This is a genomic window from Nakamurella sp. GG22 (genome assembly GCF_052976845.2).
The window spans coordinates 225,772-341,114 of the sequence record NZ_JBRIIO020000001.1 but is presented as its reverse complement, the minus strand read 5'-3'; the positions used below and the strand labels follow the sequence as shown (position 1 = coordinate 341,114).

The following is a 115,343-nucleotide window of genomic DNA, read 5'->3' as shown; positions in this document are numbered from 1 at the left end:
GAGGAATTCCGATTTCGCCTCAGTGGCCGCCAGTGCCTCATCCCGGGCAACCTGCAGGCTGCGGCGCAGTTCGACTTCTTTGCGGTTGGCAGCGACGGTGTCCCGGACGGCGAGGACGATCCTGACGGTGCCGAGGATCAGCGTGACGAACGCCAGCACGACGGCGAGCATCGGCCGCCGGGAGAACTGATCGGCCACCAGGACCAGCAGCGCGGCGACCGAGGCGATGGCCGGGATGGTCAGCGAGATGGCAGACGGGACAGGCGGACCGGACACCGGCACGCCCGCGTTCCAGACGGACAGCGCGAGGAGCAGCAGGGCTCCGAGCCAGACGGCGTCCGCCGGGACGCCCCGCATGTAGGTGCCGGCCGCAATGTCCTGCACCAGGAATACGTTCGCAACCGCCACCGAGGAATAGGCGATGGTCATCATCCACCACACGCGGCTGGGGCGGCGGCCGAGAACGGTCAGCGCTCCCAACAGCATGGCCAGCAGCAGCACCATTCCCAGCGGGTAGGTGAGGGCGGCTGCCACTTCGTCGGGTTCGACGGCGAATTGCGAAACCGGTTCCAGAAGGAGTGCTGCACCGGCGGCGGTGAGTCCCACCGCAGCGATGAGCCCGTCGAGCCAGACCGCGGTGGGCGCCACCGGCAATCGTCGGCGCAGCGACAGCACCAGGCTGACGAATGCGAACACGACGAACCCGCCGTAGAGCAGGTAGGTGAGCAGGGGCGTTTCCTGGTCGTTGGGTTCGGCAACGATGGAGGAGACGGCGTCACCGAGCGGAATGCACAACGTGGCGAGACCCAGGAGTCCCCACGAGAGGCGCTCGCGGTCGTCGTACAGCAGGCGCATCGCGATGAGAAAGGCCGGGAGCAATTCGACGCCGATGTAGAACCAGGTGTCCCACCAACCGGGCCGCTCGGCCCTTCCGCTCATCAACGTCGACGCGAGATAGGCAATGCTCGACGCAGCACCGACCACGAAGACGATCGCCACCCACGACGGCATGTGCGGTGCCGGGCTGCGGGTGCCGGCCGGAATGGAATGCGGGCGCACCGCAACGGCACCGCTCAGCGTGCCGCCGTCGGTCATGCCATCACCCCCTCCGCGGTGCGGTCCACGCGCGTTGACCAAATCTTGACCCGCCGCAGACCGTGCCGTGGGACAGAACGACAACAGTTTCCCAGTAGACGGTGAGGATTCGCCCCGGTGACGGGAGGCCCTCACACTCCCGGGTGGCGTGCAGGTAAGAAAGCATTCCGAACTCACCCTTTCGGGCGGCAGGCCGTCACTGATATCGCCCCGTTCTTCGAAACATTGCGCAGAAAAGGTGACAGCCATGTCCAGCGTTGCGACTCTCGAGAAGGTCACACCGGCAGTTGACACGGCGGCACGGCCCGCCGCGATGGTCGACACTGCCGCCCGCAGCGCGACCTATCGGGCCTACCGGGAGTGGATCACCACACCGATCCGCGTACGGCCGGTGATCTCGGTTGTGGTTCCGGCCTACAACGAGGAATGGCGGATCCTGCCGACGGTCGGCGCCATCGCCACCCACATGAGTTCCCGCGGCGAGCCGTGGGAGCTGATCGTCGCCGACGACGGTTCGAGCGACACCACCGTCGAGTTGTTGCAGGACCTACGGTTTCCGAACATGACCGTCCTGGTTGCGGATCGGAACCGGGGCAAGGGCAGTGCCGTCCGTCGCGGGGTGCAGGCCGCACGGGGCGACTATGTGCTGTTCGCCGATGCCGACCAGTCGACGCCCATCGAGCAGGTGGACCGGTTGCTCGAGCAAGTGGCCGCCGGATACGACGTGGCCGTCGGCTCACGCGCCGCCGCCGGTGCCGCTGTCAGCGGCAAGAGCCTGCTGCGAAAGGTGCTCAGCCGCGGTTTGCGTTTCCTGGTGTCCGCCGGATTCGGTGTCGCCATCGCAGATACCCAGTGCGGATTCAAACTCTTCACTTCGGACGCCGCCAGGACGCTGTTCGGTATGCAAACCGTCGACAGCTTCTCGTTCGACCTCGAGGTGCTGTATTTGAGCTCTAAGGTGGGACTGCGGGTGGCGGAGGTTCCCGTCGAATGGATCGACGCACCGGGGTCCACCGTCGACGCGGCAAAGGTGTCCCTGCAATTCCTGGTGGATCTGGTGAAGATCCGGATCAACGATTTCCGCGGCCGGTATTCCGCAGCCCGCGCGAACACCAGCAGCACGGCGGTCAACACTGCCATCGAGAACGAGGAGTCGAAATGAGAATCCGCACCGAGACAGGCGCCTGCCGGCATGAGATGAGCCTGGCCGGCCGGTTCGACGCGCACGAGGCCCCCGCCTTCGCGACCGCGGTGCAGGCGCTGCTGGGGGAGCCAGGCTGCAGGGTTCGGGTCGACCTGTCGAGCGTGGTGTTCGTCGACTCGAGCGCGCTGGCCGAATTGCTGCGCGCGCAGCGGTCAGCGGCCGCCACCGGCGGCGATCTCGTGCTGCTGAACCCCTCGGACCCGGTGCGGATCATCCTCGAACTGACGGCGCTGGACCAGGTGTTCACCACGGAAAGCGCCGTCCTGCCGGGATGATGATCCAGGGTCGCGAGGGAGGGGGGTCCGGAATGCAGCCGAATGACGTTGTCGCCGCGGTCGGTCCGCCGTCGCAGACCGGGTCCCAGGAGCGGTTGACCGAGGCGTTGATCCGCACCCAGGACCGGATGGACGCCCTGCGGGCGCTGATCGGTATACCGGTCGACTCGCTCGACGACACCAAGGCGCTGATCATGATGCTGACCGAGGCGCTGGAACTCACGAATTCCGACTGTGCGGTCCTGCTCACCTCGGACGAGACGCTGATCGTCGGCTCGGACACCCTGGCGACCGGGCTGCAGCACCGGATGGTGCCGGCGGATGTCGTCGATGGCGGGCCGCAACCGATCGAGTTCCCCGACGGGACAGCCGTTGTCGTCGCTCTGCACGACGGCGACGCCCCCGCCGCGCTGGGCTTCGCGCGCGGCAGCGACCTGCGATACTCCACCGGCGACCTGCAACTCATCGACGCCGTCGTCGCGGCCACCGACAAACTGCTCACGCTCGCCAGGATGTACCGCGAGGGCATCGCCCGCGCCACCATCGAGCGGGAGCACCAGCTCGCCTCCACCCTGGCGCAGGCAGTTTTGCCGGCCGGCCCGCCGAAGCTGGCGGGGGTCGAGCTGTTCGCCAAGGTGATCCCGGCCGACGTGGCCGGCGGGGATTTCATCGCGTTCGAGGTCCTGGACGGGGTGTTGTGGTTCGTGGTCGGCGACGTTGCCGGGAAGGGACTCCCTGCGGCCATCGTGATGACCAGGGCGGTCAGCGCGGCCCGGGTCGCCTTCCACTCCCATTCCCATGACGACCCGGCCGGGGCACTGGCCGCGGTCAGCGACGAGTTGCACGACTACCTGTCCGGTGTCGGACTGTTCGTCACGCTGGTGGTCGGCGCGCACCGCCCCGGCAGCGGCGTCGTGCACGTCTGCAACGCCGGCCACTCGCCGGTGGTGTCGGTCGCTGACGGGGTCGCCTCTCCCATTCCTCCCTCGATGCCGCCGATCGGGGTCGTCCGCGGGCGCACCGGCCGGAATCACGCCGTCCTGCTGGGACCCGGTTCCGTCCTGGTCCTCGGGTCGGACGGACTCTCCGAGCAACAGGACCCTGCCGAGGCGCTCTACGGCTACCCGCGGTTCGGGCAGCAGATCGCCGCACTGGCCGGCCTCACGGTCGACGAGATGGGGGAGCGGCTGATCGCCGACGTCATCGCGTTCGCCAAGGGCGCTCCGCCGTCCGACGACCGCACCCTGGTGCTGCTGAAGGCAACGTCGTGACCGCGCGGGAGTTGCCGCTCGGCGCCGCGGTGAACGTCCTGTCAGTGCCGGCCGAACCGCTGGAGCTGCGGAAGCTGACCGACTGGGTGGCAACGCTTCTCGAGGTCGAGGACGCGCTTGCTGACCTGCGGCCGAAGGTCGAGCTGGCGGTGCACGAGGTGTGCATGAACGTCATCGACCACGCCTACGGCGCCGCCCACCCGACCGGGCCGGCCGACATCACTATCGCCGGGTCGGTCGATCATGACGCCGTGCGGGTGCGGGTGACCGATACCGGCGCGCCGTTCGATCCCGCGGCGGTCCGGCCGCCGGTGCAGGGTGTCCCGCAGATCCGCGGCTACGGCCTGGTGATCGCCCAGAAACTCACCGACGAACTCACCTATGACCGTGCGGACGGCGCCAATGTGTGGTCCCTCCGCTTCGATCGACCCCGCTTCGATCGGCCCAGTTTCGATCGGCCCAGTTTCGATCGACCCACCGACGTCCAGGAGAACCGATCATGATTCAGACCACCCCTGCGACTGCGGACACCGCCCCCCGCGAGACCGCCGCCGCGCTGACCATCACGATCACGCCGTTGCCCAATCAGCCGGGAACGGGTGGGTCGGCCGTCTGCGTCCTGGCGGGCCGGCTCGAGGCCGTGCAGGCAGCCGGGCTGCGCACGGAGCTGACCGCTGCTCAGCAGGCCGGCGCCGCCTCATTGATCGTGGACCTGCACGCCGTTCATTTCATCGACAGTGCCGGGCTGGCCGCTCTGGTACGGGCCCGCAAGGAGTCCCGAAGTGCCGGCGGCGAGGTGGTTCTCATCAACCCGGCGGACCGGGACGTGCTCCGGGTGTTCCGGTTGACCCAGTTCGACGAGGTGTTCCGAATGGTCGACGCGCGTGGTGCCGCGTGAGCGCGCCGACCCCCGCCGCCGGCCAATCCCCGATCCTGCTGGTGGACGACGACATGGTTTCCCGGCTGGTGCTGGCACACATGTTGCGCCGGTGGGGTTTTGCCGTGGTGGAGGCCGACGACCTGGCGCCCGCGGTGGCCGAGCTCGGCACATCCCGGTTCTCGCTTGTCATCTCGGATTACTCGATGCCCGGCGGCACCGGCCTGGAGTTACTGGAACATCTGCGGACGGCGGCCGTCCAGGAGTCGCGACCACCGTTCGTCCTCGTCACCGGAATCGTCGACGATCCCGCGTCGGGTGGCCGTTTCGACGAGGTCGACGCGTACCTCACGAAGCCGATCAGCACCCGGGCGCTGCGGGCATGCCTGCACGACGTGCTCCCACACTGGACGCCCGCGGCATGAGCTCCAACTCTCATTGTGCGCCGTGCCAGTGAACATCCGCAAGCCTGTGAACGCAACGGCTCTCGCCCTCGGCTGGGTGCTGGCCGCAGCCATGGCGGGTATCGGCCTCGTCCGGCTGTTCCGGTCGGAAAGCCAGCCACAGCTGATCGGGCTGCAGGGCGTCGGCATGTGGCTGCTGCTGCCGGCGATCCCACTGGCCTTGGCCGCGGCGCTGACCCGCAAGCGCGCACTGGCCGCGGTCGCCGTCGCGCTGGCACTGGGCAATGTTGTCTGGGTGGGCGGGCTGTATCAGAACGGCGGCGGGGAGACCGCCGTTGCCGGCTCGGTTGGTGTTCACCTGATCACCGCGAACATGCTGCTCGACAACACCGACGTCGCCGGACTGTCGGCCGATCTGCTGGCCACCGATGCGGAGGTGATCGCCCTTCAGGAAGTGACCCCGGAGAACCTCGCCGGATTACGGGCGGCCGGCCTGCTCGCCGCCTACCCGCATCAGGTGCTCGACCCGCTGCCGGAATTTCACGGATCCGCCATCCTGTCGAAGCTGCCCATCGCCGCCGGTGGGGTGATCGACGTCGCAGGCTCTCCGATGACGCGCGCCGACATCGTCACAGCAGCAGCCACTTTCCGTCTGATCAACGTCCACACTGTCGCCCCGCTCGGCGAGGTCGACTCGGCAACCTGGCGTGCCCAGCTGAGCGCACTCGCCGCCATGCCCGGTGAATTCGGCGGGCCGCTGGTGATGGCGGGGGATTTCAATGCCACCGCGGACCACGCGCCGATGGCCGACCTGTTGCGCAGCGGTGTGCGGGATGCCTACGTGGTCGCCGGCAGCGGCGTCGGCGCGACGTGGCCGCAATGGGCGGGTCCGATGATCCCGGTGATGCGGCTGGACCACGTGCTGGTCGACGGAGGTGTCACTGTGCGCTCCGCGCAGGTGCAGCACAACCCCGGCAGTGACCATCGCCGGCTGTCCGTGGAGCTTGCCATTCCCCCTGCGGTACGGACGGATCCGACACCGGCGTGATCCACCCGCCAGGCCGGACCGGGTCCACGAGACAGAGAGCATGCGAGTTGACTCGGGGTATGAGGATTCGCGTTCTGCTGTTCGTCGCTGTGCCGTTAGCGGTCATCGGTCTGTACATCCGGTGGATTCGGCCGTGGCAATTGACCTGGGGCGCGACGACGGCCGAGGTGCAGCGGTCGCTGCCCGGCGACGAACTCGTTTCCCGGCCGACCTTCGATGCCACCCGGGCAATCACGATCCGTGCGACACCGGCCGAGATCTGGCCCTGGTTGGTGCAGGTTGGATTGACCCGAGCCGGCTGGTACAGCTACGACCTGCTCGACAACCTCGGCCGCCGCAGCGCGACCCGCATCGTCCCCGAACTGCAGCACCTCGAGGTCGGTGACGTCATTCCGATGAGCCCCGACGGGAAGCAGGGCATGCCGGTGCTCGCCATAGACCCGCCCGCCACAGGTACGCCCGGTTCGATGATCTGGGGAACCCCGGGCGACACCACCTGGACGTGGCAGCTGGATGCGACTCCCGACGGGTCGACCCGGCTGATCACCAGGGTCAGGTCGCGCTACCGATGGTTGTCCCCCTCGATCGCGTTCTCGGTGCTGCTCGAGTTCGGCGACATCTGGATGATGCGCAGAATGCTGCTCAACATTCGGTCGCGAGCGGAACACCCGGTCGTCGAACGGTGAGAATCCGCCCGGGCGACAGGGATGCGCCGGCAACCTATTCGTCGCAGGGTCACATTCATCACTGGTCAGGCGTTCTCATCGCGACCGTTGAGGAGTACGTTCGGAGTGCTTGAGCGCTCATCACCCGTCGCGGTTGCCGATGCCGATTCCGTTGCGATGCTTCACTATTTGACATCCCAGGACGCGGTCTTCGACCGCGCGACTGCCATGAGTTGATGCATTCGAGGAGGCGGCGATGGGCTGCCGGCAAACGGTCGTCAACGACCTCACCACGCTCAGTGACGCGCTCGACGCACCAGGGTGCAACCTTCCGGCTGTGGTCAGAGTGCTGGCCGACGACCTCGCTGCGTCAGTGCCGTCGTTCCTCGGGCTCACCGTGATGCTGCACGTCGCGGACAGCCCGATCGTCATCAGCCACGGTGACGTCGACCACTCCGCCGAGGGACGTGGATCGTTGGAGCTGTCCTTGCTGCCCATGGGCGCTGCGAGCACGACCGGAAGCATCGCCTTCTACAGCGGCACCCCTGGCGCATTTCTCGCTCTGGCCGACGACGTTCGGTGGATCTTCAACCTCGACGGTCGACCGGTCCTCGACGGGCACCTCCCAGCGGTCCCGGAGCGGGCCGCTGTGCACGGAGCGCGCGGCCCACCACGGGTGTCTATGGCGCCGTTCGGCTCAGGGCTCCGCCGCGGTAGGCGATCGCAACGATGTGGGCGCGGTCGCGGGCGTCCAACTTCCGGCCGATGCGCGCCAGATGATTCTTGACGGTCAACGCCGACAGCGAAAGCTGTTCTGCGATCGACTTGTTGCTGAAGCCGTCGGCGACCAGTCCGACGATCTCGAACTCCCGGTCCGAGAGGCTGGAGACCGGATGCAGCGGCCCCGGATCGATCCATGGCATCCGCAGCACTCCGTCCACGCCCGCGTCGACTGCCGAGATCGCGGATGCCACCGCAAGGCCGGACGTGGTCAGCGCGAGCACCCGCGGCCAGCCTGAATCCCGCAGCACCTGGATCACGACCGGCGCCTGCTCGTGCAGGCCAAGGCTGACCAACGCCAGATCGCCGGGCACGCCACCGTCGATCGCCTCGCGAACCTGCGCAACGGTTCTCGCGTGCACCACCCGGCAACCGATGTACTGCACCAGCACCGGGGCGAGCACCTCCGCGATCATTCCCACCGGATCGGCCACCAACACCATCGTGGATCTGTCCGGAACCGGGTTGGCCTTCACCGCATACGGTTTCGATTGAGCGAAGAGCGGACCGGCGGTAGCCCGATCGGTCCTGGCAGCCGTCGCCGGCGTCACGTCGTGGACCATCACGGTTCCTTCCTGAACGACGAGAACATGTCGCAGCGCCGTTCTAGAAGGACGGGCGGGCGATTGGTTCATCGATGGCCGGAGCTGGATCTGGGCGGCTCGACAGCGGCGGCCCGTGATGGGCGGCTCGTCCGGAACCCCAGTGCGGCTGTGACGTTCAGCAATGCCAGGCTACCCTACGTCACTTGCTGTGCCTATCGAAGTGCACCGTTGAACTGCGAACGCGTGTGCTGCAGATTATGTCAACAGACCGTCGCGCAGGCCGAGCGCAACGGCATGAGCCCGATCGCGGGCGCCGAGCTTACGGAAGAGAATCCGGCAACGAGTCTTGACGGCATCCACCGACAGGTACATTTTTCGGGCGATCTCCGAGTTGGTCTGGCCCTCGCCGATGCGATGCAGCAGGGTGCGCTCGAGGTCGGTGAGCGCAAGCGGGCCCGACCGCTCGCGCCGGCTCGAACCGTTGGCCGACGACGCGGCCTGCTGACGGGGCAGCGGGCGCGCGATATCCCAGAGCATCAGCCCGTGAGCGCCCTGACCGATCGCGTCGATCAGCAGCTCACTGTCGTGGGCCGAGCCGAAGACGATGATCGGAACCAAAGGGTAAGCGCGCGAGAGCATGTCGAGTGCGGCTGTCCCGCTGGCGGTGCCGCGGTGAATCCCTACCAGCACGACGTCCGTCGGTCGGGTGGAGAAGGCGCTGACCGCCGCCCGCCCGTCGGGTACCGCCTGCACCACCCGTAGGTGGGAATGGTTGCCGGCGAATTGTTCCGACAACGACCGCCGTACCACCGGATGGTGATCACACACCAGAACGGTTTTGGTCAATGAATTTGCCGGGGCAGCACTCAGCACAGCCGTCACGGGAATCACCAAGTCCAGAAGAGGACCACAATGGGGCATCACGGCCAGTTAACCGTGACGACAGGTCGCTTTCTGACCCCGAACGGTGAAAGGGCATTCTCAAGATTCGCTGCGAATTGTCTGCGGCTCGCCCGCCGCGTTCTTACACCTTCATCAAGTGTATCGGTATAAGCCTGCAATGCCAGCGGTCGCTCGACCAACCGGCCACGGTGCGGGAAGGCGGAAGGCATCGCAACGGCGCGTTGAACCAATGATGGTCCGGTTGAGTGATGCGTCAACCAGGCTTCGGGGCCGCTGAACACCGGCGCGCCGGAGTACTCACTCTCCGCGATGGAAGAAATACCCGAACGCGCGAATCGCGGCGGGAGGAGGTCCAGTGCGGCTCGATTTCGGTCATCCGGCCTGCAACGGTCATGGGCGGGCGGTCGGCAATGAAGTTGTTGGCGCTGGGTCGCTGGGTCGCCGGGTCGCCGGGTCTGCATCGAGCGGAGGCTCGCCCGGTGACGGCATCGGAATTTTCCGCTCCCCTTGGATTTGGATCTCGATCCGGGCCCGGTGGGCCGACGGATGCCAGATTTCCTCGAACGGTCCGGCGATAGATCCGCCCACTTTCCGGCCGCGCTGCCGCCGGGTCAGCAGGACCAACCCGGCCATCACGGCGCCGAACGCCGCGAAGACCACGATCCCGGCGAGCAGGGTGCTCATCGGTCAAGGGTAGGTGCGGCCGGTGCTGCCTGTCGCCGACCAGAGCTGAAGTGTGAGCGGCATAGCGCTGCGTCATCCGGGTGACAACCGTCAACGAATGGACGCATTGGTAACTGTCTGCTGCCCATCACGTGTGATCCTTGGCGGTGGCACGGAGCGGCGGGGTGGTTGATGACCATCCGTGCCATGGCGATTGCAGCTGAGCGTTGCGACCGCGGTCGGCCGGTCCGACAGCCCGGATGACGACGATGGGGAGAGGGATGGCGCAACGCGTATTCCTTGTCGGGCGGGCGCGCAAGAACCCGGCCGCGGTTGCCGCGTCGACATCCTTGCCCGCCGCCCACCGCCGACAGCGTCCCTCCCGTGCCCAGCGTGCGGCCGCGTCCCAGCAACGCCGATCGCGCCGGGCCGCCCCGGCCGGCGGCGAGCGCCCGCTCCGCCCGCGTCAGCCGGGCGCACGCCCGGCCGGTGGCTCGAGCCCGAACCGGGTCACCCCGGGCGCTTTCACCGGTAACCCGTTCCGTCGACGGGCCCGAACGACGCAGGCCGCGGTCGCCGCGACGACGGGTTGGGTCAGCAAGCGCCGGCTTGCCGGGATCGGGGAGTTCGCTCAGCAGGAGCGTGCGGCACTGCTGGGGGAGCGCGACGCGACCGACAGATTCGAGGGCGACAAGTTCACCGACGAGTTCTACGCAGACGAGTTCGCCGACAACCGGCGTGCGTCTGCGGCGGCGAAGGCTGAGGCCAAGGCCGCAGCGAAAGCCACCGCGAAAGCCGCCCGCGCCAGCAAGGCGTCGGCCCAGTCGGGGCGGGGGTTGGCCGGTTGGTGGTCCCGACCCGCTCATGACTCTGCCCGCCTCAACACAGACCAGTCGAACGCTGGCCGGCACAGCGCCGACCGCGCCAGTGTCCGCGAACGCTCGGTCCCGCAACGCGCCGCACCGAAGCGTCAGGCGGAGGACTTACCCCTGCTCCACCTGTCGGCTCAACCGCTGCGCCGGGTCGTCGAACCCGAACGCCGGTCGAGTCACCGGCACACGGCGACCAACGGCCGGCCGGTCGTCACCACGCCCGCTGCCGCGCCGTACCAGCCGACGTCGGCGAACACCCCCCACCATCGCCACTCGCGGCACAGTGACCGCAGCTCGACGCGCAGCGAGGGAAGCGAGCGGCGAAAGCGCCGCAGCTCTGCGGAGGAGGGCCGGACCCGTGACCGCAAACCACGCCGCCGGCACCGGGTCGGCAGGATCTTCGTCTGGACGCTGCTCGGCGTCGCGGTGCTGGTGATCGGCGGCTCGGCCTGGGTCGGATGGCGCACCTATGAGGCCTACATCCACCTGCAGGCCGCCTCGAACGGGGTCAGCGAGCTCCAGAATCAGCTGACCGACATCTCCGCTGTCGATCCCGAGGTCACCGCGTCGACCGTCAGTGGGCTGCAGAAGGAGGCCGCTGACGCCAGTGCGGCTGTGGACGACCCGGTGTACCGGGCGGCGACCAACGTGCCGTTCGTCGGGCCCAACCTGGCCGCGATCAGCCAGATCGCGGTGACGGTCGACGCGCTCGCCCAGGACGTCATGCCGTCGCTGGTGGATGTTGCCAGCACGCTGGAGCCGTCGGCCCTTGCTCCCGAGAACGGCGCGATCGACCTGGCCCCGATCCAGAAGATCGCACCGCTGTTGCAGTCGGCGGATGTGTCGGTGAACGACGCCCGCGCGCAACTGGCCACCATCGACCGAACGCAGCTGATGCGGCCGGTCGGCGATGCGGTCGAGACGCTGTCGACGAAGCTGCAGGACGCCGCTGACGTCACCGAGCCGGCGGCGCGGTCGGCGCGGCTGTTGCCGCCGATGCTCGGTGCGGGGACCCCGCGGACCTACCTGGTGGTGTTCCAGAACCCGTCGGAGCTCCGCGCGACTGGTGGCATCTTCGGGTCCTACGCCGTGCTGAAGGCCGAGAACGGCAAGCTCAGCCTGTCCGGCCAGGGCGCGTCCTCGCGGAGCCTCGGGCAGTTCGACCCGCCCGTGGCCGAACTGACGGCGAGCGAGCAGGCGCTGTACTCCGACGTGATGGCGCGCTACCCGCAGGACGTGAACTTCACCCCCGACTTCCCCAGGGCCGCAGAGCTTTTCACCGCGATGTACAAGGCGCGGTCCGGCCAGACAGTAGATGGGGTGCTGGCTATCGACCCGGTCGCGCTGTCCTACCTGCTCGAGGGAGCCCCGGGGATCGAGGTCGGGGAGGGGTTCACACTCCGGTCGGACAACCTCGTGTACACGCTGCTGTCGACGGCGTATGCGCGGTTCGATGACCGCACCCAGGAGGAGCGCGACGCCTTCCTGGACAATGCGACCAGCGCTGTCTTCTCGCGGGTGATGGCCGGCCAGGCCGAACCGACCGCGATCATCGACGGCCTCCGCAAGGCGGCCGACGAGCGTCGGGTGCTGGTCTACAGCGCCAATGCGGCGGAGGAGGCCGACATCGCGCAGACCGGGCTCGCCGGTGCCCTCGATTCCGACCCGGCGCGGCCCAGTATCGGCGTCTTCATGAACGACGGCACCGCGGCGAAGCTGGGGTATTACTTGCGCAATTCGGTGCACGTCACCGAGGGGCAGTGCCGGTCCGACGGGCGTCGCGAGCTGCAGGTGCGGGTGACGATGGCGTTCGACGCACCGCCGCCGGACGCCCCGAGTTACGTCACCGGCCAGATCATGCCGGGGCAGCCCTACGTGGTCCGGACCAACGTGCTGGCCTTCGCTCCGGTAGGTGGCACCGTGGTGGCGGTTCAGCGTGACGGTGTCGCGGCTTCGTTGGCCACCGGTGAGGACCACGGGCGACAGGTGGGAACGCTGACCGTCGAGTTGGCGCCGGGAGCAACAACCGAGCTGGTGTTCACCGTGCGTGGGCCCCAAACGATCGGTACTCCGGTCGACGTGACACCCACGCTGGTCCTGACGCCCGGCGTGAACCCGTGGCGGTCCGCGGTGGATCCGTTCAAGCCCTGTTCCGCGGAGACCAGCTGATCGCACCGAAAAGCCGTGGACCGGTGGTCAGCTGGCGTCGATCTCCAGGTTCACCGGGGTGTCCGCGTCCACCTGGGTCTGCTCCGAAGGACGCTGGTTGACGATCTTGCCGGTCAGATCCTGCGGGGAATTGACCTCGACGACAGTGCCCAGGGTCAGGCGCTTCTCCTGCAGTACGGCGACCGCGTCCTGCACGGACATTCCTGTGACGTCGGGGACGGCCACCTTCGCCGGTGGGGGCGGCGTGGTGATCACCAGCACGGTGAGGACCAGCGCGACGATGACGGACAGGCCCACCGCGGCGAGCGCGACGATCCGCCACACCCGCTTGGTGTGTTCGTCGCTCGCCTCGGGGATCTCGGGCGACGGCGGCGGAGCAGTCTGTACGGGGGCGAGCAGGGCAGGTCCCGATCGCGGCGGGGCGGGCCTGTCGGTGCTGGATCCCGCAGTTAGGCTCACCGCGCCGACCGCGACCGGAACTCCATGCAGTTCCTGACGCTCCCGCTCACTCATCACCGGCGTGGCCTGCACCGCCAGCCCGGCGGCGGCCCGCCGCAGATCGGTCCGCATCTCGGCGGCGGTCTGGTAGCGGTTCGCCGGGTTCTTGCTCAGGGCTTTCAGCGTGATCGCGTCGAAGGCCCTGGGGATCCCGCGCCGCCGTTCGCTGGGCGGTCGCGGCGCTTCCCGTACGTGCTGGTTGGCCACAACGATTGGTGACCGCCCGGTGAACGGTGGCGCGCCGCAGAGCAGTTCGTACAGGACGCAGCCGGTCGCGTAGATGTCCGAACGAACATCGACCGGCTGACCGCTGGCCTGTTCCGGTGACAGGTAACGCGCATTCCCGATGACGGCGGTCGCGGTGGTCGGAGCCGACCCGTCGGCGGCGGCACGGGCGACGCCGAAATCCATCACCTTCACCGCGCCGGCACGAGTGAGCATCACGTTCGCGGGCTTGACGTCCCGGTGGACGACGCCGTGCCGATGGGAGAAGTCCAGCGCCAGGCAGATGTCGGCGACGATCTCGGCCGCACGCGGCAGCGTCGGCGGCTCGTCGCGGTTCAGGACGTCGCGCAGCACATCCCCGTCGACCCACTCCATGACGATGTAGGGAACGGCGAGGTCTCGTTCCTTTGTCTCGCCGCTGTCGTAGACCGCGACGATGTTCGGGTGGTTGAGCGAGGCCGCGTTCTGCGCTTCCCGGCGGAACCGTTCCTGATAGGCGGGATTCCGCGCCAGGTCTTTCCGCAGCACCTTGACCGCAATGTCCCGCTCGAGCCGCCGGTCGCGACCACGGTGGACCTCTGACATGCCGCCGCGGCCGGCAATATCGCCGACCTGATAGCGGTCCGCAAGAATCTGGTAACCCATGTTCGGCCTTCTCGATCTTGTGGCAATGCTTCACCCGCCGTCGTCAGCCGACGGCTACTGATGGTGTACCGCGCGACACCGAGGAACCGGTGACGACGTGCCGAGAGCCAGGCATCGTTGTCGATTCGGTTCTGTTTCTGGCCCGACCGTGCCCTCACGTATGCCACGGTTGCGATGAGCGCATCTCGTTGGAACCCACTCCACCGCAATCGATGAGGTAATGTCGCGCTCCGTACACGAGGAGGCACCGAGAGTGGTCACTGGCGAGAACGTGCCTCCCCGCTCGGAGTCAACAGGCGAGCCCGCGCTACCGCCGGTTGGCACAGACGCGGTTGCCAAGAATGACGATGCAGCGGCCGAGCCTCCTGCACCCGATGTGCCTGACCGATTCGCCGTCAAGAACTACGTCCCCCCGGAACCGCACGTGCAGTTCGCTGATCGGGTCCACCGCACCCCGGAGGAGCGGGCGGCCGATCACCGCAGGCACCGCCGGAAGCAACGTCGCCGGGCAATCATCGGCTGGCTGATGCTGGTCACGGGGGTGGCGATCCTGGCTGCCATCGCCTGGGTGGGATGGCGGAGCTACCAGGCGTACAGCCACCTCGAGACGGCGTCCGCGGAGGTGAGCACGCTGCAGGACGAGTTGAAGGACGTCGGTGCCTCAGATCCCGCTGCGGCGGCGGACACGGTGAGCCGTCTGCAGGACGAGGCGGCCGCGGCTCGCTCGGCCGTCGAGGATCCGGTCCTCCATGCCGCGACCGTCGTACCGCTGCTGGGCGGGAATCTTCACGCACTGCGCGAGGTGGCGCTGACCGTGGATTCGCTGGCCACCAATGTGATGCCATCACTGGTCGACGTCGCGCAGACCCTACAGCCGGCGCAGCTGGCTCCCGACGACGGAGCCATCGATCTCGCACCGATCCAGCGGATCTCTCCGTTGCTGCAGGACGCCGATTCCGCCGTCACCCAGGCGCGTGAGCGGATGGCAGCGATCGATCTGTCCTCGGTGGTGCAACCGGTGGGGGAGGCGGTGATCAGCCTGGAGAACAAGCTCGGCGATGCAGGCGACGTCACCGGGCCCGCGGCGCGGATTTCCAGGCTGCTTCCCACCATGCTGGGCTCCGACGGCCCGCGTAGTTATCTGGTGGTATTCCAGAATCCTGCGGAGCTCCGCGCAACCGGCGGCATCTTCGGATCCTTCGCGCTGGTGACCGCGGACCAGGGAAAGATCACCATCGGGGAGCAAGGCGCATCCTCCCGAGTCCTCGGCTATTTCGACCCGCCCGTCGCCAAGCTGACTCCCAACCAAATCAAGCTCTATACCGAATTGATGGCGCAGTACCCCCAGGACGTGAATTTCACTCCCGATTTCCCGACTGCCGCGCCGCTGTTCGCGGAGATGTACCGGGTTCGCACGGGCGAGACCGTCGACGGTGTGCTGGCAATTGATCCGGTCGCCCTGTCGTACACGCTGAAGGGCTCGACCGCTATCGACGTCGGCGACGGCGTCAAGGTCACCTCCGACAATCTGGTCTCGATCCTGCTGTCCACTGCGTACAAGAAATTCGACAGCGCCAGCGACCAGAGCCAGCGTGACGCCTTCCTGGCGGCGGCCACGGCGACGGTGTTCACCGATCTGATGTCCGGCGAGGGGAAGCCGGCCTCGATCATCAACGGCCTGCGAAAGGCCGTGGACGAGCGGCGGGTACTGCTCTATAGCGCCGACCCGGCCGAGCAGGCGGATATCGCGCCGACGGGCGTCTCCGGCGCTCTTACCGGCGACCCGATGGACCCCTCGATCGGGGTGTTCATGAACGACGGCACCGCGGCCAAACTTGGCTACTACCTTCGCAACGCGGTGCACGTCGTCGAAGGCTCGTGCCGCGACGACGGCCGGCGCGAGCTGGAGGTCCGCATCACCATGACGTACGACCCACCTGCACGCGGCCTGCCGGAGTACGTCACGGGTAATACCGACGGCGGCGAGAAATACGAGCTACAGACGAATGTGCTGGTGTTCGCCCCTGCCGGGGGCGGCATCGTCAGTGCCACACGGGACGACGAGGCGATCGCAATTGGCCGTGGCGAGGACCTGTCTCGTGAGGTAGGCACCTCCACCGTGGTGCTGAAGCCGGGGAAGTCGACCGAGTTGGTCTTCACGGTCCTCGGCCCGGCCGGTGGCACCGCCGCGACGGACGTGAATCCCGCGTTGATCGTCACCCCCGGGGTCAAGACCTGGGATACCTCCGTCGACCCGTACCGGGTCTGCAGGCCACCTTCCAGTTGATACGCGCTGGTTGCCTGAGCGTGCGAACCCGGCCGCACGCCACCAACGGGCGTAACTGACGTCACCGGCCCTACCGGGCCTGCCACGCCCGCTACTCACTGTCATCGCGCATCACTGACTGAGATCAACCTAGGAGTCCTGGCCGAGCGGTGGCCAGCACTTGTTACTCCATGCAATCGACAGCCCGAATGGCCTCAAATCAGTGCCATATGCTCCTCACACGGATCTCCCAAGGGCGGGTGAAGGATCCGATCAACCGATGTGATGTGGGGTGGATCAGTGCTGCGCAAGATGCTAACGACAGTGGCTGTAACAATTCTCGGCCTGTTCGCCCTGGCCGGGATCGGCAATGCGGCGCCGCCGCCGTATCAGCCACCGCCAACAGTGGTGGTGAATGTCAACGTCACGATCATCATCGTGAACGGCCCATTCATCTTCTTCGGCGACGGATTCGAGCCGGGGGAGAACGTGATCATCACGATCTTCTACAACGGCCCGAGCGGGCTTCGCAGCACGCCGGCCCTGGCCGCAGCCGCGGAATCGAAGGTTGTATCCACGACGGCCGATTCCAGTGGTCATTTCGAGGCATCGTTGAACCTCGACAAGGTGGGCACCTACACCCTGACCGCAACCGGGCAGAGCAGCGCACGGTCGGCCTCCTCGACGATCACGGTCGTTGGTAGTCAGGCGGAAACCACCGCCGGCACAACGACTGTCCCCGCTGGTGGCGGACTGGCATACACCGGTCAGGGATCTGACGGCAGCGCAGGTGGAGGCCTGGCCTACACCGGCACCAGCGTGGCCGGGCCGATCGCCATCGGCGCGGCAGCACTCCTTGCCGGTCTGACGTTGCTGTTCTTCGGAACGCGCGGCGTGATTCGGCGCAAAGGCTCGGGTCCCGCGAGCCTTTGAGACTCTGATTGACGGATTACGAGCACCTCACCTGCGCCGGTCGGAGCCTACGGGCTCCGGCCGGCACAGGCATCTCTTCAATTGACTTGGTCCACGGCTCTACCCTCATGCGCACACAATGTGCGAGCTCAGTAAAGCCCGGGCAGGGCTCGAACCGATCCCTAGAAGGGCTATAATGGAGATTCGTGGCTGGATGCGAGCGCTGAGGAAGTACTGGTGGATCGTCCTATTGACTACAATTCTCGCAGTAGGTGTCGGTGCGGTACTAACACTGCGCACACCAGCACAGTACGCGAGCACGGTCACGTTCTTTGTCCGTACACCGGCCGACCAGATCGGCGGCGCATACCAGGGGGATCAATTCGCGCAGAAGCGGGTCAACTCCTACGTGCAGTTGATGCAGAGTCAACGATTGGCGGACCTAGTTTTAGCCGAGACACAGGTTGACCTCACGGGCCCCGAAATCACAAGCCGAATCAGCGCTAAAGGCGACTTGAATACCGTTCTCCTCACCGCAACAGTCACCGATTCGAACCCCGGCCGATCCCTTGATCTTGCACAGTCGGTCTCCAGAAAATTTGTTGACCTCGTTTCTACGCTCGAAACCCCGCCGGGGTCGATCACTCCTTCGGTAACGATTGAAGTAACATCCGCGGCGGCATTGGACACTGACCCAGTGGCGCCACGACCACTGCTAAATCTAGGCTTGGCTCTTATGGTCGGTTTGGCACTCGGCTCGGCGCTTGCGGTCATGCGTGAGTTGATGGATACTTCAGTCCGTACCATCGAGACACTGCGGGACGTGACTCAGCGGTCCGTCCTTGCAGTCGTGCCCTTCGATGAATTAGCAAAGAAGGCGCCACTAATCGTCAACTCCCACGCCAGGTCGGTTCGTGCTGAGTCATTCCGACAACTTCGAACCAACCTGCAGTTTGTAGATGTGGACAATCCTATAAAGGTTGTTGTCGTGACGTCGTCGGTGCCGAACGAAGGAAAGTCAAGTACTGCGACCAACATGGCTGCAAGCTTTGCAGAGGCCGGCCGCAAAGTGCTGCTCATTGAGGGCGACCTTCGACGCCCACGCGTAGCCGAATACCTCGGAATAGAAGGAGCAATCGGACTAACGAATGTTCTCGCTGGTCAAGTCAATGTCGATGAGGTCCTGCAGCGATGGGGCCGCGGCGGGCTCACAGTACTCCCGAGCGGTTCGATCCCGCCCAATCCTTCGGAACTCCTTGGTAGCCAGAATATGGCCGATTTAATCAAATCAATGCGCAGCGTCTTCGACATCACCATAATCGACACGCCTCCACTCCTGCCGGTCACGGACGGCGCAATTGCCGCGTCCATGGCGGACGGCGCAATTCTTGTCGTCCGGCATGGCAAAACGTCACGCAATCAGGTCGCGTCCGCCACGGCAACACTGGAGGCGGTAGACGCCCGCCTTCTAGGTTCGGTGATCAACATGATGCCGACCCGAGGTGCGGAAGCATACGGTTACAGCGGATACGGGTACTATGCGGAAACTGAAGGCAATCAATACTTGAAAGAGGGTAGTGCAGCGACGCCGTCACCGGCCGCGGCTAAAGGATCGCTTGCCAGCAAAGGTTGATGGTGTTGGCTACTTCGCTGCGAACAGGGCAGGTGAACCATCGGCTCAGGGGCTCCCGCGAGGGTCGAAGCATCTGCCGAAACTGGTGACCATTTAGTTGCGAGCCCAACAACGGTAAAATGGTGCGACCGCATTCTGGATGACAGTTGGAGGGTCAATTGTGCGGAGTAGACCGTGCTCGGGTTCTGCTTACCCGAGATCGAACGAACCTGCAAATATCCTCGAAATAACGCGACATGAGTACCTCCGTAAAACACGATCGGTTGTACAAAAGAAGGCCCGCGCGCCAGCTGGCGAAGACTCCACCACGACCCCGCGGTTCGCGCGAGCTGAGCGGGTACGCGGCTGTGCGACCTACTCCTCCGAGTTGCGGACGTCGTTGATTAACGTAGGGGGTGCCACCAAGTGTTCCAGAAAATCTACTGCCAGCTTGGCTGAGTTTCGGCGGTCGAAGTGCTGTCGCGCATACTCTGCCAATTCCGTAGCGCGTTTCTTGGATCGGTCGCATTGCAGCAGCGCCTCCGCGAGAATCTCGGCCACCGCTGCCGGCGACCACTCCGCAACCCACCCCAGATTCTGCTTCAGCACTTCGTCGGCGAAAGTGCCAATACCGGAGAAGATCAGTGGACAGCCCGCCGCTAATGACGCTAGAGCCTTGGCTGGTCGCGCATCGACAGTAACTTGCATCGGTCTGATTGAACAAAGGCCGCCCACGGCACCGCGGAACGCGGCAGCGGCAACGTGGGGAGGAGCTGGTGCGACAAACTTGAGCTCGTTGGGCCACCGCTGCCGAACTGACTCGAGAGCGTCACGCTCCGATCCGTATCCCATGAACACGACTCCGAAGTCGAGACCGCGCTTCCAAAGAAGGTCCGCTGCGTGTACGAAGACCGATGCGCCGTGAACCTCGCCAAAGTTACCTGCATAAAGAAAGTACCGTTTGCCTTCGGGCCAAGGGGAATCCCAAGCCCCGCCTTCAGGGGAGAAGGTTTCAACATCCGTACCGTTCTCGACCATCGCCACTTGGCGCGCGCCCTTCGAAAGCGCTGCCGATGCCAGTCGAGCAGTAACTGCCATAACACCGTCGGATTGGCGGAGACAGGCATTCTCTGCCGATCGCACCAATGCGGATACTGCGCCAGATCGGCGCCCCGATTTTTGATGCACCATATCCGCCCAAGAGTCAGCAAGATAGTAGACACATCTGGCGCGAAGCCGCCGTGCGATGAACAATGCTGCGATACCGGACGTCGGCGGGGGGTCGCAGAGCACTACGTCCGCTCGCCCCAGTTGCCTCGCACAGAGCCATGCCCTCCAGGCAAACGCCACGAGGTGCATCGCGCGACGACCGCTAATACCGGTCGACGTGTCTCCGCGCAATCGAATTATCTTCTCACCAACTGGACCTTCAGAACTTGGCGGCTGATCCGGCTCATTTGTTGTCAGCACGATAATCGCCCACCCTCTGCCTCGCGCAGCTTCCGCAACTCCCTGAAGACGCACCGACGCGGCCCCAGCTCGGGGCCAGTAGTGTCGGGCGATCAAGACCATTCGCGGCATACCCATACCTCTCTGTCAGTTGATACGACAAAACGCAAGAAAGCGACACGGGGACAGGCATAATGCGAATAGCGATAACCACTGGTGTGCTTAGGACACCACCGACCTACTTTATAGCACAACATGCCAGATTGCTTCAGGAAAACGCCGACTTTGGGTTCTTTGCGAGGTCGGCAAAGGTCGACGACGACTTGCCAGGGCGCCTACATGTGCCGGCCGGAACTTCGCCCGAGGGTGGGTTCGTTAGAAAGATGTGGACATTCCTATCCGCACCGATAGTCTGCCTGAGCATCATCCGCTATCGGCCAGATGTTATACACCAACACTTTGCGACCTGGAGTGGACCAGCACTTTGGGCTGCGCGGATGACCGGTGCACCTTTACTCGTCACACTTCACGGTTATGACGTTGTATCTGAGGATCCGATTGATCTGTTGCAGAAGTTGCGGGTGGTCTGGGCCCAATACGGCTTGAGACGATTGATACGGCACGGCTGCCGGTTCCTGGCGGTAAGCGAGTATTTGAGGAGTCAAGCAATAATGGCTGGGATTCCGCCCGAATGTGTGCTGACCCTTCCACTCGGGGTGGATACAGAATACTTCAATTCAGAGGGGCGAGAATTAATCACCTCTCTCGGTCGGCAAGAGGTGATCTTCATAGGTCGGCTAGCGCAACAAAAGGGCGGATCCGATCTCATCAGGGCTATGGCGACGGTCCGACAACCTTACCGCCTTTCGATCGTTGGGGATGGGCCCGAGCGCAGCGCGTGGGAAGAGCTTGCGCGCACGCTTGGGGTTGAAGTGACGTTCACGGGTCAGATCTCACGATCCCTGGTGCGTGAGCGGCTCACTGCCGCAACAATATTGGTTCAGCCGTCGGTAGATGTACGCGGACGGCGTGAGCCAGCGGGTCTGACCCTTCTCGAAGCACAGGCCTGTGGCGTTCCAGTCATTGCTAACAATAGCGGTGGTATGCCAGACATGCTGTTAGATGGGATTACAGGTGTGCTAGTCCCCGAAGGCGACGTAGAAGCGTTGGCTCAGGCTGTCGAGGAACTGCTAGACCTTGACTTGGAAGGCTACCGCCAGCTCAGTGCCTCGGCTCGCAATTACGCCCATACGAGCGGCAACGGCCGCATCGCCGCTGCGCGATTGCTTACGCTATATAAGGCGGCACGTTTGGACCATCCGGTGAAACGGTGACGACTTCGCACTCTCGTCTTCAGACACTCGTCCGCACCACCGGTGCATACACCTCGGTAACTCTGCTGCGGGCCGTCATGATGGTCGCTATACTGCCCATCCTTACACGACTCCTGCCAGCAAGCGAATACGCACTTATCGCGCTACTCACACCGATGTGGTGGATTGGTCAGTCAGTCCTCAGCTTGGGCGCAAGTGAGGGAATTGCGCGCGCAGTTTTAGACCGGTCAAGAGGTACTGTTGCTGGAGCATACTTGGGTTGCGTGGCCGTTGTCCTCGTAACCACTGGGGTCGCAGCGGTGCTAGCCCCGATGTCATCCCAGATTATTTTCGGCTTGGGCTGGTCGAACGTGGTGCTTCTGACTCTTGTGCTGGCCGCAATTCAAAGTTTAGTCTCTATCAGTGCGGCCGCTCTCAGGGGCCAGCGTCGCGTTACCGCTGCCACCGTCGTAATGGCCGTATCGGCCGCAGGTACTCCCATTTTCGGGTTAGTCGGCGCTGCGCTGGCCGGTTCCGCCGAGGGATACACCGCAGGAATGTGCTGCGCCGCGTCGATTGCCGCACTCATTGGAGCGATCTATCTGACTGGACGCACCAGAATTGAATGGAAAGCAAGCGCCGCCGTAGCTATCTTCTCAGTGCGCCTTGGGCTACCAGGCTTGCCCCAAGCGGCCGCCCTGTTGCTTCTGGATGCAGGGCTTCGACGTGCCACGCTCGAGGGCCACGGGTACCAGGCGGTCGCGATTTACGGGCTAGCTTCCGTGACAGGGGGGCTGCTGTGGACTGTCGTGCGATCAGCTGGTCTAGCTTGGGGACCAGAAATATACTCATATAAGGACGACGCAGTCGAACCGGTCGTACGTGAACAGGTTCGACTGTTTGTGGCCGTTGCGACAATTCTTGCTGGACTCGGCGTTGTCCTTGCGCCAGTCGCCTCTAGTCTTCTCTTGCCCGAATCGTACCCGACAGGCGACTTTGTCCCACTGGTTGCCGTCTTTCTGACCACCGGAGTGGTCGGCGTGCCATTCATGGCCCTACTGCAACTCTGCTACCGTGGTCGCCTTACCGCGATGCTCCCATTGGTGACGATACCGGCTGTTGCGATCATTCTCGCAACCGTCTGGTTACTTCGTTCGGAGCTACCTGTGGAGTTGATCGGGTTCGGCCAACCGCTGACCATTGGCCTCATCAGTGTCGGTCTCTGGGTTGCCGTTCGGCGCCGCACCGATGCAAGCATCGATCCAACCCTCTGGCTCATACCCGCGGGCTGTGTGAGCGGGGTTGCCGTCGCAGTGGCGCTTTCCGGCTCGACCGCCATTGCCAGTCTGCTTGGAGTCGCCACTATGGCGCTAGGTTGTTTTCTCGTCGGCAAGTCGGTAATCGGGAAGAAGAAGAATGCCTGAGCGCCACGATCGAGTGTCTGTAACGCTAGTAGCGCTTTGCCTTGTTTCTTGCGTATTGCTATTTACGCTGCGGACTGAGATTCGGTGGGCGTTGTTCGGGTTGGGTGGCTTGACTGTACTTTGCTCTGCGCTTGTTCTCGTTAGGTCCGGGCGCGACGAAGGGGGAAGGCGCCGTGTGACGGACAGTGGTCCTGGCTGGCTGACCTGGATTGTCTGCCTATACGGGATCACGTTAATTTTGGCTGCCAGTCGTGCGGAGGGTTCTGCCGCTCTTCTTGCCTTAATCGGATGCCTTGTCACCGGAACTGTACTGATCGCTGGCGCCGACACAGGCTTGCGGGGCGCGAACCTCGCGGCCGCGTTGCTAGTGGCGGGATCGCTGCTTGCTGCACTTGTTGACCCCCGGTTAGTTGTGAGTGGTTCGAGGGATCTGTTTCCCGTCCTCTATGAAGGCAGAGTTTTCGGATTGCTGGAGCATCCAAATGGACTCGGTCAAATGTCGGCCATACTGTTCATGTTGGCCTGGAACCGACGAAGCGCCGTTAGCTTCGTGTTAGCAGCAACCGGCCTGCTTGCCGCGGTGAGCCAGACGGCCATGGTGGCGGTAGCTCTGGCGGCTGTGACCGTGATGATCGTGAGACTGATTCGACGGATTAAGGAGGCGTATCGGGCCCCTCTGGCTCTATTTGCGCTGGCGGTCATGGCCAGTCTTTGCTGGCTATTTGCGAGCAACGCAATCTACATCCCGAACCTACCCCTGAGTCAGGAAGATCTCACTCTTACGAACAGGACATATATTTGGGAGCAGCTCAGTGCAGGGGGTGTTCCCACGTTCGGGCTCGGCAGCGAGGGTTTGGCCGAAAGAATAGCAGCCCGAACTATAGTTGGAAGTGCGCACAATATTTGGCTGGAGGGCTGGCTCCGAGATGGCGCATTGGGTGTACTTGGTATGAGCCTCGTCCTTATTGTTCTCCTCCGGGCCTCACTGCGGCGTCCGGATCCGTCCTTGGCGTTGGGTGGGCTGGTCATGCTATTGGTCGAGGGTATGACAGAGTCGTCGCCGGCTCACCCGATTTTCTTTCCGTTCTATGCAGTGCTTGCGGTCTATGGTGGCAACGTGTCAAAGCGTGCGCGTGATCCAATCCCTGCCGCGCAGACGGCACACTTCCGGCAGGCTGAAGGGCGAGGATGAAACGAAGGACAGTCGTTTACAAATTACCCTTGGCTGGTTCAAAGGTGCTGCGGCTATGGAGAGGTGCATTGCTTGCTCTGCGGATCAGATCGAGGGGTGGTCGTGTAGGCCGCGCTTTGCAGGCGGAGCGTGGGGTGTGGCTGCGTCGACCACCTCACTCGGGATGGGATATTGGCCGGAACGTTTACTTCGGCAGGCACTGCATTTTGGAAGTGCCCCTTGGGGGGCGTCTCGAGGTGGGTGACTCATCCAGGCTAATGCATAATGTGTTGATCTGTGCCGTGAACTCTGTCCAGATTGGCCAGGACGTACTGATAGCTGAGCGCGTCTCAATTAGGGATCAAGATCACGGTACGGCACTCGGGTCGACGGTATCGTCTCAAGACGTAGTGACGGCACCGATATCTATCCAGAATGGGGTGTGGGTCGGGTGTGGAGCCGTGGTCCTGCGCGGCTCAACGCTGGGCAGCGGTTGCATAGTGGGTGCTTTGTCTGTGGTTAAGGGAAACGTGGATGCCGATGTGGTTGTCGTCGGGGCGCCGGCGCGACCAATTGCGTTGCGCCGACCCGCAGCCAAGTAACGTGCCTGCCTAATGCGGGAGTGCAAAGCCATCGATAAATGGTAGGTCGAGGCGGGTGAGTGCGAGGAGCTGTCACGCACATTGCCGAGTTCCTCGGGCACAACGCATATCTGGTTCAGCTAGGTCCGTCGGCCGTCGAGTCCGCAACTTCCTAGCTGCCACTCGGTAGGATCGGCCCGGCTCGTGCTCGTTTCTGTCACTTGCCCGTTGACAGTGGCCGTGGAGCGTCACAGACGGTTGGCGTCTCAACTCTAGGCGACAGGTTTCCCTTCACCGCCCGCCCGGCCTGCCGATTGAAACGACAGACGCGTCGCCAAACTCGGCTCTATCAACAACGTTGCGTCCATCAATCATGAGAGTCAGGCCGGGAAGGTCGCTCGTGCCAAGCTTTTCGTATTCCTTATGCGCAGTATGCAGTATTGCGATATCGACCGGATCGCCGAGGTTATGGGGAGATAGACCCAGGGCTTCCAGTTCCTTGTCGCTGTACATTGGATCATGGACTGTCGCATTGGCTCCCTCCAGCCTTAGGGCCTCAACTGTCGCAAAGACGCCTGAGTAGGCTGTCTCCTTTACACCTCCTCGGTAAGAGGCACCTAGCACGACGACTCTGGTTGCCGTCAGATCTCCGTAATGTTCCTTCGCTAGTTGAACCGCATAGGCCGGCATGCCTGCATTTATCGCTCGCGCGGCCCTGACGATGGTCGCAGAAGGATCATTCCAGAGATAGAGTCGCGGGTATACTGGTATGCAGTGTCCGCCGACTGCAATTCCGGGTTGATGGACATGACTATATGGTTGAGAGTTCGTCGCCTCAATTACTTCATAGACATTGACGCCGTGGCCTGTCGCATACATGGCAAATTGATTAGCTAACCCAATGTTGACATCGCGGTAGGTTGTTTCCACGAGCTTTGCCATTTCCGCTGCCTCAGCGGTTCCAAGGTCCCAGACTCCATTTCCTCGAGCGAGATCCGGGCGCTCATCAAACTCGATTACGTCATAATAGAACTCGACTGTCCGTCGCGCACCTTCTGCGGACAGGCCACCGACTAATTTTGGATACTTCCGGAGATCAGCAAAGACTCGACCGGTCAGGACCCGCTCGGGTGAGAAGGACAAATGGAAATCGATTCCCTCCCTCAGGCCGGACGTCTTTTCGAGCAATGGTTTCCAGCGTCCTCGCGTCGTGCCTACGGGAAGGGTTGTTTCGTAGATCACCAGTGTGTCCGACTGCAGCCCGCGCCCGATATCCCTGGTGGCCGAATCAAGCCATCCAAAATCTGGTTGGTCTTCTCCAGTGACGAATAGAGGTACTACAACAACAACCGCATTGGCTTGCGCCACCGCGGCTGCGGTGTCGGTGATGGCAACCAGACGGCCCTCCTGGACGACGGTCAACAGCCTGGTGGAAAGTTCAGCTTCCCCTGGAAACGGTTCGCTGCCCTGATTGACTTGCTGCACCACTACTTGGTTCCTATCGGCGCCAACCACGGAATGTCCCGACATCGCGAACTGAACAGCAAGGGGAAGTCCGATCTTTCCGAGCCCGATCACGGCGATCTTCAAGAGTTCCACCTGAGGTCCACTGTCACACCTGTGTTTGCAGACTCAATCATTGCTTCCGCGATCAGTACTGTGGTCAGTCCCTGTTTCATAGTGACTATGTCTGAGTCTTTCCCTAGTACTGCGTCGCGGAATTGCTCATGTTCCACTTGCAGGGGTTCAGGCTTTGCGATCGCGTAACGAACTACGTCCCCCTCGGATACACCGCGGAATTGTGCTAATCCAGGCCACTCGGTCATGACTGAGCCGTTGGCATAAAATGTCAGGTCGGCAGTTAATGTATCGGCCACAAATGTGCCACGTTCGCCAGTAATGATGGTTACCCGTTCTTTTAAAGGTGATAGCCAATTGACTAAATGATTGGTGATCGTCCCGTCTGCCAAAAGGCCGACGACCGCGATGAGATCCTCATGCTTTCTCCCACTCCGAAAGGCCGTCCGTGCTGACACTGACGTGAAGTCCTGCTGACTGACCCAGGCGGTGAGATCGATATCGTGAGTCGCTAGGTCCTTCACCACGCCTACATCGGCGATTCGGCCGGGGAAGGGGCCTTGTCGCCGAGTAACAATCTGGTATACCGTGCCAAGGTCTCCCGCTTCGAGTCGACTCCGCGCGGATTGGAGGGCTGGGTTATATCGCTCTACGTGACCTACTGCACCAATGACTCCTGCAGCATCGAATGCCTCAACAAGATTGCGAGCTGACGACGTATCCTGTGACAGCGGTTTTTCGATGATCGTATGAATTCCTGCCTCAGCAAGGGCGAGTCCAACGGCTTCGTGGTCTTTCGTTGGGACTGCCACGGCGCAGTATTCGATTCCCGCGGCAATCAGTTCGTGTACGGAGCTGAGTACCGGTCGGCCCCCAGCAACGGAATAGGTATCGCCGCAGGGGTCAGCTATGGCGACAAGATCGACCCCAGCTAGACCTGATAGAACGCGCGCATGGTGTCTGCCCATCATGCCGATGCCAAGCAGGCCAGCCCTGAGTTTTGTCACCATGTTAGGCACCCGCTCTTGCGATTTTGTTGACGGCGACGACAATTCGTTCCAGCTCGCTGGGTTGCAGCGCGGGATAGATCGGCAGAGAGAGGCACTCTGAAGCTGCGTTAGTTGTGTTGGGTAAGCTGGTGTCGGCGTTGAAGGGTGCTAAAAGGTGGACGGGCGTTGAGTAAAAAATGCCGGTTCCAATGTTGAATTCAGAGCGGAGAGCATGGGCGAAGCCGTTTCTGTCGTCTTGTATTCGGATCGTATATTGGTGATAGACGTGCACCGCGCCGGCGGCGACCGAAGGCGTAGTGACTTGTTCAAGATGCGTGTCCATGTATCGCGCATTTTCCTGACGCTTCTTGGTCCATTCGTCGATTTTGTGCAGTTGGACCCGTCCAATTGCGGCATGGATGTCTGTCATTCGGTTGTTGAGTCCTACAACTTCATTATGGTACTGTCGTTGCATTCCCTGGTTACGGTAGAGGCGGATCAGCCGTTCAATTTCTGGATTGGCAACGGTTACCATCCCGCCTTCACCTGATGTCATATTTTTCGTCGGGTATAGTGAGAACATGCCGAACGATCCAAATGTTCCAACTGGTCGATCGTTCAGTGAAGCCCCGTGGGCCTGTGCTGCGTCTTCAAATACTTGGATCCCAAGTCGGATGGCAGTTGCCGTTAGCTCGACCATATTCGCTGGATGTCCGTACAAATGCACGGGCATTATGCCGACTGTGCGATTGGTTACGGCCTTCTCGACCGAGCGAGGACTTAGGCAGAACGACTCCGGTTCAATGTCTGCGAACACCGGCGTTCCTCCCGCTAAGACAACAGCGTTTGCCGTTGCTGCAAAAGTGAACGATGGCACGATCACTTCATCGCCTGGTAGGAGTCCTGCCGCCAGCAACCCTAGGTGAAGGCCTGAGGTACCTGAATTGACTGCCACGCAGGCTCGTTGAAAACCGAAATGTTCGGAGAACTCCTCCTCAAAGGCCTTTACTTCGGGTCCTTGAGCTAGCATTCCACTCCGCATAACTCTGTCTACAGCGGCCCGCTCATCGTCACCAATTAGCGGTCTCGCAGGCGGAATGAATTCCCTCATTCTGATTCAATCTTGAAGGGATCGTTGGCAGGGTCCATTACGCTCTCTGTAAGGGTCCCTCCGGCCTCGAAGTAGCTTTCGCCTGTGGTGGGACACACCCACTCCGTGCGGTTCAGCCGTTTCAGTGGAATCCCGGCCTTGCCGACCCATGCGCGGCGCTGCGCTGGCACGCCTGCGACTAGGGCGAAGTCGAGCACGTCTTTAACCACGACGGAACCAGCGGCGACGAGCGCCCACCTGCCAATCGTTAATGGGGCGATGCATACCGCCCGCGCTCCAATAGACGCTCCCCTGCGTACCATCACTCCGACGGGGGCCCAGTCCTGACTGCTCTTAGGGCTACCATCGGGATTTATAGAACGGGGATACTGATCATTGGTGAGAACGGCCCCTGGTCCGATGAAGACGCCGTCTTCAAGCACGGCTGGATCATAGACAAGCGCATAATTCTGCAGCTTGCAATGATTTCCGATACGGACGCCCGCACCTACGTATGCTCCACGACCGATTACGCAGTCATGGCCCAATATCGCTCGTTCTCTGACCTGCGCGAGATGCCACACCAGTGTGTCATCGCCAATCTGAGCATCGGTTGCAACGTCGGCCGTTGCTTCAACTCGGTTCATCGATCTCGCTTTCAATAGCTACGACAGTGTGTCGTGTATCAGTGTGAATTGCCGTTCGGACGTTGGGTCGGTATTGAGCTGTTCGGCTTCGTTTAGTGAACTGGTCCGAACGTGCGTGTCGGAGAGCTTGGTTGTACTAATGTTCTCGGAAACATTTCATTGCCATGGGTCGAAGGCAAGGACGGGATACGCCGTGTGTGTGGCGCGCGCATCAGTTTTCCGCCTCAACGGGGTTCTTTCCGCGGGGCATTTACTCGGATTTGGGCCGTTTTAGCGTGGGTGCACAGGACCGCCACCGTGGTCGTGAATAAGCGCTGCACTGCGCGCCCCCCTTTGGCCCGTCGAGACGGCGGACGAAGGGACCCACCCTCCGTGTCGGCTCGACTACAGAGAGTACCACATCCTAGCAACGCGAACCTAGGCTGGCACTACCAGGCAGTCCATCACTAGGCCAGCCAGGCGATAGCCGGAGCTGATAGTGGCCCAATAAGGTGCTCACCGCCGTCGTGTCAGTTTGCGAGTTGGTTTAATTTCTGAGGTTCAGAGGCGTTCAGGGACTTCGTTTCCAGGCGGGCGGTGTCTGTGAATCTCCAGATTCCCTGTTTTTGTCACGAGATGCTGGGTCGAGGGTTCATTTCGTCCAATGCTATCTAAGGTGGTTGGCGAAGAACCACCAAGTCGGCGCGCAACCTTATGTTCGAGTGTCGTTGCTATGCACCTTGTAGAAGGGGCGAGGGCCTGCTCGACCAGGGCAGTCGGCGGTTGGCTCCGCGCGGACGAGTTCCGGGCGTTGCAGTGGGTTGGGATCAGCGATGCCTGTCGCCGGCTGGGGTATCGCCTCCAACGACCGGCTGTTACTGGCGATTGCGAGCGTGGCGGGCCGCCGCTCACGGCTTCACCGCTCTCCCGGTCGAGCCGCCTTATTGCCATTCGAGCGGGAGTGGATCCTGTTCTGCGGCGGTGGCAACATCTGAGTCTTCCACAGGTCGCTCGGCGGTTGGCTCGGCCTCCGTTGGCGATCTCTCGAGCGCCAAACCGTGACTATCTTGCCCTGTAAACGCGGTGGCTCGTGTGTCTCTGGCGCACGCGCGGCCACAGCTTCGAGCGCGCCGGACACGGCCGGGTGTCTTCGTCCGTGACGATCCGCTCGAACAGCTAGGGCACCAGACCAACTGCTGCGGACCTCGGAGTGGATTCGTAATGGCTCTGCCGACTATCAGGGTCGATCAGAAAAGCTGCGCCAGTGTCTTCGGAGGATTTCGGACCTACCGACGGGACCATCTGCGGTTTGCGCCAGGCATACAGCGGCGGATGAATGCGAACCCGAGACCGGCGCGGTCAACCTTATAAGTAAGGGTCGCCGGCGTTCACGGCAGCATGACCAACAACTATCGACGACCGCTTGGACCGGCCTCAAACCCAAGTCCGCCCACTGCTTATTATGTTGCCGTCGACGCGGTGTTAGGTTCGGACGGCGATGGTCACTCCGGACTCCGCTCGCGTGTCACTGCGCACGAGGTCGTCGCCGCCGCGTGATGTGCTCGAAGGTATGAATTAGGCGTTCCGCTGCCGCACTCGTGCCAGCATTCGCTACGCGACGTGAACGGTTTCCCGCCGATGTGACGGCTTTGTTCACCGCTAGGCCCAACTGTGTCGCCACCGGGTGAGCCGGGCCGAGAGAGCGTGACGATGGGCCCGCTGACCCGTGATGCAATTGAGATCTCAGGGGAAGGGGCGGCACATGACGACGAGCAGATTGCCGCTGACGCACGGCTCCGAAGCGTTGCCCGAACAGTTTGCGTTGGTCGCGGGGGGAGCGGCATCCTCGGTCACCGACGCCCAAGCGGCCGCCCTCGCGGAGACCCAGGCGCTTCCTTCTGGCAGCGGCCCCGCGCCTGGCACCGGGCCCAAGTGGCTGGCCTCCTACCGGCGAGGTCTCATCATCACCGACTCGGTGATCATCGTCGCGGTCGTGCTCACCAGCCAGGCGCTCCGGTTCAACGACAGCACCCGGGTCGTGCTGGACGGTTTCGGCTCGGTCAGCTACTGGTCGATCTCCGCGGTCCTCAGCTGCCTGTGGCTGGCCGCGATCGGCATCAACGGGTCGTGGGATCGCAACATTCTCGGCGCGGGCCCGAGCGAGTACGGCCGCATCATCCGGGCGTCGTTCTTCCTGTTCGGATTCGTCGCCATCATTTCCTACTTGACGCGGGCCGAGATTGCCCGCTCCTATTTGGCGATCGCTCTTCCGCTCGGGCTCTTCGGCCTGCTTGGCGGCAGGTGGGTCTGGCGCCGGTTGTTGATTGAGTACCGCAGCACGGGAAGTCATCTCAGATCGGTGCTGGTCGTCGGCGGAACGACCAGCTCCGCATCGCTGGCGAAGCGGCTGCGCAACGCGCCGGCGGCCGGTTACCGGGTCGCGGGCCTTTGTCTACCCGGTGGTCCGCAGGCCTGGAGCGATCAGGGTGACGCCGTCGAAGACGGGTTCCCGGTGGTCGGGGACCTGACCGACGTGATCGGGGCGATCCGCCGCTGCCGCGCGGACATGGTGGCGGTCGCGGCGTCGGAGGCCTTCGGGTCCGAAGAGATCAGGGCGCTCGCCTGGCAGCTCGAGGGTTCCGGCGTAGGGCTCGCGCTCGTCCCCGCACTGACAGACGTCGCCGGTCCGCGTATTCACATCCGACCGCTCGCCGGGCTGCCGTTGATGCACGTCGAGGAACCCGTCTTCCGGGGACCCAGACTGATCGTGAAGACGACCCTGGATCTCGTCGGGTCCGCGCTGGCCCTGGTGGTGCTGTCGCCGGTGCTGCTGATCGCCGCCATCGGAATCAAACTCACCGACAACGGACCGGTGTTCTTCCGGCAGGAGCGGGTCGGGCTGGCCGGCAAGAGGTTCCGGGTGTGGAAGTTCCGTTCGATGGTCCATGGTGCTGACAAGAAGTTCGAAGAGGCCAAGGCCAGCGCCAATCAGCAATCGGGCGTGTTCTACAAGTCGGCCAATGATTCCAGGATCACCCCGATCGGCCGATTCCTGCGGCGCAGCAGCATTGACGAGTTACCGCAGCTCTTCAACGTCATCTCCGGCCAGATGAGTCTCGTCGGCCCACGTCCGCTGGTTCCTGGCGAGGGCGCCGAGGTCGGCAATTTCCTCGAGCGGCGGATGCTCGTCAGGCCCGGCATCACCGGCCTCTGGCAGGTCTCCGGGCGGTCGGACGTCACCCCGGAAGAGCGCATCCGGCTCGACTTCTACTACGTCGAGAACTGGTCGGTGGCCGGGGATCTCCTGATCATGGCGCAGACCATACGAACGGTCCTGAGGCGTCAGGGCGCCTACTGACAGGACCGCGATGGGTTGGCGCCGCGCCGGGGTGTCATCACATCGGTGGCAGCTGTCGGTTCGAACCGGGACTGCCGTCGTTGGGTGGAGTCGCATCTTTCGAGTGATCGTCACGGCGTCGGCCACCCGGGTTGGCCAGGGAGTCTGGTCACCTCCGGTAATGACACCGCACGGCAGCCGAGCGGGACCGGCGATTTCCACGGACGCGGATACGTGAAGTGACAGAAATGCTGCAACGCCGAGTGACGTCGATTCACGGGCTGAAATATGCTCCTCTCCACGGGAGTCTTGCCGACGACGGGCAAGGTTTTCGGCAACTCCAGGGGGCGTCGGTTCCACCGTGCGGGCAGCCGGAGTCGCTGTGCCCGACGAACTTCCTCTGCCTGCACAAATGCACGTCATTGAGTTTCCACCAGGACCCGTCGGCGGACGAGACCTCCGTCCGCCGGTGTCACAGTCCGCGCATGAAAGGCTCCCCATGGACTTGAGCATCCTGCTGCGGGCGTTACGTAAGTACTGGTGGATCGTTGTGGTGACCACGCTGGTCGCCCTCGGCGCCGGGGCGCTGGTGACCATGCAGACACCGAACAAGTACGAGTCGACCGTGACCTTCTTCGTGCGCACTCCGGCTGAGCAGATCGGCGGCGCCTATCAGGGCGATCAGTTCGCGCAGAAGCGGGTCAATTCCTACGTCCAGTTGCTGAGCAGTGTGCGCCTCGGCGCCCTGGTCGCCACCGACACCCAACTGTCGCTGACGCCGGACGAGATCGTCAGCCGCATCACCGGCAAGGGCGACCCGAATACGGTGCTGCTGACCGCAACGGTGACCGACTCCGACGCAGCTCGTTCGCTGGACATCGCAAAGTCGATCGGAACCACCTTCGTCAGCCTCGTCTCGACGCTCGAGACGGCACCAGGCAGCGATACTCCGTCCGTCTCGTTGGACGTCACGTCACCGCCGGCGTTGAACCCGACACCGGTGGCGCCGAAGCCGCTGATCATCATGGCGGTCTCGCTGATCGTCGGACTTGCCCTCGGCATCGCGCTCGCCCTACTCCGCGAACTGCTGGACAAGACCATCCGCACCGTCGAAAGCCTGCGCGACCTGACGAAATCCATCGTCCTGGGGACCATTGCCTTCGACGACTCGGCGAAGTCCTCGCCGCTAATCGTCGACAGCCGCGCCAGGTCGGTCCGGGCGGAGGCCTTCCGCCAGCTCCGTACGAATCTCCAGTACGTCGACGTGGACGACCCGCTGAAGGTCATCGCCGTGACGTCCTCTGTCGCCGGTGAGGGGAAGTCCAGCACCGCAACAAACCTCGCCGTGAGTTTTGCGGAGGCCGGCTCCACGGTCCTGCTGATCGAGGGCGATCTCCGTCGGCCGAAGGTCGCCGAGTACCTCGGCCTCGAAGGGTCGATCGGACTGACCAATGTGTTGACCGGCCGGCTCGCCTTGGAGGACGTGCTCCAGCCGTGGGGCAAGGGCGGCCTGAGTGTTCTCGCCAGCGGCCCGATCCCGCCGAACCCAGCGGAACTGCTGGGCAGCAAGAGCATGGCGCAGCTGCTCAAGTCGCTGAAGAAGTCCTTCGAGATCATCATCATCGACACGCCGCCGCTGCTGCCCGTCACCGACGGCGCCATCATCTCGGCCGAGGCCGACGGCGCCATCCTGGTCGTCCGGCACGGCCGGACCACCCGTCATCAGGTCAGCACAGCAGTGGCGTCGCTCGAGGCGGTGGACGCCCGGCTGCTCGGCTCCGTGATGAACATGATGCCGACCCGAGGGGCGGACGCTTACGGCTACGGCTACGGCTATGACGACATCGCCGGCAGCAGGCCACAGCTGACCGAGATCGAGGAAACCCCGCCGGTCGTCAGCGCCCACTCGGGTGATGCCAGAGAGAAAGTCCCATCGTAGGGATGAGCGCCGACGCGGTGTCGGTGGTGATCCCGACCACCGGTCGACCTGAATTGCTACGGGCAGTGCGCAGTGTCAACAATCAACGCCCGGCCATCGACACCGAGATCATCGTGGTGATCGACGCATCCGAGCGGCCCGCCGTCATCGATCGGCTCCCGGCCGGCGCGCCGATCACCGTGCTGTCGACGGGTGGCGGTGGCGGCGGCTGCCGGGCCCGCAACCTCGGGGTCGACCACGCCACGGGCCGGTGGGTCGCCTTCCTCGATGACGACGACGAGTGGGATTCGGGGAAGCTCTTCCTGCAAACCGCTTTCGCCCGGACCAGGTCGAACGAGAGCACCTGGCCGATCGTGGCCTCCCGGGTGCGGCAGCAGTCGGCCAACAACGACTGGGCAGTCGACGGAGTGCCCGCCCGGTTGTATGACGGCTCGACCGATCTGTCGGATTACCTGTTCCGCGGCCGCCGGTCCGGAGCCCGGCGGGCCAGCATCTTCCCCTCTTCCCTGCTGGTCGACGCGAGGCTGGCGAAGGCCGTCCCGTGGGACGACGGGCTGAAGCGTCACCAGGACTGGGACTGGATCATCAGGGCTGCCCGCCACCCGAATGCGTCGCTCTTTCAACTTCCGGATGAATTGGTGACGGTCTATCTCGGGTCACCGGGATCCATCTCAGCGAAACCTGATTGGTCGTCGTCCCTGATGTGGGCCAAGGAGCATCTGTCAGGCGGTCAACCCCGGACGTATGTCGATTTCCTGATGGCACAGACGCTGCGGTACTCGATCCAGGCCCGGGACTGGGCCGGGGTGAAGACCGTCGTCGGCGAAATCCGCCGGACGAAGACCGTTCCCTCCGTCGGCCCCGCGATCACCGGTGTGGCCGGGGTGCTGACCCGGCTCCAACTGCAGGCACTGATGCGGTGGATCAGGTGAGCGCCGACCTCAGCCCGGGAAGCGGTGCGGGCGAAAGCATTGCCGCACCTGCCATCGTCCTGCTGGTGTCCCATCTGTGTCCCACGCTGGGTTTGGAACGGGCAGCCATCGAGCTGGCCCGGACTCTGGGATCCGCAGCCGGCGTCACCGTGATGAGTCTGGGAGACGATCTCCTCGCCGCACCCTGCGACCTTGATATCGCCGCGCTCGGGCCGAAAAGGATCGGATGGCGGCGGCTCAGGTCGATTCCCGCGCTGCGCAGGTACGGGCGGACCGCCTCCGCTGACGCCGTCTACATCGCCGTCGGACTGTGGGCGGCGATCCCGTGGCTGATCGCGGCGCCGCGACAGGCCCGCCGAACGGTGGTCTGGGAACACTCGCTGAGCGTGGAGAAGACGGCATCCTCCCGTTCACTGCGGATCCTGCGGTTGGCTGCGGGCAGGCTCTACCCACGTGCGTGGGCGGTGGCCTGCGTGAGCGATTCGCTGTCGACCGACGTCGCACGGCTGAACGCCACGATCACCACCGTCACCATTCCGAACGCTCATCCCGCCGTCGACGAACGCTCGCTCGCCCGCCGCTTCAACGCGAGAACACCCGGTGGCGCAAGGCTGCTGACCGTCGGCTCGCTGTCACCGACGAAGAATCAGCAACTGGCCATCAGGGCGCTGGCCGAGCTCCCCGCCACGTTCACCCTGGACATCGCCGGTGCCGGCGCCGAGCGATCCGCGCTGGGCACGCTGACCCGCCGGCTTGCAGTCAGCCACCGGGTCCGCTTCCTCGGGCACCTGGATCACCGCGCCATGGCAGATGCCTACCGGCGGGCCGACATCCTGGTTCATCCCTCGCTCGGCGAGACCTTCGGGTACGTCTACGTCGAAGCCGCCGACGAGGCGCTCCCGGTGGTCAGCCTGCGGCACCCGGTGTCCGCGGAGATGATCCCGCAACTGGTTCCCGGAGCGGTCTTCTCGGGCGGCCCCGCGGAACTGGCGGCCGCGGTCCTGGCAGTGCGTTCCGACCCGCCGACCCGATCTGCGGTGCTCGCCGCAAGGCAGCTGAGGGCCAACCGGATGGATCCCGCCGCAATCCGGGACCGGTGGCTCGAGCTTCTGTGTGCGATGGGGCCCACGACCACCCGGGCGAGCGATCACGAGGTGACCCGGTGATCCTGCTGGCGATCGCCGCGATCGCCGCTGTCGCTCTCGTCACCCTGATCCGCACCCGCGAGGACAAGCCGCGTCGCACCCTCGCCCAGGACTGGTTCGGTGACGCCGCGGTCGTGATCCTCATCGTCGGCGGGCTGCTGTACGACTCGACGCTGGTCGGCGGCTCCCGTTTGCTGCAGGTCGCGATCCTGCTCGGCGTGCTGGTGTCCACCGTCGGGTTCCTCGCCGTCCAACGGCACCGGTCCCTCGCCCGCCACCCCTACCTGGCATTCATCCCGATGATGCTGGCGCTCTACATGTTCGTCCTTTCCGGGGTGCAGGCCGTCGACCCGAGCGTCTTCGGCCGACTCGCCCCCGTCCTGCTCTGGGCCGCTCTTGGTGTGCTGCTGGTCTCCGGCGGCATCCGCACCATGGTGTTGCAGAGGGTCATCGTCGGCGCAACGTGCGCCATCGGGGTCCTGCTTCCTCTGATGAGCGACGCAATGGTGCACTGCACCGTCTTCAAATGCGGGCTGTTCGAGGAATTGCTCACCGGACCCTTCCCGTCCGGGAATTACCTCGCGCAACTGTCCGCACTGTCGCTGCTGATCGGAGTCTTCTCGTTCAAGGGGACGCTTCGCTGGTGGCTGGTGATCCTCAACGTGCTGATCCTGGTCGCCACCGACTCGCGAACCTGCCAGATCGCCGTTGTGGTCGGGTTTGTCGTCGGATGGTCGATCAGAAGCATCACCATCACCACGCACCGGGACCTCCCGGTGCGGACGGTCGCGGCGGCGGCCTGGACCGCGGCGGTCCTCTTCTCCGGCCTCGGGTCCTTCCTGATCTACAACTTCAGTGCCGGCGATTTCAGTAACCGGGCCAACATCTGGGCGCGCGGTGTCGGCGCCCTCGGCGACCACTGGCTGACCGGGCTCGGCGGCGAGGCGTGGTCGGTCTTCCAGGACACCGGCGCCCTGCCGCAACTGTTCCCGCACAGCCAGTACCTGATGATGCTGTTCTGGGGCGGCGTGCTGGGCATCGTCGGCTACACCTGGATCATGGCGGCCAGCGTCACAGCCGCCGGTCGGACGCCCGCCCAGCTGCCGGTGGCCGCGTCGCTCGTCACGTTCCTGCTGGCACTGGGATTGACCGAGGCCTTCTGGAATCCGACCGCCGTCGACGGGCACTCCTTCTTCATCCTCCTGGTGCTCTCGCTGGCCTTCGGCGGCCGGGCTCTCGCGGCGCCGGCGACTGTCTCGCCGGAAACCACGGCAGTGGTGGCGGTGCGCAGGCGGCAGCCGGTCCCGCATCGTCATCGCGCGCCCGACGTGGACGAGGAGGGCTGACGTGGGCGCCCCGCCGGACATCTCGGTGATCGTGGCCGCCTACAACGCCGGCCGCTACCTCGACGACCTGGCACGGCAACTCGCCGGGCTGACGGTGGTCGGCGGGGTGGAGTTCATCCTGGTCGACGACGGCTCCACCGACGGGTCAGCGGGCCGGCTGCGGGAGATCGCGGGCGCCCTCCCGGAAGGGCGGTACCTGCAAACCGGGACCAACGTCGGTGTCGCAGCCGCCCGGAACCGCGGTCTGGAGCAGGCCAGCGGCGAGTACGTCTGGTTCGTCGACTGCGATGACGTCTGGAACCGGTCGATCCTGCAGGTCCTGCACCGGCGCCTACAGGAGACCGGAGCCGACATCGCCGTCTGCCGAGCCGATCTCGTCTCCGAGTCCGGAGAAGTGTTGCGGCACCTGGACCGGGTCCAGCGCGACGAGGTGGTCGACGGCGGCGTCCTGCTCGACCGGGTGCTGAACGGGTCGGTGCACGGGTACCTGTGGAACAAGATGTTCCGCCGCAGTGTGCTGCCGGCGGACTGGTTCCCGCCGCTTTCCTCGCAGTCCGACCTCGCCGGCCTGATCCGTCTGTTGCCGCGGATCAGCGCTGCCGCATTCGTCGCTCAGGATCTGTATTCGCACGTGGTGCGGAAGCAGTCGATCACCACCTCCCGCAACCCGGACCTGGCGAACCTGGTGCGCTGCGGAGACGCGATGGAGCAGAGCCTGCGCGAGATGCGCCGTCGTCCGGACACCACCGCCGCGCGGTACTTCTTCACCAAGATCATCCGATATTCCGTCTGCAACACCGGGTGCCGGCTCTCCGTCGGGGACGTCGCCACCCTCGCTGTCCAGCAGCAGGCGCGCGACGCGATCACCCTGCCGGATGTGCTGGCCGTCGCCCGGGTGAATCCTCGTGACGGTGCCTCGGTCGCGGTGCTCCGCTACCTGCCGCCGCTCTACAGGACGTTGCTGGCCCGCCGTTGGCGCCGGATCGGCCACCGATACTTCGCGGCGACGTGACCGCCCCCGTTCGGGTCTTCGTCGACATCCGCGGCCAGGTCGACAATCTCGGTGATTCCGTGCTCCGTCGCGCCTGGTTGGACGCGCTCCGCCCGATCGGCACGCTGCACGCCATGACCGGATCGGATGACGACTACCGCGCCGGCCTGGGTCTCCGCTCCGCAGATATGGAGTTCCGGGATTGGACGGCCTGGTACCGGGAGGCGTTGCGGGCAGCCGTGACCGGACGCGTCGTGTTCGCGGTGAACTCCGGTGAGTTGTCGGTGCACCGGCAGTTCGTCAAACGACTCCTCTGGCAGATTCCGCTCGCCGCCCTCGTGCGACTGTCCGGAGGGCGGGTCGTGCTCGCCGGGGTGGGTTTCCGTGCCGGCTCCGGGCGGCTCGCCCGGGCGGTTCGCGGCGTCACCACGTTCGCCAGCGTCGTGTCCTGGCGGGACCACTGGACGCGGGATCTCATCGGAACCGGCACCGTGCATCCTGATTGGGCATTCCGGACGGGCGGACCGGACGTCGGGGAGGCCGACCGTCGCACCATCGCGGTGTCGTTGCGGGGAGACCGGCCCGAGCCATCGGAATCCTGGTTGACCGGTGTGCGCGAAACCGCCGCCGCCAACGACTGTTCGATCGTGGTGGTCACCCAGGTGCGGAGCGACCAGCCGCGGTCGGAACAGCTGGCCAGACTCCTGCACGCGGACCGCATCGACTGGTTCACCGGCAGCCATCTCGAACAGGAACGCGTGGTGCGTGCGGTCTACGGGTCGAGTGTGGCGGTGGTCAGCGACCGGATCCACGCGCTGATCCTCGGTCTGACGGAAGGGGCAGTACCGGTCGGGCTGACCACCGGGAATGCGGAGAAGATCAATCGGACGTTCGCCACCGTGACCGAACAGGTCGTCGGCGCCGGCGTCGACGGGATGAGCGCCGATGACGTCCGGACCTTTGCGCAGCAACTGATCCAGGCGCGTCCCGCACTGCTGCGTGACCTGGCGGCCGGCCGGCGTTCGTTGGACGATCTCGCCGGGCTACTCGGGTCCGTCGCCGACCGGGATGGCGCCACTCGATCGCAGCTGATCGGCTCGCCGTGACCCGCACCCTGGGCGAAAGGTCGGCGAGGGGCGCCGCGGTCACCATGGCCGGTCAGAGCGTCAAGTTCACCGTCCAACTGCTCTCCGTGGTGGTGCTGGCGCGCCTGCTCACCCCGCACGACTACGGCCTGATGGCGATGGTCTTTGTGGTCGTCAGCGCCGCGGAGGTGATCCGGGACTTCGGGCTGTCCTCCGCCGCGGTGCAGGCGAAGCACCTGTCGGAGGCGCAGCGGGACAATCTCTTCTGGATCAATGTCACTGTGGGACTGCTGCTCTCGGTCGTGGCGCTGGTCGCCGCGGACGTCGTCGGCGCATTGTACGGCCAACCCGAACTGGTCCCGATGACGAGGGCGATGGCCGTCATCTTCCTGATCAACGGCGCAGCCACCCAGTACCGAGCCAGCCTGAGCCGGGCGCTGCGGTTCAAGGCTGTCGCGCTCAGCGACAGCCTGCCGGTCATCCTGGGGGTGCTGGCCGCCGTGGCACTGGCCATTGCCGGCGCCGGGTACTGGGCTCTGGTTGCGCAGCAACTGGTCCAGTCCGTGGTGACCGCCGTGCTGCTGGTCGCTGCCGGTCGATGGGTGCCGGGACGGCCGTCCAGGGGCGCCCACATGCGCGCATTGTTGACTTTCGGTGCCAATCAAATGGGCGCTCAGCTGATCAACTACCTCAGCCGCAACATCGACAACGTGGTGATTGGTCTCCGGTTCGGAGTCACCGAATTGGGTTTCTATAGCCGGGCGTATTCACTGGTGCGGCTGCCGATGAGCCAGATCAGCACCCCGGCAACCACTGTCGCAATGCCAGTGCTGTCCCGTCTGCAGGACCAGCCCACCCGATTCAACGAGTACGTCATCCGCGGGCAGAATGTCATCGTCCAGGGCATGAGCCTGATCTTCGGCTTCTTCGCGGCGCAGGCCGCCCCGCTGGTGCCGCTGGTGCTGGGCAGCCAGTGGTCACCGATGGTGCCGTTCCTGGTGATCCTGGCGATCGGCGGAATCTTCCAGGTGGCCTCGTCCGCCTCGCAATGGGTGATCATGGCGCGGGGACACGGCGGCGAATTCCTCAAGCTGATGCTCCTCACTAGGACCCTGATGATCGGGCTGATCGTCCTCGGCTCCGTCTGGGGCACCGTCGGCGTCGCCACTGCCTACAGCGTTTCCTGCCTGATGTTCTGGATGGTCGGGATCCTCTGGGCCGGCAGAGTGGCCGATGCCCCGGTGTCCGCGCTGCTGCGCAACGCGGGAATCGCCGTCGGCGGGTACACCATCTGCTCACTGGCGTCGTTCGGGGTGTCCGGTCTGCTACCCGCTGCCGACAACCTGCTACGGCTGGCCGTAGGAGCGGTCGTCATGGCGCTGACCTTCGGGCTGGTGGTGCTGTGCTGGCCGCAATTCCGCCGAGCGTTCGTCAGCGCCCTTGCCGTGGTCCGTCTGCTGCTACCGCAACGTTTTTCCGCACGGTCGGCGAAGGGGGACGACGCGTGAGGCAGGTCGAGGTCGTGCATTGGAATCCCCGGCGCGCGCCCGCCAACGGCGGGTTCCGGGTGCCCACCCGGGCGAACAACTTCGGCGATCTGCTGGGCCCGGTCATCGTCCGGCGCCTGCTGGGGATGCACGGGCTCGGGCCACCGGCGGGCCGCGGCCGTCGCCTGCTCACCGTCGGCTCGATCATGCGGCTGTCGCGGTCGGGTGACGTGATCTGGGGGACGGGCGTCAACGGCAAATCGGAGAACGTCGACTACTCCGACCGCCGGCTGGACGTCCGCGCCGTTCGCGGCCCGCTGACCCGGGATGTCCTGATCCGCAACGGGCACCGGGTTCCGGATGTGTTCGGCGACCCGGGCCTGTTGGTCGGATCGTTGTGGAGCAGGGACGCCGTCGCCGGGGCGCGACCACGCACCGACCTTCTCGTGGTGCCGAACATCAATGAGGTCAGCCTCTTTGCTGCCGGACCCGACGTCGTCGATCCGCGACTGCCGCTGTGGGAAGTATTGGGGCGGATCGCGGCGAGCGGTTTCGTGGTCGGGTCGTCGCTGCACGCCATTGTCGTCGCCGAATCCTGGGGCATTCCCGCGCGACTGGTCCACCCCCGGGTGGAACCGCTGTTCAAGTACGAGGATTACTACCTCGGTTCGGGGCGGAACTCGTTCGCGCCGGCCGGGAGTATCGCCGAGGCGGTCGCACAGGGCGGCGAACCCGGGCCGCGGTGGGATCCGGAGCCCTTGATGGCGGCCTTCCCGACCGACCTCTGGTCTGCCGCGAAGCCGCAGCGGGTGCTGCCGGCGACGATGTCCGCGGTCCGCCGACTTGCCCGCTCGGGCGCGCAGATGAGGTGGAAATGACGGTGAACCACGCAACGAATCTCCCGAGGCCGGCGGGTCGCGGGCAGGCGCCGGATCGACGACCGACGATCCGGGTCCTTCTCGCGCTGGCGCCTCCGGATGGGACGACCCGCTACGTCGACCAGATCACCGCCGAGGTCCCGCCGGAGCTCACCATCGGCTATCGCACCTGGACGTCGGCCTTCCGCCGCCGCTACGACGTGCTGCACCTGCATTGGCCGGAGAATCTGCTGCTTGCGGACAACCTCCCGGTGGCTGCCTGGCGCGGGATGTCGCTGCTGATCCTGCTGGCGAGGTGTGCGATCAGCCGGACAGCCATCGTCCGGACCGTGCACAACGTCGGTGCGCACGAGGACCTGCGATGGGGTTGGCAGAATTCGCTGCTGCTGTGGGTCGACCGCCGGACAACGCTTTTCATCCGGATCAATCCGTGCACCGAGATTGCCACCTCGGCGCCGGTGGTGACGATCCTGCACGGGCATTACCGGGATCGCTTCCGCGCGTTGCCGCGGCGTGCGGCCCGGCCTCGGCAATTGCTGTACTTCGGGTTGATCCGCCCGTACAAGGGGATTGATGCCCTGCTGTCCACTTTCGCGCATTCCACCGACGCCGCGCTCCGGCTCAGATTCGTCGGCAAGCCACTCGATTCCGAGCTTGCTGGCACGATCAAACACGCTGTGGAGAGCGATTCACGGGTCAGTGTCAGGTTCGGGTTCGTCCCGGATATGGACCTCGTCGACGAAGTCAGCGGCGCGCAGATGGTGGTCCTGCCCTATCGGGAAATGCACAACTCAGGCGCAGTGCTGGTCGCGCTGTCGTTGGACCGGCCGGTGATCGTGCCGCGCACGCCGGTCAACGAAGCCTTGGACCGCGAGGTGGGACCGGGCTGGTTGCATCTGTACGAGGGCGAGTTGACCTGGCAGGTCATCGAAGCCGCTCTGGCCGCGGGCAGCGCCGCGGCCGATCGGCAGCCGCCCGACCTTTGTGGCCGTGACTGGTCCGCGATCGGCGAACAGCACTATCAGGCGTATCGGTCGGCAATAGCCGCCGTGCGGCCGCGCGCCGACGAAACCTGATCGTCCACCCGCCGTCTCGCTGATGGACGGCTGATCCGTCCTTCGGGCGGCTAGAAGTTGTTAACGCAATCGTGATAACGTGGCGTAGTCGGCCGATCACTACAAGTTATAGGCTCGGCCGGCAGGTCAAACAGCAGGGCAGCAGGATGCGTGGGGTCGGTGCGGGCGTGGCTCAGAGGGGAGCCACCCCCGCTCGACATTGTGCCAGGCGGGGGTCTGGGCACGCATTCACGGTGCCGCAACAGATAGGGGAGGCAGCCGTTATGGCCAGGGGGAAATCCACGCAGGACATGGATCGGCTGGAGCCGCGCGCAGAGTATTTGCGCCCATGGCAGGAGCAGGCGGCGTGCCGCGGCGCGGACAGCGGCTTGTTCTTCCCGCCGGACGCCGAGCGAAAAGGTGCGCGGACCCGCCGCGAGGCTCGGGCGAAGGCGTTGTGCGTGACCTGCCCGGTGTTGGAGGCGTGCCGTTCGCATGCGCTTCGGGTCGGTGAGCCCGCCGGGATCTGGGGCGCCCTGACCGAAGATGAACGGCTGCGCGCTTCTGCTGCCGAACCATTACCGGCCGGTCGCCGGAACTGACCCTGGCCCTACCCATGGTGGCTACCGGTTCGGCGCTGACGCGGTGGGCCGTCACCTGCGAGCCGGCCCAGCGTCACGGTGTGCCGGCTCATCGCGTCCAGGTCGAATGGCAGCGTCGCAGCACCCTCCGCGGCGGACCGGCGAGTCAGGCGTTGCAGCCAACCCACTCGGCGCTGTGCAGGCGATGCCGCGACGTCGGTTCGTTCCTGCGTCATGTGACATGCCTTCCGCTGCGCTGGGGCACTGGCGATTCGTTACACTCTGTGACTATTTCCACATCATCGTATGGCCCAAGAATCGACCTTTCTGGCGGTCTGAGTGCGAACGTGCAGCGCACCGTGGCCGATGATGTCGGGGCGACAACTATCGCGGCTCAGTTGATCCTTTCTATGCAGCGACATTCCTCGTTGGTCACGCATTGCGATGTCGAATGCAGCGCATCGACCGGTGATTCACTCTCGCAACGGAGTGCCGTCCCGACGTGCCGACTTACCGGCGGCGACCTGCTGCCGCGCACCGCCCGGTTCACTGCAGAAAGGTGTTCGGCATGCGACTCCCCTTCATCGGCGAGAAGGCTCACGTCGCGCCTGTCACGTTGGTTGTCGCGGTCCTGGATGATGCCTGTCTTCTGCCTGCGTTGCTGTCCGGGATCGAGCGGCAGGTGGTCGCCCCGGCGGAAATTCTCGTTGCCGACCGAGGATCGACCGACGGCACGCCGCAACTGCTGAACGAATGGTCTCCGCCGCCCCTGCTATCCCTCAAGGTGATCGAGGCGTCAGGGACAACGGCGGCCGAGGCGCGGAACCTTGCGATAGAAACTGCTTCTCATGAGTCGGTTGTCGTCACCGAGCCGGCCGCGCAGCCGGATCCGTACTGGATCTCACGGCTCTGGGCTGCGCTGTACTCGGGAGCCGCGGTGGCGTCCGGCCGTGTACGGGCGACCGGATCGAATGTGATGGAGCGGGTGATTGCTTCGGTACGGATGCCCGAATTGCAAGACCCCCGACGGCCCCCCGCCTCCAGTGTCAATCTCGCATTCGTCAAGTCCGCATGGGACGAGGTCGGCGGTTATCCGGAATGGCTGGAGGCCGGGCAGGACGAGGTATTTGTCGCCGCCCTTCGCGGGGCCGGGGCTCACATCGTCGACGTTCCGGACGCGATCGTGTCGTGGAATCCCGGGCAGCGCATCGGCGAATTCGCTGCCGGGAGTTTCAGGAACGCTCAGGCGTGGGGGCAGGCGGGGCTCCTTCGATCACCTGGGCTGAGCGGGTTGGCCGCCGCCGGCGCGTTGCTGGCGTGTGCGTGCATTCGCCGATCGCTCTGGTCCGTTGCGGCAGGGGCAATTGTCATGAGGTCGGAAAAAGTACTCGGCAGTGTGTGGCAGTCGCGGGCCGATGCCGTGGATCCGCTCGGGACGCGGATGGGTCTGACGATAGGAGTCCGATTGTTGGGCGATGTCACGGCGGTCGCCGGATATGTGGTCGGCCGGTTCGCCGCACTGCGCGGAATCGACCCGGTGAAGGTCCGGAGCGACCGCCGTGAGCGGATCGCGCGCTTCCGCTCGGGAGCCGTGTCACTGGTGGCCGCGGTGGTTGACCTGTCGGTTCACCTGCTGCTCCGATCGTCCGACACCGGGGGCTGCCGTGCTTGATGATCGACAGGCTGGTGATCCGAGGATCTACCGGATCGCGGCGGGCCGCGCCGCCTGGCGCGGAGTCGGCGACGAAGGTGTCGTTCTCGACCTGGACCAGTCGGTGTATTTCGGCCTCAATCGAACGGCCGGCACGCTGTGGCCGCTGCTGATAAGAGGCTGCACCAAAGCCGACCTGGTCGCGACGGTGCTCGCGGCCTCACCGACGAGTGAAGCGAGCGCCCGTGCTGATGTTGCCGAATTCCTCGCCACCGTCGATGCAGCGGGATTGTTCGAGAACGCGGCACCGGCGTGACGCGGCTGAGCGGCACGGCCTACGGCCTCAAGGTTCTGGGTGTCTCTGGATTACCACCGGTGTCGTCGCTCACCGGCGCCGATGACGACCTCATCCCCGTCACGGTGTGCCAGTCCACCGCATCACCCCCGGCGCAAATCCAAACATCAGGCCGCAGCGTCCGACGACTGCTCGACGGACGGACCCTGTGTCTGGATCGGTCGGCCGGCACCGCGACCTACTTCGGTGCACCGCTGACCGATGACCAACTGGCTCATCCGTATCTCGGTGCGGCCGCCACCGGGTTCAGCCGGTGGGCGGGACGAGAGGCGTTTCACGGCGGTGCCTTCGCGGCCAACGGTCGCGCCTGGATCGTGGTCGGCGGGAGTACAGCAGGCAAGAGCACCTTGATGGCAGCGCTGGCCGCAGCCGGGGTACCCGTGCTGACCGACGACATCGCAGTCATCGACGGAACCACCGTGTACGCCGGTCCGCGCGCCGTCGACCTTCGTCATCCGATACCGTCGGCTGCGCTCGGCGGAGGGTCGCTGGCGCTGACCCCGTCCAGGCTCGGCACCCGGGTGCGGATGGAACTACCGCCGACGGCCGCTCGGTGGCCGCTGGGCGGCTGGTTCTTCCTTCATTGGGGCGACGGGACATCGTTGACCCCGGTCCGGATGTCGGCGCTGCTCGGCCGGCTCGCCATGGTCCGCCGCCTTCCCGGGCTTCCGTCCTCTGCCGACCGATTGCTCGAGCTGGCAGCGTTCCCGGCCTGGGATCTCACCCGGCCCCGGGATTGGCAGGCCCTCGCTGAATCGGTGGACGCCGTCGTGTCCGCCGCGCGCGACCACGACCCGCAGCCGGTGGGATGACAACCGCCGATCCTGCCTCCCCCGAAGAGACCGGAGGGCACGCCGGCGGATGGCTGATGGCCGCACGGTGTCTCGCGCTGGACGCCTTCGCCGCTGCCACCAGCGATCTGCTGGCCGCCGGCTCGGTTCCATGCCTGCTGTTGAAGGGTCCCGCGACCGCCCACCGGCTCTACCCCGAGCGGCCGGACCAGCGCAGCTACACCGACGTCGACCTGCTGGTTCCGGCCGATCGGTTCGGTGAAGCTGAGGATTTGCTCCGGCGCAACGGGTATCGGTCGATGCTGGAAGGGGTCCGCCCGGGCGAGTTCCCGTGGCACGAGACTGTCTGGCAGGGGCCGATCGACCCCAGTCTGCACCTGGACCTGCACCGCGGGTTCGCCGGCGTGGCCGACCCGGATGAATTCTTCGAAGCCCTGTGGTCGCGACGGGAAGTGCTCGACGTGAGCAGTCGACCAGTACCGATACCGAGCGTGTCCGGCACCGCGGTGATCCTCGCGTTGCACGCCGCGAGCCCTGGACGGGACCGGAAACCGTTGCGGGACATTGCACGGGCCACCGAGGTCTTCGACCGCGCGGCGTGGCGGGAGGCCGCGGCGATCGCCCGGCGCGGCGACGCCGAGCCGGCTTTCAGAGCCGGGCTGGGGCTGCTCCCCGACGGACTGCGGTTGGCGGACGAACTGGAGGTGACCGGGCAGGTCGCCGCCGATCAATGGCTCGGCGGCCGGCAGTTCGACCGGGTAAGCGTCAACCTGGCGAAGGCGCTCGCCGAACGAGGTGTTCGAGGGACTGTTCGGTACGGCATCCGAAAACTGTTCCCGTCTCCCGCCTTTGTCCGGCTGTGGGACGTCGAAGCACGGCGCGGTCCCGTTGCGTTGGTGTCGGCGTACCGTCGGCGCGTCCGGCGTGCGGTCGTTGGGGGACCCCGGGCCATTGCCGATGTCCTCGAGGCCCGGCGGTCGACCCGTTCCGGTGTACGCCGGACGCGGCGGTCGGTCCGAGCTGTCCTCGCCGCGGGCGTGCGTGCTGATCGCACCACCGTCCTGTCCGCGTGCTGGGCGCTCCGGATGCACCGCACGGCTCGCCGCCAACTGCGCAGCGGCGGGGTTCGCGACGTCGGGTTGACGAGCCCACCGGGTGTCCGTCCGCGGGACCGTGCGGTGATCGCAGCCGTACTGCGGTGGGCCGCGGCGACGTGTCTGGAAAGCGCTGTCGTCCTTCAGCGGTTCGACGCTGCTGCGGGCCGCAGCCGGGACGTGATCATCGCTGTCACCGCACCCGGATACGGGTTTCGTGCGCATGCATGGCTGGACGGCGATCCACAGCCGGACCTCGCGCTGCACGAGATCGTTCGCTACCCGGCGTAACGGCAGAGCTAACGGCCATCGATCATTGCAAAGCCCGCCATCGAGGCAAACGAGCTGAATCCTGACGGATGAATCATATCCCGATGGTGGTCGCCGGGTCGGTCGGTCGAGCGGAGAGTGAGATGCGAGCACGAAATCCGCCACCACAAACCCCCCCAAAACGCCGCCGATTCCACCATGGAGTTACTCGAACGGGCCAATGTCATGTGCTGTGATCACGACATTGCCTTAACCGGTGCCACTGATAAATCTGGTTGTTAGTGTGCGTAAAGAGGCATCGAAGCCGGAACCGTGTCGCCACCCCCACTGCCGAGGGCGACGGCACCCCCGCGTTGGTGGCGACGCGCGCAATCGCACCGGTCTGCAGTGAGAACCCCTGAGGAATACATGTCGGTCATTGTGAGCAGCAGCAAGAGAACCGCGACTCTGGCGGTGGCGACGCTGCTGGTGATGAGCCTTGCGCCAGTGGTCGCTGACGACGCCCTGGCCGTTCCGATCACCTCCACCTTGCTGTTCAGTCAGCCATTTCTCGACAACACACCGCTCAGCGCCGATCCCGTCGTTCTTCCCGCTCCGGCGAGTGTGGGAAGCAATTCGGCCTGCCTGACGGCGACCGGCAACACAACCACCGGAGTACTGAAGAGTTGCCCGGCGGCATCGGGATATCCCGCCGACACATCGGGTTCAGGCGCACTTGCACTTACCCCGACAACCGCCAATCAGGCGGGCGGGGTCTTTGCAGCGACCAGCGTGCCGACGTCGCAGGCAATCGACATCACCTTCACGATGAATCAGTACGGATCAACGGCGGGTGCCGATGGGATGGTCCTGACGCTCTCCGCGGTCAATCCTGCCAATCCCACCGCACCGCCCACCATCGGACCGACGGGCGGCTCGCTGGGGTACGCGGCCGCCTACGGCAACGTCAGGGGACTGGCCAACGCCTACCTCGGTATCGGGTTCGATGTGTTCGGGAACTTCAGCAGTTCGACCAGCCAGGGCACCGGATGTGCGACCGATTCGACCTTTGTGAAACTGAACGGGAAGGTGCCGGGGCAGGTCCTGGTGCGTGGGCCCGGCAATGGTGTCGTCGGATACTGCGGGCTGAATGGAACCGGCGCGACGGCGTCAACTGCCGTGCAGACCGTCGTACCGATGCACGGCGCGACGAGAGCAGCCTCCGCGGTTCCGGTCGAGGTGGTGGTCAATCCCCGCACTGTCGCTGTGACCAGCGGTGGGGGGATCTCCGTTCCGGCGCAGTCCTACCTGGTGGTGTTCACCCCGATCGGCGGCTCGCAGCGTACGTTGACCGGCCTGCTGCCGACCATGCTCAGCAGCATGGTCGGCGCCCCGTCGTGGTTGGACAGCAACGGCTTTCCGAAACAACTCGCCTTCGGTTGGGTCGCATCCACCGGATCGGTGACGGACAACCACGAGGTCAGGAACGTGGTCGTGAAGGCTCTGGGTGTCGTCCCCGAAATGACTGTCAGCCAGGCCAACTACACGCCGGCAGCCGCGACTCCGACGACCGCCCTGCCGATCGGCAGCCCGGTCAGCTACGTCGTCACACCCGGTGTCGCCACGGGCGTCGCCGAGTCCGGCACCATCTCGGTCACCGAAACGGTTCCCAGCGGGGTGACCCCGCTGGCGGGTTCCGGTACCAATGCGGTGTGCGGGTCGCCGGTCGGCCAGAGCGTCACCTGCTCGAATTCCAATGGACCGTTCGTCGCGGGCAGTTCTCTCCCCGCCGTGACGATCTCGGCCGTCGTCACGGGTAGCAACGTCAGCCAGACAACGGTGCAGAGCGCCGTCGTCACCGCCTCCTCCGACGGCGGCCAGGCCGCCTACTCGGCCGCCAGCCCCACCAACGTCAACCCCTCGGCACCGGCGGTGACAGCCCTGAGCCCCGCATCCGGCCTGGTCGCTGGCGGCAACACGGTGACCATCTCGGGCACGGGTCTCACCGGGGCCACGTCGATCCAGATCGGTACCGACGCCGAACTCGCCGCAGGCACCGGAACGACGCTCGTGCCCTGTGCAACGGTCGCGGCCCCTGGATGCTTCACGGTGAGTGGAAGCACCCTGGTGATTTCCTCGATGCCGGCGCACGCGGTCGCCGCGGTGACGGTCAAGGTGATCAATCTGGGCGCCTCGGGTTCGGCCACCTACAACTACATGACGGTGCCCGTCACACCCGTGGTCACCGCCACGGCCGGCGTCACCAGTGCGGTGGTGACCTGGTCCGGAACTGACGGCGGGTCGCCCATCACCGGGTACACCGTCACCCCGTACCGGAACGGTGTCGCACAGTCCGACGTCCGGACCCCCGCCGCGGGCGTCAGTACGGCGACCTTCACCGGGCTGACCGCCGGAGGCACCTACACCTTCCGGGTGGTGGCTGCGAATGCCAACGGCTCCAGCCTGACCGGCGTCTCCAACGCTGTCGTGCCGTACACGATCCCGACCGCGCCGCTGACCCCGACCGTCGCCGCCAGCACTGGGCAGGCCATCGTGAGCTGGACCGCCCCGACCAACACCGGCTCCAGTCCGATCACCGGCTACATCGTCACCCCGTACCTCGGCGTCGTCGCGCAGGCACCGCAGACCTTCGCGTCGGCGGCCCTGAGCCAGACCGTTACCGCCTTGACGGCGAACAGTTCCTATACCTTCACCGTCAAGGCGACCAACGCCGCGGGCACCGGACCCGCTTCGGTGGCAACCGCCGCCGTGACCATCAACCCATTACCGACCATCGCCCTGCCGATACCGGTCACCGGCGAGGTGGGCGCCGCGTACTCGAATCCAGCGTTCACCGTGACCGGGGGCACCGGACCGTTCGTCTGGTCGATCGCCGGCGGCGCGTTGCCGACCGGACTGGCGCTGGGTTCTGCGGGTGCCATCACCGGCACACCGACCGCAGCCGGAACCACGTCCTTCACGGTCAAGGTCACCGACGCCGCGGGGACCTTCACCACCCAGGCGTTGACGCTGGCGATCACCCCCGCCCCCGTGCTGGCCAATCCCGCGGCACCGGCCGGTCAGGTGGGTGTCGCCTATAGCGACCAGCTGGTCGTCCAGACCGATACCGGGACAGGACCTTTCGGCTGGGTCGTCAGCGCCGGAGCACTACCCGCAGGACTCACCATCGCGGCGGCCACCGGCCTGATCTCCGGCACGCCCACCACGGCGGGCACCGCGGTGTTCACCGTCCAGGTCACCGATGCGCAGGGACAGAAAGCCACCCAGAGCCTGAGCATCACGGTCACCGCCTCACCATCACTGTCCTTCCCAGCGCCGGCGGGCGGTCAGGTCGGAGTCATCTACTCGAATCCACTCGTCGTCACGGGTGGCACAGGGCCGTTCACGTGGAGCGTCACCGGATCGCTGCCGCCAGGTCTCGCGCTCGGGGCGACGACCGGGCTGCTGTCCGGGACACCCACCACCGCAGGCACTTTCCCGGTGACCATCCGGGTGCAGGACAGCAGGGGTCAGAGCGCATCCCAGGCGGTCACGCTCGCCATCGCGGCGGTACCGGCACTGACCTTCACCCCACCCGCGGGTGAGGTCGGCGCGGTCTACTCGGCGCAGCCCGTCCGCACCGGTGGCACCGGCCCATTCGTCTTCACCGTGTCGAGCGGGACGCTGCCCGCCGGTGTGGTGCTCAACCCGGCCACCGGCGAACTCACCGGAACACCCAGTGTTGCAGGAGATTTCGCCGTCACACTGGGGACGACGGACAGCTTCGGCCAGAGCGTGACAGCCGGTGGCACCATCCTCATTGCTCCCGCGCCGACGCTCACCCTGCCGCCCCCTGCAGTTGGTGACGTCGGCCGGGCCTACGTCCAGCAGTTCACCGTGAACGGCGGCACCGGTCCCTATGCCTGGACCCTCTCGGCCGGTGTTCTTCCGGACGGGCTGTCGCTCGATCCGGCGACAGGGGCGGTCTCGGGCACGCCGACCACGGGTGGCACGTCGGCGGTCACCGTCAGGGTCACCGATGCGTTCGGCAGGTCGGCGACCCAGGCGGTGACCATCCTGATCCGGGCGGCGTCCACGGTCGCGCTGGTGTCATCCCCCGGTGCGGTGACACCGGGCGGGGCGGTCGTGCTGACGGCCACCGTCGGACCCATCGGGATCACCGGCACGGTCACCTTCACCGACTCCATCACATCCGGGCCGATGTCCGGAACATCAACCGTGGTGGGGTCTGTCGCCGTCGGACCGGATGGGAAAGCAACAGTCACCTTTGCGCCGTCGGCCTTCGGGGCACACGAGATCGTCGCCCGGTACGGCGGTGACGCCACCAACGGCGCGCGCGCCGGCGACTCGGTGGTGGTCGAGGTGGTGGCCACCCCGGGTTCGGTGCTGGTCGGCGAATTCCGGCTGTCCGGCCCGTCCGGTCCGGGCGATGAGTATGTCGAACTGGCCAATGTGAGCCCGGATCCGGTCGCCCTGGCGGGTTTTCAGGTTGTCAGCAGCTCGGGCGTGACCACGACGTTGCCGGAGGACAGCCCGATTCTGCCCGTCGGCCGCTCCTATCTCCTCACCGGCCCCGACTTCTCGCTGGGCGGTACCGCGCATTCCGACCACACTGCGGCGGTCGACCTCGGTGCCGGCGGCGTGGCGGTCAAGGCACCTGACAGCGCGCGGACCGCGACCGACGCCGTCGGGCCGAACGTGTCCGGCTACCACCTCGGTACGCCGCTGCCGGCGTTCGGCGGGACCCCGACCGCGCAATACGCGTGGGTCAGGACCCAGCCGACGTCCTACCTGCAGAACACCCAGGACAACGCCGCCGACTTCGCGTTGGTGTCCTCTTCCGGCGCGCTGGTGGGTGGCCTGCAGTCGATGCTGGGATCTGCGTCGCCCACCGGGCTGACGGACCCGTGGCAGCACACCTTCGTCGTGCGCTCCGCGCTGCTGTCTCCGGCGGTCGCCGCAGGCAATGCGCCGAACCGTGTAGTGGTCAAGCTGCAGCCCGGTGTCCCGGGCTCACTCACCGTCCGCCGGGTGCTGACGAACACCACCGCCGACACCGTCACCACGATGAAGGTGCGGCTGCACACCCTCAGCCAGGCCAATGGAATCCTGGCGGGAGCTCCACTCAGCGGCCCGTACGCCGAACTCCGCGCCGTCAACCCGGCCACGGAGACCACCGTCGTCTCGGTCGCTGGTGTGCCGGTGACGGTGCAGAACCTCCGGGTAAACGCGCCCGTCGTACCGGCGTCCGGTGGCGGGCTGAATTCGACCCTTGCGGTGCCGTTGCCGCCGGGTGGCCTGGGCCCGGACGAATCGGTGAGCGTCGCATTCACCTTCGCTGCTGACAAGGGCGGGACCTTCTGGTTCGGCTACGACGTCGACACCGCCGGCCTCGGATGAGGCCCGCGTTCACGCTCCCGCTCATTCGCGGCGACACCGGCCTGACCGAGTGGGAAACCGCGACCGGCTCTGTGCTGGGCGCTGTTCCGGCACTCGCCGATGGCTCGGCTCCCGCTGGCGAGGAGAATATTTCGCCACTGGCCGCGATCGAGCGAGCTGTCCTTCCCGCCCTGTTGCGACCACCGTGCCTGGTCAGCTTCTCCGGTGGAATGGATTCCTCGTTCGTCCTGGCGGTGGCCACCCGCACGGCGCGGCGGCATGGGCTCGGTGATCCGGTACCGGTGAGTTGGCACGTCAGCACGGCGCCGGCGGCGGATGAATCGGCACGGCAGGCGGCGGTGCTGGCCGAGCTCGGCATCGGGGAACGAGTTGTCCTGCAGGCCGGTGACGATCTCGATCTGGTCGGGCCGGTTGCCGCCGCGCAACTACTCCGGTACGGCGCGCTGTATCCGGCCAACCTGCACCTGCACGTGCCGATCCTGGAGCTCGCGCGCGGTGGCTCACTGCTGACCGGTATCGGCGGGGACCAGGTGCTCTCCGCGTGGACCCCTGAGCAGTCGAGCGTGCGGTCGAGCGTGCGGTCGAGCGTGCGGGGCGCGGTGCCGGTCGCGATCAAGGCGAGGCGTGCACACCATCGGCGCGCGACACCGTGGCTACGGCCGGGTGCCTCCCGGGAGGTGTTGCGTCGCAGGCTGGCCGACGCCCGAAGCGAGCCGTCCGGAGCCGCAGCAAGGATCGACTGGCAGATGCGACGCCGGAACCTGTGCATGGCCGTGCAAAACCTGTCAGCGGTCGGCCGCGATCATGCCGTGTCGGTGATCAATCCGTTGCTGGACAGCGGGTTTCATCGATCGCTGATCCGGGCGACTGTGGGTGCGGAGGCCCTGTCGAGGGAGCAGTTGCTGCGCCTTGCGGCCGACGGGCGGTTGCCCGAGGCGGCGTGGCGTCATCGGTCCAAGGCCTGGTTCGGTGAGGTGTTCGCGCGCCGGTACACACAGGACTTCGTGCGTGACCGGCCGGCACCCCTGTTCCCGGACCTCGTCGACCCCGGTGCACTGGCGGCCGCCTGGTCGGTGAGCCCGTTCCCCACCGGCAGTGCGCTTCTGCTGCAATCGATGTGGCTGCATGCGGTGACGGCGCGGTCGAGCGACGAAGGACCAAGGGCATCGATGGGGGGTGACCATGACAAATGTGGATGACACGACCGAAGTACCGGTGACGGGCGCGCTCGAGTACGACGCTCCAACCTTCACCAGGCTGGGAACGCTGGCCGAGCTGACATTGGGGCTGAATGTCGGCGGGACCGACGACGGATTCCTCGGCTGGAATTCCGATGGGCCCGGGTCGATCTGATCGCGCTGGGCTCTATTGCGGAGAAGTTCACCAGCCTTCGCCGTGCACCTCGTGCCCCGGTGCCACGTTGATCAGGCCGCGGTAGGCCTGCATCGGCGTCGACCCGTGGTTGACGACCGCGTCGACCTCCCGGGCGATGGGCATCTCGATGCCGCACTCGGCGGCAAGTTTCATCACGGTGGACGCGGATTTGACGCCCTCGGCTACCTGCTTCATCCCGGCCAGTACCTCGTCGATGGAGAGGCCTTTGCCCAGTTGTTCGCCGACGTGCCGGTTCCGGCTGTGCGGGCTGGTGCACGTCACCACGAGATCGCCGAGGCCAGCCAGCCCGGAGAAGGTGTCGCGGTCGCCACCCATCCGTTCGCCGAGTCGGGACATCTCCCGCAACGACCGGGTGATCACCGCGGCGCGGGTGTTGTCGCCGCTCCCGACGCCGTCGCCCATGCCGACCGCGATCGCGAAGACGTTCTTCAGGGCTCCGGCGATCTCCACCCCGACGACGTCCGAACTGTTGTAGATCCGGAAGAGTTTGGTCCGGAACAGCTCTCCGAGTTGCGCGGCGAGGTGTTGGTCGGGCATCGCGATCACCGCTGCTGCGGCGTACCCGGCGACGACCTCGCGGGCAATGTTCGGGCCGGCCAGCACCCCGGCCGGATGACCCGGGAGGATCTCGTCGACGATCTCCGTCATCCGGTGGTGGGTGACCTGCTCGAGGCCCTTGACGAGGCTGACCACCGGCGCCCACGGCCGCAAGTACGGAGCGAGATCGCTGAGTGCGCCGCGGAAACCGTGCGACGGGACCGCCATGATGATCACGTCGCTCGGTTCGACCGCCTCCTGCAGATCGGAGGTGGCGGTCAGCGTGTCGGGCAGCGGGTAGCCCGGCAGGTAGCGCTCGTTCTGTGAGTTCTCGTTGATCTGCCCAGTGACCTCGGCCGACCGGGCCCAGATGACGGTGGGCGACTTGCGCGCGATGATCGCCGCGACGGCCGTCCCCCACGAGCCGGCGCCGATCACCGCGACCTTGGGTTGCCTGCGGTTCGCCGGTGACGTCACGTCGAGTCCCGGGCGGGTCGTTCGCCGTCGCCGGCGGTGTCTGGCGCGGCACCGGTGTCGGCGTTCAGGTGCACGTCGGCGGTGTCGTTCAGGGCGGCGTGGAAGTCGATGTCAGGTCCGCGCTTGCATCGACACACGTCGCCCACCCCTTGGTGATCTTGCCGGAATCGTCCGGCTCAGTGTCGACGGCGGGGATGACGGCCGCAACCGGATGGCTGGTCAAACTGATGCCGGGTCAGCCTGATGCCGGGTCAGCCCGGCAGTGGGGTCTGCAGCAGCACCGCCCCCGACTTTCTGGTGGCGAACTGTGCTCTACCGGCCGGGAGGCGGCGCGGGACGAGACCGTGCGCGAGCCGGCCCTCCGCGGGCGACCCGGACAGCAGCAACACCGGGGTGCCCAGGTCGCCCAGCGCCTGCAGCAGCGGACCGTATTGCGCCCGCGCAACCCCGCCGGCCCGCCTGCTGACGACCAGGTGGAAGCCGAGGTCGCGGCCGAGCGGCAGGTACGGCAGCAGCCCGTGCAACGGGTTGGCCACAGGGGTGGCCACCAGGTCCAGGTCGTCGATCAGCAGGTACAGCTGCCGGTCCGGCTGATCGCCCCCACTGGATCCTCCCGTTTGCGCAGCCTGTTTCGTGCGGGTCATGCGGTCGGACAGTTCCCGGCCGATGATCGAACACAGTGCCGCCGTGTCTTTGTGATGGGTGCTGACTCGCGTGACCCCGGTGCCGTCCGTGGCGAGTGCGCCTCGTCGATGGTCCACGACGGCAATCTCTGCCGTCCGCCGATCCGCGCGCGGTCCGCCGGGCAGGGTCTCCGCGAGCTGGGCGAGGAGACAGCGCAGCGCTGTGGTCTTGCCCGAACCCCCGTCGCCGAGGATCACCAGATGCGGGTCTTCGCCGAGGACGTCGTGCCGCATCGGCTGCAGGTCGTGGTCGGCCAGGCCCAGAAGGACGCCTCCGCTGAACCTTCCGGTGTCCAGCCCGGCCAGTCCTCGCAGCTCGGAGAGCACGACGGTAGGCGGGAGGGTTCGAATCGGCTCTGCGCGCTGACCTGGCCATCGTTCTCGTACCCGCTCGATGAGGTCGGCAACACCGACTCCCACGCGATCGTCGGCGAACGGCAGAGCGATCTGCGCGAGGTGCCCACCCTGCACGAGCGCGCGTCCCGGCCGATCTACCGGAATGCCCTTTGCCCGCTGCCGGTCGATGGCCGAGTCGAAGGGGTCGCCCAGTCGCAGCTCGATCCGGGTGCCGAACCGTGCCGCGATGCGGCTGCTTACCTCGCCCGGCGCGGTCACCGTCAGCGCGACGTGCACGCCGTGCCGTGGCCCGCGGCGCAGGATCTGTTCGATGGCGTCACCGATGTCCGGGTCGACGTCGAAGACGCCGGCCCATCCGTCGATGATCAGCACTAGGTGCGTTTGAAGCCAGGCGGTCGCAGGTGGCGCCCGGACCGATTCCCGCTCGTCGATGAACGCGGTCACGGTCGCGAAAATCCGGCGCAGCAGGTCGGCGTCCGACGGTGACGCAACCGCCGCGACGTGCGGAAGGGCCGACAGCTCGGTCAGCAGGCCGCCTCCGGCGTCGATGCAAGCGACCCGCACCTCGTCCGGCGGGTGGCGGTGGGCCAGTGACGCAAGCAGGGTTCCGACGGCTGTGGATGTCCCAGACCGTGGAGCGCCGACGATGAGCAGGTTGCCGTTCCCAGCGGACGCGTCCCACATCAAAACCTCCTGATGCTGCCGCTCAGGGACGTCGACCAGCCCCAGGACTGCGGACGGCGGTGTCCTCCTGGGGACAGGGACCGGCTGTCCGTCCGCCTCGCGCCCGGCCGGCTCGCCAGGGACGTCGTCCGGTGCCAGTCGCGCGGGGAGCGGGGGCAACCAGATCTGTCGTGCCCGCCGACCGTCCGGGTGCTGGTGCGCGGCGGCCACCAGGCGGTCCACAGCGACCTCGAGCACGGTGGTCGGCGGTGTGTCACCGGGAGTGGGCACGGAAGGTTGATCGGCACTGCTGCGATGTCGGGAGTGCCGGAGCTCGACAACCCTTGCGGCGAGGCCGTTCTGCGCCTCGAACGGCATCACGAGCCCCCGCGGGAACCCCGGCTCAGGCTCGACATCCGCATCCGCATCCGCATCCGAATCCGTGGGCAGAGTCGGCGGCGGGCGGTACGGCCGAGACACCGTCGCGGCCCGGAACCGGCGGGCGGGTCCGCCGGCCAGCAGGTACGCCCAGCCGGGTTCGGGTGGCAGCAGAAAGGCACCGGGGACGCCGATGGCCTCGCGGGACTCCGCTTCGGAGAAGGTGCGGAGGCAGATGCGATAGGACAGGTGGCTCTCGAGGCCGCGGATCCGCCCGGTGTCGAGCCGTTGCGTCGACAGCAGCAGGTGGACGCCGATCGACCGCCCGATCCGCCCGATCGTCGCGAACAGATCGATGAGTTCCGGCCGGGCGCCGATCATCTCGGAGAACTCGTCGACGACGACCAGCAGGCGCGGCAGGTGCTCCAGGTCCGGTCGCAGCGGAGCGGCCGCGGCGTAGTCGTCCAGTGATGTCACGCCACCAGCCGCGGCGAAAAGTTCCTGACGACGGTGCAGCTCACCGCCGAGCGCTGCCCGGAAACGGTCGACCAGGCTGAGGTCCGCGTCCAGATTCGTCACCATTCCGGCCAGGTGCGGGAGCTCTGAGAGACCCGCAAACGTCGCCCCGCCCTTGAAGTCGGCGACCAGCAGCGCCAGGCTCCGCGGCGAATGCCCAATCACCAACGAGGTGACCAGCGTCCGGAGGAGCTCCGACTTTCCGGACCCCGTGGCACCGACGATCAACCCGTGCGGCCCCATCCCGCCCCGGGACGCCTCCTTGAGGTCGAGCAGCACGACCGAGCCGTCCTGAACCGTGCCGATCGGAGCGCAGAACTCGTCCGTGGCCGGTCGCGGCTGCCACGACACCGCGGGGTCGATGGTCGCGACGTCGACGGTCCGGTGAACGACGCCGGCTGCCGATGCCGAAGCCGTTTCCGCGGAAACGCTTTCCGGCCGCAGCGGCGCGAAGAACCTGACAAGAGCCGCCAGTTCGGGTTCGCTGACCTGGTCGAGGACGCAGCGCCGTTCAGTGGAAACACCTGTTGATTCAATGGTTTCGACTCGCCCGTGCGCTGTCCGCTCCTCCAGGTAGGGCCCTCCCAGGCCCGCCATGGCCGTGATCCGGATTCGGGTGGATCCGGGTACGACCGCGTCCGGCGGCAACAGGTGCAGCTGCCGTGCCCCGGCAACTTCTGCCGCCTCGCACAACGCCTCCAGCCCGGCGACCATCTCTGGACTCGTCCCGAGATGGTCGACGATCACGAGGAGGCGGCGGCCAACGGGAACACCCGCAATCCCGCCGTCAGCGGCTTCCGACTCGAGCAGGTCGATGGCCACCTGCGGGTCCTCGGTGATCAGCCGCGAAGCCATCGGGCCATCCGGGCTGCGCTGAGAATGACAGTGCGGCAACCACTTCAGCCACTCCCATCGCTGCGGCTCGGAACTGCAGACCATGATGCCGACGTCATCCGGGCTGTGTGCCCGGACGACCTGTAGCAGCATCGCTCTGGCGGATCCGAGCACCGTGTCGGCTGGGCCGACGATGCACGCCACCGCCCCGGCTTCCCACCGCAGTACGACCGGTTGGCCGGGCACCGTCGAGTGCTGTGCGGCAATTTCGGTCGCCGCAGCCAGGCAGACCGGGTCGTAGCGCACGAGCGGGTCGCCGGCGTCGGCCGGTAGCCGCGCCGGTCGAGCCGGCGGGACATCGCCGACCCCCACCCGCAGGGCGAAGAAGTCCGGGTCGGCGGGTCTGCACTGCCAGAGCCGATCCGGTGACAGCGCGTGGTCCGCGAGTCGACCGGCCTCGGGGTGCCGTTGCGCCGCGCGCCGCCGTTGATCCACTACTGCCAGCCGGATCTCGGCCCTGACCATCTCGAGATGGTCCAGGTACCGCTCCCGCTGCTCCCTGGTTCGCCCACGCTCACCCGTCCGCGCGCCGACCAGCATCACCACCCCGACAGCGATCGACGCCGCGAGGACCAGCAGGGCAACGGCAGCCATGATCGGGCGGCCCTGCGACGTCACGGCGAGCACCACCGCGCCGACTCCTGACGCGACCGGCATCAGCACCATGCCCAGTGACGCTGTGATCGGAGTCGTTTCGGATTGCCGAGGCGGCGCCGCCAGCGAAATGGGTCCGTCAAGCAGGGGACCCGGGACCGATGGTCGACGGGCGACCGGAAGGATCATCGCTGCTCCGAATAGTCGATACCGCAATGGGTTCGAGTCCTGTGGACAACCACCGGTTGGTGGGGGGACCCAGACTATGGTTCCGACCGCCCGGCACCGGGATTTGTCCACATCCGGCTACGGCCGGCAGCGACGTCAATCGAAGACACGAGAACTGACCAATGAGCCGATCACAGCCCACCGCGGCATCCCAGCCGCCCGGCGCGCCCTCCGCGTGCCCGGTGACCATCGCCTGCGGATCCCGAGTCAGGGATGTGGTTCTCCCGTCGTCGATTCCGGTCGGAGAGCTGATGGCCGGATTGATCCGATCTCTGGCACCTCATCACTCCGCCGAGCCGACGGGGGACTGGTCCCTCACCCGAATCGACGGAACGCCCCTGATGACCGGCGAGACACTCGACGAGGCAGCGGTTCTGGTCGGTGATGTGCTGACCCTGACGCATGATCCGGTCATCGAGGAGCGGCCTGCCCAGACCGCCCGCGACCGCATCGAGGACATCGTCGAGGAGCACGGTCAGTTCTGGGACCGGCGGGCGACAATGCTTTTGCTGCTGTGGGCCTCGGTCGTCACCGGAACTCTTCTGGTGCCGTTCGCCGTCTCGACAGACGTCCCGGCTCTGGCGATGGTCGGTGTAGCGGTGCTGTTCGCCGGCCTCGCCGCACTCGCGGACCACCACAGCGAAAGCGTCTGCGCAACAACACTGCTGCTGACGGCGGCAGGGTGGGCGGCCGTTGCCGGAACGACCGGACTCCGGTGGTGGACGACGGGAACAGCCGTCGAGCCGGTCCTGACAGCCATGGTGGCGGCTGGGTGCGCGCTGCTGCTTGCGGCGTGGACGGCGGTGTTCCGTCCGTTCGCGGTGCCGATCGCGGCCGGCTTCTGCATGCCGGTGGCCGGTTCGGGGGCCACTGTGCTGGGCGTGATCGGCGGGGCTCCCCAGGTGGACAGTGCCTCGGCGGTCGCGGTTCTCGGCGCGCTGGTACTTGGCGCGTTACCTCGTGCGGTGCTCGTGCTGACCGGCGTGGCCGGGCAGGTCGGGACTGCCGGTTCGGCCTTCGACGCGCGACTCACCGCGGCGCAGCGAATGCTGACCGGGTGTTTGGTCGGGGGCAGTGCTGCCGTCGTTCTCGGCGCTGTTCCAGCGGCATTGTCGGGTGACCCCCGCTCGATGGCTCTCGGCTTCGGTGTGGCCTGCCTGCTGTTGTTACGCGCCAGGGTGTTCGCTCAGGTGCCGCACACCATCGGGCCTCGGATCGCCGGTCTGGTGCTGCTGGCGGCTGTGGCAACGGGCTGCTACCGCACCGCTCCGTCCCACCTGTTCATCGTGGCCGCAACGATCGCCCTACCGGTCACGGCCGGGGTACTGCTGATGTCACAACGCTTGTCAGCTGTCACAGCCGCACGGACAGCGCGGGTGCTGGACCTGGTGGAGCGGCTCCTCATGGTGATCGTCGTCGTGCTGGCCGCCGCCAACCTCGGTCTCTTGGACTGGGCGCGCGCACTCGCCGGGGATTCGACATCGAGTCAATGAGTATTCGTCTGGGTAGGGCTTCAGCACACGCTTGTCGGCGGGTGCTTGGTGGATTCATCGCCGGACTGTCGGAGGGCAGGGTCGCACGATTTCCGCTCAGGGCGCGGAAAGTTGCGCCAGGGCGATCGGGCGACCGGTCAGCAACGCGTGGGTGGGGCGCCGTGGTGGACGTGAACTGGTTGGTCATCCTGGTGCCGAGCATCATCACCGGAGTGGTCACGGCAGCCGGGGTGACCTGGAGCAACATGGTTGCCCAGCGGAACAACCGGCGGGATGCCGAGCTGCGGGAGTTCCACATGATGATCGGCATGGTGCTCAGCGCTGACCCTGAGACGACGACTGGGCGAGAACATGCTGCGAAGCGCTGTCGATAACCCGGGCAGGCGGGACAAGGAGGTTCAGCGCAAGGTTGTTTCCTTCTGGATCGACCGGCTCAACCCCGGGCCCACCTCCTACAATGAGGGCGACAGATTTGGGATCGACCCGGGGATGGAGGCGGCCGACTTATGACGCAGTCACCGAAAACCATCAGGATCAGTCGCGCTCAGGCTGAAGCCGCCCGCCTGCTGGTCGAGACAGCCGACAAATGGGGCGAGCCGATTCCCGCCTGGGTCCGAGCGATGGCACGTGCACTGACCGATGGCCACACAACGGTCCGAGCCGAGAAGCCGGCGTAATCCGAAACTCGAGTGACTACCGAGCCTTCACCGCCGGCCGGACCGTTCATGTTGTGCGTGTTTGGTGTGGCGCCGGTCGTCGAGATGGTGGAGCAGCTCTACCGGTGGTGAAGCTGCCCCGCAACCCACCTGACCCGCTCTTCATCGCGGACGACGACGTGCTGGACTGGCCTCATCACAGCATGGTGCGCGTCCACGGAACGGTCGGCCCCTACGCGTTGCCCTGGCATCACATGCGCCACTTCGGACCCACCGGAGCCCGGTTCGACCCGCACCCACCATCCGAAAGCGGCGAACCACCGGGATCGCACCCGGACTTCGCCGTCCTGTTAGCGGCCGCGGACGTCGACACCGCGTTGGCCGAAGTGTTCCAGCATGGTCGGATCATCCAGCCCGCCGCGCCGAACAAGCCCCTACCTCACGGTGTGGCGACCGGTGCGGCCGCTTCGGTTGCTTGATCTCCGAGGGCAGTGGCCACGTCGTGCGGGGGCCTCACACGCTTTGAATACCGGTCCGCAGCCGGTGGGCACACGCCATCGCCATTCACCCTCGGCGGGTCGACGGGATTGTGTATTCCTCCGCGGTGACCGGCAGCGATGCAGTCGCGTTGTTCCTTCCTGGGCCGACTCCTTCCCGGCCACACCCGATCTTTCCCTGCCCCTCGACCACCCCGGTCTGGTCGGCGTGATCAGCGGGGCGGCGGGTCGCATCGGCTACGTGATTCATCGATAGGGCGCCCGCGACGATCGGAAGGCCGCGACCGCATTGACAACTGCAACGGCCAACCCGGCCAGCGTCAGCCCCACCGGCACCGCTGGCTAGATCCCGCGCTGGGCGCGGCCGGGCGCTCACCGTAAAAGGAAATGCCGCCGTTGGCAGCAGGATGTTTCCCGATGTTGGTTGGTACTCCACCATCACCGACCCGGCTGACCGGAAGAACCCGACAGACCAACGAAAGCGCGATGGAAGTGCCGTGACAGTGGCCACCCGCAGAGTGCTCGTAGCCGGTTGGGCGATCCGCGCTCCGCCGCGAGCGAAAGGGGTTTCGATGAAAGGGTTCTTGCGGACCATGACAAGAGTGGTACTGGGCATCAGCGCGATCGCGCTGTTTGTCGCGGCAGCGGGGCCGGTGGCGGCGGATAACGTGCCGAACAACCTGCGGACGTACGTAGTGCTCGCCCAGACGATCAAGGCGGTCGATGAGACCGGGTCGTTCAACAGTGTTCTCAGCGATGAGATCTACGGGGGTTTCCGAACATCGTCGGTGTCCGGGCAGGTGTTCGACAGCCAGTCCCGTCTGTTCGGCAACTTCGACGCCGGGCAGACCCGGACGTTCCCGTCCACCCAGTCCTGCCTGTCGGATCCGAACATCCGGGTGAACAACAACGGCGGCTCCTGGCCGAGCGGGCTGGAAAATGACGAATGGGACTGCCGGCAGGCCATCAGCGCACCGTTCTCGGTCCGGGCTGTGTTCTGGGAGTCGGACTTCCCCTACCCGTCATGCTGGCCGGTGTGTGCCTGGCACGGGAATGGCCCACTGGGCGAGGAGTACGCCGAGGATGACCCCGTCGGGGATCAGACCCTCGCCTTCACCCAGCAGGGTCTGGCCATCGACCTGCCGAACGCCGGGGGCACCAAGACCTACGAGTTCAACCTGAAGAAGAGCAGCGGTCACTACCGGGTCACCATCATGGTCTACCGGATGACCTGACCTACCGTGCCGACCGAGGTTGGTGCCTCAGCTAAGTCATTTGGTGACCGCGGAGGACAGATAGTTGCGGACGGTGCCGGGGGCCAGTGCGGCGTGTTTGGCGATCTCGTCGATGGTCGCGCCGCCGGCGGCGAGTTCGAGGACGTCACTCTCCCGGGCGGTGAGTGGGCTGATTCCGTTGCTGATGGCTTCGGCGGCGAGTTGCGGGTCGACGTAACGGCCGCCGTTGTGCACGGTGCGGACGACGTCGGCGAGTACCTGCGCGGACACGGTTTTGGGCAGGAACCCGCTGACGCCTGCGGCGAGGGCTCGTTTGAGATGTCCGGGCCGGCCGTGACTGGTGACGATGAGAGTGGCGCAGCCGGGGACCATCCGTCCCCGGATGGGACATGCCTCCACACCGCCCGATGAGGGCGCCAACGACGTGGGCGCCTCAGCCGCGGACAGTGTCGCAGCCGGCCAGGAAAAGGAGATTCGCGCCGACTGGGATTGCGCCACCTCGGCCGGGGTCCCGGTCCGGACCAGCCGGCCCATCAGCGAGGTCTTGCCGGCAAATGCGGGCCTGCACATGAGTCGCGGTTCAGATGAGCCGCCGGGCTCAGGTGGGCAGCGCCAGTTCGAACCTGATGGCGGAAGTTCCGAGTGCTGGCCCCAGTTCAGCAAGTTCGGCGGCGGTGGGTTGGTGGCCCTTGGGTGCGCGGATGCCCATGCGCTGTGCGGACGCGCCGGCGTCGAGGGCCTTGAACACGGCCAGTCCCATTTCTTCCGGGGTCATTCGCGTGAGGGTGCCGCGGGTCTGATGGGGGTGGCCGCGGTAGGTCACCGTGGCCGGGGCACCGTCCTGAAAATTGTGGCGCCATGGTGCTCCGGTGAAGGCGGTGACGACGCCGTCGACGCGGTTCATGTTGACCGGCACGGTGATCGTCCGGCCTGTGCGCCGACCGCGGAATTCCAGCAGCATGACCCCTGACATCCGCGTGGCGAGTCGGGACCTGAGCAGCGGGCGCATCAGATGGTTCACGGTTCGCAGCACCCAGAGCGGGGGTGGGGAGGACAGCGTGACGTCAGTCGATGGCTTCTTCTCCATGTGATCCTCCTTGGTTGTCGGTGCCCGGTTTCAGACGGCGAGTGCCTCGAGAATGCGGATCGGGCCGGTCGTTTCGATCATGGCGGTGGGGCGGAAGCCTGTCTCGCGCAGTAGTCGGCCGTGTTGGTCGGCAGTGCGTTCGCGGCCTCCGGTGACGGCCAGCATGATCACATCGAGGGTGGCCGCACGGGGGTCGTTGCCCTGCTCCTCTCGGATGCCCTCGAGGATCAGCACGGTCGCGCCGGGTGCGCTCGCCTGGCGAATGGCCTCGAGGATGTGGACCGCCTCCGGATCGTTCCAGTCGTGGAGTATTTCCATCAGCAGGTAGCAGTCTGCTCGCGGCAATGGATCGGTAAAGAAGTCGCCGGCGCGGTAGGTCAGTCGGGGCCCGGGTTCGAGCAGAGACTCAATGACTTCGGGGGTTTCGAAGAGGATCCCGTGCGAGTTCGGCGCTGTTTCCAGGACAGCCTTCAGCAGGTGGCCACGTCCACCGGCGACGTCCGCGATGGCGTTGAATGGCCTGAAGTCGTACGCGGACAGGACGGCGTCGATGTCGGCGTGCGCCTTCGACTGCATGGCGGAGTTGAAGATGTCAGCCTCGTCGGGATGGCTGCGCAGGTAGGGCCACAAACCTCCGGGGGTGACCTGCTCGATGGCGGGTGCTCCTGTTTTGAGCGAATGACCGAGCGCGTTCCAGGTGTCGCTGAAGACGGGAAGCCCCATCATGCGGGCGAATGCGCGCATGGACCGAGGATGGTCCGAGCGCAACAGTCGGGATTCGGTGTTGTGCCGGTAGAGCGCCCCGTCCCGCTCGAACACGCCATGGGACACCAGCAGTCGCAGCACACGGTCGAGGGCCGCCGGGTCGAGGGCGCAGCGTTGTGCCAGGTCTGCGGCGGTGGACGGTTCACCGAGCCGGTCGGCGACGCCGGTTTCGGCGATCAGGTGCAGGCAGGCCGACGGAACGGCGGCGTTCGTCAGGGACCAGATGATCTCGTGGGCCGGAGCAATTATCTCGGTCATGGCCCCGACGTTAGGTAGATACGGCGTGATCGGGATGAGTACATCCACCTATCTGTGGTACCCGACTGGACGGCTCGCCCATCCGGCCACCTGAGCCCTGTTGGTGAAACCGAGCTTGGACAGCACCGCCGTCACATGGTGCTCGACGGTGCGTTCGGAGAGCACCAGCCGCTTGGCCACTTCTCGATTCGTGAGCCCCTGCGCGACGAGCTGAGCGACCTCAGCCTCGCGCGTGGTGAGCGGCACGACGCCGGCGAGCGCGTCGACCTGCACCTGCAGGTCCGTCACCGCTGCAACGAACGGCGTCATTCCGAGCGATCTCGCAGAGGTACCGGCTGTCACGAGCAACCCGCGCGCCCGAGTCAAGTCACCGCCGCCTCGTCTGTCGGCCAGCGCAGCGGCGAGACGAACCTGGGCTTCCACCGCGAAGCCGGCCGCTCCGATGGAGGCGCAACTGAGCGCAGCGTGCTCCAGGTCGGCAACCGCGTCATCGAGCAGGCCCAGGCGATGGGCGGCCACGCCCAGCCAGTGCTCGACGGGTGCAAAGTAGGAGACCTGGGCGGTGCCGCTGACCACGTGGTGCCCGCGATGCTCGCCGAGTCGCTCCCGATGAACCTGGAGGTCGCCGCGGTCACCCAATTCGTCCGCCACCGCGATACCGAACGCGTCAACGAGAAGAACGACATGCGGCGGCGGGCGCCACCCGGCCACCGGGCCGGCGGCGCGGTAGAGCCGTTGCGCCTCCCCAAGAATGCCCGCGGTGGCGTGGGCGTGCGCGGCGCCCAGGAACGCGATCAGCCCGATGGAATCGAGCTGCTCCCGATCCCCGGCGACGAGGGCATTGGCATCCATCGACGAGCGGCCCTGCCCGATATGACGGCCGATGATTGGCAGCAGTCCTGACCGCAGAACCAGGCCCGACTGCATTCCGGTCGGTGAGATCAGCGCGAACGCCTGCCCCTCCAGTCGAAGGGCATCGGAGTAGCGGCCCTGCGCCTGGGCGAGCACGGCACGACACTTGATCACCTCGAACAGCGTGACGCAACCGCCGCCGACCTCGGACGCGCACTGCTCGAGCGCGTCGATTTCCTCCCCGACGGAGACCAGGTTGCCGCGTTCGAACGACGCGTCGATCTGCCAGAGCCGGGCAGACATCTCATGATCTGGCTGACCGGCGTTCCGAGCGAGTACCAACATCTGCGCGGCCAGCCGCTCCCGTTCTGCAAGCCCGGTAGGCCCTGAACACACCAGCCTTCGCCCCGCCATCGCCGCGGCCATCGCCCCGTTATCACCGGATGCCGTCGCAATCTCAAGGGCCTGTTCGCTTGTCGCGGCCACGGTCTCGAGTTCCCTGGAGAACACAAAGGTTTCGACAAACCGCGCCAATAATCTCGCTCGCAGCGCCGTCGGCCGGTCATCCAGTCCCCGAAGCGCTTCGAGGCAAAGCCGGCGGGTGACGACTCCGAAGCCTGGGGACGTCGCGGTGACTTCCATGACCAGAGCCGCTTCGGCGAGCAGGTCGGCCCGGCCGAGATCGCGTGCCAGGTCGGCGGCGTCCAGGCAGGCCTGCAGCCGTGCGGGAAGATCGCCGGCCAAGTTGTCGGCACGTGCGGCCTGCAACAGCAGGGCGATGCGCTCCTCCGGGCTCAAGTCCGGCCCCGCCACCAACAATGCCCGTCGAAGTAGCTGGCCGGCGTCCTCGAACGCGAGCTGGCGGGTGGCGCGCGTCGCGGCACGCTCGAGCCAGCGGGCGGCCAACCGCCCGTCACCGCCCATTGCGGCCTCCGCATGGTGGTGCGCGATATCGAACACGTGCGAACCGAGCGCGCCGGCACACCGGGCCTCCATCATCTCGGCCGCCCTGCGGTGCAGATCGACGCGCTGCGCAGGCGACTGCTCGGCCCGGACCGCATCGCGGACGATGGCGTGGGTGAACCGCCATTGCCCCTGTTCGTCGGAGGGTGTCAGCAGCGCGGCCTGCTCGGCCTCAGCCAGCAGGGCGAGTGTCTCGACCGGCCCGCGACCGATCATCGCTGCGAGATCGGAAACCGACATGTCCGTTGACAACACTGCGGCGGCACGCACAAGGCTCATGCCCGCCGGCCCGAGCTGCAGCATCCGTTCGGCGATCGCAGCACGAATGGAAACCGTCACCAGGGGCCCGGGTTGCCTGTCGCGGGATGCGAACGCACGGCCGACCTCGCCGACGAGGAACGGGTTGCCGCCGGTCCGCGACACAACGTCCTGGACCGACGCGGAATCGACGACGAACCCGGCTATCCCGGCCAATTGCCTCCGCACTCCTTCGGCGTCCAGCCCGTTCACCTCGAGGGCGGTGGTCACCTGCTCGCGAAGCAGCGAACCGAGGGCCTCGTGCGCGCCGGCGCCGTGGGGCCGGGCATTGACCAGCAGCATGATCCGTTCGTCGTCCACCACCCGCACGAGGTGCTGGAGCAGGAGAAGGCTGGGCTCGTCGGCCCAATGCAGGTCCTCCAGCACGACCAACAACGGCGAGGAATGTGCAGCCGACCTGAGCAGCCGCGCGATGGCGTCGAAGAGGCGAAGGCGATCCTCGAAGGACAGCGCCGCGCCCAGGTCCGCAGCACCGGCGTCGCCGACCAGATCCGGAACGACCCACGACAATTCGCGGAGAACGCCCCTTCGGCGGGCCAGTTCGTGGAGATCGACGCCCTCAGCGAGGCGACGCAGCACCTGCAACCAACACCAGTACGGGGGCGCACCGGGGAACTCACTCGCAGCACCCCAGCCGACCAGAACCTCCTCGGCTCTGGCGGTTTTCATCAAGGTCCGCGCCAACCTGGTCTTTCCGATTCCTGGCTCGCCGAGGCAGACGACGACCTGCGGTCGCTGCTGCCGAGCCTCGTTCAGGCACGCCAACAGGATTGCCATCTCACGATCCCGACCGACCAGGTCGTCCATCGCCACTCCCGGCAGCTGAGATTTGGTGCCATCAGTGGACCACGCCCGCCACGCGCAGCGGTATCCGCAAATCCGGGTGGTGGGCCTCCCAAACACCATTCCTCCACTCGAGACTGGACCTCGTCCATGCCCTCGCGGGTGCCACCGGGGACTCGAGTTTGCCCAGGAATGGCCATGACGCGCCCTCAGACAGGTGTCGGTGTCGTGGTCATCGGGCCACTCGTCGCGGTGCCGACGTCGACCAGAGCCAGGGGGTGCTCATCCGGGGGCAGAGCTGATTGGGGCAGCCGCAGGGTGGCCAGCACCGCTGCCACCGCAGGGCGAACTCGACCGTCCCGGAACTGCTCCCACTGCTCGCGGGACTGCCAGACGTTCAGGTGTCGAAGGCCGCTTTCGGTGGTGGTGACCAGCTGCACAACCAGTCCGTCGGGTCGTTCCGACCCCAGCTGTCGGCTCACCAGTTGGTACATCTCCGGTGTTCCCGGCACGTCGTAGTAGAACGCGTACATGATGGCTCCCCTTCTGATACTTTGAGTAGAAGGACCTCTACTCGATACTCAAGGGTGGCGCAGATCACTGAGAACGTCAAGGGCCGTCGACGCTACGACGCGACCGGCCGCCAGGCGGGGGCACGCCAGACCCGGGCACGGGTTTTGGAGGTCGCCCGCGACAGGTTCCTGAATGACGGCTATTCGGCGACGACGGTGCCCGCTGTGGCGCGAGCCGCCGGGATCTCGCCGCAGGCGATCTACAAGATCTTCGGTAACAAGGTCGGCCTGATCAAGGCCATCTTCGACGTCGCCATCGCCGGCGACGACGAACCTGTCCCAGTGCCGCAGCGACCGGCTCTGGTCGATGTGAGTCGGCAGACCGACCCGTACAAGAAGCTCGAGCTCTACGCACAGTTCGTCGCCGATACCGCCCCCCGCCATGTCCCGGTCCAGTTACTGATCCAGAGCGCCGCCGCGACACATCCCGACGCTCAGGAGCTATGGGACAGGCTGTCCGCTGAACGCCTGACCGGGATGACCATGTTCGCGCAATACCTGGCACCCCACCTGCGCAAGGACGTCACCATCGAGGAAGCTCGCGACGTCCTCTGGGCGTACAACTCCGCCGAACTATGGGATCTGTTGGTCGGGCAGCGTGGATGGTCCGCCCAACGGTATGCGGTCCACCTCGCCCGCACGCTTGCCCACGCGTTGCTCCCCAGCACGACCGGACCCGGCAACAGCGAGTAGGTCGTCACCGACGTCGACGTGGCGGTTGCCGCTCAACACCATCCGGACCGGTGTGACCGCGGACCCTTCGTCAGGGTAGTTTCGCTACTTGGCGTTCTTGTCCCAGACTTCATGCAGGTGAGAGTCTTTCGTCAAGACCCGGTGACGACAGCGGTGGTCAACGGAGCAGCTTTGAGTACCAGACCTGCGGAAGGGTGTGAAGCCTGCCTTCTCGTAGGCGGCGCGGGCGGGGCTCATCAGGTGTCCCGGTCTCAACCATCTGATCGGTGCGTTTGACCGATCCGCGTGAGGTCGGGGCTCACACTGTGACGCCCGGAGAGCCAGAGACCTCCCAGACGGGTGTTACACCGGTGATGTGCGCGGTGCGATGTTCGGGTTGAGTGTGAAGACATTACCCGGGTCGTACGTGTTCTTCAGTGCGACCAGTCGTTGATAGGTGCTGTCGCCATAGGAATCTCGCAGCCGGGTCTGTCCTTCGTCGGGGGTGACGAAGTTGGCGGGGGCCCGGTCGATGCTCCAGGGCTGCATTGTTTCCTTGAACGCGTGCGCCCAGGCGGTTTCGGCTTCGGCGGCGGCCGGGTCCCACCAGAGTGCCTCGCAGAAGTAGAACCAGTTCGCGTCCGGGACGGTCAATGCCATCTGGGTGCGGTCGGTGCGGGAGAGGGCGCCGCCGAGCCGGGACAGGACCACTGCGGTGAACGGTGAACGGGCCTTCGCCGCCTGGCTCACCAGAGCGTCAATTGCTTCGTCGGGCAGTTCCGGGAGATAGTCGATCTTGAAGTATTCGCTGATGCCCCAAGGGTTCGCGGCGTCGGTGATCGCCTGGATCGCGGTATAGGGCATCGGTTGTACCATCCTGAGCGATGGTCGGCCCCATTCCAGCAGCGGGCGGAGAACCCTCTCGCCCTCGGTGGGATCGCCGGCGTACAGAATCATCAGCGCCGCGGCGGGCTGTCCACGGAGCGGTTCGGGCATTGAATCGTCAGGAGGGACGGTGATCAGCGCGAACCCGCCGCAGACCTGTTCGGGGGCGAATTCCATGAAGTCCCGGTAGAACCGCAGCAGAGCAGCGGCCGCCGCGCGCGTGTGCAGAATCATTCCTGCATAAACCAGTGGACCGATCGGACGCAGACGGAATTCGAACTCGGTCACGACACCGAAATTGCCGCCGCCGCCCTTGAGTCCCCAGAACAGCTCTGGGTTCTCGTCCGCGCTGGCCCGATGCACCCGTCCGTCCGCGACGACAATCTGTGCCGACAAAAGGTTCTCGCTGGTGGTGCCGCACACCCTTTCCAGCCAGCCCGAGCCGCTGCCCAGTGTCAGCCCGGCGATCCCTGTGTGAGACACCCGCCCGCCGGTGACCGCCAAGCCGTGTGCCTGGGTGGCGGCGTCGAACTCGGCCCAGGTCAGGCCGGCGCCGAACCGACCCGTACGGGCGTCGGGGTCGATCTGCACGTGCTTCATCGGGCCGGTGTCGATGACCAGGCGGCCGTCGCAGGACGAGTGACCGGGAATGGAATGACCGCCGCCGCGGACCGCGACGACCAGGTCGTGCGCACGCGCGTGTGCCAGCGCGATCTGCACGTCGGCGGCGCTGGTGCAGCGCGCGATCAGGGCCGGGCGTTTATCGAAGACGCCGTTGTAGACCTTTCGTGCAGTGTCGTAATCAGGATGCGCGGGGTCGATGACCTCCCCTGCGAATGCCGGGTCGAACACATTCGGCGCTGCAACGGTCATCTGGACCTCCAGGAGGGACCTGTGCCGGTGCGACCGAATAGATGCCGGGCCGGCTCTGAGCATCGGGTCACGATTGCTACAGTGTCACTGTAGTAATCGTGACTGTAGTGATCGGGGTGGTGTCCGTCAAAGGAATAGTGAGGAAATGAGCGGAGAGGGTTCGACGGCAGCACCGCGAACCGGGCGGCGCTATTCGACGCCGAAACGCGATCAGCGGGCTGCGGCCACCCGGGCGGCGATCCTGGCCGCGGCTGGAACACTGTTCCTGCGCGACGGGTACGCGCGGACGAGCATGAAAGCAATCGCCGCCCAGGCAGGTATCTCGGAGAAGACGATGTACCTGGCGTTCGGCACCAAGGCGGCAGTTCTGCGGCAGGTCATCCAAGTCGCGGTCCAAGGCGACGAGAAACCGGTACCGCTGTCCGAGCGACCTGAATGGCGGGCACTTCTCGCCGGACCGATCGACGAGGTGTTCCGTCGGTTCGCAGCAGGCAACGCCGCATTGATGACCCGCACGGCGGCGATCATCGCGGTCGGCGAGGCCGCCGCATTCACCGATCCCGAACTGGCCGAGTACCGGACCTACGCCCACGCGGCCACCCGAGCCAACCTCCGAGCTTTGGCCTCCGAACTCCACCGCCGCGGCGCCCTCGGGGTCGGCGTCAGCGAGCACCAGGCCGCAGATGTCATGTACGGCCTGGCCACCGACGAGAGCGTCTTCCTGCGCTTGACCCAAGAATGTGGTTGGACCACCGACCGTTACGCCGACCTCATCGCCCGGACCCTGGCCGTCACCCTGGGGACGCCACGCGACCCGGCCCAATTGCCGGCAAGCGGATAGGAACGCTTCGTTTCCGCACCTCAGGGATCGATCAATCCAGGCTCGGACAAGTCCTTGCCCGTAGGGCTAGGGTCGACGCGGGGGCCACCGGAAAGAGAATGTGATGAACGGTCCTGCCGACCAGGTGATCGAATTTCATCGCATGCACTCCTCGGGGTGTTTTGTGATGCCCAACCCATGGGATATCGGCAGCGCGCGTGTGCTGGAACAACTCGGCTTCCCGGCGCTGGCCACGACCAGCGCAGGGTTTGCGTGGACCCTGGGTCGCCCGGACGACCAGGTCGAACTCGACGAGGCTCTCGACCACTTTCGCAGCATCGCGAGCGCTGTCACCGTGCCGGTCAACGCGGATTTTCAAGGCGGATTCGGGGTTGCACCGGAGGACGTTTTCAGGAACGTCACGCTGGCAGTGGCAACGGGAGTTGCAGGGCTTTCGATCGAGGACTCGACGGGGGACCAGGCGCGACCACTTCATGACGTCGACCACGCGGTGGAGCGAATCCGAGCCGCCCGCCGGGCCATCGATGACAGCGGCACGGGTGTCATTCTCACCGGTCGCTCCGAGGGGTTTGTTGTCGGACGTCCCGACATCGACGACACGGTGGAAAGGCTTCGCGCCTATTCCGAGGCCGGCGCGGATTGCCTTTACGCGCCGCGCATCGACCAGGAAGATCACGTCGCAACCATCGTCGCGGCGGTGGCCCCGAAACCGGTGAATGTGCTGATCAATTCGCCTTGCATGACGGTCGACCGGGCGAAGACCCTTGGTGTGCGCCGAATCAGTGTCGGTGGCACCTTGGCCCGTGCGGCCTGGAAGGGATGGTTGGATGCCGCGAAGGAGATCGCCGATCAGGGCACGTTCACCCGATTCAGCCAGCTACCGGATGTTGAGTCAATGATGAATAAGCCCAACCGGAGGAGCCCCCAGTGAGTCGCTGCAGTCGGACGTCGAACACCGTGCCGGTGGACGACTCAGCCGGCCCGTTATGCGTGGCGGTGCAGCTGGGGGTGATCCTCGGCGGGTCGGCGAACTCGTCGGTCGCGAAGCATCTCGAACACGTCACGCGGGAAATCCTGAGTCAGGAGATAAATTAGAGCCGCCGCCAGGAGCAGATTCGGCATGACGTCGTCACTCAACGGACTGATACCGACCAGGAAAAGAATCGCTCCGAGGAGACCGACCTTGACCCAGCGTCCGCGGCTGAGGATCAGACAGGCCGGAATCAGCTCGAGAATCAGCATGATGATGCCGAAGGCACGTGGGTTCGGCTCTGTCAGGAAAAGACCGATCTGCCGGTAGAAAGGCAGCAATGCTTGTTCGGCGAAGCCGATGTATCCATCAGGATTCGACATCACCAGGGATCCATGGATGCCGAGTCCCATCACACCGAAAAAGACCCCGACGAAGAGCCGCCCCGCCTGCGGCCTGAAGAAACACAACGCGGCCACCGCCAGCACGACGGCGCTCCAGACCAGCACTCTTGTCAGCATCAGAACCTCCTCATGCTGAATTGAGCCTGCCGCGCCGGGGCGATCAGTGGAAAGGGTCGAAGGTCCTGAACCGGGGTCATGAACAGGCGTCGGCTCGCACATCGTGCAAGCCTGTAGGCCATCGGCCTCGTCCGTGACGTCGCCGGGAACCCGCCGCACAAACGGAGAACGGGGGCCAGCTGTGAGCGAGCTTCACATCCCGGCGCCGCGCGGGGCCGTGCCGACCTATGTCGCGGCTCCGTCTACCGCCGGTCCGTGGCCGGGGGTGGTGCTGGTGCACGACTTCACCGGGATGAGCCACGACCTGCGCGGGCAAGCGGACTGGTTGGCCGAAGCGGGCTTTCTGGCTGCGGCTCCGGACCTGTTCCATTGGGGTGGCCGGATGAAATGCCTGAAAACGGTGATGCGCGATCTGGGCGCGCGGAGCGGTCGGAGCTTCGAGGACATCGACGCCGTCCGCGGCTGGCTTGCCGCTCACCCGGACTGCACAGGCAAGACCGGGGTGATCGGCTTCTGCATGGGCGGCGGTTACGCCCTGGCGCTTGCCCCGGGACGGGGGTTCGCCGCGGTCAGCACCAACTATGGCGGCTGTCCCAAGGACGCCGAATCTTGGTTGGCTGGTGCATGCCCAGTCGTCGGCAGCTACGGCGGCAAGGACCGCAGCCCCATGGGCGCCAGTGCCGGTGAACGACTCGACGGAATCCTGACCTCACTGGATGTCGAGCACGACGTCAAGACCTACCCCGGCGTGGGGCACGGCTTCATGAATGATCACGATCCGCAGGACCAAACACTGATGCTCACAGTCCTGGCAAAGGTCTCCGGCACACGCTATGACGCGCAGGCCACCGCGGACGCCCGGCAGCGCATCCTTGCGATGTTCGATCGCCACCTGCGCTGACGAGGAATCAGTCGGCGTCGCTTCAGCGGGGCCCATCCGCGAAAATCGTGATCGCGGTCGACGACACATGAGCTATTGCAGCCGGTCGTGCCGCGCCGCCCATGCGGCGGCAGCCGCACGCGAGGGCACGTCGAGTTTGGTCCGGATGTTGGCGACGTGACGATGCACGGTGTGGATACTGAGTGCCAATTCCCGGGCGATCTGCGCGTCGGTGCGACCGGCTGCGACCAGCCGGAGCACCTCGGTTTCGCGCACCGAAAGCTCGCGTCGGTCGCCAGCCGTCGCCGAGGCGGCTACTGCGGGTCTGGGGCCCGAACCCTGCAGGAACCTGGTTGTCGCGGTGGCGACGGCGTGCGAGTCCCCTCGCCAGGGAAAGTGCTCGTCCCCTTGGAGCGCGAGGAAGTCGGCACCGGCGATGTGCGAGGCCAGGTCCTGTCCGAGTGCGAAGGGAATGGCGCGGTCACCGCGACGGTGCAGCACGAGGGTGGGGGCGACGATGGAGCCGAGGATGTCGCGTGCGTCGAGCCGGTAGACCGATGCCAGCTCGGCCGCGGCCTGCTCCGGGGTTGCGGCCTGCCGCTGGAACTTGGCGAAGTCGGCCCGCTCCGCGGCCGACGCGCCGGGCATGAACAGGTCCGCAAGAACTCGCGACCCCAGCCCCCAATGCCGACGAACGAGGTCGACGGTGGCGTCGCGGGTCGGCGGGGAGGCGACGTCGACTCCGTGCGCGTAGCCGCCGTACAGCACGATCCGGTTGACGCGGTCAGGCAGTGCAGCGGCGCACCCGGCCGCCACCACGGACCCCGAGCTGCCGCCGAACAACGACACCGATTCCAGGCCGATGGCGTCCAGCAGGCCGGCGAGCACCGCTACTTCCTGCTCACGGGAAGACGGGGCGGGACCGGACCGGTCGGACAGTCCGGCCCCGGGGCGGTCGTAGCGGATTATCCGCAGCTCGCTCGCCATGAGGTGCACGAAGCGCCGGAACCGTTCGTCCTTCCAGTCCAGACCCAGGTGACTGCACCACCATCCGCCGACCACCACAGCGGGACCGGTCCCCACCGAGGCCCAGGCGACCGAACGGCCGTCCACGGCCGCGTATCGGACAACCTGATCCAGGTCGGTCATGTGGTGGATTCTAGGAGCAAGGGTCGGCCGAGCCTTCGCGTTTGCCGAGACGTGGTGCTGGGTCAGAAGCTGGTGGTCGACTTCCTTTCGGGACGTTGCTGTGAGATGGCGATGTGCTGCGCCTGTCGGGAGGCGGTGCCGTGCACGACGGGCGTGACGGTCGGGAACGCCCGCGGCATCCGATCCGGGACCACCTGGTCGATCCGGAAAGGCGAGCGGCGCAGGGTGCCCACGAAGTCGCGGTTGGGGTGGCAGCCGCCCGCGAGGAGCACCTGCACCGGCGTCATCAGGTCCTGGAACCGTGCTCGCGGTCCGTGTCCACGGACGTGTTCGTGGAACAGGAACCGTCCGCCTTGTCGGAGCACCCGGTGGAGCTCGTCGAGCGCGATTTCCGGTCGCTGCAGCGAGCAGAAGGTGAAGGACGCGGTGACGGTGTCGAAGGTTGCATCGTCGAACGGAAGCCGTTGGGCATCGGCGTCGACGACGGTGACCGGCCACGGCGCAGGCGTCAGGTCGTCGATGGTGACCTGCAGGGCGATCCGAAAGTCGGCGTCCGGCTCGACCAGCACGAGTTCGGTGACGTCGTCGCCGTAGTAAGGCACGGACAGGCCACTGCCGGCACCGACCTCCAGCGTCCGACCGGACGCGAGCGAGAGCTGTTCCCGGCGGATCTCGGACTGTCCAGCTCGCTCGGACCTGCCCATCACCAGTGGGTACCACCGAGTGAAGAGCCGGTCGAGAGCGGCGCTCATCGCCGCACCGCTTCGGCGAGGGCGGCGATGTGCTCGTGGTTGGTACCGCAGCAGCCACCCATGATGGTCAGGCGCGGGTTCACCCCACGGAGTGCGACGCAGTGCGCGGCCAGCTCCGCCGGGTCACCGGAGTCCAATTCCTCGGCTTCGTCGAGCTCGGCGTGGCTGAGCCGCGAGGCGTTGGGGCGGATCCCGCGGATCCGCCTGATCCCCGCGCCATGGCCCGATAGCGTGGCAGCGACGTGCTCGGGGTGGGCGCAGTTGACCATGAAGTACGCCGGGTAGGCGTCCGTCGCCGCGTCGACCGTTTGGATCGCATCGTCGAGTGGCGTCCCGTCCGGTAGCCGGCCGTCGGTCTCGACAGTGAAGGAGATCACGACCGGGACCCCGAGATCTCCTGCTGCTCGGGCGATTCCGATGGCTTCGTCGGCTGACGTCATGGTGAGCGCCGACACGAGGTCCACCCCGGCGCCGGTCAGCGCCGCAACTTGCTCGGCGTGGTAATCGTGACTCTCCGTGGCGGTGAGGCGCTGGCGCGGAGCGTAACCGTCGAAGCGCGGGCCAATGCAGCCACTGATGACGACGGAACTGCCGGTCACCACGGTCTTCTCGCGCAGTTCAAGCAGAAGCTGGACTGCCAGGCGGTTCAGTCGCGCCACATCGCCGGGGACGAAACCCTGACCGGCCAGCCAGTCCCGGCTGGCTCGCCATGTGGCTGTCTCCAGGACCACGCCCAGTCGGTGGTCCACTGCAATGCGGACGTAGCGCTCGTAGTAGGCGAGCAGTGCAGCGCGTCCCTGACGTGTCTGCAGCAGTCCGAACGCCGCGAAGTTCGGCAGTTCGAGCCCCTCGTCATAGATCAAGCTGGTCTCCAGGCCGGCATCGGTCAGGAACGCATCGGCCTCCAGTTGCGGGAGTGGCGTTCGCGACGTTGTGGTCCGAGACGTCGTCGCGTCCGCCTGCTCGGCGCTGATGGTGCGGTTGGGATTCATACCGACGATCACACCGCAATGGTGAATTCCCCGGCATCGCTCGAAACGGCCAGTTCCGAATGGCCGATTCCGGCCACCGCAACCGTGAATATCGCGGAACTCGACTCGCGAAAGGAACGGGACAGCGAGGCAACAGCGAGTGAAACCGGCAGCAGCGACCGTACTCGGGACAGATGCTCCACCTCACCGAGCGCCTACGCCGGCAAAGGATGCACCATGCGTTCCCACCAGCGGTCCCTCTCCACAACCCTGCGAGCTCTCGCGCTGCTGATCTTCGGCGCACTGCTCGTCCTCGGCAGCACCCCGACGGCAGCAGCTGCCGCCGCCGACATCCGGCTCCAACAAAGGCATTACATCGTCACGGCCAAGACGATCAAGGCCTACGACGAGTCCGGCCCGTTCAAGCTACCCGCTCACCTTCACCGGCGGCGGCGCGCACTACAAGATCGTGATCGACGTTCGTCGCTTGGTCTGACGTCAACCATCTCGAGCACTTCACCGTCACAGGGGCTTCGTACACGACCAACGAGCACGAAGCCCCATGGCGTTGACCGAACGGCCTGCCAGTCAATCGGCCATCCCATTCAGCGATTGGACGCAGTGGCACTACCGGAAGGCCGCGACCGCGCTCATGACGGCAACGGCCAGCCCGACCAGCGTCAGCCCCACCAGCACCGCCGGCCAGATCCGCCGCCGGTCCCGCCAGGAGCGCCGGGTGCCGTAGAGGAACGCCGTTCGCAGCTGACGCTGGCGGAGCGCATGTAGGGCCAACAGATCCCGCTGCGCGCTCGAACTGAGCTGCGCCCCCGCGGCGGTGTTGGCCGACGTCCCCGGCTCGTTCCCTGCCGCAGGCGCCATTCCGTCTCGTCTCCTTCCTGCTGCGGCAGTCGGCTCCCCGGCGTCCGCCCCACCGATCAACGCGGAACCTTTGGCCGAATAGGGCGACCAAAGGTTCCGCGTTGAGCCGCTCCGCGCCTGCACGCCGGCGAACCGGTCGTCCTCTCGGGCACACCAGCACGGTACGGAGCGGGAGCCGGCCGGCGGAGGTTTGTCCACAGGCGCCGCACCGTGCTGCGCGCCACCGAAGCCCCGGGCACACTGATCGGCATGCCCGAGTTGCCGGAGGTCACCGCGCTGGCCGCGTTCCTCACCGAGCACGCCACGGGGCAGCCGATCGTGGCGGTCACCGTCGCGTCGCTGAACGTCCTGACGACCTACGACCCGCCCGCGTCTGCGCTGGTCGGCAGGGTGATCACCGGGGCGGGTCGGCATGGCAAGTTCCTCGATATCGTCACCGCCCCCGGGTCGGAGGAGGACGCCATTCGCGAGGACCTGCACCTCGTGATCCACCTGGCACGGGCGGGCTGGTTGCGCTGGTCGGACAGCATCTCCGCGGTCCCGCCGAAGATGGGCGGACCGATCTCGATGCGGGTCCGGCTTGCGAACGGTGGCTTCGACATCACCGAAGCCGGGACCAAGAAGTCCGTCGCGGCCGCCATCGTCCGCGACCCGGTCAGCGTGCCGGGAGTGGCCCGGCTGGGTCCGGACGCTCTGACGCTGGACCCCGAATCGCTCGGCCGGGTGCTCAAGGGACACACCGGCCGGCTGAAAACCGTCATCACCGATCAGACCGTGATGGCCGGGATCGGCAACGCCTACTCCGACGAAATCCTGCACACCTCAAAGCTTTCACCGTTTGCGACGGCGGCGAAGCTGAGCCCGGACGAGCTGGATCGGCTGGCGACGGCCATGTCCGGTGTGCTGTCGGCGGCGGTGAACCGATCGGTCGGCGCCGAGGCGGCCCGGCTGAAGAGCGAGAAGCGCACCGGGCTCCGGGTGCACGCCCGGACCGGGTTGCCGTGTCCGGTGTGCGGTGACGTCATCGCGGAGGTCTCGTTCGCGGACAGGTCGTTCCAGTACTGCCCCACCTGTCAGACCGGTGGCCGGCTGCTGGCGGACCGCCGCCGGTCACGGCTGGTCAAATAGGTGGATCCCGGCTGGTCAACTAGGCCGGTCACGGCTGAACGGTCGCAACCGAGCAGCTCAGCGGAAGCGCCGACCCCTGGCGACTGGCGGCCGGGACACAGCCGGTCGCGCCACCCGAACAGGCGCGGCGGGCGCTGACCCGACGGGGGTTGCGACGGGAGTGTGCACCGCGGCGGACCGGACGGGTCGCAACAGCTCGACCGGACGAAGGATCGAGTCGACGGCCTGCTGGAGGCGGTCGGCGCACAGCCGGAAATCGGCGAGGCCGCGGCCCATCGGGTCCGGCAGGTCGTCGTGTTCGACGGGAACTGGCTGCAGCGCCGAGCGGGCGAGCTTTGCCTGGACGACCAGTTCCCGACCCAGTTCACCCGAGTCGGTCCCGGTGATCGGCTCGACCTGGTCGCACAGCCGGGCGAACTGCAGGATCGTGAAGGTCCGGCCGATGGCGGCGGGCACCATGGTCACGACCACTCCGCGGTGCTGCCGGGCCGCGGTGAGCACGAGGTCGGCGTTCTGCACAGCCTCGGCGATCAGGTCGGTCGAATGATGCGGTCCCACCTCCGGGATCCGCTCCGACAGCACCGTCCTGGCGTGATCGTGCATCGGCCAGGGTGCGCGAACGTCGGTGCCGGCCGAGTCGACCTGCCATGCACCGGCCCGCCCGAACTTCGCCAGCGAGTCGTGGTGCAGCAGTTGCTGCGCGATGGGTGATCGGCAGTGGTTGGCGGTGCAGACCATCAGGACGCGAAACGAGGACACGGTCGGCACCTCGTTTCTGCCTCGGCGATGGCGGTCAGTTCCTTCCTCGACCCTACAGAGCAGGGCCTCCGGTACGCCCGAAATCGCGCACCCAATGACCGAATCCGGCCCGACCTGGTGGCCGGACCGGATCCAGTGCTGGGGGTACCGGCGGGATGACTCCCGGCAAACCGCCGGTACCGGTCAGTTCAAGCGCTACCCCTCGTGAGCGCTTGAAGTCTTTGTCAGGGGCGGTAGCCCCGGGTCGGCTTCAGCAGCCGGATCAGTGCGAAGGCGGTGAGCACCAGGGTGATGGCGGTGACGACGCTCCACCCGGTGGTCAGCACGGTCTCCTGGAACGCCGGGGTCGCCTTGGTGATCCAGGCCCAGATGCCGACGGCGATCGAGAGGCCACCGATGATCGTCCAGAGCAGGATCTTGCCGATGACGTCGGAACTGCCCTTGCCGGATTCCGCCGCGGCCTGTGCGGCCCAGCCGTCACGCCGCGCACCGAACCAGATGTTCAGCCAGGACACGAGCGTCGACCACATCCGGCTGATCAGCCAGAGTTCCGCGGGGAAGACGAGCAGCGCGTAGACGATGTCGGAGGGTGTGCGGTTCGGCACCCGCCAGGCCACCTTGAGGTTCAGTGCGACGCCGATGCCGATCGGAATGAGCCAGATCGGTGACCATTTGAACTGGTCGACGCTGACGGCCAGCAGCAGCATGATGACGAAGAGAATCCGGACGACGCCGTTCGCCAGCATGGAGAACTGCTGCTTCCACGGGATCAGCGTGTTCCTGTCGGGCATCTTGTTCTGCCACAGCAGGGCCGCCATGCCCTCGTCCCACTTGCGACGCTGGCCCATCAGTCCCTTGACGGTGACCATCGGTCCGGCGTAGGCGCGGGCTGTCGCGGACACCAAGGTCTTGCGGCCGGCCTCGTGCAGTCGCCAGGTCAGTTCCATGTCCTCGACCTGCGCGTCAGGATCCCACGGCGAGTTGCGCTCGTGGACATCGATGACGTCCTGCAGGTGCTTGATGCGGAACAGCGTCGCCTGGCCACCGAGGACGTAGGTGGAACGGTTGCGCGCCATGATGTCCGTCAGCCAGGACGCGAAGTCCATCCGCTGAGCGCGGATCAGCTGGCGGGCGAAGAAGGTCGTGCCGAGGTTGATGTCGAAGGTGTAGCGGCACATCACGCCGGCCGCCGACGGGACCCGCAGCATCTCGGCCTCGAGCTGCTCGAGCGCATCGGTGGCGAGAACGGTGTCACCGTCGACGCCCAGCACGAAGTCGAAACCGGAGGCCCACCGCTGCCAGCCCTGCGTGAGAGCGCCGACCTTCTTGTCGACGTTGCCGAAGGTCTTCTGCACAGTCACCCGCTTGTAGCGGCGGACGATCGCCTCGGTGTTGTCGGTGCAGTTGTCCAGGATGACGACGATGCGGTCGATCTCCCGGGTCTGGGAGAGCAGGGCGTCGAGAGTGCGGGCGATGTCCGCCTCTTCGTTGTGCGCCGGAACAAGCGCCAGAATCTTTGCGGTGCGGGCGATCTCGCGCTGCACCGTCTTGCGCTTGAACAGCGTGCGCAAGGAACGCTTCGCGCCCTGCTGCGCCTGCAGCAGGGTGTTGCGGCCGGAATCGAAGAGGGTGTTGAACGCGCCGGGGTCGAGCACCGCACCGTCGACGACGTCGGGATCGATGTCGTTCTCGCGGCTGGTTCGAGGCCTGGTGGCAAGGGTCATGGTCATGGGAGTTAGTCCTTCGGGAGTAAAGGGCTGTGCCTCGTGCGATACACGGAGCGTCACTTCTTGGTACTTCTCGCTTCAGCTTTCGAGTTAGTTTGCTCGGTTGCATCAACTACAAGGAGTAAACACGAGGACATCACGCTCCGGCAGGATTCCGGACAAACACCACACCAACGTGACGATCGCCGCTCCTTCGGGTGATGGATAGGCGCAGCAAGTCGCCAGGAAGTGGTAGTGCCGTACGCAACCAACTACAGAACGTATGCACCAATGAGTGTTCATGCATATCTGCGCTGGTCGTGGAGGTGAAGCTCGGAGTCACCCGATGGAGTCATTGCCGACCTGAGGTGTCCGGCGCGCGCACTGTGACCGAGGCTGGGTCGGCTCGGTGGAAGGATGGAGGAGTGACGACTCCATCGATTCCCGAGGTTGGCGTGAGCGACGTCCCACAGGACGCGGTGCTGCTCGATGTGCGGGAGCAGGACGAGTGGGACGCCGGACATGCCCCCGGCGCCGTCCACCTGCCGATGACGGAGCTCGCGGGCAGGCTCGACGAGGTTCCGGACGGCGACCCCGTCTTCGTCATCTGCCGATCCGGCGGCCGTTCGGCGCGGGTCACCGAATACCTGAACCAGCAGGGTTGGGACTCGGTCAACGTGCAGGGTGGCATGGGCAGTTGGGCCGCGGCCGGCAGGCCGATGGTGGCCGACGGCGACGCGGCTCCACAGGTCATCTGAGATGTCAACGGCCACAAGTGATCTCGGATGACGGCCGGACAACCGCTGACCGCCGGGCAACGGCCGCCGCGCTACATCCGCTGCGCTTACTGCCAGATGCCGCAGCCCGTCGGGTCGGCCGGACCGTCCAGATGCGTCGCCTGCGGGGCGCCGCTGCAGCGATGGATCGCCCATCCGCCACCCGGTGGGCCGCCGTCGCAGATGTCCAAGTCCCAGACGCCGGCGACCAGACGCCGGCGCCCGTACCTCGGCCCGCCGTCCTACCGCGGTGATCACCCGCGCTGGTCGTTTCCCGCCGTCGTGTGGACGGAGGCGCCCGAACCCGCGCCGCCGCCGGTCAAGGATCCCGTCCCTGCGCTGCGGGGTGCCTCCTGGTTGGCCCTCCTCACCGGCCTTGCCGCACTGACCGCCGCCGGGGCCGAGACCTGGCGCTACGTGCTGATGGTGCAGGGCAGGACCCTGGTGCTGTCCGGCACGGCGGTCCGGACCAGCGACATCCTCGTCGCCTCAGCGGGTCTCACCGTTATCGCCGCTGCGCTGGTGACCGTGGTCCTCGCGGTGCCCGCGCTCGTCCGGAGTCACGTGGCGGCGGCGCGGCGGCTCGGCCGCGAACCGTCACGCAAGGCCGCCGGGATCATCCCGCGATTGCTGGTGCCCGTCTGGAACATCTACGGCGCGGGCCAGATCATCACCGAGATCGACCGGATGCTGGTGCAGGGCTCGCCGAACGACGAACGGGTTCGCCGATCACGGTTGCCGGCGCTGTGGTGGGCCGCCTGGATCTGCTCGGCGGTGCTGTTGGTCATCACCCTGGCCCGGGGGGCGGGCGGCAGCCTGCAGGCGATCGCGGACACCGTCGAGTTGCACATCGCGGTCGACCTCCTGGCCGCTGTCGTCGCATTTCTCAGCGCCGTGCTGTTCCGCAGGTTCGCCGGGATCTTCCGCCCACGTCGCGCCCCCTTGGATGGATGGGTCGTCAAACCGCCGGACCCGACCCGGCAGGTTCCGCCTCCGCTCGCCGCTGACCCGACGCCTGACATCGAGTGACCACGTCCGTGTGTTCACGACGCTCGGGAACGTCCACACCTGGTCAATCGATTGTGTGACCGGCCGGTCCTTCCCAGTCGGCTACCGTGGCCGGGTGTCCAAGAAGACCCAGCGCCGTTCCGCCGGTAGCACCACCGCGACCGCCGACCGTCCCGCCGAGAACCCCCGCCGTCCCTGCCCGTGTGGTTCGGGGCGCAGGTACAAGGCCTGCCACGGCTCGGCGGACGCGGCGGACATGATCGTCACCCGGCCGTTCGCCGGGCTCGCCGCGGAAACCGAATTGATCGCACTGCGGGAATTTGTCCCGTCGGCGAGCGCGCCGCTCACCCTGATCGACCCCGCCGATGACGTCCCGTCCGTCACCCTGGCCAGCGTGCTGCCCGGTGCCGCGGCCGCGCTGACCAGGTCCGACGGCTCGATCCTGCTTGGCATGCAGGTCCAGACGCACAGTGGTGACCTGTCCAGGGATCTGGCCGCGGCGCTCGAATGGGCGCTCGCCGCCGAGCCGTCATCGGTGCTCTCGGTGGTGGGTCGTGCCAGCATCGGCCCCCGCTACGCGGACCTGATCGTCGACGAGCCGATCGAGGTCACGGTCCATCCGGACTTCAGCTGGTGGCTCGAGGACGAACCCGAGGCCGGCAGCGAGGTCGCACTCTCCCTGGAACGGGCGAACGCGGCCATCATGCCGACAGCGCGGGTCGCCGGTCTGCGTGGCGCCTACTGGGTCGACGCCGGTGATCGGGCGCACCTGCGCTGGGTGCGTGCCGAGGATGAGCAGCCGCTGATGGCCGCGCTCGCCCGGCTTGCCGTCGCCGAGGAACTCGGTCTGGGGGAGGGCTCGCGCTATGTCGGATCCTTCCGCGCGCACGGCCGGCTGGTCCCGGTGTGGGACCTCGACCGTGACGCGCACCCGAGCGAATGGGATGCGCCAACGCTGGCGTTCGCCGAGCGGCTGGAGCGGGCGCTGACCGACGAGACACCGCTGAACGACGCTGAACGCCGTGCGCGGGACGGCATCCTGGGCCGGCAGTTCACCCTGCGCTGACGTCCCTTCGTTGCGGGCGTTTCGGGTTTCGGGTTTCGGGGAGCAGGTCGGGCGGTTTCGACTGCACCGCTGCCTCGCAGGAGAGGCGTGTCCGACGCTCGAACGCAAGGCGCCGGTTCACTCGATCGCCGCTGCCGGGGTGGGGGGCAAAGGGTTCCGGTTCAATCGACAGCCCCTGCCGGCGCGCCCCCGTGCTGGGACGGTTCGGCTGGCGGCCCGGCCGATGAGCCCAGTGCCCAGCCCTCGCTGATCGACTGGCGACACAGTTCCGGATCGTCGCCGGCCGCCACGAACAGCGCGCCGGCGATGCCGGTCGAGTGCGGCTCGAGTGCGTCCTCGGGCAGCACGCCCGTCAGCACCAGCATGATCAGGCCGTGGCCGGTGGCCCACAGTTGGGTCGCCACAGCCAACGGGTCGCTGGACGTCGCGAATCGGCCCGACGCACGGGCCCGGTCCGCTGCCACCACCAGCAATTGAAACCCGGCGTCGGCCGCCTCGGGGTTCTCCAGGTCCGCGGCGGTGTCGAACATCGCCCGGTACAGGAATGGGTTGGCCAGCGCGTTGGCGACGTACGCAGCACCGAGCGCCATCAGATCCCGCACTGGATCTGCCGTGACGTCGACCCGCGCCAGCCGCTGGGCGAGCCGCGTGAATCCCTCCTGACGGACCGCCCGCCACAGCCCCGGCATGCCGTCGAAGTGTGTGTAGACGGCCATCGTCGACGTCCCGACGCTGTCGACGAGCGCCCGGAGCGTCACCACCTCGCGGCGGGCGAGCATCTCCGCGGCCCGCTCGATCAGCGCCACACGGACTGCGGGATCAGCGATTCTCGGCACTTGTGCGACGTTACATAAACCTGTTATGAATAGCCACAGCAAGATTCCCAGCCCGTCCGACCGAGAAGAGGGACCGCCATGACCGTGGAAATGCTGAAGCCCGATGGGCTGCCCAAATCGGACTTCTACCCGCAGGTCGCGGTGGCCTCCGGGTCCCGCACCGTCTACCTCGCCGGGCAGGTCGCGCGGACGGCCGAAGGTGACCGGGTAGGCACCGGCGACCTGGCAGCGCAGGTCGAGCAGGCATACCTGAACGTCGCGACGGGCGTCGCCGCGGCCGGTGGCAGCTTCGACGACGTCGTCAAGCTGACGCTGTACTTCGTCGACTGGAGCGAGGACAAGTTGCCGGCCCTGGGGGAGGGCGTCGGGCGCGCGGCGGCGAAGCTGGGTGCGGACCTGAGGAAACCCGTGACCCTGCTGAGCGTGTCAGCGCTGGGGGAGCCGGACCTGTTGGTCGAGGTCGATGCCATCGCCGTGGTGGACTGACTGTGTTGGGCTGAGCCGGCCCCACAGCAATCCAGTTGGCGAAATCCGACCTTTAACTGCCTCGGGATCGTCGGATATCGCCATCTCGATCTCGGGCGGGGACTACGGCAGCCAGCTGACCGTCCCGCGCAGCGCCGAATACCCCACGAACACGGTGATGTCGAGCAACGAGTGGGCGATCACCAGCGGCCACAACCTGCGGGTCCGGCGGAACAGCCAGGCGAACACCACCCCCATCACGGCGTTCCCGATGAACCCGCCGAAACCCTGGTACAGGTGGTACGACCCGCGCAGCACCGCGCTGATCGCGATCGCCCCCACCGCCGGGACCTTGAGCTGGTCAAGCCTGGTCAGCAGGTAGCCGACGACCAGCACCTCCTCCAGGAACCCGTTCTCGACGGCGGCCAGGATCAGTACAGGCAGTCGCCACCAGACGTCGTTCAGGGTGGTCGGGGCGACGGTCAGATTGATGCCGACGTTGACCGCGACAAGGTAGAAGATCAGCCCTGGGATGCCGATGACGGCGGCCAGCGCCACCCCGACCCCGAGGTCCGCCCACGGCTTACGAAGGTCAAGCCCGAGCCGGCGCTGCAGGCTGACCCCGCTGCGCCACAACAGGTACAGCCCGAGCGCCCCCCACGCGAAACCGCGCAGGATGGTCAGCAGCTGCTTGATCAGATCGAGGAACGACGCCTGCGCCTGCGGCACGAGGATCGAAACCGTCTGCGACGCCAGCGGTATCGGGGCCAGCAGCGCGTCGACAAGGTTGACGAGCGAGAACAGGCCGCTCATCCCGAGCGTCACCAGGAAGACGACCAGCAGTTCGACGCGGATCGATCGGGCCGTGTACGCGCGGGGAATCGGTTCGTCAGGACCGCCGTCGGCGGGGACGGCTGGCGGGCCCGATGCGCTGGTCATGGTTCGCGAGCTTAGGCGCGCGCCACGACTGCCTCAGCGGCACGAATGCCCCAACCCCGCGATTTGTCCAGCGCCGCGATTGGCCCAGCGCTGCGATTGCCTGCCGGCGCGGTCACGCCGGCGCCGCGATTGCCGAGCCCGCGGAAGCCGACATGTGTCCTGCACCACCGGCCGGTCTTCACTGCGAACCAACAGGGCGTCACGGACAGTACGCTCGGGGCACCCTGTGAGTTGTTACCCGAGGTACTGCTGTGTCTGACAACGGAGGATGTATGCGGTTGGGACGAAGCCGGCTCGTCGTGGCGCTGGCCGGTTTGGTGCTGGCGTCGGCCTGTGGTTCGGGCGGGGGCCTCTCCGACGCGACGGTGACCAGCTTCGTGACCGCCGCTCCGGCGTCGTCGGCCGGCGGATCGCCCGCGCCCTCGAGTTCAGCGGCGTCATCCTCAGCGGCGGCATCGTCGTCGGCGCCGGCCAGCACTCCGGCCTCGAGCTCGGCACCGGCCAGCAGCACTCCCGCCAGCACGGGACCGGCGGACCCGAACGCGCCGGCCAAGGACGGTGTCGCGCTCTCCGACGGGTTCGTGCCAAGGAAGCTCAAGGCGGGCGAAAAGCCGCCGCAGTTCATCGTCGTCAGCTTCGACGGTGTCGGCTGGCACGAGAAGTGGCAGCACTGGTTCGACGTCTCCCGTCAGGTGCCGTTCCGCTTCACGGGCTTCCTGTCCGGTACCTACATGCTGTCGGACGAGACGAAGATGGCGTATCAGGGTCCCGGCCACAGCCCCGGTAATTCGTCGATCAACTGGAACACCGCCGCAGACCTCCCGACCGAGATCGCCGACCTCAACGAGGCCTACGAGTCGGGCCATGAGATCGGCTCGCATTTCAACGGCCATTTCTGCGCGGGCGCGGAACCGAGCGGCAACCAGTGGACCACGGCCGACTGGAACAACGAACTCGACCAGTTCTTCGCGCTCATCAGGAACGTCAAGGCGAACAATCCCGGCGTCAAGATGCCCGACCTCGTTTTCGACGGCTCGGTCGTCAAAGGCGAGCGGACACCGTGCCTGGAGGGCCATGCCGAGGACCTGTTCCCGGCGCTGATCGAGCACAACATGACGTACGACTCGTCGTTCACCCGGACCGGCATCGGATGGCCGAAAAAGTCGCCGCAGTACAAGATCTGGGCCATGGGCATGGCGACGTTCCCGATCCACGGGACGGACAAGCAGCAGATCACCATGGACTACAACTTCTATTACACGCAGCGTCAGGCGACCAGCGCCGGCGTGACGCAAGCCCAGTCCGATGCCGATTCCGCGCAGGTCCAGGCCACCTATGACGACATGTACAACGCCACCTTCAACGGCAACCGCGCTCCGCTGATCCTGGGCAATCACTTCAATGCCTGGAACAACAATGCCTACGAAAAGGCGCTGACGGGTTTCGTCCTGGACAAGTGCGGGCGGCCGGAAACCGAATGCGTTCCGTTCCGCGACGTCATCGCGTGGATGGAGGTGCAGGACCCGACGGTGCTGGCCAAGCTCCAGGACCTGCCGCCGGAGACCGCGCCGCGGACCTGATGACGGAGCGCTGGGTCTACCTCGGACCGGAGGGCACGTTCACCGAGCATGCCGCACGTGCTGTTGCCGAACGGCTCGACACCGGACCCGCCGGGGACGGCGCAGCGGTCCGGCTGGATCCGGTCGCCGGTGTCTCGGTCGCATTGGCCGCGGTCCGTAACGGTGAGGCGGACGCCGCGTGCGTTCCGCTGGAGAGTTCCGTCGAGGGTGCCGTCCCGCTCACCCAGGACGAGCTGACCCACGGCGAACCGCTGCTGATCACCGCGGAGGCCTACGTCCCGATCACCTTCGACCTGCTCGTCCGCCCCGGAACCGAACTCGGCTCGATCAGGACTGTCGGCGCACACCCGCACGGTCACGCGCAGATCCGGCCGTGGCTGGCCGCCCGGCTGCCGTCGGCCGAGACGGTCATGTCGGCGTCCAATGCCGCCGCCGCGGCCGCCGTCGCCGAAGGCGAGCTCGATGCCGCCGCGGCCGCCCCGGTCGCCGGCCCGCGGTACGGACTCGTCACCCTCGCGGCCGACATCGGCGAGGTGCGCGACGCCGTCACCCGGTTCGTGTTGCTGCGCCGACCCGGACCGCCGCCCGCACCGACCGGGAACGACCGCACCTCCCTGGTGTTGTCGGTCGACAACCAGCCGGGATCGCTGCTGGCCGTGCTGACCGAGTTCGCCGCCCGCGGCATCAACCTGACCAGGCTCGAGTCCAGGCCGACCCGGTCGAAGATGGGCGAGTACGTCTTCCTGGTGGACGCCGACGGGCACCTCGCCGAGGCCGCGATGGCCGACGTTGTCGGTGCGCTGACCCGGCGGTCGGCCCTGCTCCGGTGGCTCGGTTCCTACCCGCGGATCGCGGGAAACAATGTGCCGCCCGCGGCGTTCGCCACCGGGAAGGCGTACACCGAGGCGAGCAACCAGATTCGCCGCTGGCAACAAGGTGAGTGGACCTGATGCGCCTGCTGTTGATCCGCCATGGCCAGACGCCGTCCAACGTGCAGAGCCTGCTGGACACCGCCGTGCCGGGACCCGGCCTGACCGACCTCGGCCACGAGCAGGCCGCGGCGCTGCCGGAAACATTGGCCGGCTATCGCATCGACGCCATCTACGCATCGACCCAGCCGCGCGCTCAGCTGACGGCAGCACCGCTGGCGGCCGCGCGCGGGCTGCCGGTGCAGGTCAGGGCGGGGCTCCGCGAAGTCGGTGCCGGGGATCTGGAGATGCTCGGTGACGAGGTGTCGATCCGGACCTATCAGGGAGTGATCCGGCAGTGGATCAACGGGGAACTCGACGTCCGGATGCCCGGTGGGTCGGTCGGCAGCGAGGTCCTCGACCGGTTCGACGCGGTCGTCGAGGAAGTGGTGCAGTGCCTGCGCCGTGACGTCGGGGAGAACGGCTGCGCGGTGCTGTTCTCGCACGGGGCGATGTTGCGGATGTGGGCATCGGTGCGGGCCACCGACCTCGCCGCCGCGGAGGACGCACTCGGTCGGGAACACGCGCTGCACAACACCGGCATGATCGTGCTCGAGTCCACCGCACCGCGGGCCCCCGGTTGGCAGGTGCTCAGCTGGGCCGGCCGGGCGATCGGCGGCCGCATCCTCGACGACGGCACGCGTACCGGTCCGGCCGGCGAGGATCCACTCGGGTCGCCCGACGGCGCGCACGGCACCGCCGCGAAGCCCGCCGCGACCAGCCGCTGACCCGTCAGGCTGCCCCGTCAGGCGGTACCCAGCACGCGAACTGGCGGACCCAGCACGCGAATTGGCGGCCCGAGCGAGCGAACTGACCGGCCCGGCACGCGAACTATTCTGTTGGCATGACGAGCTCGCCGATCGACCCCCGCGACCTCCGGGTGTCGGACGCCGAACGCTCGCACGTGCTGGCGCTGCTGGAGAAGGCGACCGGGCAGGGCCTGATCGACCTCGGTGAATACACCGAACGCAGCGCCAGGGTGATCGCCGCCCGCACCCGCCGGGACCTCAACGCAGTGCTGCTGGACCTACCAGGGCTGGAGATCGCCGGCCGGTCCGTCACGGCGGCACAGCACGCCGCGCAACCGAGAGCCGACACCGGTCCGGGCTTCTCCGGGGCCCCGCAACCGGCCGGATCCGCCGGCGTCCTGGAGCTGACCGGCTGGGGCTCGCGCACCTTCAAGGGTTACTGGACCGTCCCGCCGTTGATCATCGTCGGCGGGACCGGCGCCAGCATCCGGCTCGACTTCACCTCGGCGCAGCTGACCTCGCCGACCGTGACGGTGGAGTTCCGGTCCAACTACGGCGGTTCCGCCGAACTGGTGGTGCCGCGCGGGAGTTCGGTGCGGGTCGACGGCCTGCAGATGCGCGGCGGACACATGGCCAACAAGGTCGATCCGCGCACCGCGGCGGGCGGCATGACGCTGGTGCTGACCGGGCTGAAGAAATCCGGATCGGTGGTCGTGCGGCACCCGCGTCAGGGTGTGTTCGCGCACTGGTTCTGACCCGGCACCGGTTACCCGCCAGGATCCGCCGTCAGGACGGCACGGTGCGGGCCGAGGTGGTCAGCTGCTGAAGCTGATCGATGTCGTACAGGTCGTGGTCGGCAGCGCGGATGGCGTCCGCGGCTTCCACCCCGGCCGCCGTCAGATGGCTCCCGACGCCGACCGTCACGCTCACCAGCCGGCCCTGGACCTCGTACGCCCGGCCGCCGATCGCACTGACTCGCGCGGTGAACCCAGCGGGGGCTCCCGCTGGCCGTGGCAGGCGTACTCGCTCTCCCGGAGGACAGCAGTGCCGGTCAGCACCGCACGCAGACTCTCGAGGGCATCGAGCGCCTCTTCCGAACCGTTCGCCGCGGCCCGTGAGCAGACGTCCAGGTAACTCGTGCCGACCCCGTTGCCTCAGGTGTGCCGGGCGCCCTCCTCGGTGAAGGACCGTCAGGCCTGGTTGACGGCGATGATCACGCCCGCGGCGTCGACACCGGCCGTCGGGTCCGGCAGGGCGTCCAGCGCCGCCGTCCCGAAGGTCGGCTCGGGACAACGCTTTTCGGTCGCGGAGGGCGGGTGGGTTCGGTGCCGGCTCTGCAGCGGGAGGCAGTTCCAGGTCCGCCAGACCCGGGCGTCACCCGTTGCCGCGCCGTAGAGAAAGCCCTGACCGCAGTGGATGCCAAGGGCCACGACGGTTGTCGCCTCCTCGGGCGTCTGGATTCCTTCCGCGGTCAGCACTGCGCCGATATGGGCGGCGAACGCGACGAAACCGGCCGCGAGCGCGCGTTGATCGGGCTCGACGTCGATCCCGCTGATGATGCTGCGGTCGAGCTTGACGACGTCGGGGCGGATCTTCACGATGTGCTGGCCGGAAGCGAAGCCGGCGCCGGCATCGTCGACCGCGATGCGGATTCCGGACTGCCGGAACCGGTACAGCGCCGCCGTCAGCGGCTCGTAGTCGAGCACCTGGCTGTGCTCGGTCACCTCGAGCACCAGCCGTCGTGGATCGATCGACGAAGACCCGATCATCGCGGCCAGCCGCTGATCCAGGCACGTCTCGGGCGAGGCATTGAGCGAGACCGAGAGTTCCGGCGGAAGCGCGACAGCTGCTGTCAGTGCGGTGTCGATCGCCAGCAGTTCCAGGTCGGTTCCGAGCCCCACCGCGGCCGCTTCGGCGAACCAGATGTCCGGCCGTGACGACGGCTCGACCGTCATCCGGCTGAGCGCCTCCACCCCCAGCACCGCACCGGTGCGCACGTCCACGATCGGCTGGAAAGCGATGACCAGCAAACGGTTGTCGATGATGCGCTGGATGCGGGACCGCATCGCCCTGCTCGCCACCACCTGTGCTGCGTCCGGTCCGATGTGCCGGCTGACCCCTCGACAGCCGACCATCGCACCGGACGCATCCACCTCCGGCTGGATGCACACCTCGAACCAGGAACTCGAGCCGTCGCGGTGGGTGGCCGAGATGATCAGGTTGCCCAGACCCTCCTCCGGCACGCCGGCCGCCCTGACCATCGCCTCCGCGCGCATCAGTTCCGTGGGATCCATGAAGATGGCCGCGTTCCGGCCGACCAGTTCATCGGCGCTGTATCCCAGCACGTCCAGGCAGCTGTCGTTGCTGGACAGGATCTTGCCCGTGAGGTCCACGGTCCAGATCCAGTCGGGCACACCGGCGCCGCCGGCGTGCCGCACCCGGTTGACTGACCGGCGCGCCCAGACAAGGGCGGCGATGGCTCCGATACCGCCCAGCACCACGCCGAGGGTCAGTACCCCGTCGATGGCGGTCACCGCGGATGCCCGGGTGCCGGTGAGTGGTCGACGGCCGGTGCCGGTACGGCATGACGGCAGGGCAACTGCACGTCCGGTGCCACTCCGTTCGCAGCCATTCGCATCTCCCCGCCGCACGACCCGGGTGTCGGGCCGGAGTGCCGGCGGAGGTTTCCGCCGCGCGTGTACTTAACAGGCCTCAAGATCGTAAGCACGAATGGCGTACAAGAGCAGGGACCAAGGTCCCGAAACGACGACCGCCAGTCCAGCCTACGGTGTATTTGCTCGACTGGGTGACTCATTCAGGGGTCTCACTGATTTGCTCGGGCGCGCTGCGTTAACAAGTTGAGATCAACATGGGGTTGATCGGTGGTTGCAACGGTTCCTCGTGGACGGTTGGCTCACCCGGGCGGACGACGGTCCTTCCGGTCGGTGACGGTGCCGAACGCCGTTCCCCTTGCCGGCGGGCTGTCCGGAAGCAGCGGCTCGCGCAGTTCCGGCGGCGCCAGCAGCCTGGCGAGGTGGTATCCGAGAATGGCGACGATCGATCCGAGGGCGATGCCGGACAGTTCGAAATCACTGCCGAAGGACATCGACACGTTGCCGACGCCGATGATGATGCCTGCCGCAATAGGCACGAGATTCACCGGATTGGCAAAATTGACCCGGTTCTCGATCCAAATCTTGGCGCCGAGCAGCCCGATCATCCCGTACAGCACCACGGTGATGCCGCCGAGCACACCGCCTGGGGTAGCACTCACGACAGCCCCGAACTTCGGCACCAGCCCGAGCAGGATCGCCACCGCGGCGGCGACGTAGTAGGCCGCGGTGGAGTAGACCCGGGTCGCCGCCATCACCCCGATGTTCTCGGCGTAGGTGGTGGTCGGCGAACCGCCGATGGAGGAGGACAGCGCAGTCCCGAGGCCGTCCGCGAACAGCGCCCGCCCCATATAGGGGTCGAGGTCGGTGTTCGTCATCTCCGCCACCGCGCGGACGTGACCGGTGTTCTCCGCGATGAGCGCGATGACGCCCGGCAGCGCCAGCAGTATGTAGTTGAGCTGGAACTCCGGCGCGTGCAGCGGCGGCAGCCCGAACCACGCCGCGTCGGCCACGCCGCTGAGGTCGACCCGCAGGTGGGTCGTCACGGCGCCGGTCCCGTCGGCGGCCGTGATCGGGCCGAGGATCGCGTCCAGCGCCCAGGACAGCAGGTATCCGAAGATCAGCGCCAGGAAGATCGCGATCCGGGACCAGAAACCGCGGAACGCGACCGCCGCCACGATCGTGAAGACCATTACGGTGAAGGCGGCGCCCGGATCCTGCGGCCAGTAGACGCCGGCGACCACCGGTGCGAGGTTGAAGCCGATCAGCATGACGACTGCGCCGCTGACCACCGGTGGCAGTGCCTTCCGGAGCGCGCGCCCGCCGACGAAATGCACGATGAGGCCGACCACGGCGAGCGTCAGACCGGCGACCAGGATCGCCCCCGTCACCGACGCCGAACTGCCGCCGGACGCGCGGATGGCCACCACCGCGCCGACGAACGAGGCCGAGGTGCCCAGGTAGGACGGGACCTTGTTGGCGACGATCAGCAGGAACAGGACCGTGCAGACGCCGGACATCATGATCGCGAGGTTCGGGTCCAGGCCCATGATCAGCGGGAACACGAACGTCGCGCCGAACATCGCGACGACATGCTGGGCGCCCACGCCGATGGTCTTCGGCCAGGAGAGCCGCTCGTTCGGCATGACGACGGCGCCGAGCGGCAAAGGTTTGCCGTCGCCGACGAGCTTCCAACCAGCCATGGTGTGCCCCTTCGGGTCCGTGCTCTGTGCGGGAGTTGCGAGTGCGGTCAGCCGGCCAGTTCGGCGGCCCACGGCGGGTTCGCGCCCGCGCGTGAGCAGGTGATCGCCGAAACCCGCGAGGCGAACGTCAGCGCTGCGTGCAGGCCGTCGACGGTCAACGTCTCGAGGCGACCACCGAGGTAACCGGCCTCCGCGAGGTAGTGCAGCAGGCCGCCGTGGAAGGAGTCGCCCGCTCCCACGGTGTCCACCAGGGTGGTGGGGGCGATCGGCGTCCTGACCTGTTCACCGCGCAAGGACGCGAATGCGCCGTCCGCACCGAGGCTGACGACGGCCAGCGGGACGCCGCAGGCGTGCAGGTGCTTGGCCGCCTGCTCAGGAGTCCATCCCGGCCACAGTTGGTCGAGGTCGTCCTCGGACAGTCGGACGATGTCGGCGAGCCCCGACCAGCGGTCGATCCAGAGCCGGTACGACGTCACCGGAACGAGCAGCGTGCGCAGGTTGGGATCGATCGACACCGTCATCATCCGGCGCGCCCTCGCGAGCAGGTTCTCGATCACCTGACCCGAGGGTTGCAGGGCCAGCGCGAGGGTCCCGGTGTGGATGGCGACCGGCGGGCTGTACGCGAACGGACCGTCGATCAGCGGCGCCAGCGAGGCGTCGGTCCAAGCCCAGTCTGCGGTTCCCTCGGTGTAGAACTCGTAGGTTGCTGCGCCGGTGGCGTCGAGCCGGGCGATGGCCAGTGTGGCCGGTTCGGTCGCGCTCTGCGACGCGCTCAGGTCGACCAGCGATTCCTCCAGCTTTGCCCGGCAGAGCGCACCCAGCGCACCGCCGGACAGCCGCCCCGCGAACCGGGCGGTGGTACCCAAACGGGACAACGCGACGGCCGTGTTGGCCGGCCCGCCCCCCGGGTGCACGGTGAGATGTGCTGCCCCATCGACGATTCCGCCCGGCGGAAGGACTGCGTCGGCGACGACCTCACCGACGACGGCGATGGTGGGCATGGGTGCTCCTTCGCTGGGGCTGCGTTCCGCCGGCGCCTGGTGGCTTCCGTCAGGTGATGGCTCAGGGGAGCGTAATGGCAGCCCGAGGGGTTCCGCAGGGCAGTCCGCCGGGTTGCGCGGAGAGCCTCACCGGTGTTGTCCGCAGCCCGTCGCCGGCGCGCGGGATCAGGCCCAGCCGAGCTCGTCCAGCCGGTCGTCGTCGATGCCGAAATGATGCGCGACCTCATGGATGACGGTCGTCGCCACCTGTTCCCGGGCTGCCTCGACGTCCCGGGCGTGGGCCAGGATCGGCAACCGGTAGATGGTGATGGTGTCCGGGAGGTAGCCCGAGTACTGCGAGGTCCGGGAGGTCAATGCGACGCCGTGGTACAGCCCGTAAAGGTTCTGGGTCGGGTGCCTGTCCTCGACCAGGATGACGACGTTGTCCATGGCCTTGGTGAACTGCGCGGGGATGAGGTCGAGCGCTTCGGCAACGAGCTCCTCGAACTCCTCACGCGTCATCACCACCGGCATGGGCCCATTCTGCCCCGCTGAGCTCGCGGCCCGGTCCTGCTGCGGGTTGTTCCTGGTGTTCTCGCGGGCGACGGCGATGGGGCGTTCCCTGCTCCGGAGCCGGGATCGGGACGAGCGTCCGGACCCTGATGCCGCCCGGTTTAGGCTCAGTGGGTGATCGACCTGCGACTACTCCGTGACGACCCCGACCGCGTCCGCGCCTCCCAGCGGGCCAGAGGCGCCGATCCGGCACTCGTCGACCGGTTGCTGGCGGCCGACGTCGCACGCAGGTCCGCGGTATCGACCGGCGACACCCTGCGGGCCGAGCAGAAGACCCTCGGCCGGAGCATCGGCAAGGCCTCGCCCGACGAGCGCCCCGCGCTGCTCGAGCGCGGCAAGGAACTCGCAGCCGGCGTCAAGCATGCCGAGGCGGCCGAACAGGCGGCCAATCAGGAGCTCACCGCCGCTCAGTTGGCCCTGCCGAACGTCATCCAGGACGCTCCGCCCGGCGGCGAGCAGGACTACGTCGTCATCAAGCATGTCGGGGAGCCGCCGGTGCTCGATTTCGAGCCGCGCGACCACCTCGCGCTCGGCGAGGGACTGGCCGCGATCGACATGGAGCGCGGCGCGAAGGTGTCCGGCGCCCGCTTCTACTTCCTGCGCGGCGTCGGCGCCCAGTTGCAGTGGGCGATGCTCACCCTCGCGGTGAACAAGGCCATCGCGAACGGCTTCATCCCGATGATCCCGCCGGTGCTGGTGAAGCCGGAATCCATGGAGGGCACCGGTTTCCTCGGCGAGCACGCCGACGAGGTGTACCGGCTGGCCGCCGACGAGCTGTATCTGGTCGGAACCTCCGAGGTACCGCTCGCCGCCTATCACTCCGGCGAGATCCTCGACCTGGCAGGCGGTCCCACGCGATACGTCGGCTGGTCGTCCTGCTTCCGGCGGGAGGCGGGCTCCTACGGCAAGGACACTCGGGGCATCCTCCGGGTGCACCAGTTCGAGAAGGTCGAGATGTTCTCCTATTGCCGGCCCGAGGAGGCCGCCGACGAGCACCTCCGGCTGCTGGCTTTCGAGGAGGAAATGCTCGCCGACATGGAGATCCCTTACCGGGTCATCGATGTCGCGGCCGGCGACCTCGGGACGTCCGCGGCGCGGAAGTTCGACTGCGAGGCCTGGGTACCGACCCAGCAGGCCTACCGGGAGCTCACCTCCACGTCGAACTGCACGACGTTCCAGGCCAGGCGGCTCGGGGTGCGGTACCGCGACGCGGACGGCAAGCCCCAGGTCGCCGCCACGCTGAACGGGACGCTGGCAACCACCCGCTGGCTGGTCGCGATCCTGGAGAACCACCAGCAGGCCGACGGTTCGGTGCGGGTTCCGGCCGCGCTCCGCCCCGGCCTGGGTGGGCGTGAGGTCCTGGAGCCCGTCTGACCCGCGGGTCGGAGCAATCGAGTCGCCGGTTCCGTGCCCTTCACGGGCCGGGAAGGGCACGCAATTGGCGACTCGATCGGGAGATCAGGTGATCAGCACCATCAGCCCGACCAGCAGCGACACGATCACCGCCGCGGACACGGTGACCACGCCGACAAGCCAGCCGCGTCCGTAGCGCTGGGCGTTCGGGCGGCGGGGGTCGATGATCGCGTCGATCGGCACGAAGTAGAACGTGCCGATCAGCACGACCGCACCGATCGCCGCGGCCCACCATCCCGGGATCCCGAACTCCTCCTCTACCTACGTTCGCAATCTGTCCCATCCGGGCGCCCGCCAAGCGATTCGAGTGGTCGAATGCGGTTGCTCACCGGCAGATGGAGCAGCTGCAACCGACATCTCGAAGAGTGAGGCGGCGCGGCACAGGGGCCGCGCGGGCATGGGGCGGCGCCTGCAGTGGGGCAGCGCGTGCAGTGGGGCAGCGCGTGCAGTGGGCGGGGCGTGCAGTGGGGCGGCGCACTGCGGCGGCGCCCGGAGTGGGGCGGCGCGCGATCTGTAACACCCGCGTCACCCGGCCGCCGCCTGCCGAACACCGTTCACGGCCTACCCTCGGCCGATGACTGTGGCCCCCGCCCGCCTCCGGCCCGTTGATCTGGTCATCCACGCGGAGCGGGCGTTGATCGACGGCACGGAGCAAAGCGCCAGCGTGCTCATCCGGATGGGCCGCATCGTCGGGATCGCGGAGTACGGAGCGGCGCCGCCCAGCAGGCGGGTCGCCACCCTCGGGCCCGACGAGGTGCTGATCCCGGGCCTCGTCGACACCCACGTGCACATCAACGAGCCCGGCAGGACCGAGTGGGAGGGCTTCGACACAGCGACACGAGCGGCCGCGGCGGCCGGCGTCACGACGCTGATCGACATGCCGCTCAACTCCCTCCCACCTACGCTGACTGCGCAGGCGTTGGCCGCGAAGAAGGTGGCGGCACGCGGCCGGTGCCGCGTCGATGTCGGCTTCTGGGGCGGCAGCGTGCCGACCAATCTCGACGATCTCCCGGAGTTGTTCGCAGCCGGGGTGTTCGGCGTCAAGTGTTTCCTGCAGGACTCGGGAGTCCCGGAGTTCCCACCCTTGACCACCGGCGAACTGCGGGCGGCCATGCGGGTCATCGCCGGCATCGGGGGATTGTTGCTGGTGCATGCGGAGGACCCCGGGGTGCTGCACACGGCCCCGGTGCCGCAGGGCCCGAGCTACGCCGCATTCGTCGATTCCCGGCCCGCGTCGGCCGAGATCGGTGCCATCGAGACATGTATCGAGGCGGCGGCGGTCACCCGCTGCCGGACGCACATCGTGCACCTGTCCAGCGCGGGCGGGACGGCAGCCATCAGGCGGGCAAAGGCCAACGGGGTGCCCATCACCGCAGAGACCTGTCCGCACTACCTGACCTTCGCGGCGGAGACGATCCCCGACGCCTCCCCGCAGTTCAAATGCTGCCCGCCGATCCGGGGCGGTGCTGACCGCGAGGCGCTCTGGGAGGGCCTGGCCGACGGCACGATCGACATCGTCGTCACCGACCATTCGCCCAGCACCCCCGAACTCAAGCTGCTCGACGTCGGCGATCTCGGCCTGGCGTGGGGTGGGATCGCGTCGCTGCAGTTCGGCTTTGCGAGCGTCTGGCACGAGGCACGCAAGCGCGGAATTCCACTGTCCACCGTGTTGAACTGGATGTCCTACGGGCCGGCCGAACTTTCCGGCCTCGAGCACAAGGGCCGGATCGAGATCGGCGCCGACGCAGACCTCGTCGCCCTCGCGGACACCGAAACCTTCTCCGTCACACCGGATCTCATCCGGCACCGGCATCCGATCACCCCATACCTCGGGCGTGAGCTCTCCGGGGTGGTGCGCGCCCGCTGGCTCCGCGGGACCGAACTGACGGACGAGATGATCGCCGGGAAGCTGCTCACCCATGACGCCCAGCGCGCTCCCGACCGGGAGTAGCGCCCGGACGATTCGCAACACCAACGGAAGCGCACGCGGCACCACCGACGAGAGCCACCAGCAGCACACCACCGACAACATCACCGCAATCCATGGGAGTGCGCATGAAACGGACCGACCTCGACCTCGTCAGCCGGGCGCTCGGCGGGTCGGTGCGCTACGTCAGCGACGAGTTCTTCGCCGCGTGCGAGGCCCTGCTGCTGCCCTCCGCACCGGTCCACGACACGTCCACCTTCGGTCCGCACGGCAAGATCTACGACGGCTGGGAGACCCGCCGTCGCCGCACCCCCGGCTACGACTGGGCCGTCGTCGCGCTCGGTGTTCCAGGTGTACTGCACGAGATCATCGTCGATACAGCGTATTTCCTTGGCAATTACCCGCCCGAGGTGTCGGTCGAGGCGACCTGGCTGGACGGCTCGCCGGACCCGGCGGCCCTCGAGAAAGCCGAGTGGATCACCGTTGTGCCGAATTCAGCGGCCCGTGGCAACACCGCCAACACCTACCGGGTCTACAACAATCAGGCCTTCACCCACGTCCGGCTGAACATCTATCCCGACGGCGGCGTCGCCCGGCTGCGCGTCCTCGGCTCGGCCGTTCCCGACCCACGGGTGCTGGGCGATCGCATCGACCTGGCAGCCATCCACCACGGCGGTGACATCGCCGAATGCTCGGACATGTTCTATTCCGATGCCCGGCATGTGCTCTACCCGGGCATCGCGAGCAGCATGGCCGACGGCTGGGAAACGGCACGCCGCCGCACTCCCGGCAACGACTACCTGGTCGTCACGCTCGCCGGTCCTGCGCGTCTGTCGTTCGTCACCGTCGACACCGGCTACTTCCTCGGCAATGCGCCCGGCCGGGTCCGGATCTCGGCCCGGGCGGCCGACACCGATCCGTGGCACGAGATCCTCGGCGAGCGGCGGATCTCGCCGGATTCGCGCAATCGGTTCCGGCTGCAGGACGACGAGGAAGTGACCGCGGTGCGGGTCGACGTCTATCCGGACGGCGGGTTCTCCCGGCTCCACCTGCTGGGACAGTTGTCCCCGCAGGCGCTCTCCGCCGCCATCTCCCAGTGGTTGTTGCGACTGCCCGCCCAGGCCGCGAGCCGGGTGCTGGCCGATGCGGGCCTCGGCGGTACACCGGTCCGGGAACTGACCGACAAGCAACTGCTGACCCTGGCCTGGTAGCGACGCAGGGCCGTCTCGCCGCCCCATCGGTTTCCGCACGAACTGCTTCGCCCCGGCAACTTCTGAGATATATCCAGGCTGTCACGACGGCGCAACATTCGGTGGTTATCTTTCGACGGTCCCGATTGTCGCGAGCGCAACGGCGCACCCGCAGCCCGATCCCGCCCGGTATCACCGCCCGATATCACCGCACCGCCATCGCGGACCGATATCACCGCCAGCCATCTCAGTCCGATATCACCGACAGACGGCGGCTCCGACCGATTGCGGCCGGACCCGTTCCGGACCCGTTGATGTCGGCCGATACCGGCGCAGCACCGCCGTCTGTCGCACCGGATCAGCCCGGTCACCTCATCGCTCCGTCGACCCGCACAGGAGATCGTCATGACCGACACCACAACCTCGCCGGATCCCGGCGGCCCGGCCCCCGGAGGCGCCCCGGGCGTCGTCCTGGAGTCGCACGAGCACCTGGCGGGAGCGGGTCTGATCAAGCCCGGCTACTCGCCCCGCCTGACCAACGAGGACCTCGCGCCGCTGAAGAAGCAGACGTGGACGTCTTACAACTTCTTCGCCTTCTGGATGTCGGACGTGCACAGCGTCGGCGGGTACGTCACCGCGGGCAGCCTTTTCGCGCTGGGTTTGGCGGCCTGGCAGGTGCTGATCGCGCTGCTGGTGGGCATCACCATCGTCTACTTCCTGTGCAATCTCGTTGCCCGACCCAGCCAGGCGACCGGCACCCCGTACCCGGTGGCGTCACGGATCTCCTTCGGTGTGCTGGGTGCCAACATCCCGGCCATCATCCGCGGGCTGATCGCCGTCGCCTGGTACGGCATCCAGACCTATCTGGCGTCCGTCGCTCTCGTGCTGCTGGCGCTGAAGTTGTGGCCCGGCTTGGCGCCGTATGCGGCCGTCAGCGAACACGGCCTGTTCGGGTTGTCGCTGCTGGGCTGGATCGGGTTCGGCGTCATGTGGATAGCCCAGGCAATTGTCTTCTGGCGCGGCATGGAATCGATCCGCAAGTTCATCGACTTCTGTGGGCCCGCCGTCTATGTCGTGATGTTCCTGCTCGCCGGTTACCTGGTGATGGAGGCCGGTTGGTCGAACATCGACTTCAACCTCGCCGAGGGTGGAATCACCCTGACCGGGTGGGCGGTGCTGCCGGTGCTGTTGTCGGCAATCGCGCTGGTGGTGTCGTATTTCTCCGGTCCGATGCTGAACTACGGCGACTTCGCCCGCTACGGCAAGAATTTCGGCGCGGTCAAGAAGGGCAACTTCCTCGGGCTGCCGGTCAACTTCCTGGTGTTCTCACTGCTCGTCGTGGTCACCGCAGCGGCGACGCGACCGGTCTTCGGTGAACTGATCATCGACCCGGTGCACACGGTCGCCAAGCTCGACAATGTGTATGCCGTCATTCTCGGCGCGCTCACCTTCATGATCGCCACCGTCGGCATCAACATCGTCGCGAATTTCGTGTCGCCGGCGTTCGACTTCTCGAACGTCAACCCGCAGAAGATCAGCTGGCGGATGGGCGGCATGATCGCCGCGGTCGGGTCCGTGCTGATCACCCCGTGGAATCTCTACAACAGCCCCGAGACCATTCACTACACGCTGGACACCCTCGGCGCATTCATCGGACCGCTGTACGGCGTGCTGATCGCCGACTATTACCTGGTGAAGCGCCGCAGGGTCGACGTCGACGCCCTGTACACACTGGACCCGAAGGGCACCTATCACTACAAGAAGGGCTACAACCCGATTGCCGTCATCGCGACGGCGATCGCCGCGATTGCGGGAATGACGGTGGTGTTCTTCGGTTCGTCAGAGGCGGCAACGTACACCTGGTTCATCGGCGCCGGCACCGCCTTCGTGCTGTACATGGTCGGCAGCCGATTCCTGGGCGCCAAGGCGAACTACCCCGATCCTGCCGGGTCCGCCGTCCTGACCTGATACGAACTCCGAGAACGACGCCCGGAAATGGAGCACCCGCAGTCCATGCTCATCAAGGTGATCAATCCCAACACGACCTGGGCGATGACGGAGAAGATCGGCGCCTGCGCCCGGTCGGTCGCCGCGGCGGGCACCGTCATCGACGCTGTCAGCCCGTCCATGGGACCGGCCTCGATCGAGAGCCATTACGACGAGGCGCTCTCCGTGCCGGGCGTGTTGGAGGAGATCGCCAAGGGAGAGCGGGACGGGGTCGACGGGTACGTGCTGGCCTGTTTCGGTGACCCGGGGCTGGACGCCGCGCGCGAATTGGCGTCCGGCCCCGTTGTCGCCATTGCCGAGGCCGGGATGAAGGTGGCGACCTACCTGGGTCGCGGATTCTCCGTCGTCACCACATTGCAGCGAACAGTCGGCAGGGCATGGGATCTCGCGGCGCACTACGGCCTGCACTCCGCCTGCAGGAATGTTCGGGCATGCGAGATCCCGGTGCTGGAATTGGATCTCCCCGGCTCGTCGGCCCGCGAGGTGATCACCGCTGAATGCGCCAGAGCGGTCGCCGAGGACGGGTCGGATGTGATCGTTCTCGGCTGCGCGGGAATGGCCGATCTGGCCGCGGAGATCAGCGCCCGGATCGGGGTGCCTGTGGTGGACGGTGTCGCGGCGGCCACCACCATGGTGCAATCGTTGGTGACCATGGGACTGGCCACCAGCACCCGTGGCGAGTTCGCTGCACCGGGCGCGAAGGACGTCAGCGGCCTGTTGCGCGAGTTCGCACTGACATGACGACCTGACGTGACGGGAGAACGGTGGCCGCATCCGCTTCCCGCTCGATGCCGCGACGATCGGCGCTGATCGCCCGGCTGCGTGGCGACCTGGACGTCGATGTGACGGGACGTGGCCAGCAGATCATCCTCGACGAGCTCCGCCAGGTGATCCTCGACGGTGACGCGCCACCCGGGACCGCCATTCCCGTCGACGAGGTCGCCGAACTGTTCGGGGTCAGCCGTATCCCGGTTCGGGAGGCGCTGAAGACGCTGATCGGCGAGGGCCTGGTCGAGCACCGGCCGCGTTCGGGCTACACCGTCGCGCAGCTGACGCTCGCCGAACTGCAGGAGATCTACGTGGTGCGCGGCGTACTCGAACGGGCCGCGATCGCCGCCTCCGTCGCGGCCGCCGGGCCCGATGACGACCGCGCGGTGCAGGACGCCTACGAGGATCTGTGCACAGCCGAGGCGGTGTCCGACCACCGCGGCTACCACCGGGAGAGCCGGCGATTCCACCTGGCGCTGCTGGCACCGGCCCGGACCCAGCGGCTGATGAGGATGCTCGAGTCCGCCTGGAACCTCACCGAACCCGTCCAGCCGATGTCACAGATCCCGGCGGCCGACCGGGCCGCCCTGCACAGCGAGCACCGCGCGATGCTGGATGCCTTCCTGACCAGGGATGCGGCCGGGTTGCTGGCGGTGTCGGCCGAGCATCACGGACACCTCGAGCGGTCGATCGCGGCGCTGCCGCGGGACAGCTCGGTGTTTGCCTGGTCCGGCGACGGCTCCGACCAATCAGGGACTGTCGACCAGCTCCAGCCGGGCGGCTCTCCTCTTCCGTGACTCTCCAGCTTCCGCGACTTTCCAGCTTCAGTGACTCTTCAGCGAGCCTCAAGCCGCCCGTCGCATCCTCTGATGGTCAGATCCGGGACGACCAGCCAGCAACGATGAGGACAGTCGATGTCACAGGAACGCTTGTCAGTGGCGAAGAGTCGGCAGGTGGCCGCTCCGCGCAATCGCACCATGATCGTGGTCGGGTCCGTGTTCCTCACGGTGGGACTCGTCATCGGGACCGTCCTGGTCCTCCTCGGATCGCGCGACTACTCGGCCTACACCGGCAGGGCCCAGGCGACGGTGGTGTCCGTGACGACCGACACCAGCAAGAGCTCCTCGGGTCAGACCCGCACCAGTCGCAGCTACGACGTCCAGTTCAGCTCCGGCGATCGCACGGTCCTCGTGGAGGACATCGGCGGAGTCCACACGGGCGACTACACGTCCGGCGACGTCGTCGGCGTCGCATTCCCACCCGACCGGCCGGAGCAGGCTGTGTGGGCGTACACCGTCGAGGGCGGGCAGCAGGTCCTGCTCTACGTCGGACTGGCGGTGGGCACCGTCTTCGCGGCGCTCGGTGCGCTCATCCTTGTGCTGGGACTACGCCGCCGAGGTGCCGGCCAGCCGGTCGTGCCGGGCAGCGGCGTTGGTGGGCCGGCGCAACCCGACCCGGGGCCGGCGGCGGAGATCAACCGGGCCTGGACGTTCGACGAGGTCATCTCCGACCTCGTTCGGCGGACCTCCGGTACGCCGTACACGGTTGACCGATCCGGATCATCGGTGACGGTGCGGGTGGATCTCGCCGACACCAGTTGGTGGGCCCTGCTGCAGCGACAAGGCCTGCGGAAGTCGTACGCGACCACCCTCACCGCCGTCGGGCCTTCCACAGTGGCACGTTCCGACAGTGAGCAGGAGCTCGACTGGGCCGCCGGACCGGACGGCCGGCTGATACCGGTTGTCACCGGACAGATGTCGATGTCGGGTGGCAGGGTGTGGGCTTTGGGATCGGAGCAGATCTGGGCCGTGGGGCCTACGGGCGTCAGCAAGGTCGTCGACTACCGACTCGACTCGGCTGAATTGCAGGGCCTGATCGCCCAGACCTTGGACCGGGCTGGGTGGTCCACCGCGCTGGACACGCAGTCGCGGATCGGCCTCTGGGTCGCGGCGGCGGCCGGCACCGGGGCCGTGGCGACGGTCCTCGTCCTGCTGCTGCGCTGAGCGGGGTATCCGGCTGCTGCCACGGGGGATGGTCTTCACCAGGCGAGATCGGGCCATCCCGGCCCGGTTAGGCTCCCTCTGCAGGACTTCGGAAACGGGGATGCCGGTGTGTCCCGGACGCCTGTACCCCAAGGCCAGCGTTGGAAGGAGAGCCAGTGACCGCTCCGGCACCCATTGCCGGCCCGACGCTGACCGTCGCGGAATTCGACGCGGCGCCCGCCGACGAGGTGCGGGAGCTGCTGGGGGCGTGCCTCGACATCCCGCGATGGGTGGACGAAGTGGCGGACGGCCGCCCGTATCGACGCCGCGAGGCGCTGCTCGAGCAGGCCGCCCGCAGCGCCGAGCGGGTGCAGTGGGATGAAGTGGCGGGAGCGCTTGCCCGTCATCCTCGGATCGGGCAGACACCGTCCGGCCCGGGCGAGAACCCCGGTATGGGGGTCACCGATGCCAGGCTGTCGGCCACCGAGCAGTCCGGCGTCCGGCCCGCGGAACGGCAGGCCCTCGCCGAGGGTAACGCCGCGTACGAGAAGCGTTTCGGACACATCTATCTCATCTGCGCGAGCGGGCTCAGCGGTGCGCAGATGCTCGCCGCGCTGAAGCAGCGGCTGAACAACGACGAGCGCACCGAACGGCGCGTGGTGGTGGAGGAGCTCGGCAAGATCGCGGCGCTCCGTTTGCAGAAGGCGGTGACGGCATGACGGACATCCTCCGGATCAGCACCCACGTGCTGGACTCGGTGCTCGGTCGCCCGGCGGCCGGTATCCCGGCGGTCCTCGAACAGCTCGCCCCCGACGGCACTCCGACCGACGTCGGTCATGGCGTCACCGACCCTGACGGCCGGATCGGGCAGCTGAATTCCGTCCCGCTCGCACCGGGCGAATTCCGGCTCACGCTGAGCACGGGCGGCTACTTCGAGCAGTACCACCCGGCGGTGTTCTACCCGTCGATCGTGGTGCGTTTCCTCCTGTCCGGCGACCGCGAGCACTACCACATCGCCGTGCTCGCAAGCACTTACGCATTCACGACGTATCTCGGCAGCTGACCGTTCCGCCGGCCGAACCAGGTGTGAATATGGCAGATACACGATCGACACATTGCTTTGCCAGGATGGCCAGCGTCCTGCCGGGTGATGCGACCTGCCGGGTGATGTCGGGATACCGCGCGACGACGGAGGAGCTGACCAGATGGCCATCGTTCTTGGGGCGAACCAGTACGGCAAGGCCGAGGTTCGCATGGTGCACGTCGACCGCAGCAGCCGCGTGCACCAGATCACCGACGTCAATGTGACGAGTCAGCTGATCGGCGACTTCGCCGACACCCACCTGACCGGTGCCAATGACGCAGTCATCGCGACCGACACACAGAAGAACACCGTCTACTCCATGGCCCGCACCGGCGGGTATTCGTCGCCGGAGGAATTCGCGCTGCGGCTGGCGCGGAATTACGTCGACAAGTACCAGCAGGTCACCGGCGCCCGGATGGCCGTCGAGCAGTACTCCTGGGATCGGATCTCCACGTCGGCCGGCCCGCACGACCATGCCTTTTCCAAGGGCACGGCAGAGGCCAGGACGACCGTCGTCCGCAAGGACGGCGACAACGAATCGGTGATCTCCGGGCTGACGGGCCTGGTGGTGCTCAAATCCACCGGCAGCGAATTCTGGGGTTTCCCCGACGTCGAATACACCTCGCTGGTCGAGACAACCGATCGCATCCTGGCGACGGCCGTGAGTGCCCGGTGGCGGTATGTCGGTAGCGACATCGATTGGGACAAGAGCTTTGTCGCCATTCGCAATGCACTACTGGAGGAATTCGCGAACATCCACAGCCTGTCCCTGCAGCAGACGTTGTTCGCGATGGGGAAGGGCGCGTTGGAGGCTGTTCCCGAGGTCGCGGAGATCCGGCTGTCACTGCCGAACAAGCACCACTTCCTGGTGGACCTCGGGCCGTGGGGACTGGACAACCCGAATCAGGTGTTCTACGCGGCCGACCGCCCGTACGGGCTGATCGAGGCGTCCGTGCTGCGTGACGACGCCCCGCCCGCCGGTTCCGCATGGGAAGGGATCGCCGCGTTCATCTGAGTCGGGGTCCGTCGGCCCGGGCTCGTCGTGCCCGGCGCATCGCGTACGCGTGGTCAGCCGGCCGGTTGCTGCGGACGAGCGGCGTCGCGACGAACGGCCGTCGCCTGGATGAGCACCGCCAGTTCCGCGGCCACCCCTATCGCGATCATCGCGGGCTCCTTGCCGGTGATGGCGGGGGAACCGACGGGGCTGGTGATCCGTGCGATCGTCGACGCGTCGTGACCGGAGGCGGCGAGCCGGCGCCGGAAACCCGACCATTTGGACGTTGACCCGATCAGCCCGATGCTGCCGAGCTGCGGCAGCCGAAGTGCTGTGTCGCACAACGCGAAATCCTCCGCATGGTCGTGCGTCATGATCAGCACATGCGCGTCGCGCGGCAGCGATTCCAGGATCCGTTCGCCGAGCAGTTCGTGGTGCACCGTGACGTCGGCCGATCCGTCGGTGATGCCGGAGAGCCGTAGCTGGTCGAGCTGATCGGACCGGGAATCGACCAGGTGCAGCCCGATTTCCAGCCGGGAGAGGATTCGTGCCAACTCGAAACCGACATGCCCGACGCCGAAGATCGCCACCACCGGACGGGCCGGGAGCGGCTCGAGCAGCAGCGTCACCTCACCGCCGCAGCACTGCCGGCCGTGCTGGTTGCGGGCGTGCTCGCTGAGCGTGGACGTGCAGGTCTCCGGGCGGGTACCGCCGTCGGCGATCAGTTCCCGGGCGCGGCGCACGGCCGATTCCTCGAGGTTGCCGCCCCCGACGCTGCCCCAGGTGGAGTCGGCGGCGACCACCATCTTTGCCCCGGCATCCCGCGGCGCGTGCCCGCGGACCTCGATCACCGTGATCAGCACACCCGGCGAACCGTCCCGTCGCAGTTGTGCAATGGCGTTGAGCCAGTCCATCGGTCACACTTCCGCAAGGGTGTTCCGGACCTGCCCGTTGGCGCGGCCGCCGTTCGCTTCCGCCACTCCTGTCGGCGACTGGGCCGACTGTGCCGACTGGGCCGACTGTGCCGACTGGGCCGACCGGGCCGCCTCGATCGCCCAGTAGACGGCTTCCGGGGTGGACGGGCAGCCGAGGTCGACCGACCAACCGGACGGCCCGAAGGCGGCGACGGCGTCCCGCAGGGCCTCGCGGACGCTGAAGGCGAGCATCAGCGGTGGCTCACCAACCGCCTTCGAGCCGTACACAACCCCGGATTCGGTGGCCCGCTCGAACAGGTGGACGGCGAATGTCTCCGGCATCTCGGAGAAGCTGGGGATCTTGTAGGTGCTTGCCGCCTGGGTGTCGAGCCGGCCGCGGTGCGGGCCGTCGCCGGTGTTCCAGCGCAGCTCCTCGAGCGTCAACCACCCGGTGCCCTGGACGAAACCGCCCTCGATTTGGCCGATGTCGACCAGCGGGGAGAGGCTGTCGCCGACATCCTGCACGATGTCGGTGCGCAACAGCCGGTACGCACCGGTGAACCCGTCGACCTCGACCTCGGAGAGCGCGGCGCCGTACGCGAAGTACTTGAACGGCTCGCCCTGCATCCGGTCGGCATCCCAGTGCAGCCCCTCGGTGCGGTAGTAACCGGCCGCCCAGAGCTGCACCCGCTGGAAGTAGGCGTCCCTGACGACCTCGGCGAACGGGATCAACTGGTCGTGGAATCCGATCCCGGTGACGAGTCCGTCGGTGAACCGCACGTCATCGGGATGGATGCCGAGCTTGCCCGCCGCGACGGCGCTGAGCCTGCCCCGGATCTGCTCGCAGGCATTCTTGATCGCGCCGCCGTTGAGGTCGGCGCCGGAACTCGCCGCCGTCGCCGACGTGTTCGGCACCTTGTCGGTACGGGTCGGCGCGAGTCGGACGTAGTCGAGCGGAACGCCGAGCGCGGTGGCCGCCACCTGGATCATCTTGGTGTGCAGGCCCTGCCCCATCTCGACGCCGCCGTGATTGATCAGCACGGAGCCGTCCTTGTAGACGTGCACCAGGGCGCCGGCCTGGTTGAACGCCGTCAGGTTGAACGAGATGCCGAACTTGACCGGGGTCATGCCGAGGGCGCGTTTGGTGTGCGGATGGGTGTCGTTGAACGCTGCGACGCCGGCCTTGCGGCGGGCGAAATCGCTCCGCTCGTGCAGGATCGACCAGATCGCCTTGAGCCGCTCCGCGTGCCGCACCGGCTGCCCGTACGGTGTGGTCTGGCCGGGCGAGTAGAAGTTGTTGCGCCGCAACACTTCCGGCGCGACACCGAGCAATGGTGCACACCGCCCGAGAATGTCTTCCAGCACGATCATGCCCTGCGGCCCACCGAATCCGCGGAACGCCGTCTGTGAGGTCTTGTTGGTCTTCGCGATCCGGCCGTGTACCTCGATATCGGGCACCCAGTAGGCATTGTCGATGTGGCACAAGGCCCTGGCCAGCACCGGTTCGGACAGGTCGAGGCTCCAGCCGCCGTCGCTGGTCAGGGTGGCTTTCAGTGCACACAGCCGGTGGTCGGCATCAAAACCCACCTCCCAGCTGGCGTGGAACGGGTGCCGCTTGCCGGTCATCGTGATGTCCTGCGTCCGGTTGAGCCGGAGCAGAACGGGTCGGCCGGTCAGCGTCGCACCCAGCGCCGCGATGGCCGCGAAGCCGTGCGGCTGCATCTCCTTGCCGCCGAAACCCCCACCCAGGCGCAGGCACTGCACGGTGACACGGTGACTGGACACTCCGAGCACGTGCGCGACGATCTCCTGCGTCTCGGTCGGGTGCTGGGTGCTGGACTGGACGAAGAGTTGCCCGTCCTCGTCGATCAGCGCGAGCGCGGCGTTGGTCTCCAGGTAGAAGTGCTCCTGCCCGCCGAACTCGAATTCACCGCTGAACCGGTGGACGGCCGACTCCAGAGCTGACGTCGCATCGCCGCGGGTGACGGTCCGCTGGTGGCCTTGGAAGCTTTGCGCCGCAATGGCTTCGGTCAACGTCAGCAACGACGGCAGTGGCTCGTAGGCGACCCGGATTGCCTCGGCACCCATCCTGGCCGCCTCCAGCGTCTCGCCGAGAACCCAGCAGACCGCGTGACCGTAGAACATCACCTCATCGGGGAACAGCGGTTCGTCGTGCTTGATGCCCGCGTCGTTGACGCCAGGAACGTCCTTCGCGGTCAGCACCCTGATCACACCCGGGACGACGTAGGCGGGTTCGGTCTCCAGGGTGAGCACGCGGGCGTGCGCGTGCGGCGCCTGCAGCGGCCAGGCGTGCAGCAGGTCCTTCGTGCGAACCTCGAGATCGTCGGTGTACAGCGCCTTTCCGGTGACGTGCAGGGCGGCGCTCTCGTGCGGCAGGGCCAGTCCCACCTTGGGGTCGACCGGGCGATCGGCCAACGAGCCGTGTGCGGTGCTCATGTGGTCAGGCCTCCTGCGTCGTCGTGCCGGGGTTCTCGGCGTAGAATTTGCGCAACGCGGCGCCGAGCATTGCCGACCGATAGGCCGCGCTCGCCCGGTGATCGCTGATCGGTGTCGCTTCGCCGATCAGGATCTCGGCGGCGCGATCCACGGTCTCCTGATTCCACGGCTGACCGGTCAGTGCGGCCTCGGTCGCAGTGCCGCGAATCGGCATTGCCGCCACCCCGCCGAGTCCGATGGTGATCTCGTCTACCGTTGGCTTGTCGGCATTCTCCAGCCGGAGAGCGAAAGCGACCGCCACGCTGGAGATGTCGTCGAACCGTCGCTTGGAGATCTTGTGGAATGCGCTGATCGGCGCGAGGGGCAGTGGGATTCGAACCGTCCTGATCAGCTCGTCGGCGTGCTTCACCGTGCGCCGGTACCCGGTGAAGTACTCGGCCAGCGGCACCTCCCGCTCACCCGCCGCGGATGCGAGCACGAGGGAGGCGCGCAGGGCCAAGAGGGCGGGCGGGCTGTCGCCGATCGGTGACGCGGTACCGAGGTTGCCGCCGAACGTTGCCCCGTTGCGGATCAGCCGTGACGCGAACTGCGGGAACAGCTGGGCGAGCAGCGGCACCCGGCCCGCCAGTCCGTGCTCGATCTCCGAGAGCGTCAGCGCAGCACCGATGTCGATGCAGTCGGAACCCACCGTCAGTTCGCGCAACTCCGGGAGGCGGTCGATGCCGATGGTCAGGTCAGCGCGGGCATGCCGGATGTTCAGCTCGACACCCCAGTCGGTCGAACCGGCCACCAACCGTGCGTCCGGGTGCTCGGCGAGCAGGCTGAGCGCCTCGCCGAGATGGGCCGGCCTGCGGTAATCACCCAGTCCGTTGAAGACCTCGGTGGTGGCGGGCGGCGGCGCCGGACGACCGAGCCGGGCGAACAACGGGTCGACCCCGGTCGGTTGGCCCAGCGCGTAGGCGGCGTCCCGGATGGGCCGGTACCCGGTGCACCGGCACAGGTTCCCGCTCAAGGCGTGCAGATCGAAACCGTTCGGACCGTGCTCGTGATCGGGTGCCTGCCCAGGAGATGTGGGGTCGGGGACGGTCGGGTCTGCGGCCGGGTCCTCGTTGCCGTCGATCGAGCGTTGAGCGGCCGCGCCGCTGGAGTTCGGTTCCGCTTCGGCTGCCCGCTCCGCGCGGTGTCCTGCAGTCGGGCGGCGGTCGGCCCGGTAGTACTCCGCCGCCATTGAGCAGATGAACCCCGGTGTGCAGAAACCGCACTGCGACCCGCCCCGCTCGGCCATCTCCCGCTGTACCGGGTGCAGGCCGTCCGGACCGGCCAGGCCCTCCGCGGTGACGATCTCCTGGTTGTCCAGGCCGGCGGCGGGCACCAGGCAGGAATTGATGGCTGTCCAGCGCGTGCCGTCCCCGTCGGGCCTGGCCACCAGCACCGCGCACGCCCCGCATTCACCTTCGGCGCAGCCCTCCTTGGTCCCGGTGAGCCCGGCGAACCGCAGCCACTCGAGGAGGGTGACGTGGCCGCCGACGTCGCCCAGGCCGAGGCTCCGGCCGTTGACTGTCAGCGATGGCTCCATGGTGACGAACTCCTGTCCTGTCGTGCTCCTCGACCAAGAGTGCCCCTCCCGGTCGCTCGCGTCACGGGCGGTGCCCTTCTCGCCCCGCAGGCGGGGCTGCGGTCAAGCGGGTCCCGCAACCGCAGATGCCCGTGAGCGTCACCGAACACCGTCCATATTGACGATGCGTAACACCTCGTTTACGCCGCTCACCTTCTCCGGCAACGTCACCGGACCACAGTGCGCAGGTCAGATTCTCGCGGGGGGACGGAAGCGTCCGATCCGACACCGTTTCACTGGAGGCGACAGATGGGATTTCGGCGCACGCTCGGACCGGACGGGAAGCCGCTCGAATCGGTCGATGAACTGCCGCCCTGGCGGCAACTGATCCCGCTCGGCCTGCAGCATGTCCTGGCCCTGTATGCGGGCGCGGTCGCGGTCCCGCTGGTGGTCGGTGGCGCGCTCATCGCCGCCGGGAAATTGAACCCGGACGACCTCGGGTACCTGGTCACGGCTGATCTCTTCGTCGCGGGAATTGCGACCCTGATCCAATCCATCGGATTCAAATGGTTCGGCGTCCGGTTACCGCTGATGCAGGGCTGCACCTTCGCCGCGGTCTCGCCGATGATCGTCATCGGCTCGCAATACGGCGTCGAGGCCATTTACGGCTCGGTGATCGCATCCGGCATCTTCATGATGCTGCTGGCCCCGGTGTTCGCGAAATTGGTGCGGTTCTTCCCGCCGCTGGTCACCGGAACGGTCATCCTGATCATCGGGTTGTCGCTGTTCGGGGTCGCCGCGAACTGGGTGGGCGGCGGCGTCATCACCGCCGACGGCGCACCGATGAAGAATGTCGCACTGGCCGCCGGCACCCTGGTGCTGATCGTGCTGATCGAACGTTTCGCGCCGCCGGCCCTCGCCCGCATCTCGATCCTGCTCGGCATCGTCATCGGAACCATCGTCGCCATTCCACTGGGAATGGTGCACTGGGACAACGTGCCCAATGCCGATTGGGTCGGCGTCACCACACCGTTCTATTTCGGGTACCCGATCTTCGAGGTCTCGGCAATTGTGTCGATGTGCATCGTCGCCTTGGTGATCATGACGGAGACCACCGGCGACATCCTGGCGATCGGCGAGATCGTCGACGTGAAGATCGACAGCCGTCGGCTCGCGGACGGCCTGCGCGCGGACGGGTTCTCAACAGTCCTGGGCGGCGTCTTCAACACGTTCCCCTACACCGCTTTCGCGCAGAATGTCGGATTGGTGTCCATCACCGGCGTGCGCAGCAGGTTCGTTGCCACCTTCGCCGGTGCCGTGTTGATCGTGCTGGGACTGACACCCAAGATGGGCGCCATTGTCGAGGGAATTCCGCAGCCGGTGCTGGGCGGTGCCGGGATTGCCCTGTTCGGGATGGTCGCTGCCAGCGGCGTGCGCACCCTGTCGACGGTGAAGTTCAACAATCGCAACATCTTGGTCGTCGCGATCTCTCTGGGAGTCGCGATGATCCCGGTCGTCCGGGATTCCTTCTACAACGACTTCCCGGACTGGTTCAAGACGATCTTCCATTCGGGCATCAGCGCCGGCGCGATCACCGCGATCCTGCTCAACCTGCTGCTCAATTCGGACAAACAACGCGCGCTGTACGAGTCTCAGGAGGGGTCGACCATTTCTGGTCACGACGCGGTCAGGGAGAACCCGATGGTGGAGCCGTTCGGCGAGGCCGCGCAGATCCCGCGGCAGGTTGACCACCCCTTCGAAGTGCCGCAGCCGGAGCGCAAGCAGCACGCGGATTCCGAGGGGGATTCAGCACGGAAAAATTGATGGCCGCGCTGTCCGGTTGCCGATCGGGGCCATCATGGACAGCGCGCACATCGTTGTTTCCGCCGGCGCCCCGCCGGCCGGCAGTCATCGAGAGGAATGCTTTGTGAGCAGTCGGATCACCGTCTCCGGACCACCTGTGGAGGGCATGGATGACGTCCTGACGCCGGTCGCGCTGGCTTTCCTGGAAGAGCTGCACGACCGCTTCGCCACCCGCCGCGACGAGTTGCTGGCGGCCCGCCAGTGCCGCCGGGACGCGGTCGCCGTCGGGGGTCCGCTGGATTTCCTGGCGGAGACGGCCG

General features: G+C 66.6%; 101 protein-coding genes (2 of these 101 only partly in view). 63 read left to right on the top strand and 38 right to left on the bottom strand.

Features of this window, described 5'->3' with window-relative positions:
• Window positions 1–1,095, bottom strand: partial view of a hybrid sensor histidine kinase/response regulator gene (locus ACVBEQ_RS01620; RefSeq protein ID WP_447151658.1) — the 5' portion only. The gene continues 1,317 nt to the left of window position 1, outside the view; only the first 1,095 of its 2,412 coding nucleotides appear in the window; its start codon is at window positions 1,093–1,095; the stop codon falls past the left edge of the window.
• Window positions 1,096–1,342: 247 nt separating this feature from the next.
• Here ACVBEQ_RS01620 and ACVBEQ_RS01615 point away from each other — a divergent pair, with 247 nt between their 5' ends.
• From ACVBEQ_RS01615 to ACVBEQ_RS01580, 8 genes are read left to right on the top strand one after another with little or no spacing between them, the layout of a single operon-like run.
• The gene (locus ACVBEQ_RS01615; protein ID WP_447151657.1) at window positions 1,343–2,257 is read left to right on the top strand and encodes a dolichyl-phosphate beta-glucosyltransferase; all 915 of its coding nucleotides are present in this window, start codon (window positions 1,343–1,345) and stop codon (window positions 2,255–2,257) included.
• Entirely contained in the window at window positions 2,254–2,574 is a 321-nt protein-coding gene (locus ACVBEQ_RS01610) for an STAS domain-containing protein (RefSeq protein WP_447151656.1), read from the top strand. Before ACVBEQ_RS01615 ends, ACVBEQ_RS01610 begins: the two co-directional genes overlap by 4 nt.
• 32 nt (window positions 2,575–2,606) lie before the next feature.
• Window positions 2,607–3,845 carry a PP2C family protein-serine/threonine phosphatase gene (locus ACVBEQ_RS01605; protein ID WP_447151655.1) on the top strand — a complete coding sequence of 413 codons (1,239 nt, stop codon included), beginning with the start codon at window positions 2,607–2,609 and terminating at the stop codon, window positions 3,843–3,845.
• Complete coding sequence (locus tag ACVBEQ_RS01600) at window positions 3,842–4,348, top strand: ATP-binding protein (protein ID WP_447151654.1); 507 nt, start codon at window positions 3,842–3,844, stop codon at window positions 4,346–4,348. Before ACVBEQ_RS01605 ends, ACVBEQ_RS01600 begins: the two co-directional genes overlap by 4 nt.
• Window positions 4,345–4,743 carry an STAS domain-containing protein gene (locus ACVBEQ_RS01595; protein WP_447151653.1) on the top strand — a complete coding sequence of 133 codons (399 nt, stop codon included), beginning with the start codon at window positions 4,345–4,347 and terminating at the stop codon, window positions 4,741–4,743. Before ACVBEQ_RS01600 ends, ACVBEQ_RS01595 begins: the two co-directional genes overlap by 4 nt.
• A complete protein-coding gene (locus ACVBEQ_RS01590; protein WP_447151652.1) occupies window positions 4,740–5,147 on the top strand; it encodes a response regulator in 408 nt (135 codons plus the stop codon). The genes ACVBEQ_RS01595 and ACVBEQ_RS01590 overlap by 4 nt, the downstream gene beginning before the upstream one ends.
• 22 nt (window positions 5,148–5,169) lie before the next feature.
• Window positions 5,170–6,174, top strand: coding sequence for an endonuclease/exonuclease/phosphatase family protein (locus ACVBEQ_RS01585; protein WP_447151651.1), 1,005 nt, complete (start codon window positions 5,170–5,172; stop codon window positions 6,172–6,174).
• 59 nt (window positions 6,175–6,233) lie between these two features.
• On the top strand, window positions 6,234–6,860 hold the full coding sequence (locus ACVBEQ_RS01580; RefSeq protein WP_447151650.1) for a hypothetical protein: 627 nt from the start codon (window positions 6,234–6,236) through the stop codon (window positions 6,858–6,860).
• Window positions 6,861–7,519: 659 nt separating this feature from the next.
• On the opposite strand, the gene ACVBEQ_RS01575 is transcribed toward ACVBEQ_RS01580, so the two are convergent.
• The 3 genes from ACVBEQ_RS01575 to ACVBEQ_RS01565 all read right to left on the bottom strand — a co-directional run bounded on the left by ACVBEQ_RS01575 (window position 7,520) and on the right by ACVBEQ_RS01565 (window position 9,751).
• A complete protein-coding gene (locus ACVBEQ_RS01575; protein WP_447151649.1) occupies window positions 7,520–8,182 on the bottom strand; it encodes a LuxR C-terminal-related transcriptional regulator in 663 nt (220 codons plus the stop codon).
• Window positions 8,183–8,419: 237 nt separating this feature from the next.
• A complete protein-coding gene (locus ACVBEQ_RS01570) occupies window positions 8,420–9,085 on the bottom strand; it encodes a response regulator transcription factor (protein WP_447151648.1) in 666 nt (221 codons plus the stop codon).
• Window positions 9,086–9,457: 372 nt separating this feature from the next.
• Entirely contained in the window at window positions 9,458–9,751 is a 294-nt protein-coding gene (locus ACVBEQ_RS01565) for a hypothetical protein (RefSeq protein ID WP_447151647.1), read from the bottom strand.
• Between the two features lie 260 nt (window positions 9,752–10,011).
• On the opposite strand from ACVBEQ_RS01565, the gene ACVBEQ_RS01560 reads away from it, so the two are divergent.
• A complete protein-coding gene (locus ACVBEQ_RS01560) occupies window positions 10,012–12,771 on the top strand; it encodes a DUF4012 domain-containing protein (protein ID WP_447151646.1) in 2,760 nt (919 codons plus the stop codon).
• Window positions 12,772–12,798: 27 nt separating this feature from the next.
• On the opposite strand, the gene pknB is transcribed toward ACVBEQ_RS01560, so the two are convergent.
• A complete protein-coding gene (pknB, locus tag ACVBEQ_RS01555) occupies window positions 12,799–14,139 on the bottom strand; it encodes a Stk1 family PASTA domain-containing Ser/Thr kinase (RefSeq protein WP_447151645.1) in 1,341 nt (446 codons plus the stop codon).
• A gap of 376 nt (window positions 14,140–14,515) precedes the next feature.
• Here pknB and ACVBEQ_RS01550 point away from each other — a divergent pair, with 376 nt between their 5' ends.
• The 3 genes from ACVBEQ_RS01550 (at window position 14,516) to ACVBEQ_RS01540 (ending at window position 18,950) form a co-directional block, all read left to right on the top strand.
• A complete protein-coding gene (locus ACVBEQ_RS01550) occupies window positions 14,516–16,426 on the top strand; it encodes a DUF4012 domain-containing protein (protein ID WP_447151644.1) in 1,911 nt (636 codons plus the stop codon).
• A 303-nt stretch (window positions 16,427–16,729) separates the two neighbouring features.
• Window positions 16,730–17,338, top strand: coding sequence for a hypothetical protein (locus ACVBEQ_RS01545; protein ID WP_447151643.1), 609 nt, complete (start codon window positions 16,730–16,732; stop codon window positions 17,336–17,338).
• A gap of 175 nt (window positions 17,339–17,513) precedes the next feature.
• Window positions 17,514–18,950: a tyrosine-protein kinase domain-containing protein gene (locus ACVBEQ_RS01540; RefSeq protein ID WP_447151642.1), complete on the top strand. Its 1,437-nt coding sequence runs from the start codon at window positions 17,514–17,516 to the stop codon at window positions 18,948–18,950.
• 354 nt (window positions 18,951–19,304) lie between these two features.
• Here ACVBEQ_RS01540 and ACVBEQ_RS01535 read toward each other — a convergent pair whose 3' ends face one another.
• Entirely contained in the window at window positions 19,305–20,501 is a 1,197-nt protein-coding gene (locus ACVBEQ_RS01535; protein WP_447151814.1) for a glycosyltransferase, read from the bottom strand.
• A 71-nt stretch (window positions 20,502–20,572) separates the two neighbouring features.
• Here ACVBEQ_RS01535 and ACVBEQ_RS01530 point away from each other — a divergent pair, with 71 nt between their 5' ends.
• The 4 genes from ACVBEQ_RS01530 (at window position 20,573) to ACVBEQ_RS01515 (ending at window position 24,888) form a co-directional block, all read left to right on the top strand.
• Window positions 20,573–21,712: a glycosyltransferase gene (locus ACVBEQ_RS01530; protein WP_447151641.1), complete on the top strand. Its 1,140-nt coding sequence runs from the start codon at window positions 20,573–20,575 to the stop codon at window positions 21,710–21,712.
• Window positions 21,713–22,023: 311 nt separating this feature from the next.
• Complete coding sequence (locus ACVBEQ_RS01525; RefSeq protein WP_447151640.1) at window positions 22,024–23,115, top strand: hypothetical protein; 1,092 nt, start codon at window positions 22,024–22,026, stop codon at window positions 23,113–23,115.
• 175 nt (window positions 23,116–23,290) lie between these two features.
• Window positions 23,291–24,307 carry an O-antigen ligase family protein gene (locus ACVBEQ_RS01520; protein WP_447151639.1) on the top strand — a complete coding sequence of 339 codons (1,017 nt, stop codon included), beginning with the start codon at window positions 23,291–23,293 and terminating at the stop codon, window positions 24,305–24,307.
• On the top strand, window positions 24,304–24,888 hold the full coding sequence (locus ACVBEQ_RS01515; protein ID WP_447151638.1) for an acyltransferase: 585 nt from the start codon (window positions 24,304–24,306) through the stop codon (window positions 24,886–24,888). The genes ACVBEQ_RS01520 and ACVBEQ_RS01515 overlap by 4 nt, the downstream gene beginning before the upstream one ends.
• Window positions 24,889–25,158: 270 nt before the next feature.
• On the opposite strand, the gene ACVBEQ_RS01510 is transcribed toward ACVBEQ_RS01515, so the two are convergent.
• From ACVBEQ_RS01510 to ACVBEQ_RS01495, 4 genes are read right to left on the bottom strand one after another with little or no spacing between them, the layout of a single operon-like run.
• Window positions 25,159–26,457: a nucleotide sugar dehydrogenase gene (locus ACVBEQ_RS01510; RefSeq protein ID WP_447151813.1), complete on the bottom strand. Its 1,299-nt coding sequence runs from the start codon at window positions 26,455–26,457 to the stop codon at window positions 25,159–25,161.
• A complete protein-coding gene (locus tag ACVBEQ_RS01505) occupies window positions 26,454–27,452 on the bottom strand; it encodes a Gfo/Idh/MocA family protein (protein WP_447151812.1) in 999 nt (332 codons plus the stop codon). Before ACVBEQ_RS01505 ends, ACVBEQ_RS01510 begins: the two co-directional genes overlap by 4 nt.
• A 4-nt stretch (window positions 27,453–27,456) precedes the next feature.
• Window positions 27,457–28,545: a DegT/DnrJ/EryC1/StrS family aminotransferase gene (locus tag ACVBEQ_RS01500; protein ID WP_447151637.1), complete on the bottom strand. Its 1,089-nt coding sequence runs from the start codon at window positions 28,543–28,545 to the stop codon at window positions 27,457–27,459.
• On the bottom strand, window positions 28,542–29,171 hold the full coding sequence (locus ACVBEQ_RS01495) for an acyltransferase (protein ID WP_447151636.1): 630 nt from the start codon (window positions 29,169–29,171) through the stop codon (window positions 28,542–28,544). The genes ACVBEQ_RS01500 and ACVBEQ_RS01495 overlap by 4 nt, the downstream gene beginning before the upstream one ends.
• Window positions 29,172–30,912: 1,741 nt before the next feature.
• On the opposite strand from ACVBEQ_RS01495, the gene ACVBEQ_RS01490 reads away from it, so the two are divergent.
• The 18 genes from ACVBEQ_RS01490 to ACVBEQ_RS01405 all read left to right on the top strand — a co-directional run bounded on the left by ACVBEQ_RS01490 (window position 30,913) and on the right by ACVBEQ_RS01405 (window position 54,840).
• Complete coding sequence (locus ACVBEQ_RS01490; RefSeq protein WP_447151635.1) at window positions 30,913–32,508, top strand: sugar transferase; 1,596 nt, start codon at window positions 30,913–30,915, stop codon at window positions 32,506–32,508.
• A 478-nt stretch (window positions 32,509–32,986) separates the two neighbouring features.
• A complete protein-coding gene (locus ACVBEQ_RS01485; protein ID WP_447151634.1) occupies window positions 32,987–34,426 on the top strand; it encodes a tyrosine-protein kinase domain-containing protein in 1,440 nt (479 codons plus the stop codon).
• Window positions 34,427–34,428: 2 nt separating this feature from the next.
• The gene (locus ACVBEQ_RS01480) at window positions 34,429–35,358 is read left to right on the top strand and encodes a glycosyltransferase family 2 protein (RefSeq protein ID WP_447151633.1); all 930 of its coding nucleotides are present in this window, start codon (window positions 34,429–34,431) and stop codon (window positions 35,356–35,358) included.
• Window positions 35,355–36,524 (top strand): glycosyltransferase family 4 protein, encoded by a 1,170-nt coding sequence (locus ACVBEQ_RS01475; protein ID WP_447151632.1) that lies wholly within the window; start codon window positions 35,355–35,357, stop codon window positions 36,522–36,524. The genes ACVBEQ_RS01480 and ACVBEQ_RS01475 overlap by 4 nt, the downstream gene beginning before the upstream one ends.
• Window positions 36,521–37,849: an O-antigen ligase family protein gene (locus ACVBEQ_RS01470; RefSeq protein WP_447151631.1), complete on the top strand. Its 1,329-nt coding sequence runs from the start codon at window positions 36,521–36,523 to the stop codon at window positions 37,847–37,849. The genes ACVBEQ_RS01475 and ACVBEQ_RS01470 overlap by 4 nt, the downstream gene beginning before the upstream one ends.
• Before the next feature lies 1 nt (window position 37,850).
• Window positions 37,851–38,861 (top strand): glycosyltransferase family 2 protein, encoded by a 1,011-nt coding sequence (locus ACVBEQ_RS01465; protein ID WP_447151630.1) that lies wholly within the window; start codon window positions 37,851–37,853, stop codon window positions 38,859–38,861.
• Window positions 38,858–39,946, top strand: a complete 1,089-nt coding sequence (locus ACVBEQ_RS01460; protein WP_447151629.1) for a hypothetical protein — start codon at window positions 38,858–38,860, stop codon at window positions 39,944–39,946. Before ACVBEQ_RS01465 ends, ACVBEQ_RS01460 begins: the two co-directional genes overlap by 4 nt.
• Entirely contained in the window at window positions 39,943–41,433 is a 1,491-nt protein-coding gene (locus tag ACVBEQ_RS01455) for a lipopolysaccharide biosynthesis protein (RefSeq protein ID WP_447151628.1), read from the top strand. The genes ACVBEQ_RS01460 and ACVBEQ_RS01455 overlap by 4 nt, the downstream gene beginning before the upstream one ends.
• Entirely contained in the window at window positions 41,430–42,290 is an 861-nt protein-coding gene (locus tag ACVBEQ_RS01450) for a polysaccharide pyruvyl transferase family protein (protein ID WP_447151627.1), read from the top strand. The genes ACVBEQ_RS01455 and ACVBEQ_RS01450 overlap by 4 nt, the downstream gene beginning before the upstream one ends.
• On the top strand, window positions 42,287–43,366 hold the full coding sequence (locus ACVBEQ_RS01445) for a glycosyltransferase (protein ID WP_447151626.1): 1,080 nt from the start codon (window positions 42,287–42,289) through the stop codon (window positions 43,364–43,366). Before ACVBEQ_RS01450 ends, ACVBEQ_RS01445 begins: the two co-directional genes overlap by 4 nt.
• Window positions 43,367–43,629: 263 nt before the next feature.
• Window positions 43,630–43,947, top strand: coding sequence for a WhiB family transcriptional regulator (locus ACVBEQ_RS01440; RefSeq protein WP_447151625.1), 318 nt, complete (start codon window positions 43,630–43,632; stop codon window positions 43,945–43,947).
• Window positions 43,948–44,494: 547 nt separating this feature from the next.
• Window positions 44,495–45,598: a glycosyltransferase gene (locus ACVBEQ_RS01435; protein ID WP_447151624.1), complete on the top strand. Its 1,104-nt coding sequence runs from the start codon at window positions 44,495–44,497 to the stop codon at window positions 45,596–45,598.
• Window positions 45,591–45,893 carry a PqqD family protein gene (locus tag ACVBEQ_RS01430; RefSeq protein WP_447151623.1) on the top strand — a complete coding sequence of 101 codons (303 nt, stop codon included), beginning with the start codon at window positions 45,591–45,593 and terminating at the stop codon, window positions 45,891–45,893. Before ACVBEQ_RS01435 ends, ACVBEQ_RS01430 begins: the two co-directional genes overlap by 8 nt.
• Complete coding sequence (locus ACVBEQ_RS01425; protein ID WP_447151622.1) at window positions 45,890–46,744, top strand: hypothetical protein; 855 nt, start codon at window positions 45,890–45,892, stop codon at window positions 46,742–46,744. Before ACVBEQ_RS01430 ends, ACVBEQ_RS01425 begins: the two co-directional genes overlap by 4 nt.
• Window positions 46,745–46,800: 56 nt before the next feature.
• Window positions 46,801–48,108, top strand: a complete 1,308-nt coding sequence (locus ACVBEQ_RS01420; protein WP_447151621.1) for a nucleotidyltransferase family protein — start codon at window positions 46,801–46,803, stop codon at window positions 48,106–48,108.
• A 387-nt stretch (window positions 48,109–48,495) separates the two neighbouring features.
• Window positions 48,496–53,487, top strand: coding sequence for a beta strand repeat-containing protein (locus ACVBEQ_RS01415; RefSeq protein WP_447151620.1), 4,992 nt, complete (start codon window positions 48,496–48,498; stop codon window positions 53,485–53,487).
• Complete coding sequence (locus ACVBEQ_RS01410) at window positions 53,484–54,686, top strand: asparagine synthase-related protein (protein ID WP_447151619.1); 1,203 nt, start codon at window positions 53,484–53,486, stop codon at window positions 54,684–54,686. The genes ACVBEQ_RS01415 and ACVBEQ_RS01410 overlap by 4 nt, the downstream gene beginning before the upstream one ends.
• Complete coding sequence (locus tag ACVBEQ_RS01405) at window positions 54,679–54,840, top strand: lasso RiPP family leader peptide-containing protein (RefSeq protein WP_447151618.1); 162 nt, start codon at window positions 54,679–54,681, stop codon at window positions 54,838–54,840. Before ACVBEQ_RS01410 ends, ACVBEQ_RS01405 begins: the two co-directional genes overlap by 8 nt.
• A 27-nt stretch (window positions 54,841–54,867) precedes the next feature.
• Here the strand turns inward: ACVBEQ_RS01405 and ACVBEQ_RS01400 are convergent, their stop codons facing one another.
• The 3 genes from ACVBEQ_RS01400 to eccCa all read right to left on the bottom strand — a co-directional run bounded on the left by ACVBEQ_RS01400 (window position 54,868) and on the right by eccCa (window position 60,170).
• Entirely contained in the window at window positions 54,868–55,896 is a 1,029-nt protein-coding gene (locus tag ACVBEQ_RS01400) for an NAD(P)H-dependent glycerol-3-phosphate dehydrogenase (RefSeq protein WP_447151617.1), read from the bottom strand.
• Complete coding sequence (locus ACVBEQ_RS01395) at window positions 55,893–56,033, bottom strand: hypothetical protein (RefSeq protein WP_447151616.1); 141 nt, start codon at window positions 56,031–56,033, stop codon at window positions 55,893–55,895. The genes ACVBEQ_RS01400 and ACVBEQ_RS01395 overlap by 4 nt, the downstream gene beginning before the upstream one ends.
• 114 nt (window positions 56,034–56,147) lie before the next feature.
• Complete coding sequence (eccCa, locus tag ACVBEQ_RS01390) at window positions 56,148–60,170, bottom strand: type VII secretion protein EccCa (RefSeq protein ID WP_447151615.1); 4,023 nt, start codon at window positions 60,168–60,170, stop codon at window positions 56,148–56,150.
• Between the two features lie 161 nt (window positions 60,171–60,331).
• On the opposite strand from eccCa, the gene ACVBEQ_RS01385 reads away from it, so the two are divergent.
• The 4 genes from ACVBEQ_RS01385 to ACVBEQ_RS01370 all read left to right on the top strand — a co-directional run bounded on the left by ACVBEQ_RS01385 (window position 60,332) and on the right by ACVBEQ_RS01370 (window position 64,090).
• On the top strand, window positions 60,332–61,702 hold the full coding sequence (locus ACVBEQ_RS01385; protein WP_447151614.1) for an EsaB/YukD family protein: 1,371 nt from the start codon (window positions 60,332–60,334) through the stop codon (window positions 61,700–61,702).
• 161 nt (window positions 61,703–61,863) lie between these two features.
• The gene (locus tag ACVBEQ_RS01380) at window positions 61,864–62,076 is read left to right on the top strand and encodes a hypothetical protein (RefSeq protein WP_447151613.1); all 213 of its coding nucleotides are present in this window, start codon (window positions 61,864–61,866) and stop codon (window positions 62,074–62,076) included.
• 407 nt (window positions 62,077–62,483) lie between these two features.
• Window positions 62,484–62,837, top strand: coding sequence for an RES domain-containing protein (locus ACVBEQ_RS01375; protein ID WP_447151612.1), 354 nt, complete (start codon window positions 62,484–62,486; stop codon window positions 62,835–62,837).
• A 611-nt stretch (window positions 62,838–63,448) separates the two neighbouring features.
• On the top strand, window positions 63,449–64,090 hold the full coding sequence (locus tag ACVBEQ_RS01370) for a hypothetical protein (protein ID WP_447151611.1): 642 nt from the start codon (window positions 63,449–63,451) through the stop codon (window positions 64,088–64,090).
• Between the two features lie 36 nt (window positions 64,091–64,126).
• On the opposite strand, the gene ACVBEQ_RS01365 is transcribed toward ACVBEQ_RS01370, so the two are convergent.
• From ACVBEQ_RS01365 to ACVBEQ_RS01345, 5 genes are all read right to left on the bottom strand, one after another.
• A complete protein-coding gene (locus ACVBEQ_RS01365; RefSeq protein ID WP_447151610.1) occupies window positions 64,127–64,660 on the bottom strand; it encodes a LuxR C-terminal-related transcriptional regulator in 534 nt (177 codons plus the stop codon).
• Window positions 64,661–64,688: 28 nt separating this feature from the next.
• Window positions 64,689–65,177 carry a grhN gene (locus ACVBEQ_RS01360; RefSeq protein ID WP_447151609.1) on the bottom strand — a complete coding sequence of 163 codons (489 nt, stop codon included), beginning with the start codon at window positions 65,175–65,177 and terminating at the stop codon, window positions 64,689–64,691.
• A 30-nt stretch (window positions 65,178–65,207) separates the two neighbouring features.
• Window positions 65,208–66,200, bottom strand: a complete 993-nt coding sequence (locus tag ACVBEQ_RS01355) for a methyltransferase (protein WP_447151608.1) — start codon at window positions 66,198–66,200, stop codon at window positions 65,208–65,210.
• 48 nt (window positions 66,201–66,248) lie between these two features.
• Window positions 66,249–69,140 (bottom strand): ATP-binding protein, encoded by a 2,892-nt coding sequence (locus ACVBEQ_RS01350; protein ID WP_447151607.1) that lies wholly within the window; start codon window positions 69,138–69,140, stop codon window positions 66,249–66,251.
• 185 nt (window positions 69,141–69,325) lie between these two features.
• The gene (locus ACVBEQ_RS01345; RefSeq protein WP_447151606.1) at window positions 69,326–69,649 is read right to left on the bottom strand and encodes a hypothetical protein; all 324 of its coding nucleotides are present in this window, start codon (window positions 69,647–69,649) and stop codon (window positions 69,326–69,328) included.
• Between the two features lie 54 nt (window positions 69,650–69,703).
• Between ACVBEQ_RS01345 and ACVBEQ_RS01340 the strand changes: the two genes are divergently transcribed.
• Window positions 69,704–70,381, top strand: coding sequence for a TetR/AcrR family transcriptional regulator (locus ACVBEQ_RS01340; protein ID WP_447151605.1), 678 nt, complete (start codon window positions 69,704–69,706; stop codon window positions 70,379–70,381).
• 342 nt (window positions 70,382–70,723) lie between these two features.
• On the opposite strand, the gene ACVBEQ_RS01335 is transcribed toward ACVBEQ_RS01340, so the two are convergent.
• Complete coding sequence (locus ACVBEQ_RS01335; protein ID WP_447151604.1) at window positions 70,724–72,118, bottom strand: FAD-binding oxidoreductase; 1,395 nt, start codon at window positions 72,116–72,118, stop codon at window positions 70,724–70,726.
• Between the two features lie 145 nt (window positions 72,119–72,263).
• Between ACVBEQ_RS01335 and ACVBEQ_RS01330 the strand changes: the two genes are divergently transcribed.
• Entirely contained in the window at window positions 72,264–72,959 is a 696-nt protein-coding gene (locus ACVBEQ_RS01330) for a TetR/AcrR family transcriptional regulator (protein ID WP_447151603.1), read from the top strand.
• 103 nt (window positions 72,960–73,062) lie between these two features.
• Complete coding sequence (locus ACVBEQ_RS01325; RefSeq protein ID WP_447151602.1) at window positions 73,063–73,890, top strand: isocitrate lyase/PEP mutase family protein; 828 nt, start codon at window positions 73,063–73,065, stop codon at window positions 73,888–73,890.
• A 53-nt stretch (window positions 73,891–73,943) separates the two neighbouring features.
• Here the strand turns inward: ACVBEQ_RS01325 and ACVBEQ_RS01320 are convergent, their stop codons facing one another.
• Entirely contained in the window at window positions 73,944–74,450 is a 507-nt protein-coding gene (locus tag ACVBEQ_RS01320) for a hypothetical protein (RefSeq protein WP_447151601.1), read from the bottom strand.
• 133 nt (window positions 74,451–74,583) lie between these two features.
• On the opposite strand from ACVBEQ_RS01320, the gene ACVBEQ_RS01315 reads away from it, so the two are divergent.
• Window positions 74,584–75,351, top strand: coding sequence for a dienelactone hydrolase family protein (locus ACVBEQ_RS01315; protein ID WP_447151600.1), 768 nt, complete (start codon window positions 74,584–74,586; stop codon window positions 75,349–75,351).
• 72 nt (window positions 75,352–75,423) lie between these two features.
• Here ACVBEQ_RS01315 and ACVBEQ_RS01310 read toward each other — a convergent pair whose 3' ends face one another.
• From ACVBEQ_RS01310 to ACVBEQ_RS01290, 5 genes are all read right to left on the bottom strand, one after another.
• On the bottom strand, window positions 75,424–76,479 hold the full coding sequence (locus ACVBEQ_RS01310; RefSeq protein ID WP_447151599.1) for an alpha/beta fold hydrolase: 1,056 nt from the start codon (window positions 76,477–76,479) through the stop codon (window positions 75,424–75,426).
• A gap of 62 nt (window positions 76,480–76,541) precedes the next feature.
• Window positions 76,542–77,231, bottom strand: coding sequence for a class I SAM-dependent methyltransferase (locus tag ACVBEQ_RS01305; protein WP_447151598.1), 690 nt, complete (start codon window positions 77,229–77,231; stop codon window positions 76,542–76,544).
• Window positions 77,228–78,235 (bottom strand): homocysteine S-methyltransferase family protein, encoded by a 1,008-nt coding sequence (locus ACVBEQ_RS01300; RefSeq protein WP_447151597.1) that lies wholly within the window; start codon window positions 78,233–78,235, stop codon window positions 77,228–77,230. The genes ACVBEQ_RS01305 and ACVBEQ_RS01300 overlap by 4 nt, the downstream gene beginning before the upstream one ends.
• On the bottom strand, window positions 78,232–78,405 hold the full coding sequence (locus ACVBEQ_RS01295; RefSeq protein ID WP_447151596.1) for a hypothetical protein: 174 nt from the start codon (window positions 78,403–78,405) through the stop codon (window positions 78,232–78,234). Before ACVBEQ_RS01295 ends, ACVBEQ_RS01300 begins: the two co-directional genes overlap by 4 nt.
• A 424-nt stretch (window positions 78,406–78,829) precedes the next feature.
• On the bottom strand, window positions 78,830–79,081 hold the full coding sequence (locus ACVBEQ_RS01290) for a hypothetical protein (protein ID WP_447151595.1): 252 nt from the start codon (window positions 79,079–79,081) through the stop codon (window positions 78,830–78,832).
• A 249-nt stretch (window positions 79,082–79,330) separates the two neighbouring features.
• On the opposite strand from ACVBEQ_RS01290, the gene ACVBEQ_RS01285 reads away from it, so the two are divergent.
• Complete coding sequence (locus ACVBEQ_RS01285; protein ID WP_447151594.1) at window positions 79,331–80,209, top strand: DNA-formamidopyrimidine glycosylase family protein; 879 nt, start codon at window positions 79,331–79,333, stop codon at window positions 80,207–80,209.
• A gap of 57 nt (window positions 80,210–80,266) precedes the next feature.
• Here the strand turns inward: ACVBEQ_RS01285 and ACVBEQ_RS01280 are convergent, their stop codons facing one another.
• Both ACVBEQ_RS01280 and ACVBEQ_RS01275 read right to left on the bottom strand, forming a co-directional pair.
• A complete protein-coding gene (locus ACVBEQ_RS01280) occupies window positions 80,267–80,968 on the bottom strand; it encodes an arsenate reductase/protein-tyrosine-phosphatase family protein (protein ID WP_447151593.1) in 702 nt (233 codons plus the stop codon).
• Window positions 80,969–81,192: 224 nt separating this feature from the next.
• Complete coding sequence (locus tag ACVBEQ_RS01275; RefSeq protein ID WP_447151592.1) at window positions 81,193–82,698, bottom strand: glycosyltransferase family 2 protein; 1,506 nt, start codon at window positions 82,696–82,698, stop codon at window positions 81,193–81,195.
• Between the two features lie 401 nt (window positions 82,699–83,099).
• On the opposite strand from ACVBEQ_RS01275, the gene ACVBEQ_RS01270 reads away from it, so the two are divergent.
• From ACVBEQ_RS01270 to ACVBEQ_RS01260, 3 genes are all read left to right on the top strand, one after another.
• Window positions 83,100–83,432 carry a rhodanese-like domain-containing protein gene (locus ACVBEQ_RS01270; protein WP_447151591.1) on the top strand — a complete coding sequence of 111 codons (333 nt, stop codon included), beginning with the start codon at window positions 83,100–83,102 and terminating at the stop codon, window positions 83,430–83,432.
• Window positions 83,433–83,459: 27 nt separating this feature from the next.
• Window positions 83,460–84,479, top strand: a complete 1,020-nt coding sequence (locus tag ACVBEQ_RS01265; RefSeq protein WP_447151590.1) for a DUF4328 domain-containing protein — start codon at window positions 83,460–83,462, stop codon at window positions 84,477–84,479.
• 94 nt (window positions 84,480–84,573) lie between these two features.
• A complete protein-coding gene (locus ACVBEQ_RS01260) occupies window positions 84,574–85,524 on the top strand; it encodes a DUF5926 family protein (RefSeq protein ID WP_447151589.1) in 951 nt (316 codons plus the stop codon).
• A gap of 161 nt (window positions 85,525–85,685) precedes the next feature.
• Here ACVBEQ_RS01260 and ACVBEQ_RS01255 read toward each other — a convergent pair whose 3' ends face one another.
• Window positions 85,686–86,360, bottom strand: a complete 675-nt coding sequence (locus tag ACVBEQ_RS01255) for a TetR/AcrR family transcriptional regulator (RefSeq protein WP_447151588.1) — start codon at window positions 86,358–86,360, stop codon at window positions 85,686–85,688.
• A gap of 78 nt (window positions 86,361–86,438) precedes the next feature.
• On the opposite strand from ACVBEQ_RS01255, the gene ACVBEQ_RS01250 reads away from it, so the two are divergent.
• Window positions 86,439–86,846: a RidA family protein gene (locus ACVBEQ_RS01250; protein WP_447151587.1), complete on the top strand. Its 408-nt coding sequence runs from the start codon at window positions 86,439–86,441 to the stop codon at window positions 86,844–86,846.
• A gap of 102 nt (window positions 86,847–86,948) precedes the next feature.
• Here the strand turns inward: ACVBEQ_RS01250 and ACVBEQ_RS01245 are convergent, their stop codons facing one another.
• Window positions 86,949–87,764: a CPBP family intramembrane glutamic endopeptidase gene (locus ACVBEQ_RS01245; protein ID WP_447151586.1), complete on the bottom strand. Its 816-nt coding sequence runs from the start codon at window positions 87,762–87,764 to the stop codon at window positions 86,949–86,951.
• 272 nt (window positions 87,765–88,036) lie between these two features.
• On the opposite strand from ACVBEQ_RS01245, the gene ACVBEQ_RS01240 reads away from it, so the two are divergent.
• The 4 genes from ACVBEQ_RS01240 (at window position 88,037) to ACVBEQ_RS01225 (ending at window position 91,816) form a co-directional block, all read left to right on the top strand.
• A complete protein-coding gene (locus tag ACVBEQ_RS01240) occupies window positions 88,037–89,344 on the top strand; it encodes a polysaccharide deacetylase family protein (RefSeq protein ID WP_447151585.1) in 1,308 nt (435 codons plus the stop codon).
• On the top strand, window positions 89,344–90,294 hold the full coding sequence (gene pheA, locus ACVBEQ_RS01235; protein ID WP_447151584.1) for a prephenate dehydratase: 951 nt from the start codon (window positions 89,344–89,346) through the stop codon (window positions 90,292–90,294). Before ACVBEQ_RS01240 ends, pheA begins: the two co-directional genes overlap by 1 nt.
• Complete coding sequence (locus ACVBEQ_RS01230; RefSeq protein WP_447151583.1) at window positions 90,294–91,040, top strand: histidine phosphatase family protein; 747 nt, start codon at window positions 90,294–90,296, stop codon at window positions 91,038–91,040. Before pheA ends, ACVBEQ_RS01230 begins: the two co-directional genes overlap by 1 nt.
• A 116-nt stretch (window positions 91,041–91,156) precedes the next feature.
• Window positions 91,157–91,816 (top strand): DUF1707 SHOCT-like domain-containing protein, encoded by a 660-nt coding sequence (locus ACVBEQ_RS01225; RefSeq protein ID WP_447151582.1) that lies wholly within the window; start codon window positions 91,157–91,159, stop codon window positions 91,814–91,816.
• A 31-nt stretch (window positions 91,817–91,847) separates the two neighbouring features.
• On the opposite strand, the gene ACVBEQ_RS01220 is transcribed toward ACVBEQ_RS01225, so the two are convergent.
• The 5 genes from ACVBEQ_RS01220 to ACVBEQ_RS01200 all read right to left on the bottom strand — a co-directional run bounded on the left by ACVBEQ_RS01220 (window position 91,848) and on the right by ACVBEQ_RS01200 (window position 96,890).
• Window positions 91,848–91,991, bottom strand: coding sequence for a hypothetical protein (locus ACVBEQ_RS01220; RefSeq protein ID WP_447151581.1), 144 nt, complete (start codon window positions 91,989–91,991; stop codon window positions 91,848–91,850).
• A gap of 260 nt (window positions 91,992–92,251) precedes the next feature.
• The gene (locus ACVBEQ_RS01215) at window positions 92,252–93,595 is read right to left on the bottom strand and encodes a sensor domain-containing phosphodiesterase (protein ID WP_447151580.1); all 1,344 of its coding nucleotides are present in this window, start codon (window positions 93,593–93,595) and stop codon (window positions 92,252–92,254) included.
• 380 nt (window positions 93,596–93,975) lie between these two features.
• Window positions 93,976–95,376, bottom strand: coding sequence for a uracil-xanthine permease family protein (locus ACVBEQ_RS01210; RefSeq protein ID WP_447151579.1), 1,401 nt, complete (start codon window positions 95,374–95,376; stop codon window positions 93,976–93,978).
• A gap of 47 nt (window positions 95,377–95,423) precedes the next feature.
• Window positions 95,424–96,377 carry a carbohydrate kinase family protein gene (locus ACVBEQ_RS01205; protein WP_447151578.1) on the bottom strand — a complete coding sequence of 318 codons (954 nt, stop codon included), beginning with the start codon at window positions 96,375–96,377 and terminating at the stop codon, window positions 95,424–95,426.
• A gap of 165 nt (window positions 96,378–96,542) precedes the next feature.
• Window positions 96,543–96,890 carry a metallopeptidase family protein gene (locus tag ACVBEQ_RS01200; protein ID WP_447151577.1) on the bottom strand — a complete coding sequence of 116 codons (348 nt, stop codon included), beginning with the start codon at window positions 96,888–96,890 and terminating at the stop codon, window positions 96,543–96,545.
• A gap of 153 nt (window positions 96,891–97,043) precedes the next feature.
• Between ACVBEQ_RS01200 and serS the strand changes: the two genes are divergently transcribed.
• On the top strand, window positions 97,044–98,303 hold the full coding sequence (gene serS / locus ACVBEQ_RS01195) for a serine--tRNA ligase (protein ID WP_447151576.1): 1,260 nt from the start codon (window positions 97,044–97,046) through the stop codon (window positions 98,301–98,303).
• Window positions 98,304–98,387: 84 nt separating this feature from the next.
• Here serS and ACVBEQ_RS01190 read toward each other — a convergent pair whose 3' ends face one another.
• Complete coding sequence (locus tag ACVBEQ_RS01190) at window positions 98,388–98,549, bottom strand: hypothetical protein (protein ID WP_447151575.1); 162 nt, start codon at window positions 98,547–98,549, stop codon at window positions 98,388–98,390.
• A 367-nt stretch (window positions 98,550–98,916) separates the two neighbouring features.
• On the opposite strand from ACVBEQ_RS01190, the gene allB reads away from it, so the two are divergent.
• The 9 genes from allB to pucL all read left to right on the top strand — a co-directional run bounded on the left by allB (window position 98,917) and on the right by pucL (window position 108,315).
• Entirely contained in the window at window positions 98,917–100,293 is a 1,377-nt protein-coding gene (gene allB / locus ACVBEQ_RS01185) for an allantoinase AllB (protein ID WP_447151574.1), read from the top strand.
• A gap of 104 nt (window positions 100,294–100,397) precedes the next feature.
• The gene (gene alc, locus ACVBEQ_RS01180) at window positions 100,398–101,480 is read left to right on the top strand and encodes an allantoicase (RefSeq protein ID WP_447151573.1); all 1,083 of its coding nucleotides are present in this window, start codon (window positions 100,398–100,400) and stop codon (window positions 101,478–101,480) included.
• 384 nt (window positions 101,481–101,864) lie between these two features.
• On the top strand, window positions 101,865–103,427 hold the full coding sequence (locus ACVBEQ_RS01175; RefSeq protein ID WP_447151572.1) for an NCS1 family nucleobase:cation symporter-1: 1,563 nt from the start codon (window positions 101,865–101,867) through the stop codon (window positions 103,425–103,427).
• A gap of 45 nt (window positions 103,428–103,472) precedes the next feature.
• Complete coding sequence (locus ACVBEQ_RS01170; protein WP_447151811.1) at window positions 103,473–104,207, top strand: aspartate/glutamate racemase family protein; 735 nt, start codon at window positions 103,473–103,475, stop codon at window positions 104,205–104,207.
• A gap of 47 nt (window positions 104,208–104,254) precedes the next feature.
• Window positions 104,255–105,031, top strand: coding sequence for a GntR family transcriptional regulator (locus tag ACVBEQ_RS01165; protein WP_447151810.1), 777 nt, complete (start codon window positions 104,255–104,257; stop codon window positions 105,029–105,031).
• 117 nt (window positions 105,032–105,148) lie between these two features.
• A complete protein-coding gene (locus ACVBEQ_RS01160) occupies window positions 105,149–106,237 on the top strand; it encodes a DUF3592 domain-containing protein (protein ID WP_447151571.1) in 1,089 nt (362 codons plus the stop codon).
• A gap of 155 nt (window positions 106,238–106,392) precedes the next feature.
• On the top strand, window positions 106,393–106,935 hold the full coding sequence (gene uraD / locus ACVBEQ_RS01155) for a 2-oxo-4-hydroxy-4-carboxy-5-ureidoimidazoline decarboxylase (protein ID WP_447151570.1): 543 nt from the start codon (window positions 106,393–106,395) through the stop codon (window positions 106,933–106,935).
• A complete protein-coding gene (gene uraH / locus ACVBEQ_RS01150) occupies window positions 106,932–107,279 on the top strand; it encodes a hydroxyisourate hydrolase (protein ID WP_447151569.1) in 348 nt (115 codons plus the stop codon). Before uraD ends, uraH begins: the two co-directional genes overlap by 4 nt.
• A gap of 142 nt (window positions 107,280–107,421) precedes the next feature.
• The gene (gene pucL, locus ACVBEQ_RS01145) at window positions 107,422–108,315 is read left to right on the top strand and encodes a factor-independent urate hydroxylase (protein ID WP_447151568.1); all 894 of its coding nucleotides are present in this window, start codon (window positions 107,422–107,424) and stop codon (window positions 108,313–108,315) included.
• 53 nt (window positions 108,316–108,368) lie between these two features.
• On the opposite strand, the gene xdhC is transcribed toward pucL, so the two are convergent.
• From xdhC to ACVBEQ_RS01130, 3 genes are read right to left on the bottom strand one after another with little or no spacing between them, the layout of a single operon-like run.
• Window positions 108,369–109,208, bottom strand: coding sequence for a xanthine dehydrogenase accessory protein XdhC (xdhC, locus tag ACVBEQ_RS01140; protein ID WP_447151567.1), 840 nt, complete (start codon window positions 109,206–109,208; stop codon window positions 108,369–108,371).
• A gap of 3 nt (window positions 109,209–109,211) precedes the next feature.
• Window positions 109,212–111,665 carry a xanthine dehydrogenase molybdopterin binding subunit gene (xdhB, locus tag ACVBEQ_RS01135; protein WP_447151566.1) on the bottom strand — a complete coding sequence of 818 codons (2,454 nt, stop codon included), beginning with the start codon at window positions 111,663–111,665 and terminating at the stop codon, window positions 109,212–109,214.
• A 4-nt stretch (window positions 111,666–111,669) separates the two neighbouring features.
• Window positions 111,670–113,241 carry a xanthine dehydrogenase small subunit gene (locus ACVBEQ_RS01130; RefSeq protein WP_447151565.1) on the bottom strand — a complete coding sequence of 524 codons (1,572 nt, stop codon included), beginning with the start codon at window positions 113,239–113,241 and terminating at the stop codon, window positions 111,670–111,672.
• Between the two features lie 288 nt (window positions 113,242–113,529).
• Between ACVBEQ_RS01130 and ACVBEQ_RS01125 the strand changes: the two genes are divergently transcribed.
• Both ACVBEQ_RS01125 and aceB read left to right on the top strand, forming a co-directional pair.
• Window positions 113,530–115,044 carry a nucleobase:cation symporter-2 family protein gene (locus ACVBEQ_RS01125; protein ID WP_447151564.1) on the top strand — a complete coding sequence of 505 codons (1,515 nt, stop codon included), beginning with the start codon at window positions 113,530–113,532 and terminating at the stop codon, window positions 115,042–115,044.
• A gap of 145 nt (window positions 115,045–115,189) precedes the next feature.
• Window positions 115,190–115,343 carry the start of a malate synthase A gene (gene aceB / locus ACVBEQ_RS01120; protein WP_447151809.1) on the top strand. 1,400 nt of this gene lie beyond the right edge of the window, so the window shows 154 of its 1,554 coding nt (coding positions 1–154); its start codon is at window positions 115,190–115,192; its stop codon lies beyond the right edge, outside the window.

Excerpts from the sequence above, each read along its gene's own strand:
- ACVBEQ_RS01610 (WP_447151656.1), top strand. The coding sequence starts at position 2,254 with ATGAGAATCCGCACCGAGACAGGCGCCTGCCGGCATGAGATGAGCCTG.
- alc (WP_447151573.1), top strand. The coding sequence starts at position 100,398 with ATGAAACGGACCGACCTCGACCTCGTCAGCCGGGCGCTCGGCGGGTCG.
- ACVBEQ_RS01415 (WP_447151620.1), top strand. The coding sequence starts at position 48,496 with ATGTCGGTCATTGTGAGCAGCAGCAAGAGAACCGCGACTCTGGCGGTG.
- ACVBEQ_RS01575 (WP_447151649.1), bottom strand. The coding sequence starts at position 8,182 with ATGGTCCACGACGTGACGCCGGCGACGGCTGCCAGGACCGATCGGGCT.
- ACVBEQ_RS01365 (WP_447151610.1), bottom strand. The coding sequence starts at position 64,660 with ATGTGCAGGCCCGCATTTGCCGGCAAGACCTCGCTGATGGGCCGGCTG.
- pucL (WP_447151568.1), top strand. The coding sequence starts at position 107,422 with ATGGCCATCGTTCTTGGGGCGAACCAGTACGGCAAGGCCGAGGTTCGC.
- ACVBEQ_RS01210 (WP_447151579.1), bottom strand. The coding sequence starts at position 95,376 with ATGGCTGGTTGGAAGCTCGTCGGCGACGGCAAACCTTTGCCGCTCGGC.
- ACVBEQ_RS01320 (WP_447151601.1), bottom strand. The coding sequence starts at position 74,450 with ATGCTGACAAGAGTGCTGGTCTGGAGCGCCGTCGTGCTGGCGGTGGCC.
- ACVBEQ_RS01250 (WP_447151587.1), top strand. The coding sequence starts at position 86,439 with ATGACCGTGGAAATGCTGAAGCCCGATGGGCTGCCCAAATCGGACTTC.
- ACVBEQ_RS01540 (WP_447151642.1), top strand. The coding sequence starts at position 17,514 with ATGGAGATTCGTGGCTGGATGCGAGCGCTGAGGAAGTACTGGTGGATC.
- ACVBEQ_RS01385 (WP_447151614.1), top strand. The coding sequence starts at position 60,332 with ATGAGCCGATCACAGCCCACCGCGGCATCCCAGCCGCCCGGCGCGCCC.
- ACVBEQ_RS01355 (WP_447151608.1), bottom strand. The coding sequence starts at position 66,200 with ATGACCGAGATAATTGCTCCGGCCCACGAGATCATCTGGTCCCTGACG.
- ACVBEQ_RS01435 (WP_447151624.1), top strand. The coding sequence starts at position 44,495 with ATGCGACTCCCCTTCATCGGCGAGAAGGCTCACGTCGCGCCTGTCACG.
- pheA (WP_447151584.1), top strand. The coding sequence starts at position 89,344 with ATGACGGAGCGCTGGGTCTACCTCGGACCGGAGGGCACGTTCACCGAG.
- ACVBEQ_RS01370 (WP_447151611.1), top strand. The coding sequence starts at position 63,449 with ATGACAAGAGTGGTACTGGGCATCAGCGCGATCGCGCTGTTTGTCGCG.
- ACVBEQ_RS01345 (WP_447151606.1), bottom strand. The coding sequence starts at position 69,649 with ATGTACGCGTTCTACTACGACGTGCCGGGAACACCGGAGATGTACCAA.
- uraH (WP_447151569.1), top strand. The coding sequence starts at position 106,932 with ATGACGGACATCCTCCGGATCAGCACCCACGTGCTGGACTCGGTGCTC.
- ACVBEQ_RS01525 (WP_447151640.1), top strand. The coding sequence starts at position 22,024 with ATGTCATCCCAGATTATTTTCGGCTTGGGCTGGTCGAACGTGGTGCTT.
- ACVBEQ_RS01290 (WP_447151595.1), bottom strand. The coding sequence starts at position 79,081 with ATGGCGCCTGCGGCAGGGAACGAGCCGGGGACGTCGGCCAACACCGCC.
- ACVBEQ_RS01560 (WP_447151646.1), top strand. The coding sequence starts at position 10,012 with ATGGCGCAACGCGTATTCCTTGTCGGGCGGGCGCGCAAGAACCCGGCC.
- ACVBEQ_RS01305 (WP_447151598.1), bottom strand. The coding sequence starts at position 77,231 with ATGAGCGCCGCTCTCGACCGGCTCTTCACTCGGTGGTACCCACTGGTG.
- ACVBEQ_RS01595 (WP_447151653.1), top strand. The coding sequence starts at position 4,345 with ATGATTCAGACCACCCCTGCGACTGCGGACACCGCCCCCCGCGAGACC.
- ACVBEQ_RS01350 (WP_447151607.1), bottom strand. The coding sequence starts at position 69,140 with ATGGACGACCTGGTCGGTCGGGATCGTGAGATGGCAATCCTGTTGGCG.
- ACVBEQ_RS01170 (WP_447151811.1), top strand. The coding sequence starts at position 103,473 with ATGCTCATCAAGGTGATCAATCCCAACACGACCTGGGCGATGACGGAG.
- ACVBEQ_RS01330 (WP_447151603.1), top strand. The coding sequence starts at position 72,264 with ATGAGCGGAGAGGGTTCGACGGCAGCACCGCGAACCGGGCGGCGCTAT.
- ACVBEQ_RS01325 (WP_447151602.1), top strand. The coding sequence starts at position 73,063 with ATGAACGGTCCTGCCGACCAGGTGATCGAATTTCATCGCATGCACTCC.
- ACVBEQ_RS01440 (WP_447151625.1), top strand. The coding sequence starts at position 43,630 with ATGGCCAGGGGGAAATCCACGCAGGACATGGATCGGCTGGAGCCGCGC.
- ACVBEQ_RS01480 (WP_447151633.1), top strand. The coding sequence starts at position 34,429 with ATGAGCGCCGACGCGGTGTCGGTGGTGATCCCGACCACCGGTCGACCT.
- ACVBEQ_RS01205 (WP_447151578.1), bottom strand. The coding sequence starts at position 96,377 with ATGCCCACCATCGCCGTCGTCGGTGAGGTCGTCGCCGACGCAGTCCTT.
- ACVBEQ_RS01485 (WP_447151634.1), top strand. The coding sequence starts at position 32,987 with ATGGACTTGAGCATCCTGCTGCGGGCGTTACGTAAGTACTGGTGGATC.
- ACVBEQ_RS01445 (WP_447151626.1), top strand. The coding sequence starts at position 42,287 with ATGACGGTGAACCACGCAACGAATCTCCCGAGGCCGGCGGGTCGCGGG.
- ACVBEQ_RS01245 (WP_447151586.1), bottom strand. The coding sequence starts at position 87,764 with ATGACCAGCGCATCGGGCCCGCCAGCCGTCCCCGCCGACGGCGGTCCT.
- allB (WP_447151574.1), top strand. The coding sequence starts at position 98,917 with ATGACTGTGGCCCCCGCCCGCCTCCGGCCCGTTGATCTGGTCATCCAC.
- ACVBEQ_RS01535 (WP_447151814.1), bottom strand. The coding sequence starts at position 20,501 with ATGGTCTTGATCGCCCGACACTACTGGCCCCGAGCTGGGGCCGCGTCG.
- ACVBEQ_RS01200 (WP_447151577.1), bottom strand. The coding sequence starts at position 96,890 with ATGCCGGTGGTGATGACGCGTGAGGAGTTCGAGGAGCTCGTTGCCGAA.
- ACVBEQ_RS01335 (WP_447151604.1), bottom strand. The coding sequence starts at position 72,118 with ATGACCGTTGCAGCGCCGAATGTGTTCGACCCGGCATTCGCAGGGGAG.
- xdhC (WP_447151567.1), bottom strand. The coding sequence starts at position 109,208 with ATGGACTGGCTCAACGCCATTGCACAACTGCGACGGGACGGTTCGCCG.
- eccCa (WP_447151615.1), bottom strand. The coding sequence starts at position 60,170 with ATGATCCTTCCGGTCGCCCGTCGACCATCGGTCCCGGGTCCCCTGCTT.
- ACVBEQ_RS01125 (WP_447151564.1), top strand. The coding sequence starts at position 113,530 with ATGGGATTTCGGCGCACGCTCGGACCGGACGGGAAGCCGCTCGAATCG.
- ACVBEQ_RS01495 (WP_447151636.1), bottom strand. The coding sequence starts at position 29,171 with ATGAACCGAGTTGAAGCAACGGCCGACGTTGCAACCGATGCTCAGATT.
- ACVBEQ_RS01310 (WP_447151599.1), bottom strand. The coding sequence starts at position 76,479 with ATGACCGACCTGGATCAGGTTGTCCGATACGCGGCCGTGGACGGCCGT.
- ACVBEQ_RS01265 (WP_447151590.1), top strand. The coding sequence starts at position 83,460 with ATGACGGCCGGACAACCGCTGACCGCCGGGCAACGGCCGCCGCGCTAC.
- ACVBEQ_RS01160 (WP_447151571.1), top strand. The coding sequence starts at position 105,149 with ATGTCACAGGAACGCTTGTCAGTGGCGAAGAGTCGGCAGGTGGCCGCT.
- xdhB (WP_447151566.1), bottom strand. The coding sequence starts at position 111,665 with ATGAGCACCGCACACGGCTCGTTGGCCGATCGCCCGGTCGACCCCAAG.
- ACVBEQ_RS01515 (WP_447151638.1), top strand. The coding sequence starts at position 24,304 with ATGAAACGAAGGACAGTCGTTTACAAATTACCCTTGGCTGGTTCAAAG.
- ACVBEQ_RS01615 (WP_447151657.1), top strand. The coding sequence starts at position 1,343 with ATGTCCAGCGTTGCGACTCTCGAGAAGGTCACACCGGCAGTTGACACG.
- ACVBEQ_RS01570 (WP_447151648.1), bottom strand. The coding sequence starts at position 9,085 with ATGCCCCATTGTGGTCCTCTTCTGGACTTGGTGATTCCCGTGACGGCT.
- ACVBEQ_RS01500 (WP_447151637.1), bottom strand. The coding sequence starts at position 28,545 with ATGAGGGAATTCATTCCGCCTGCGAGACCGCTAATTGGTGACGATGAG.
- ACVBEQ_RS01580 (WP_447151650.1), top strand. The coding sequence starts at position 6,234 with ATGAGGATTCGCGTTCTGCTGTTCGTCGCTGTGCCGTTAGCGGTCATC.
- ACVBEQ_RS01420 (WP_447151621.1), top strand. The coding sequence starts at position 46,801 with ATGGCCGCACGGTGTCTCGCGCTGGACGCCTTCGCCGCTGCCACCAGC.
- ACVBEQ_RS01605 (WP_447151655.1), top strand. The coding sequence starts at position 2,607 with ATGCAGCCGAATGACGTTGTCGCCGCGGTCGGTCCGCCGTCGCAGACC.
- ACVBEQ_RS01230 (WP_447151583.1), top strand. The coding sequence starts at position 90,294 with ATGCGCCTGCTGTTGATCCGCCATGGCCAGACGCCGTCCAACGTGCAG.
- ACVBEQ_RS01490 (WP_447151635.1), top strand. The coding sequence starts at position 30,913 with ATGACGACGAGCAGATTGCCGCTGACGCACGGCTCCGAAGCGTTGCCC.
- ACVBEQ_RS01285 (WP_447151594.1), top strand. The coding sequence starts at position 79,331 with ATGCCCGAGTTGCCGGAGGTCACCGCGCTGGCCGCGTTCCTCACCGAG.
- ACVBEQ_RS01275 (WP_447151592.1), bottom strand. The coding sequence starts at position 82,698 with ATGACCATGACCCTTGCCACCAGGCCTCGAACCAGCCGCGAGAACGAC.
- ACVBEQ_RS01530 (WP_447151641.1), top strand. The coding sequence starts at position 20,573 with ATGCGAATAGCGATAACCACTGGTGTGCTTAGGACACCACCGACCTAC.
- ACVBEQ_RS01130 (WP_447151565.1), bottom strand. The coding sequence starts at position 113,241 with ATGGAGCCATCGCTGACAGTCAACGGCCGGAGCCTCGGCCTGGGCGAC.
- ACVBEQ_RS01225 (WP_447151582.1), top strand. The coding sequence starts at position 91,157 with ATGACGAGCTCGCCGATCGACCCCCGCGACCTCCGGGTGTCGGACGCC.
- ACVBEQ_RS01360 (WP_447151609.1), bottom strand. The coding sequence starts at position 65,177 with ATGGAGAAGAAGCCATCGACTGACGTCACGCTGTCCTCCCCACCCCCG.
- ACVBEQ_RS01410 (WP_447151619.1), top strand. The coding sequence starts at position 53,484 with ATGAGGCCCGCGTTCACGCTCCCGCTCATTCGCGGCGACACCGGCCTG.
- ACVBEQ_RS01565 (WP_447151647.1), bottom strand. The coding sequence starts at position 9,751 with ATGAGCACCCTGCTCGCCGGGATCGTGGTCTTCGCGGCGTTCGGCGCC.
- ACVBEQ_RS01240 (WP_447151585.1), top strand. The coding sequence starts at position 88,037 with ATGCGGTTGGGACGAAGCCGGCTCGTCGTGGCGCTGGCCGGTTTGGTG.
- pknB (WP_447151645.1), bottom strand. The coding sequence starts at position 14,139 with ATGGGTTACCAGATTCTTGCGGACCGCTATCAGGTCGGCGATATTGCC.
- ACVBEQ_RS01165 (WP_447151810.1), top strand. The coding sequence starts at position 104,255 with ATGCCGCGACGATCGGCGCTGATCGCCCGGCTGCGTGGCGACCTGGAC.
- ACVBEQ_RS01175 (WP_447151572.1), top strand. The coding sequence starts at position 101,865 with ATGACCGACACCACAACCTCGCCGGATCCCGGCGGCCCGGCCCCCGGA.